Raw genomic sequence first — 106,940 nt, forward strand, 5'->3', positions numbered from 1 at the left:
TTTAGAAACACAGGCCGAGATACGTCCTAGTGAACTTCGGGATCACAGCCTCGACTACAGGATCAAACAGAAGACAATTGCGTCTGCTCAAGCCGTCGCATCATGGCCGTTGCAAACATCACGCCCAGAAGGAACATTCCAATCACTAACAGGACAGGTTTCAAGGAAAGGCAGAAGGCACAGTCGAAAAGCCGGGCGCAGACCATCGCTCTCCATCATACCAGCTCTTACATAAAATACATGCTGATATGAAAGGCGGGTTAGGGCCAGTGATCGAGCTGGTTTTAGTAAGAAAACTCCAGCTCGTCTTTAGAGCCGTCTCCAAGCGTTAACGTAAGCAAAAGCTGATCTTGAGCCTGGTAGTTTACGAAACTATGGGTGGTTACCGAAAGGTTGGCGTCTTGGCTCGTGCTTACAACGATCTCACGACCAAAGAAATCTGTACCGTGTAGGACGAAGCACTGTTCAAGTTCAAACAAGTTTTCTGATCTATTCAGACAGTTTTCTCGCTGCTCCTGAGTGCTTTGAATCGGCAGATAGCCGGTCACCCTGTAGGATCTGGCTTCATTAGGACCAATGGTCTCAGCACCACTTACAACTTCATTCGGACTTGTTGCGCGAGAGACATCAAACGGCAAATTTGAATACGAAGAATAGCGTCCTTCTTTGGTGATATGTGTCATAGAAAAGTTAGTTAGCGATATCGATTTGTTCGTTGGATTATAAACCTGAAATCGCCACGAGATTGGCCCAATCGCGATATCCATAGCTTTGGTATTGAGGTTATAAACGTCTTTAATCTGAATTGGAGCACTGGCTAAGACTCGCCCACCTCCTGTCAATGAAACTCGATCTGGCACCGACCTAAATTGAAGCCATGTGGAAAACGCAGCCAAGAGGAAGGCCAGAACGGCTACAATCAAACTCAATAGGTTTATGGAAAATTTCATAACTTAAGCCTTAGTCAACAAAGAAGGACCTACCGAAGAAAACACCTTTGGCAGCATCCTGATCCATTTTGCCGATGCGATGAAAAATGGACCCTTTTCCATTTCGTGCACCCGTAGGCCACCCTGTACAACCAAAGCCTGAGCGTTCCAACAGGGATTCACCTAAAGGCCGCTGACTTGAGGTATGTGATCCACCCTCATTTGGTTTCGGGTCACAAGTAACCATAAGCTAGTGCTTGCGTCTGGAAGTTGAATCGCGCCCGGGAAAAAAGAACTAGGCGAGAAACTGAAATCCGTTCCGCACCCTTATCTCTCGACATCACCTGAAGTAGCTGCGCTTTCAGAGAAGAGCTCATGCAACCCCTTGCGTTTCATACGCCTCACCCTGCTCACATGGTCGAGCAGCAGATCAATATTATCTGGATCGCCGCTACTGACGTAGGCGTTAGCGATCAGTTCAATTAGAGATCCCAGATTGCCTGCAAGCGCCATGTCCGTGCGCCCTTTGGTCAATTTGTTCCCTCCGCCTTTGAAAGGCTACGTCTTAACTCTCGATTAAACGAACCCCGATGAAGTGATGCGCAATCGGAGTGCGTTGACAGAAACGTCTGAAGCCGGGAATTCAATCGTCAGCTTGGCTATCCTTTGTCAAACTTCTGGATCATCTCCAGGGGCAACATATGCCGGAAACACGGAGGCGTGTTTTCCCACTCCTCCTCGTCAGAGAAGGGCTCAGTTCTGACCTGCATACGGTCGATATCTTCGCCCTCGGCTGGGTTCAGGTTTACGCCAAGCATCTTTAGAACTTCGCGTAACCTCGCCTGTCCCTCTGGTGTCGAAGCCGCACCGCTGCGCTTCATCTCATGAATCTCGGCTTGGAAGTTTCGCGCGCTGGTCATTGGCACTCTTTTCGGAGCTTGTTTTCTATCCATCCCGACAATACCTAGCTCCTATGCGGATCGGGGATTTCCGATCGCCAGCAACGCGGCCACTCTGTTTTGAGCAGCCAAATTGCGCACACTCATGATATCACAGTTCTGCGTTTTTGTTGGCGCTTCAAGAATCATTGAAGCCATGCAGTCAATACCCAGTACGATCCGCACTTTGGGTTTCTTTGCTTGTTGGAACAACAAGTCCGATCTTGCGCAATCGCGCTTCCAATCCACGCCTCTTGTAGAGCCGACTGACGCCTGGCGGTGTATCCAGTGGGTAAATGCCCCGGGCTTCGAGGTGACACCCAAATGGCCCGGGCGTTCTTCGGTATCGAAATGCCATGAGCCCCAGAGTGTCGTGTGTAAGCAGAAACCTCTCAATACTAGCCTCAGAAATAGCGGTGACAGATTGTCGGGATTTTGGACTACGTAAACGTGCGGACATCACCAAATTCTGATCAATCAGATAGTTGATCGTCTGGTGGGTCACCCGCAGCTTTGTCGCAGCATCGGAACGCGTGATGCCGGGCATCACCAATTTGGGCAAAGCACAGCGGACTTCGTCGAGATCAATCGCAATACCATCAAGACCGGTGCGATCCATGTCGGCAGAGATCGCCTTAAGCTTACCAGCCACGATGAGCGCCAGAATCTCTGCTGATCGGCATCTCAATCGCTGCGCCACGTCCGCCAGCGGCAGTAGATTTGCGACACTGCCGGAGGTGTTGGCAGCGCGGTCTGCCACCGAAGTCATCAATGCCTGAAGTTTTGCGCGATCGTATTTTGGCCGATGATCCAGAGCATCAAGCTCTTGAGTTACCAAACGCAGCTCGCACAAATCCTGAAGCATCTTTTGTTTTGTATGGAGCATCTTCAAAGCTTCGGTGGCCGTTATCCGCCCTTGAATTTCGTCGGACATCGTAGCCACGTCCTTATGCTCGATTGCGCGCTTCAAGGATATGCCATCAACGCTCCCACCACGTTCAGCCAAGCCGTTGAAGATAAGGTATCGACCGATACGTTTGCGTTCCATTCCAAGCGTTTTGCAGGCCGCTTCGACAGTATAAACAGACCGTTTCGAACACGCGCGACCAAGTACCTCGTAACCATCCGGCACCGGGTAGTGCTCAAAGATATATTCTCGCACGATGCGGCGGACGGGCTCCACTTCTTCTGGAAACGGGGTCTGATACATCCATTCATAGAATGCACCAAGATCTGACTTCTGGCGTATCGTTGACAGTGCCTGATCAGAGATCAACGTTCCCAACGTATCCAGCAAACCGTCCTGGCCAGATTTCAAAGCATCATACCCCGCCTTCCCTGCTCGGTGCATTTCCGCTTCCGTGGCCTTGCTGAGTTTGGCTAAAGGCCCAAAAAGCATCACAAAACCGAGCGTTTCGCAGAGTTTTGTTGCCGCATGAAGTGATAGACCATCCAGAAACGGATGCTGCCTTACCCCTTCCAATCGATCGAAGACATATTGTTCAAACTCGGATGGTTCGCGCGACACCGGGCTCTCCGAAGCAGCCAAGATCAAATCCCAGTTTTTCTCCACTTGGCCAACGAAATCATAGGCGTTGATCGCATATTGCTCGGTCGGAAGCTGCAATAACCCTACTGAGTGCTTTGCACAGCAACGAATGGATGTCAGTTGCCAGTAGTAGCGGCGGTAGGCACCATTTTCACCATGCTGTTCAACATCCTCGCGAAGGCACTTTGGGCAGACTTGCACACGTGTCCTGTAAATTGTTCCCTTGGCGCATCGGTGCCCCCGGATCGTGTAACGCCCGTTTCCGATTGTTTTTATGGACCATCGCGACAACAAATCAGGGTCTGCACCTCCAACCGCCGAAATACGTGCTAGAAGCGTTTCATCTCCACGAACATAGTCGTGCCATTTGAACCCAAGATCGGCGCAAAGAGTGGTTGGAGAGCTGAGACCACAGTAACGGGTCAATCGTGACACATATGACGTGGGTGTTTCAAAAGGATTCAGTGGAAATGCAAGCTTATGCTCCATGTTTTCCTCCACTCTCTGTCAACATTCCATTGAAACTCACTGTCCCCATGACGGCACGCGGATCGATTGCGAGATAGTCTGAAGCCAGGAAGGGATTGAGCGCAGGAATACAGCCGGATTTCCGCTGAAACGCTGTCACGAAATGCCCGATGCCGAGCTCAGCGTGACCGGCAAGCAACGCGTCCTCGACGCCCGCCAAAACGGTTTCAATGATCAAGCCAAATTCATTGGCCCCCGCATGAACCAGGCGTCCTCGAAAGTCGCTATTTTGAAGGTCTTTTCCAATTGCCAGCTCAGCCACTTGGCAATACCGCTCCAGCATCGTCGCGATCTCATTACTATGGGACGACACCGACACCGCCTTCAACTGAACGATACTCATCCGCCTCTTGAGCTGGTCATCTACATTGATCATGTCGATCACCTTTGGCATGCCTGACAAGATCAAACCGACCGGCCAGTCCTTGTTGTTCATCAGTGATTTGAGCGTATTCACGACCGCGTCACGCGCCATCGGACTGGTATTGGAATAGAGGTCTTGCGCCTCATCAAGATGCACAAAAAGAGTTCGGCGTTCCCTGAGCAAATGGCGAACCTGATCCCAGATGAATGCGGCAGGTTTGTCTCGCTGCAAAGGATACCCCAAGGCATGCAGCATTGAGGATCCAACATACTTAAGCGTCGCGGGTGATGGGATCTGTAAGCTGACAATCTCGGCAACTGCATTTCTGTCATGAGGGTCAGTTTGGCCTGAATACCTACTGATCAACCTATTTACGGCAGTGGTTTTGCCACTCCCTGACGCGCCAACAACCGCAATACCTTTTGCTTCAAGATACGTGCCGAGAGACAAGACTGCACGACGACGGCGCAACAATCGGTCAAACTGCTCCTGAAGGTCCCGGTAGGGCTGATGCGTGATGAAACGCGTCCTCAGTTTAGCCAGTTGAATATCGACACCCTGAATTTTGGTATGATCAATCATCTTCCCAGCTCCAATCTTGTTGATCGCGCGCCTGGCTTTCGTTCGAACGGTCATCAGTCGTCAGCTCCTCGAAGTTTTCTTCATCTTCTTCTGAGAGCGGAATCAGCCGACCAAACAGGTCTTTCTCTGGGGGAAGATCAAAGCCGCCTGGATGTTCGGCCTCAATGCTCAGGCCCAGGAACAAATCATCATGCGCGTGCTGTAATCCTTGCGGTGTCAGGCGGCGGAGGTAGTTTCCGAACCGGTCTTGTTCTTGCGCATTGATTTGAAAGATCCGCCTCAGCGCGCTTGCGACGACATCTTCATAAATCGCGGCTTCACTTCGGTGTTTCAGTCTGAGTTCCAGTGCCGCCGCGCGCCAGTCTTCCAGAGAGACACCCTCAAAACATCGCTGCAACGCGATGGCCGCAAACCATTCTTCTCTGATGCGAACCATGATCCAGCCCAGATCGGTTGGATCAACACGGATATCGACCTCGGTGTCATGATCATGTAGGAAGAAATGCCGAAGTGCAGCGCAGGTATAATCAATACCAAATGCCGACACACCTTTTCCGGTGACGGTTCGAGTTAATTTGAGACCAAATGCCCGCTTGCGTGTTCGATCGCAAATGTCGGGTGCAACACCTTTCTCCGCCGATAAACGCTGCCAGCAATTGCGCGGCGTTTCGCCCTTCAGCCCTTTGTGCGGCTGGTTGTGATACACATCCACCACATACAAAACGAGCATCTGCATGAGAGCATCGTCTGAAATAGATGCAACGTCTTCTGACGGATAATCTCCCCGGCTTTTGGGATTGCCGAAGGTTCTTCCGATCAGGCGCGGCATGAGCGCCGTGCCAAATGTCCCGAAAACCCGCTCCACTTTTCCACGAAGCTTAGGCACGCCTGCAGGGGGCGTCTCCACACTGCCGCCTGCATCCAGAACAGCTGTACGAAACGCATCGTTTACAAACGCGGCACCCTGATCGGTCACGATGGTGACGAGGCCGCCACGCTGGTCCCAACTTCCTGAGCAATCCGCCGCAATGGCGAGCTGGCTTTTGTCCCGGGTGATGTCGGCTAAAGTCGCAATAGCATCCGCTGTGTTGGGCTGGACGGCCAGTCGCATGCCGACAATGCACCTCGTCGCGCAATCGATTGCGACATAGAGCCAGCGACGTCCCCGTTCGAATTGCGCCAGTTCTTCGGGCGATAGTGAATCCAGCGCGCCCCTGTCGGCCAGAATACCGATGAGATCGACATTCCATTCGTCTATCTCCACGCGTTCAAGCGGGTATGTTGCATCCAATCCGTTTTCCCAGATCACCAAGTCGCGATTGGTCTCCGCCGCGCCTCGCCTCTGAACCCGAGTAAAATATGGATCGAGTGCCTTAATCGCCCTCTCTATCTTGCGCTTCGACGGTAGTCTAAGTTCAGCCTGGCCCGCGTTCAGACGTCGCTGGTTCTCTTCTTTAAAGCGCCTTTTACACTCATCGTAGACGATCTTCGCCGACACCTGCTGCTGCGTCAGGAACTCGTTCAACGCCTCCGCGATGATGCGCCGACCAACGCTACAAAAACGGTCTGATCTGTTCCCGCACCGATGGTAGCGTGGGATCAAATGGAGAGGCGATTGGCCACCTTCTTCGTATTTTTTCAGCCATTTCCGGAGCGATGTGGCGCAAGGTGGCTTTCGGCGTGTTATCTCTCGCCCCGCTCTGGGACGCTTCCACTGGTACTGATTGACGACATCTTGCCGGTCAACGATTGCCATCATCAGCGGCAAGGCTGCTTCGATAGAAGCGTCCGTGCGGACTACTTGGTCCTGCGCTTCAAGCAAGTAGTAGGCTTGGCAATAGGCAAGCTTCCAAAGAACGTGTTCCCGCTTCTTGTCTGGTAGGTCGCCGACAGCATCGACATTGGCATTTCTTCTCCGTTTCACCGCCTCCGGTCGAAAGTAATCTCGCTCGAACACTGTTGACGGGAGCTTCAAGGTGTCCCTCAGTTCTGAGCTGGTAAATATCCGTGTCCCGAATGCTGAATCCGTTCGTTCAAAAACAATTTCGACATCAGATTGTGCTTTGAACTGATAGCTGATGCCGTCAACGACAAGCCGGTCGAAGCGCGATAGCCGCATAAACGCAGTCATGCCGCACCTCCCACAGTCACCAATGTGTCCATGCCAACAGGTCGGGTAAGGTCAGCCACCAGCAGGCCGTCATAGATTGCCAGGAAGATCGCTCGGAATCCCTTCCCACCTTTGGCAAGCTGATCACAAAGCACACCTATTCGCGCGGGCAGCTCGACCGATGTCAAAAGTTCGCGAAGCTCAATTTCCGTCTGTCTGCATCGATGCCACGAAAACTCGCAATACCTTTGGGCATTGATCGCTTCTCCGAGTTGAAAGTCTTGATCCGTAATCAGCACGACATCATCGGCAAATGTTTTGCGCATAGACCGCCGAACGTGCCGAAGTTCTCTCGCAAAGTTTCGCTTGAGTGCACGTTTGGCGGGCTTGACTGCAACTGCGAGCCGTCGCCCAGACCTGAGCTGGACCCAGAAGTCAAAGGTATGGGATCTACGACGCCCTAGATGATCCGTATAGAAAACAGGAATAGGCTGCTCTCTGATATCCATGACATCTTTGTTGGCCAGGAACAGCCAAAGCACCCGCTGTTCAAGTTTGCTCTCATACTGGATGACGCGCGCATGATTGTCGGATGGAAGGCGCGCTAGGATAGCGCCTCGTGAACTGGCACGAGATCGTTTGGGTATGTCTCGCGTTGCGCGGCTTGGTAGTGGGGCACGGTCCCCGCCTTCAAAGTTATCGTCGATGTTGCTCATGTTACTTTTGGGGCGGTTTGCCATGCGTTGCGCAGGTCAAACCGCCGTCACCTTCTTCTGTATGTCGAATTGCAAAACCCATCCAATCCCATCGCCCAGCCGAGCGATGAAATGGTTGACTTTTGGGGTCACAAGAGGGAAGAAGATGTATCGGTACGGTATCGATACTGATTGCAAAGGCCCTAGAGAGTTGCCGCTCTCGGGGCCTTACTCTTTTCCCGGACAGCTTGTGTTGCTGTGTAGGTTTGCATGGCTACGTCATTCTCAATCCTCCTCTGTTTGATACCGTTCAGGCCAAAGCTCCTCGGGTGACTTCCCGAGCTGCTCTGCGATGGCTTTCTGGATACGCCTCGATCTCCGGTATCCCTGAGACACGGTTGACACCGAACTGATGGAAAGCCCCAGCTCCCGGCTCAGTTTCGCCAGCGAGCTTCCAGAAATGCGCAGAGCGCATTTGATGCGTTCGTGTTTTTCAAGATCCACAACCAATGGAAGTGCCAAGCCAAGTCCTCCGACCGAGTCTTTCGTCCAATTGGTACTGCGAAACTCACCCAAAGTGCAATATTATTGTTATTTTACAATTAATTACACTAAGCCCCCTGTTTCACCTAATTTAGAAATCGCCTATTTTCTGAAAAAAGCGCCGTGATTGCGAAAAGCTGTTTCTGGCAACATCATCTTCCTCACGTTACAGTCACGACAACTTATTGATTTGGGGGAGATACCAGCATGTACAGCAAGGTTTTTCCCGTGAAATTGCGCTCCGGGCATGTCATCGCGGTGGCTACCAATGACTGCGAGTGTGAAGGATACCGGCCCGCGCAGATCATACGGCTTTATCGAAGAAGCACGAACTTGCGTGAATTGGCCGAGCGCTTTGGAATTAGCCCGGTTCTTGTCCGCAAGTTGTTGAGACTCGCCAAGATCGACTACGTACTAGATCTCTATGGTCAGTATGAAACTGGCAAAACTTGCACAGAAATTGCTCGCGAAAACGGGATGAAAGTGGCAACGCTTACAGTCTTGTTCGCCGCAAGAAACCTAAGTGTGTCTCGAGGTAGAAAACGTCCGAACATTAAGATGACGGCAGCAGCTAGAATTTGGGCGGTGTGCCGTACAATCAACGAGTTTTCTAAGGCGCTCGATACGCACTGGACTACCGGCAGCAGGATTTTAGGGGATTTCGGGTTGATCGAAACGGTGAAATCCGCTCCCTCCCGCCTGCGCAACAAGGCCCTCGAAGGCCCCACTTAGCGGACATTAGTAGAAATTCACGGTATCTCCCAAAAAGTTGGCTGTGAGCCCATACCGATCATCCCCAGGCTATCTGTTTGCTGCGGACGCAGTCGGCAGGTCGCAGCCCAAAGCGGACATGCCAGATCAGAATTCTCGGACTGAGAGCGGCCGTTCGCTACGAGCAAGACGATACTTCGACCTTGACGACAAAGGACGTTTTTCGGTGGCAGGAAAACCGCCTTCGGTCGCGACATCCTAGATCAACGATTGCCACACACAACAAGGTCGTCGAATAATGGACATCCGTTCATGCAGGTGGATCGATGCGAGCAATCTCCACAGCGGTCTGAGGCAAAGTAGTTGCGAAATGTTGCCATGTTCTCTGACTTGGTCCATATCTCCAGCAGTGAATTGCTCTCGGTCAGCTTATCGCCCTCCGCGAGGCCGCTTTGAAAGGAGCAAGGATGCACCGAAAGATCTTCTGAAACATACATGGAGAATCGTCCAGCATCGCACGCGTCGACCATGGTTGGATTAGCATTAGTCCGAGCAAAAACACCGCTTACACAACAAGCGTCGAAACCAACCTTCAATTTGCGCTGGCTTGAAGTTGCCAGCTTGAAGAACTCATCTAGCCGATTACTGTTCCGAAGCATCTTCTTCTCAAAGACTTTCCGACCAGATGGTTTATAGTTTAGAAAGATAATGGCGTTGATCTTCCGCAAGAATGCTGGTGGCTCTGTGAGCCACGCAATTGCGAGGTCGATGCTTTCAGAATCCAAAATGAAGTGAACATTGACCTTGATACCATACGCGGTCAGCGTCTCTATTGTCTCCGCTGTTTCATCGAATGGTTCGTAGGCAGATACAGCCACTGCCCCGCAGTGTTTGCGTGTCGCTTCAAGAATATAGCTACTCAGGCCGCGCCCGTTAGTCGTGTAGTTCGGCACAATTTCCTTTGAGGCGGTGTATTCCAGAATCTCAACAAAGTCGGGATGCTGGTTCGGGTTACCGCCTCCCAACGCAACCTGAAAAACACCCATCTCGGACGCTTGGTCGATGACGTTCTTGTAGTCTGACAACGCCATGTGCCGCCCCTGCTTGGTCGAGGATTTGTAGCAGAAAGCACAACCTTTGTCGCACCAGTTGGTAATCGATATGTCCATCAACTCTGGTCCGTGAGGGGACCAGAACGGATCCTTCGAATCTTTGTCCGGAACACGCGCGAAAAAGCCGGTGTCCGAGTTAAAAAAAGAGGTATAGCCGAGGCTTTTGTAGCGGTGGGCTTTTAGCACAGATCACCAATAATTGTTGTATGCGTTAATGTAAAAGGCCTCAGACTCGACCTCAAACATGGCCATGCAAAGGAGGGACTCAGCGAGAGGCCCGTCGCTGCTAAGCGAACCTGTCGAAACCTTTTTACCTTGATCGATGGCGTCTTTCATCCGCTGGATTACCTCGGGAGTGAATTCATGTGTTCCCGAAAGTTGATTGGCAGCTTCTTTAGAGGTCACCGTAGTACCCCTTTGCAGCGCATACTCAATCTCTCCATGCATCTGCACAAACAGGTCACCGACGGGGCCGTCACGATCTACACCCGCAGCTTCTAAGAAGGCGTCTTCAGTCAGTTCAGCCTCAGAAATATACACAAATGACGTCGATGAACTGTTCGAAACGAAATCAAGTTTGATCTTCATTTTGAGACCTTTCTAATTCCCGGATGCACTCAATCACTACATCAAATTTGTTGTTCTCGTAGTCCTCATCAATGACTTGGGGTATCCAAGTCACTAAGAATATATGTTCACATTCCAAGTCGACTTCGCTCAAAACCTCCCCATACTGAATCTCCATGTAGTCGGCCAAGCTTGCATATTCGACCGAGTAGTACTTCTCAAACTCTCGTTTTACATCAATGGCATGGATAAAGAATGCATCGTAAACACTACCGAAAAAATGCTCTCCTAAGCCCCCTTTGGCGACCCCAAGCCTTGCGAGAAAGGCATCCTTGTCCGGCTCCCACGATGTTGGAAGGATCAGTTTAATATCGTCTCTCATGCAAACGCCTGTTCACCGAAGATTTCCGCTATGCACGCTCGCACAGAGTCTGACCTCGCTTGGTTACACATGCTGACTGCATCGCGGAATACTGGTTCATCTGCCCTTTGCGAGAAAAGGTTCTTCGTAGCTTCTCGTTCATCCCAACGCGCAAAAGGCACAAAATACAGCGCCACAGCCAATGCAGGAATTCCAAGACCAAGTTGGTGGTCATCATCAAGCCCAAGCAAGCTCTTCAAGAGGTGACTCACTCTATCCTTCCAACGATCGTCTACGTAACCATGCTCAGACGAGAACATTGCTTTCACGAATTTTTCCAGGGCAGCATCGTCCAGATCGGCGAGGTGGTCTGTCAAAACCTGAACACTCAAAGGAGCGGCTTCATCTCTTTTTCGGAACAAAGTCCAAGCAAGGTGACGAATGTCATTCACAACACTGAGGCTTTGCAATAGTGACCTCACTCGTGAAACATCAGCTTCCGTTTGCACTTCGTCAGACAAGAGTTCCAAATTGTTGAGATAGTGCTGATCAAAGTCATCGAAAGCTTCGCACGTTCTTACAACGCTTTCGCTGTTGTTCTTTCTTGCCAGAACGTAAGCGTATCGAAAGAAACCTTCGTAAATTGGCCAAGCGGTTACCGCCTCAAATATTTCATCCACTTTCTCGGGCGCGGTCGCTGCAAGTTCAAAAACTACGAAATATGCGAGCAGGAAATCCCTCATTTCATCATAAGTAAATGAGATATTTTCAACACCAATTGATGCGAGGCCAGTATTAGGAAGCTCTCTTCTGAGGATGATATCTTCCCCTATCAGTTTGTCGACAATATCTATTTCTGCACCTTCAAACCCATCCAGCTGAAGTCGTGCAAACTCCCCTTTTTCCAACATTCCCGCGCAGATTTTGTATATCGATGCCAATGCTTTTCGCTGCAAAGGCGCAGGAAATTCCTTTATCTTCATTGTCAGATACGCTTCAAAAAGATCGCCCTTGTAGATTTCCGGTACGTTCCCAATGCTTTTCCCTTCGTGAATATCACAGAATATTCTGAGCAGTATGAGGTCGTTTTTAAGGAACTCTTTCGCCGAACTAGAAAGGCTTACATCTATCTGAAAATGCTCAAGGTATGAGCGAAGCAATCGAGCCTTGTTATCTTCAGACATCTGGTTCCGAAGGTCTTGAACCCGATGCAAATGGTTTGCGAATTCCGGCTCGAACACCCCGGCAAACTTGTGGTCAAAGAACTCGTTTCGGCAAGTTATGATTACTTTGACGAAATCGTACTGGCAAAGTGCATCCAAAAAAACTCGTAGCTCCGAGACAAAGCCGTCAAGGTCGCCTACTTCGTTGATCCCATCAATGGCGAGAATGAACGGTTTGCCACATTCCTTGGCTACCTCGTCAAACACAGCCAGCAGCTCATGAATGTCGCTAGCTTCAGGCGCAAACCTATTATTCGCGATGTAGTCTCGTATTCGATTGGGTCCTTGAAAATCGTTCAACTTCCTTGCCGGGATGAAGATCGTTGGAATCTCAAATTTCCTGAACTGGTTCTCGACCAAATCGCAAACAAAGTTTGTTTTTCCTTGTCCAGCCATTCCCGTCACGAGGAATATCTTTGCCAGAGCTAGGCTTATCTGATCTGTGATCTTGTCGAGTGAACGGTACACTCCACTCCCATTGGATTCGACATTAAATTCAAATACCGACCAATATCCAGTTTGGTAGTCCTTGGGCACATACCGCTCCGCACGTTCGCTGTACCATGAGAAGACTGAGACTTGTTCTTTAAGCTGGGATGTTTCCTCTAGTTGTGCCGTTAGCCGATTTCGTAGATCAGGTAAGTCTTTGGGGGCTGGCAGGCTGGCCAGCGAAGGCAGGTCACCTTGCACCTCGTCAATTTGAGCCAACCGTAAGAGTTCGTTGAATTGCTCTAGGCTGAAGCGTCTAAGCGCGTCATCAATCTTTCTGTGGAAAAACATAGGGTGCGCAAAAAACCGCATCTGCTCCTTGGTTCCAGATGTTTCTACGAACACCGAAGGGATGTACTTTTTCGTGCGTTTTTCGTCTTCAATTTTATGGCCACTTACGCTCAGGAAGGCATCCAGTTCGGAGCGAAATTTCGCATTGGCATCTGCTTTCTTGAACTCCTCTTCCAAAAGATCACAAACTCGTTGGATTCTGTCATTTGAAAGCTCGCCGATCAATTGCGCCAAGTCGTGGAAATCCAAGATATCGCGAGATGTGCTGAATTCTATCGGCAAGCCTGCGACGGTTGTTGCGAGCGTCTTGGAATTGTAGGACTGTTGCCTCTCAGTGAGTACGTACACCAAAACCCGATCGAAATCGGCATCGAGGCCGTGAGACTGGAACTTCCCTAGTGTCTCGTTGATCTTGCCGCTGGATGCATCAGAAGTTACCTGAATGGATATTCGACTTTCGTTGCATCCCAGATCTACAGCTGGGAAATTCATCTGAATGCGATTCTGGTTTTGGAGATTCGGGCAATCCAAAATCGTCGCAAAGATTGGCACAAGTAGATCTTCGGCTACGGTGTTGATGTCAAACAATCCTAGCGCATTTGAAACTCTCACCTCATAGGCAAATCGTCCAAGTAGTGTGGCTGATTTCTGAAGTAGCTCTTGTCTTGTCACGGCACCGCCAATTCGAAGTACTACTGGGCCGAGAGAAGCCTGAAAGCTCTTGTCACCCAAGGATTTGTTCAGCACTCACGCTAAAGATGAAGCGAATAACTGGCAAGGCGATCACTGGCTTCAATGAAAAGCAAATTCAAGCGTCATTATTGTCTGCCAGCCAGGCGCCAATCCCTCATGAGCGACCGCTTTGGAGAGGTCGCGCGCAACGACTCGCATTGTTGTCAATGACTGGCTGGGCCGAACGGGAAGTCCCTCTGGACGGATAATCACTCAGTGGATGCAACCTAGATACATCGATCCGAACCGTTTGCGGGCGGCTGCTGTGACCTCGGGGGATACGCTTGGATCAATGTACAATCCGTGTGGTTCGACTAGCACAACTGCAAAATCTTCATCGTCGATGTCAGCGCCGTTGTTCACGCTCAAGAATGCGTAGCGTATGCCTGCCCACATTTCGAACCCGAGATCGATTTCCACATCGTCGTCATATCCGGAGTTTGGCACGTTGACGATCTTGTTGATCTTCCCTAGCGCATCAAGAAGCATCGTTCCGCAGGTGTGAGCAATTAGATCGGCCACTTGGATCCCTGATATACGCTGCGAGTCCTGTTCAAAGTGAATCGTGCAATTGTTGAGGCCACTGATTTCTGTAGCGATACTTCTTCCTTTACCTTCGGACGTGAAGAGACCTTCATCAAAGAAAACCTGATGGTGTTGATTGAGCAGTTTTGGGTGCAAGATCGCTTTCTTCAAGAGTTCGAGGGACGCGGGGCCGATCTGCTTGTCTCCATCAACAACGCAGACAGCGATCTGACATTTGGACCTTACAAAGCTTCTCAATGAGTCGCGCAAGCGCTGCAGACCCAGGTTGTCGCGCATTTTTGTAGAGGATTTGTACTCGTAGGTTGATAGATCGAACCCACACGTCGCAAAGACTGCTTCCAGCTCCTCATGAGGGTCTTCGTCACAGATCGCGAAAGCAGCGAGGGAAAAGCCATGTATGTGATGTTTGCTATCGTCTAAGTAGAAATAGGCCATGGGTAGAGTTTAATCGGTCCGGTCTTCTCTCAAAAACTTTTCAGGTGGACGTTCGGAATTGCGCAGGAAGCAAGAAACATCGCCGGTAGAATATTGATAGAGGATCTGCCCACACAACAGACCTTGCTGAATTAATTTTCCAACCAAACTATTAATGTCGGCTTTGGCCGACCCTAGACTTTGCAAAGTCCGCATTTTTCGCGCCGCTACCATCTTTGTTGATCGGTCCTGCGTAGGCAGCAAAGGTCCGCTTGGGTGGTCATCGAGTATTTTTCGTGAGCTGCGGCGAAATTATAACTGACAACGTTCGATCGAAAACCCTGTAAGTCGTCCCTACGCGCCTGGACGTTAATTGAGCCGATCCGAGGTCATGACAAATGCATCCAGACCCGACCACCTCCGTCAAATCGGATTCCGGTGTTCGACTTCACTGCGAGGCCACAAAGCAAACTACGCCAAGAAATGGAAGGGTCTATCGCCAGTGGAACGACTATGGGTGCCAAATGGCAAAACTATGTGTCGTCCCACATTTGTCCAGTTCCAACGTCGCGGTTTCCACGTCCTGACCGGTTTCCGCTTTAATGGTCTCTGCGACCTTGGCCAGTTTTTCCGCAGACCGTGCCACGATGGTCACTGACGCGCCGCTGCTTGCCAGCGCACGGGCCGTTTCGGCCCCCAACCCGGTTGAGCCACCGGTCACAAGTGCGGTTTTTCCGGTCAGATCGATGCCCTGCAGAACATCGCTGGAGGTGGAATTTCTATCGAAGGACATGAGAGGTCTCCTACTTGATTATGTCGAGTTGGATCGTTCAACCGGGGCGATCTTGAACTGCGAGTGGTGATGTAGGCAGTCTTAGGCGTCGGCTCCGCCGTGTTTTCTGAAGAACCCGTCCATGGCCGCGATGGCATGGTCGACATCCTCGGGGATGTCATAAAGCGAAACGTGCGAGGCGCCGGGGATCTCGACCAGTTCCTTGGGCTCGGAAGCCTTTTCGTGAAAGGCAATCGTCAGCGGGGCTGTGTCGACCATCGCTTTCTCTCCATATATGCCGATGAAGGGCGTGTAGAGATAAGGCGCATAGCTCATTGCATCCGCCAGCATCGGTGCCTCCAGCATGAAGGATGGCGACATGTTGCTGTAGGTCGGATAGGTCATCGCTCCCGCACGTTCGGTCATGTAGTAGTCATAGCCTTCGCGCATAGCCGTGCCCTCGGGGGCGACCTTGGCCGCAGCCATGTTCAGTGCATCCACATAATCGATCACTCCGGTTTCATAGGCTTTCTGACGACCGGCATTTTGTGCTGCGATCAGGCCGGTCACGGTCTCGCGGTCCATTGCACCAAAATAGCTCATCTGATTGCCCAACATGCCGGATACGGAGGCGATGGCCTTGAGCCGTTTGTCGGTGGTTGCAACCAACGCCATGTAACCACCAGAGGCGCAGACGCCGAGGCCAAACAGGTTGTCGCGATCCACGAAGGGCAGCGTGCCCATGAAACTTATTGCGTCGCGGATGCTTTCAATCTTGATCCACGAATTCTCGTTATTGCGAATTTCGCCTTCGCTTTCGCCATAGCCGATATGGTCAAAGCCTATAGCAACATATCCCAGCGCCGCCAGGCGCGGGCCATAGACGGCCATGGTCTGTTCCTTCACCTGGTTGAAGGCCGAAGACATGACAACCGCTGGGTAGCTACCTTCGGGGTCAAAGCCCTTGGGCGTATAAAGGTTGGCAGCCAACTTCAGACCCATGGATTTGAAGGTGATGTCGTTTTTTCCAGCGGCAATAGCGTTCATGTTCGAGTTCACCTCTATCGATGATCGAGATGTCTGATTTGCTTTTGCGCCCCAGCCTGCGAAGGACAGTACGGAAGCGGAAGAAGTGAATTGAATTAGACGGCGTCTTGTGAGCTTGATCATCCGAACATCCTTTTGGGGTTGTATTGTAAACTTGTGAGTTTACATTTAGGAAAAGCGGACAGAATGTAAATAGAACTTTTTACATTTTTCCGCCAAACGAGGTGAAGTGGCGTGAAGCTGACTGAAAAGAAACGACAAAATATTATCGAGGCAGCGATTGAAGAGTTCCGGGAGAACGGATTTCTCGCCGCCAAGACTACGCAAATCGCCAAACGGGCCGGTGTCTCGAGTCGCACGCTCTACAATCACTTCGCGACGAAAGAGGCGCTGTTCAACGCGATCACCCAGATCATGATTGCGCGCAACGAGGCGATGAAACCTGTCGCCTACGATCCAGCGCGCGACTTGGAAGAACAAATGCTTGAAGCTTTGGAACACTACGTGACGGTCATCACCGAGCCCGAAGCCATGGGGCTCAACCGTATGGTGATTTCTGAGTTCTTGCGCGACCTGGACCGCTCACGCGCCTTCTTTGCCGAAACTGCCACGCACGACTACCCGATAACGCAGCTCATAGCTGGCGCGATGGAGGCCGGTGCTCTGCGAAAAGCCGATCCCGCCTTTGCCACGGGTCAGCTGCTTGCACTGGTGAAGAATTTCTTTTTCTGGCCGGAATTCTTGTTGGGCGAGAAGCAGAAAACAGACGGTATCATGCAGGACTGCGTCGCGATGTTTCTATCGCATTACAAGGTGGGACCTTAGGTCGCTGTGGTGAAAACCTCTATATCCTGTGGCAGTCCTCGAATAGAGCGGAAGCCGACAGATTGGGCCGCGTCACCCGTATGTCGTGCGACATTTGCTGTCATTAGAATTTTTTCGTCCAGTTCTTTGCAAAGACCCTGAACGCGGCTGGCCACGTTTACGGCTTGACCAACAACTGTGAAATCCAATCGGTCGGGACTGCCGATATTGCCGAAAGTCACTTGGCCAAAGTCTATGCCGATTACGAATTCAATAGGCTCCCGGTCCTCGCGCATCCCGGCTTCGTTGTAATCTTGTAGATTGGCCAATGACATCTTCGCAGCCTCGACAGCGGACTTGCAGGATTTTTCGGCACTGTCCTCGACATTGAACACGGCAAGAATGCCATCACCCATAAATTTGAGGACATCACCCCCCTTCTGCCGAATGGGAGAGACAACCATCTCGAAATAGTCTCCCATCATGTCCAGCAATTGGGTCTCGGGCCAGGCCTCTGCTTTCTCGGTAAAGCCCCGGAGGTCTGCGAACAGGATCGCGGCAGAGACTGTTCTGTGCTCTCCGCGCTTAATATGACCTTGCCCGATTTCTTCGGCAGGACCGTGACCGAGATAGGTCTGCAGAAGGCTCTTTTGCGAGTTGCGCATGGCAATGGGTTCCAGGGCCGCCGCAAGCGCATAGCGCGTGTCTTCGATGTACCGAATGTGCTCGTCAGAAAATCCGCTGTCTGCGTCCGTGGTGAAGCTGGTGCCTTGCACTGAACCGTTGCCATGCTCCAGGGGAATGGCCAGAAAATCGGTTGCTCCTGTGTCGGCAAGCTCCGTATAGACCGGATGTTCAGCCTCTAGGTCGAGGCTGATCAGCCGCTTGCGCAACGGGCGACGTTGAGTGACTACAAACTCGAATGGGCTCCCATGCCATGCGCTTGTTGACAAAACCGTCGTGGGAACGACGTAGCGTTGGGTTTCTTCTGGGGTCCAGATTATGCCCCAGGCACTCAGAAGAGGGTTGGAATAGTTTTGCGCGATCCGTGCGCGCGCCAGCGGCACGCCCAGTCGAACCAAGCCTTCGCAATAGCCCCTGACGATTTCGACTTCATCGCCAAGCAGCCGCCCCTCGGAAATCAGCCATTGGTTCAGTTGATCGATCTCGGACACGGGTATCTCGCAGAATATTGGGCTTGCCGACATTCTATATATTGATTGATCAGAATGAACCCACGCTGAAAAGGTTGCGTGCCGAAAGTTCAGCGTGGGCACTTTGGCATGGTATTGAGGCGCAAGCCTTAGCTGACTGCGGCAGCCTTGGTTGGATCGTCTTCCAATTGCTTGAGCAGGCGTGCTTGTTTGACCTTGGGGTCCAGATCCGGGTCGGTCAGATGGGCCAGCATCTCGGGCACATTTGCTTCGATCTGCTCTTGTGTAGCGAGGGCCATGCCGTGCGCCACAAACGGGCGAAGATAGGTCATGCCCGCCAAATTGGCCGTCTGCTGAAAGGGTTTCAGGAATTCAGCCATCGTGTAGTTGTTGTAGCCGCCAGCGTGATAGCTGTGTTCGGGCCCGCCTGTGGAGACAAGGATCAGAAACTCACGCCCTTTCAGTTGGTCGCCGCCCGGCCCATAAGCGAAGCCATAGCTCAAAACCTGATCCATCCAGGCTTTCATCACTGGTGGGGCGGAATACCAGTAGAAGGGAAACTGGAACACGACCCTATCATGCGCCAACAGCAAGGCCTGCTCGTTGGCAATGTCAAACCGCATCCCGGAACCGCCGATGTCGGTCAAGTCGCGGGTGGACACGTTGGTCGCTTCGGACAACGCTTCGAACCATGCACGATTGATGCGCGATCTGTTCAGGTCCGGATGCGCAGTGAGAACGAGAGTTTTCATATGTCTGCCTCTTACAGAAACTTTGCGGAATAGGAGGTGATGAGCGGGCGACCGTCGGGCCGGGTGTCAAAGCGCCAACTTTCTTGTACTCGGGCTTCGATGCGTTCGCCCGATAAGGTTCTGGCACGGAACAGAACTTCGAACCGCGCAGCGTCGGGTGTGATATCAATCTTGCTCACATGGTGTTCGGTGGGTCTCTGAAGTGTCTTTAGCACCCCGGCATACCAAGCGCGCACGCGGTCGTGGCCGGTGAGGCTGGTGTCCGCATCGGGCATGTCCCATGCCACATCCGGATGTAGATCGCGCAGGAACACTTCGATCGGGTCCAGCCGGTCAAATCGAGCAAACCAGTCAGCGATGAAACCGCGGATTTCAGGATAGTCACTCATGTATTTCACCATTCGATTGGTTGTCGGTCCCCAAAAGGCCGCCGGTGGGTCCGCTTTTATAAAGGGTGGCCGCGCAGTTCGCCGTATCGGCTCTGTCTTCGACCGAGCGGGTTGCCCCCAAGGCGATATCCCTTGCGACGAGGGCGGAGGCAAACGCCGTAGCTATGGTCATGGCGCGTTCATCCTCTTGGGTCAGGCTGTGCTGCGGTGAGGTGAATTTAGGTGTGATACGCTGCTGAGATAATTGCCTCGCTTTTCACTTCTTTCATGTATCATATCGAATAATCACCTAAGTCGGAGCCCCCATGCGTTTGCCCCTCGCCACGCTTGAAATTTTCGTAGCAATTGCTCGCCACGGTTCGCTGCGCGCCGCAGCCGAGGCGCTTGGCATCAAGCCTTCAACTGTCAGTCATCAGTTGAAAACACTCGAGGATCAGCTTGGCACCGCGCTGTTCATTCGCACAACGCGATCAATCAGCCTGACCGAGGCAGGACGGGCGTTGATCCGTGGGGCAGGCCCGGCTTTCGATCAACTCTCTGAGGCCGTCGAAAGCGCACGCAGCACTGGGCACGCTGCCAGAGGCACGCTGAGGCTGGCGATGCCGGAATTTGCCTATCATCTGTTTGTCAGCCCGGTCCTGAAAAGCTTCTGCGCCAAATACCCGGAGATTGAACTGGAACTTTCTCTGACCGATGCACTCTCGGACATTCTGGGTGAGGAACTTCATGCGGGATTCCGTTTGGGGGACCGCATTGCGCTGGACATGGTAGCAGTGCGCCTGACGCCACCGTTGCCGCTTGCCGTGGTGGCTTGTCCGGACTACTTGGCGGCCCATGGAACTCCTGAAACCCCGCGCGATCTTCTCGACCACAGCTGCATTGGCTACAGGTTCCAGTCTTCAGGTCGGATTGCACCTTGGAGCTTTCGGGCGCAGGACGGGGAGTATTCCGTTGATGTGCAGGGCAACCTGATCACAAACACCCTTCCGGCCTCCGTCGATCTGGCCAAACAGGGGTTGGGATTGGTCTACACCTTTCGGGACTACGTTGCCGATGAGATCGACTCCGGCGTTCTGAGCCCCGTACTCGAAAGGTTCCTTGGCACAACTCCGGGCATTTTTCTCTACTTTCCACGAGAATACAGATCCATGATGCCGCTTAGGCTGTTCATCGAACACTTGAATGCATCGTCCGATCGCCAAGGATGGCGTCTTTCAGACAACTGAGAATGAAGGGCAGGATAGTGTTTTGCCTTTCTCCCGAAATTTAGCCTTCGCTGCGTCTCCAGCGTGCTGCACGTCGCCGGAGAATTGCAAGGACCCAACCTGCTGCCATCGCACCGATTATCGGATGGAGGCTTTGGGCCGCCAATAACTGTGACACAGAGAGTTAGATTTGAATGTTCTCAAGCGGGGGCGAAGGCGTGCCCTTGCTCTGCAATGGGATGTAAGCGGGAACCGCAAATTTTGTGTGAACCACGATCTTGTCCAAAACGTTGCACGATTTGTCACAACGCGTGAATGTCGAACAAATCGGAGAAACCTTTGATCCTGGTTTCACCGAATGTCTCCAATATGTTAGCCCCTTCCAGCAGATCGAAGGTTGCTTGATCAATCAATGTCCGGCTGCCAGTTTTCTGCGTTTCTGCTTCAAGGCGAGCAGCAAGGTTTACGGTCGATCCGATACAAGTATACGTCGCCCGGTTGTCCGTACCGGCATAGCCAGCGACGACTTCGCCAGTTGCGATTCCGATGCCGATCTTTAGGTCACTTTTCCCTTCTGCGCGTCGTTCGAGATTTAGTATCTCAATCATGTTGTGCATTTCTTGTCCTGCGGCCACCGCGCTTTGCGCTGAGTTGGGTAATGGCTGCGGAACGCCGAAAAGTGCCATAAGGCCGTCTCCCAACATCAGGCTGACAATGCCTCCATTGCTGGTGACCGCCTCGAACATCAACGTGTAGAAGGTATTGAGCAGATCAATCGTTTCCTCAGGGGCGAGGTTTTCCGACAATGTCGTGAAGCCTCGAATGTCACAAAAGAGAACCGACGCGTTGGCACGCTTGCCGCCAATGGCAAAGCCCGACTCTTGCAAGTCCTGAGCAACTTCGGTTGTCGCAAAGCGTTCCAGCAGACGTTTTTGTTCGTCCCGAAGTCTTTTCTTTTCAAGGCCACTTGAGACGCGGGCACTAAGAAGCGTCTTGTTGACCGGTTTTGGCAAGTAGTCTTCGGCACCCAGTTCAATACAACGCACAACATTGTCGAGTCCTTCGACAGACGACGTTACAATCACTGGCAGATCCCGTAGCTCGGTGTCCGACTTGATCGCTTCCAGAACCTGAAAACCGTCCATTTCCGGCATCTCGATATCCAATAGAAGCAGGTCAAATGGCTGGCTGGATAGCATTTCCATTGCGACCAGACCGTTTTCCGCAACCGACGCCTGATGGCCCAAAAGCTCCACACTGCGAGACAAAAGCAGGCGGTTCACCTTGTTGTCGTCGACAATGAGTAAATGGCCGGGGGCATCAGTCATCAATCAAGCTCCGTAGGGCCGCGGCGGCAGTATCGAGGGCGACCTCCAGTGCGAGCGCATCCGTAAGATCTCCGGTCACGGGCGGTTCACCGAGTTCAACTTTTTTTGCCTGTTCGGCAAGCGCTGTTGCCCCAAATGTATTGGCATTGGACTTAATGGAATGGGCGGCGCGGCGGTACCTGTCGGCATCTGCCTCGCCTGCTGCCGCTTTCAATTCGGCAATCATGCCGGGGGCTTCGTCAAGAAATGTGCTTACAAGTTCGGCGGCAAAATCTTCACCTGTTGCGTCTTTTAGCTCCAGGAAGATTTCATGATCAATTGGGCTTTCGGTCATGGATCACCTTCTTCTGCCGGGGACATTCAAAAGGGCTTCGATTAGGACAGGTACGCGGATGGGTTTGGTGATGTAATCGTCCATCCCTGCTTCCAGGCACATCTCGCGGTCGCCCTGCATGGCGTTTGCAGTCATCGCAACGATGCGAGGGCGGTTTCCATCGGGGAACGCTTCGTTGATACGGCGGGATGCTTCCAGCCCGTCCATTTCGGGCATCTGTACGTCCATGAAAACGACGTCGTAGGTTTGACGGTCAACACTTTGGACGGCCTCGGCGCCGTTGCTGGCCAGATCAGCGCGATAGCCCATCTGTTCGAGCAGGCGAAGAGCAAGTTTCTGATTCACCAAATTATCCTCGGCCAGCAAAATGCGCAGCGGATGCCGCTTTGCCATATCCGGATCGGTCTGGGGTTTGCCCTGAGATTTTGTCGGCTTTACGCGCACCTTTTCAGTCGCGAACAGAGTGACCAGGGTGTCGAACAGGTGAGATTGGCGCAAAGGTTTGGCGAGATTGGCATCAAACAGCCCATCATCGAGATCCATATCGCGCGGACCAAGCGAGCTGAAAAGAATAAGTGGCAATCCAAGATTCTTGGCGCGTACCTTTTTGGCAAGTTCTTCCCCATCCATTTCCGGCATATGCATGTCGAAGATTGCCAGATCGAACTGGTCCGCATTCTCAAGCATGCGCAGCGCCTCAGAAGGAGTTTCGCAGGTTGTGGTTTGGGTGCCCCATTTCTCGGTTTGAAGGGACAGAATTTTGCGATTGGTGGCATTGTCGTCCACCATCAGTATTCGCTTACCTTCAAGTTCCGGCTGAACGCCAAGCAGATCGCGAGATGATGATTTGACCGATTTTGCAGGTTTGGCCTGAATCTTAAAAATAAAGGTGGAACCGCGTCCCTCGCCATCGCTTTCTGCCCACATGGTTCCGCCCATAAGCTCTGCGAGGCGTTTAGAGATCGCAAGACCAAGGCCGGTGCCACCATATTTGCGGGTGGTTGAACTGTCTGCCTGACTGAAGGATTGAAACAGACGGCTCATGCCCTTTTTGGTAAGCCCAATTCCGGTGTCACGGACCTTGAATGTAAGTTCAAGCGACCCCTGTACCCCGGCTGAGTGTTCAACGGAGAGAACCACTTCGCCGCTTTCGGTGAATTTCACAGCGTTTGAAAGAAGATTCAGCAGAATTTGCCTTAAACGGGTAAGGTCCGTACTGATCGCAGGCGGTAGGGAGTCATCGAATTCATACGCCAAATCGAGCTGTTTCTCGGCTGCTTTGCCGCTGATCAAATCCAGCGCGCTTTCCAGACATTCACGCAAATCGAACGGATGGATTTCGATGTCCATCTGCCCCGCCTCAATTTTTGAGAAATCGAGAATCTCGTTGATGATGCCCAAAAGCGCATCGCCGCTATCGCGGATCGTGTTGGCATAGTCGCTTTGTTCCGCATCCAACTCTGTATCCATCAACAGCCCACTCATCCCGATTACGGCATTCATCGGGGTTCGAATTTCGTGGGACATCGTGGCCAGGAAGGCGCTTTTGGCTTCGTTTGCCTCTTCCGCAGCTTTTCGCGCCTCTTCCGCCTCGCGGAACAATCGCACGTTCTCAATTGCGATCACCGCTTGATCTGCAAACGAATAGGCAAGGTCGATTTCATCCTTGGTGAAAGCACCGGCTGTTTTTCGTGCAAAAACCAATACACCCAGACACACCGCCCCCTTCATCAGGGGCAGCAAGAGTGCGGCACGGATACCATGCCGATCATACGTGATCTGCTCAAACGGTGAGAGGTCGAGTTTGTCCCAATCCGGGAGGTGGAGCATCTTCTTCTCATGCAACACCTGCGCAGGAAAGCTGGACATCGGATCGGGGTCGATCGGAAAACTCTGGTTCCCCTCAAGGGTCGCCGCACCTTCTGCATCGACCCGGGCGAGCACCTCAAAGCGGTTATCCTGCGCAGTCATTGTCGCAACCGTATCGCAGGAGACCAGCCGAACACCCGCTTCTGCAATTGCCTCGAAGACAGGTTTGATGTCGTCAGGGGATTGGCTGATTACTCGCAAAATGTCTGCGCTGGCCGTTTGTCGCGCCAAAGAGGCTTCGGTTTCATTGAACAAGCGGACGTTTTCGAGGGCGATGATAGCCTGATCAGCGAAGGACTCGGCAATGGCGACGTCATCATCACTGAAAGCCTTAGTCGTCTTTCGAATGAATGTCAGGGCACCGAAACAATCCTTCCCACGCATCAGTGGCACCATCAGGGAGGATTTGAACTTTTTCTCGCGCATGATTTTTTGATCGCGCCGAGGTAGCTCGTCGTAGTTCCACTCAGGTATATGCAAAGTCTTGCCGCTTTGGATTGCCCAAGACGGCAAATTGTCTTCCGGATCAATTGGTATCCGCTCTGTCCACGTGATTTCTTGGATACCATCAGGCGTTGCAACGGCGACCTGCCAAATTTCAGTTTTGTTAGCTTGGATGGCGATTGATAGGTCGCAATCGATGAGCATCGTTGCGAGTTCAACAATCTTTTCAAAAATCGGTTTGGTGTCGGTCGGGGACTCTGAAATCACGCGCAGCACGTCCGCACTCGCCGTTTGGCGTGCAAGCGCGGTCTGCGTGTCATTGAAAAGTTGCGAATTCTGAATTGCGATTATCGCTTGGGACGCGAAGGTCTCCAATTGCTTGATCTGCTTCTGGTCAAAAGCCGCGGCATTTCGGCTACCCATGCTGATTGCGCCGATTGTATCACCGTCACGTATCAATGGTACGGAAAGAACAGATCTGTAACCCTCATTGTGAGACCTTAGAACCGGATCATAATTTGGATCTGCCTGCGTATCCTCCACGTAGTCGGCCCGTCCGTGAAGAAGCGCCCTTGCAGTTGCCGTTGATTCCCCAGGTTCAAAAGGATGCGCCTTCAAAAACTCTGCAAAACTGTCGGGCACGTTGTGCCCGGCAAAGAAATGGTATTTCCCGTCTTCGGGCTTCTTAAGAGCCACGAATGCATCCTGTAGACGGCAGATACGGGATGAAACGGCCAGCAACGCCTCCAATACAGGCTCCAGCGCGTCAGGAGATCGGGAAATAACTTCGAGTACCTCGGACGTAGCTGTCTGGTACTTCAACGCCTCTTCGACTTCTGCAGTACGCGTTTGCAATTCTTCGAATAGTTGCGTGTTGTTGATTGCGATTAGAGCCTGAGACGCAAAGGTTTCAAGAAGGCTGATCTGTTTGTCACTAAAAGCCGAGGCCTGCCGGTGCGCCATAACGATGACCCCCAGTGTCAGGCCATCTTTGACAAGCGGGACCCCCAGAGTCGTCAGGTAGTCGCCCATCTCGGCCGCTTCTTTCCACGTGTATGTCGGGTCGTTGCGCGTATCCTCGATATGGACAGTTTTTCCGTGCAAGGCCGCACGTCCGATACACGAGCCTTCCTCAGGAGCAATCGGATTGTCTGACAAGAAGTTCAGGAACGCATCGCTAACATTGTGGGACATGACCACGCGGTAGAGCCCGTCGTCAGCATCGCGCATGGCAAAGAATGCGTATTCCGGGGAACAGATGCGCGAGGAGACCTCTAAGATGGCGTCCAGCACAGGCGGAAGATCATTGGGTGAGCGCGAGATGACATCCAGAACTTCTGAAGTAGCAGTCTGGTATTCAAGCGATTGCACGACTTCTGCGGTACGTTCCTCCACTTCTCGGAAGAGGTTGGCATTGGTAATGGCAATGATGGCTTGGTCTGCGAAAGTTTCCAGTAACTGAATCTGTTTGGTGGAAAATCCCGAAACCTCCGTTGACCCGATCGAAATTACACCAACAACATCTCCGTTCTTGACCAGGGGCACCCCGAGCACTGATCGATACTCACCGACACCGCTTTCTTCAATCCAAGTATAAGAAGAATCCGTTTCAACATCTTCGATATAGATTGTGCGTTTCGACAGAATGGCACGCCCGGTTACACCGCTTTCATTGGGAGAAATAGGATGAGCTTTGACATACTCCGCAAAGGCCGTGTCCTGTGTAAGTATCGAATGAACATGAAAGAGCTGATCGTCGGGGTTCAGCATCGCAACATAAGCATCCTGCAATTCGCAGATACGCGACGCTTCTTTGAGGATAGCGTCGAGAACGGGTGATAACTCGTTTGGTGACGCCGAAATAACCCGCAGCACTTCGGACGTTGAGGTCTGGTATTCCAGTGCTTGCGTTACTTCCGCTGTGCGGTCCTGCACTTCGCGGAACTGACGGACATTCTCCATTGCGATCACGGCTTGAGCCGCGAAGGTATGGACCAGCGCCACGTCGTCATCCGAGAAGGACGCAACTTCGCGGCGATAGAGCACAATCACCCCCAGGCCTAAGCCATTCTTCATCAACGGAACCGCAAGAACCGAACGGGCCCCTTCGATCTCGACCATCTGAACGCGCCTTGGGTCACGGTCCCTGTAATAAAGTGGATCATCGGCAATATCGTCTTGGCGGATAACCTGCCCATCGATCATTGGCTTGATCGCGATCAATTCAGTGCGCGTCAACGGCTCCGAGAAACCTTTGAGCGCCTCATTAAAATCAGTTCTCGCACCAATATTGGCTGGGATCGTTGCAAGCCCTCGATCGTGATCAGCGACACACAAGAAGGCAAGCGGCGCTTTGCACAAGCGGCTGGCATTTTCGAGAATGCTTTGGAAGACAGGCTTGTCATCATCACGGCTACGGCTGATGACTTCGAGGATTTCTCGCGACGCTTTCTCGCGCTCAAGCCGTTCCTGAACTTCACGAAACTGGCGCGTGTTCTCGATGGCAATGACTGCGTGTTTGGCGAATTCTTCAATAAGCTGCACGTCCTGCTCGGCAAACGGGCGCACCTCGCGGCGACTGACCGCGATGGCACCCACCGCCCGATCTCCTTGCATCAAGGGGACTGCAACGCGCGATCGAATGCCCTCGACCTCGACCATCTTGACCGCGATTTCGTCACCCGAGCGGTAGAAATCAGTCTCGACCAAATCGTCCATATGAACGACCTTGCATGTTCGGATCGCGGCGCTCACGGTACCCGATCCCTCAAGCGGCCATTCCTTTCCGATACCGAATTCGATGTTCTGATGTCCCCAATTCGCCGCCAGTCGCACATGGGTTCCTGCGGCATTGACCAAAACAAGAGCCGCCTGATCTGCGTCACATACTCTGGTGGCCTGCTGAAGAACCGAATTGAAAACGCGCGCATCATCATCACGGCTTTTGCTGATTACGGTCAGAATTTCCTGTGTTGCCGTCTGACGTTCCAGCTGCGTGTGCAGCTCAGCCAACTGGCGCGTATTATCCAAGGCAATCACAGCCTGCGCAGCAAAACCTTCAACCAGAGAAATCTCATCAGCCGTAAAGGCGCGTACTTCACGCCGGTAGATGCCAATGACCCCGACCGGATCGCCATCCGCTGACATCAGTGGAACCGTCAGAAAGGAACGAACGCCTTCTTCATCAACCAGCTGGCGGCGCCAGGGATCCCCGTTGACGTAGTGGTCCGTCAGCCGCAAATCTGCATTGTGGATGACACGCGCTTCTCGCACGGACTCGGCGATCTGAAGGTTTGAGTCCAGTGACCAGCGATCTACGCCGACCTTGTAGGTAGCCAATTGATCGCCGAAATGGGCTGCATATTCGAGATGCGTTCCCGCCTCGTTCAAAAGGCTCAATGTGGCGACATCCGTTTCGCAAAGTCTGGCAGTGTTTTCCAAGATCGCCTGAAACACCGGCGCTTCATCTTCCCGAGACCGACTGATCGTCTCCAAGACTTCGCGCGTGGCACCCTCGCGTGCCAGACGGATCTGCAGCTCGCGGAACCGGCGCACATTCTCAATGGCAATCACCGCCTGCGCGGCAAATGTTTCGACGAGCTTGACCTGATCGTCGGTGTAGGGGCGCACTTCGTCCCGTGCCAGCATCAAGCAACCGATTGCGCCACTATCCACCTTTAACGGAACAAACAAGTTGCTGCGGCACCCATGCTTGTCGACAATGAGCTTAAAGCGCTCATCGCCTGATTTATGGAAATGGGTATCCCCCATGTCGACGACGCGCCTTGTCTCGCCACTGAGAATGGTGTCCGTCACGATGGAATTGCCCGGTTCCATCGTGTACTTGCCGTCGGTCCAGAGTTGTTGAATTTCCGGGTGCAGATTAACGCTTGCAACCAGTTGCTGAAGATTGTCCCCTTCTTGCCCGAGGACCAACCCGGCAAAAACGGCATCACAAAGGTCTTTTGCAAGCGTTACAATCAGGTCGCAGACCGGCTGAACATCATCCTTGGCTTCCGAGATGGCTTGCATGACCCGCGCGGTGGCGTCGAACCGCGCCTGCTGATCAGCAGCGCTGAGCCACGAATTTTGCGCGGTTGATGACGTTGAAATTTCCGTCTTTTCTGAAGCCTTCTTTCCACCCACTTGCGCTCAAACTCCCACGCAAACCACTAAAATACATGAGACAGGAGTTTAGAGGGCACATGGTAGAAGTCACTGAGTTTCTTTGCAGCCGGTGTTTCGTGCACTTCGGGCGATACAGGACGGAACTGAATTGCGGCGGTTTTCCAGAAATTGCGAACACCTCAAACTGTGTAGGCAAGAGGCACAAACAAGGGCGTTCCCGCCAATCCAAGCCCAGAGTTTGCGGCACATCCCATCGAGGCGAATTCATCTTACATCTCAGAAACGAGTTGTGCTTAAAATTATAATTTAGTAATTCACGAAATATGGAAATAGAAGTCTCGAATCAACTTGGCATCCTAGGCCACTCTCACCGTCTTGCCGTGTTTCGGATGCTCATGCGGCGATATCCTGATCACGTGCCAGCGGGGGAGCTGGTTTCCGCGTTGGGATTCAAACCCAGCACAATGTCGAACTACCTGAATGCGTTGCAGAGTGCCGGGTTGATCAGACAGCAAAGGTCGGGAACTTCTCTGCTCTACTCGATTGAAATGAAGAATGTGCAGCAGATGCTCGACTTTCTGATCGTGGATTGCTGCCTCGGACGACCTGATCTCTGCATGCCTTTTAACCAAGGAAATGACGCCATGACTGACCGGAAGTTCAACGTGCTATTCATCTGCGTGGGAAATTCCGCCCGCTCGATCTTTGCCGAATCCTTGTTGCGCGAAATCGCCGGGGACCGGTTCAATGTATTTTCGGCCGGGACAAGACCGTTTTCCGAGCTGAATCCGTTTGCCCTTCAGGTGTTGAAAGACAAAGGGCACGACACGTCGGTCCTGCGCTCCAAGAACGTAGCTGAGTTCACGGGGCCGGATGCGCCAGAACTGGATTTCGTATTTACCGTCTGCAACCAGGCGGCGAACGAAGAATGCCCGGCCTGGGAGGGCCAACCGATCAGCGGCCACTGGGGTATGGTTGATCCGGTCAAGGCCGAGGGTAACGATGCTGAGAAAAGCCTCGCCTTCCAGAACGCTTACGGCGCGCTCAAGCGCCGTATCGAAGCCTTTTCTTCACTACCGGTCGAAAGCCTTGACCGGATCGCACTGCAATCCGCCGTTGATGAAATCGGCAAAACCTCTGCTGAAAGTACAACATGACAACATACGCTGTGAACGGCTTGGGCCGGATGGGAAAGCTTGCCCTGAAACCGTTGCTGGAGAAGGGCGCAAAAATTGCCTGGATCAACGACGCCGTGGGTAACGCTGCCATGCAGGCGCACTTGCTGGAGTTTGATACCGTGCACGGTCGTTGGGATGCATCCTTTGAACATGATGAGGATAGTGTCACGATCGACGGCGTGCGTATTCCGTTCATCGGAACCGATGATTTGGCCGAACTGCCACTGGACGGCGTAGATGTGGTTATCGAGTGCACCGGGGCTTTCAAGACCGAAGCCAAATTGGCACCGTATTTTGAAGCCGGCGTGAAAAAGGTCGTCGTGTCCGCGCCGGTCAAGGACGGCCCCACGGCCAATATCGTCTGCGGCGTTAACGAAGATACTTATGATCCCGCCGCACATCGCATTGTTACGGCGGCATCCTGCACGACCAATTGCCTCGCTCCGGTCGTCAAGGTCATTCACGAAAACCTCGGCATCCGCCACGGGTCGATGACCACGATCCATGATGTGACGAACACGCAAACGATCGTGGACAAACCGGCCAAGGACCTGCGCCGCGCCCGCTCGGCTTTGAATTCGTTGATCCCGACCACGACCGGCTCGGCAACAGCCATCACTCTGATTTACCCGGAACTCAAAGGCCGGCTGAACGGCCATGCTGTGCGGGTTCCATTGCTGAACGCATCGTTGACGGATTGCGTTTTTGAGGTCGAGCGTGAGACCACCGTCGAAGAAGTCAACGGTTTCTTAAAAGCTGCCGCCGAAGGAGAGCTGGACGGCATTCTGGGCTATGAGACACGTCCATTGGTATCCACCGATTACACGAATGACGAACGCTCTTCGATCATTGATGCGCCTTCAACCATGGTGGTGAACGGCACACAGGTGAAGATCTATGCCTGGTACGACAATGAAATGGGTTATGCACATCGACTGGTCGATGTTGCCCTGATGGTTGGGGCTTCTCTGTGACCCAAAAACCTGAAGGTCTGTCAGCCTATATCGCGGTAACGGCAGCCTATTGGGCATTTATGTTAACCGACGGGGCGCTCAGGATGTTGGTGCTGTTGCACTTTCATACACTGGGCTTCTCACCGGTGCAGTTGGCCTATCTGTTTGTCCTGTACGAAATCGCTGGCATGGTGACCAACCTTGCAGCCGGTTGGATCGCAGCACGTTTCGGGTTGACGTCGACCCTCTATGCAGGGCTGGGCTTGCAGGTCGTGGCGTTGCTGGCGCTGACCCAGCTTGACCCGAACTGGACCATCGGGGTCTCGGTCGCCTTTGTCATGATTGTTCAGGGGGCCAGTGGGGTCGCCAAGGACTTGGCCAAGATGTCCTCGAAATCGGCGGTGAAACTGTTGGCGCCCACCGATGGTGGGGGTTTGTTTCGCTGGGTCGCCATCCTGACCGGATCAAAGAATGCGGTGAAGGGTCTGGGATTCCTGCTGGGGGCCGCATTGCTGGCTACGCTGGGTTTCAATTGGGCCGTTCTTTTCATGGCGATCGTACTGGCGGCGATCCTGGCGGCTGTCGTGACCTTCATGCCACCCGGCCTGCCCAAAGGGCGCAAGGGCGCAAAATTCTCTGAGGTCTTTTCGAAATCGGCCAATGTGAATTGGCTGTCGGCTGCGCGCGTTTTTCTGTTCGGGGCACGAGACGTTTGGTTCGTGGTTGGCATTCCGATCTATTTCTACGCCGTCCTTTCGGACGGTACAGAAGAAGGAAACCGCGCCGCCTTCTTTATGATCGGCACATTCATGGCCGTCTGGATAATCCTGTACGGCGCGGTTCAAGCCAGCGCACCCAAAATCCTGCGCGCGTCCGAGCGCACCGAGGGCGATCTGATCCGTGTCGCGCGCAGTTGGGCCGCTGCCTTGTTTTGCGTACCCGCCGCTCTGACCATTGCTGTCCTGCTGTCTTCGGGGCCGCAGGCATGGCTGACCATCACTTTGGTCTTTGGTCTTTTGGTCTTTGGGGCGATTTTCGCGGTCAACTCTTCACTGCATTCCTACCTGATCCTGGCTTTCACCAAGTCTGAAAGGGTCACAATGGATGTAGGGTTCTATTACATGGCCAATGCAACGGGCCGATTGGTCGGCACCGTCCTGTCGGGCCTGACCTACCAGATCGGAGGGCTGCCCTTGGTTCTGGGAACTGCGGCAATCATGGTCGCTTTGGCCGCGCTGACATCCGGCAAGATTGCCAAGCAGACTAACGAGGCAATCTCATGAGCATCTTCGGACGCTACCTGACGGTATGGATCGCGCTAGCAATGATTGGTGGCGTGTTGATAGGCCAGGCGGCACCGGGACTGGTTCAATTGATCGCGTCGGCCGAAGTCGCCAGCGTCAATCTGGTGGTGGCACTGCTGATCTGGGCGATGGTTTACCCAATGATGGTTGGTGTCGATTTTGGCGCGGTCGCGGGCGTTGCCCGACAACCCCGCGGCTTGATCATCACGCTTGTCGTCAACTGGCTGATAAAGCCATTCACCATGGCATTTCTGGCCGTACTGTTCTTTGATTATGTTTTTGCGCCCTGGATTCAGCCCGAAGATGCGGCGCAATACACTGCTGGCTTGATATTGCTTGGGGCTGCACCTTGTACCGCAATGGTGTTCGTCTGGTCGCAACTGACAAAAGGGGATGCGACATACACTCTGGTTCAGGTCTCGGTAAACGATCTGATCATGGTCGTAGCTTTCGCACCAATCGTGGCGCTTTTGCTGGGCGTCACAAACATCTCAGTCCCGTGGCAGACGCTTGTTCTTGCAACCGTTCTGTACGTTGTCCTGCCTTTGATTGCTGGCCTGATCACGCGCAAGAAGCTGGGATCGCAAGAGGCGATCGAGGCGTTCTCGGCTCGGGTCAAACCCTGGTCCGTGATTGGCCTGATCACTACGGTTGTGATCCTGTTCGGTCTGCAGGGCCAGACAATTCTGGCCAAGCCTTTGGTGATTGTGCTGATCGCAGTACCCATATTGGTTCAGAGCTATGGGATCTTTGCGCTGGCCTATGGCGCTGCATTTGTTCTGAAAGTTCCACATCGGATCGCCGCCCCCTGCGCCATGATAGGGACATCCAACTTTTTCGAGCTGGCCGTCGCTGTTGCAATCAGCCTGTTCGGCTTGAACTCGGGCGCTGCTTTGGCAACCGTTGTCGGAGTGCTGGTCGAGGTCCCAGTGATGCTGTCGTTAGTGGCCTTTGCAAACAAAACACGCAGCCGGTTTGCGGAGATAGTGCAATAGCCCGGCAAAATACTCGATGACACTCTTGATTTGATATGAGTCCCAAGCCCAACCAGAAAAACGCCGGGAAAAGAGAAGAGCGACAACTAAAGGCAGACCCTCCGGAATAAGAATGCAGCCAAGCGCAACTAATCCTTTCCGTTGGTGGCCAATTAGCTTCTCTGTTCCGCCCAAAACGCCACCGCCTCGCCACCGGATCTTATTGCCATTTCCGCGCCGGTGCTTTCAGAACTAGGGAAGCGTATACACTTGAAGTGACCGCATGAGTTTTGCTCTGGTCACGCTTCGAGGCAAAAGGTGAACAACCTGACAATGCCTGCCGACCGTCGTTCACCCGCAGGCGGCGCGAGCGTCGATGGTCATGAGTTTGCAGCAGATTCTCCAATCTTGACTCCTTGCAAGCAAAGTTGCGAAAATCGTAGCGCAGTAAGAATACTGCAATTGAAATGCGGATACATTTCGTCAATATTAACGAATGCGTAAAATAGTTGTGGACAATATCAATAATTCGCAGTTCACTCTTCTGCATGGAATCACGAAACGCGGTGCGGACATTTCAAAAAGGTCAACCTGCAAGACAGTAACAGCGTGCAATATGGCGCGTGCTTTGAAATCGAAAACAGCCGGCTTCCAGCAGGAAGGTCGCCGGTGTTGATCCGGATGATTTTGTAGCTGGCTGATGGTCCGCTGCAGGCCGCTGACGGCAAAATTGCCGATAAAACATTAGACCGCCGTTTCTGGAACTTGAAACGAGGCGGCGCGCTGACAGGAGGAAGCCCAGTGCCTAAGGACAATGCAAACAGCAAGATCTATTACGAGAGCTTTCAGGACGCGGTTGAACGCAACCGCCCCAAAATTCCCGCCGTCAAAAAGCGGCTGGAAGAGGCTGGCGTCAAATATGTGATGGGCGCCTGGATCGACCTGCATGGTATCCCCAAGACCAAACCCGTCCCGATGAGCGATTTCGAACAGCTGTGCCTTGGCAAAGGCCCGCAATTCGCTGTGCACTCGATCTCTTTCGTGCCGGAACTCAGCCCCGCCGACAGCGATCAGGTCGTGGTTCCGGATCTGGATGCAGTTTATATCTGCCCCTGGGATAACACGCTGGCGATCATCTTCTCGGATCTGTACTGGGAAGACGCGCCCTACAATGTTTGCCCGCGCCAGGCGCTGAAGCGTGCGATGCACGAGGCCGCGCAGGAGGGATATACCGGGTACGCCGGGGTCGAGCCCGAGTTCATCGTCATGAAATATGACGAGAACGGCCAGCCGGTGAAGGCGTTCGATGACGATCCCGCAGACGGCCTGCGCCCGCGCCGCCAGGCCTTTGGCTATGACGTGGAATATTCGGTCGACTCGATGCCTTATCTCAAGGACATGATCGACATCATCGAAGACCTGGGCTGGAACCTGCATGACGTGGTGGCCGAGGGCGCCTATTCCCAGTTCGAGCTGGATTTCCACTATACCAACATGCTGGAGATGTCGGACCGTCTGGCCTTCCTGCGCATCGTGCTGAAAGAGGTTGCCAAGAAGCACGGCATGTTCGTCACCTTCATGCCCAAACCCACGGTGGGCGACTGGCGCTCGGGTGCGCATATCAACATGTCGATGCAGCACGAAAGCCGCCCCGGCGAGAACATCTTTGAGACACCGGATGGCGAATGGTCGGATGAAAGCCGTTATGCCGTTGGCGGCCTGATGCAGCACGCCGAGGCGATCACTGCGATCACCTGCCCGACGGTGAACTCGTATAACGGGCTGGTCCCGCGCGTGGGCGGGTTCGAAGGCGGCACCGTGACCTGGGCGCCGACCAACATCACCTACGGGTTCAACAACCGGTCCGCACAGTTCCGCCTGCCGCAGAGCCGTCACTGCATCGAAAACCGCGCCTGCGACATGACGATGAACGTGTATCTGGCGATGGCGATGCATCTGACCTGCGCGGTTCAGGGGATCAAGAACAAGATCGACCCGGGTAAACCCACGGATTTCGACCTGTATTCCAAGACCGAATCCGAGCTGACCGAGCTGGGCATTCGCCGTCTGCCGCGCACGCTGTTCAACGCAATCGAGGCGCTGCGCCATGACAAGATGGCCGAACACGTGATGGGCCCGGTCATGCGCAAGTCCTACCTCGAATACAAAAATGACGAGTGGGAACGATACCACCAGTCAGTCACAGACTGGGAAGTCCAGGAATATCTGAGACTGTATTGATGAACCAAAAGCAGGGCGATCAGCCGGCCATGGTCGCCCCGCTGAAATTACCAATAGCATCAACAATCTACAGATCATCTGAGACTACGACGATGAAGAGCATCTATACGTTCAACGGAACACCTGCGAAGCGTAATTTCACAGTCGCCGACCTGCGTGCACGCAAAGGTTCCAAAGACAAATTGACGATGGTCAACCCGTCCAGCCCGGAAGAAGCGCGGGCAGCGGTTGAAGCCGGTATCGATCTGTTCACCCTTTGGGATGAACAAGTGGAAATGGTGCGCCAGGTCGCCCCGACCACATTTGCCGGTTCCGGTATGGGGTGGGAGCAACACGCCACCAATGACGACATTCTGCGGGCCGGTATCGCATCGATGGAACGGGGCGCGGATTTCTTCTACACGAACCGCAGCTACGATGCCGTTGAGCTATTGGCCAAGAATGGAATTCCCGTCCAAGCGCATATGGGATTGATTCCACGATTGTCGACATGGGTTGGCGGCCTTCGAGCCATTGGAAAAACGGCTGAAGAGGCGATGGAGCTACATCGCACATTCAAGCGTTTGGAAGATGCAGGGTGTTTTGCCGTCGAGATTGAATGCGTCGCCGAAGAGGCGTTGCTGGCCCTGAACGAGAAAACCAGTATCGTTACCTGTTCTCTGGGATCGGGTTATGCCGGTGATATCATTTTCCTCTTCTTGCACGATATCTGCGGCGAGGCTCCGAATAATCCAAAACATGCAAGGGCGTTCGGTGATGTGGGTCGGTTGCACCGGCAGATCTATAGCGAACGGGTAGAGGCAATGGTCAAATTCCGGGATGCCATCAACGAGGGCTCGTTCCCGGGCCCCAAAGAGACGGTGCATATGTCGAAAGAGGAGAACGAGAAGCTTCTCGAAGCATTGGACAAGCTCTGACAGGTGACCGCGATGGGGGTTCCGCCCCGATCCCGCAGAAATCGAAATACTCGCCTTGGAAACCAAACCTGCAACTGCTTACAGGGAGATCTAACGAAGATGGCAACGATTACCTACGTCGAGCATGGCGGTACCGCTCATGTTGTCGAGGTTCAAAACGGTCTGACCGTGATGGAAGGCGCAAGAGACAATAACCTGCCGGGCATTGATGCCGATTGCGGCGGTGCATGCGCATGTTCGACATGCCACGTCTATGTGGATGCGGCTTGGGTCGAAAAGCTGCCGGGCAAAGATGACATGGAAGACGACATGCTTGATTTTGCATTTGAACCAGATCCGGCGCGGTCGCGTCTGACTTGTCAGATCACAGTATCAGATGCCTTGGACGGTTTGGTTGTTCACCTGCCCGAGAAGCAGATTTAAGTCGGCGCTGTTGACAAGAATTGAGGCAGATCGCGCGGGGTCGGGCATCCGATCTGCCTCAGAGCCGTTTTGAATTCAGCGAGAAAAACGTCAAAGACGTGGTCTGCACCTTCAGGCCCAAGCACAGCGACCCCTGCATAGAATGGACGTCCGGTGCAAACGAAGTCGGCCCCAAGCGCAATCAGGCGACAAATATCCAGACCAGAGCGGATCCCGCCTTCGGCCAAAATCGGAAATTCGGGTCCTAACTGCTTGCGCATTTCAGGCAAAACGTCGACCGGAGTAGGTGCCGCGTCGTATTGCCGGCCACCATGGTTGGACACCACCACGCCATCGCACCCCATGTCGCGCAGCTTAGCGGCTTCGGTCGGAGACAAAACGCCTTTCGCCACAAGTTTACCGGGCCAGCGGTCCCTTACAGCGCGCAGGCGGTCGGCAGTAACTGGCGTCGACAGGCTTGCGATCACATCGGCGGCGTTCTGGCCATCGCGGCCGATATAAGGACGCAGGTTGGCGAAATCCATCATGCCGTGGCGCAGGACGTGGTGTAGATTGGCCCAGCACCAGATGGGGTTCAGTGCCATCTGCCACAGTTTGGGTAAATCAAAACGGAACGGAAACTCTAAAGCGTTGCGTAGATCGTGGGCGCGTCGGGCGGGTGTCGGCACATCCATCGTGACCAGCAGAACGTCGTATCCGGCAGCTTCGGCGCGGCTTAACAGGTCATACGTGATCTCGTCCCGGGATGACACGTATAGCTGAAACCAGGCTGCTGGCCCTGCGATCTGCCGCAGCTTTTCCAGCGTTGCAGCGGTATATGTCGACCCCGTAAAGGCGAGCCCAGCCCGCGCAGCGGCGGATGCCAGGTAGGACCCGGCCCGCGGCCAGGCAATTTCGCCCCCGCCAACCGGAGAGACACCAAACGGCGCGGCATATCGCTGGCCGAACAGGGTGCAGGATAGGTCTGGGCCTTCGGCGTCATGAATACTGCGCGGTGTCAGAGTGATCTCAGACAATCCTGCCCGATTCCGGGCCATCGTTGCATTGTCATCGACGCCTTCGAAAATGAAGTCTCGGGCTAATCCCGGCAAGCGTTGTTTCGCCCGCCTTTCAAGATCCTCAATGCGGGGAAAGCGTAGATGCAGTTTCGATGTCAAATCTCGCGACCAAGCAGGTTGGATTCGAATGGGAACTTGGACAACAGTTCATACCCGCCCTCGGTGATCAGAACCTGCTCTTCCAGTTTCACACCTTCAGCCCCTCCGACTTCTCCTACATAGCTTTCAACGCACATCGCCATGCCGGGCACAAGCACGCCGTCATAGGCCAGAGCTTTGTCCTGCGGGTAGTAGATGCACGGCCATTCATCGGACATCCCGATACCATGGGCCAAAACCGCATAGTGTTGATCCTGGAATTGTTTGGGCTGTTTGAACCCTTTCTCCATGACTTCACGGAACGACATGCCCGGTTTCATCAGTTCCAGATTATACTGAATTTCATCGTAGGCACGGTTGTAAAGTTCGCGTTGATAATCGCTTGGCCGACCCGAGCCACAGAACAGCGTGCGCGATACATCTGCTGAATATCCGAAGGGGCCGACCATATCCGTGTCGAATGCCACCAGCTCTCCCGGGCGGATGATGCGCCCCGAGGCTTCCTGCAGCCATGGGTTTGTTCGATCGCCTGCCGCCAGCAAGCGCCCTTCGATCCAATCACCACCGGCCTCGACATTGGCTTTCCAAAGATGCGACCACAGTTCGATCTCGGTGATGCCGGGGCGCAAAGCCTCGCGCATGCGCCACATGCCGTCTTCGGCCACCGCGATGGCGTAATTCATGCACAGGACTTCTTCGATGGATTTGATGGCGCGGGCTGGTTCGACCACCTTGTGCGCATGAACGACTTCCAGCCCTTTGTTCGCAAATAACGCCGCAACCTGCGGTACGGGGCTTTCCACACCCAGACGAGTGCTGCCGCCGCCATGGCGCTGCATCAGAGCAGTAATCTGATTGACCCAACGGTCGATCATTTCGTCCATGCGCTGACCGGCAAACATAAAGCTGATCTGGATCGCCTCATCGCCCAACTCATCAATAGTTTCCAACCCCTGAGCGATCTTCTTGCCGGTTTCGCCATCGAAATAGACTGTCGGACCTTCAGCGGGTACGAACAGATAGCTGAGCGGGATGTGGCTTTGCATGATGCCGGCATCGCGCATGCCGGTAGCGTAGCGGATCGAATAGACCGAGGTCAGGACGCAGCCGCCCATGTCCTGTCGTTTCATCTCTTCCCGCAGCCGTTGTAGGCGATAGGCCCGCATCTTGGGTAGGTCGATCATTTCCAGCGTGTCGGTCATGCCGACAACCGGCGTAACCCGCGCGGCCTGCGCCAGTGTCATATCCGCATAGCGCATAAGCGTCAGACCTTTACAAAAACGCGCCCGTTTTCGACGCGGGTTTCATAGGTGCACAAATCTTGAACCGCAGGCGCGCTGAGCGCCTTTCCCGTGCGAACACAAAACCGACCTTGATGGAGGGGGCATTCGATTACCCCATCCATGACCAGCCCATCGCCCAGTGATTCATCTTCGTGGGTGCACATGCCGTCCGTGGCAAAGAAACCTTCGGGCGTGTTGTAAATGGCCAGAAGTTTGCCCCCGACATCCAGAGTGATCAAATCCTCGTCGTCAATGTCGCCTGTTGCACAGGCATCATGCCATTGCTGTGTCATTTTCTTCCTTTGCTAAGTCGTCCGAGAAGGCCTGACGGATTATCTTTGACCGGTCATCGCGCCCCAGCGAGCGTCGGATGGCAATTTTAAGAACCTCCCAATGAGTGCTCAGGAAACCGGCATCGGGTTCGGGCAATTGATCGGTGAGTGCCTCACTCAGGTCCGGCAGCGCATGGAACGGCACCGTTGGATACAGGTGATGCTCGATATGGTTGTTCATGTTGAAATACAGGAATTGAAAGAACCAGTTGGTGCGGAACGAGCGAGTCGATTGCACGATATTGGGCTGATTTTCGGCCATTTCCACATGCTGCATCAGGATGAATGCGTTCATGATCGGTCCGCCCAGAACGCGCGGGATCACGATCAGCCACAGGGGCCACAGCCAGCCAAGCCAAATGCTGATTGCGGCAAGGCCCAGATAGATCGTGACGCAGATCTGCGTATTGCGCTGCATTCTTGGCAGCTCGCTTTTCGGTGTGACGCGTTTGACGTTCTCCGAGAAGATACCGAAAGAATGCAGCACAAACATTTTCGTCTGATGCCAGTACAGCCCCAGCCCCAGGATTTCCTCGATCCATCCCCAAAAAGTCAGCGGGATCGGGGCATAAGGCATCTGGTTGTCTGCGCCCTCGATCCAGGTGTGGGTGTGGTGGCTGGCATGGGAGTAGCGACGGTGCAGCGGTTCCTCATAATAGAGCAGCGAGGTGAACCAGAATACCAGCTCGTTCAGCCAACGGGTCCGAAAGGCGGTGCCGTGTGCGCATTCATGGGACAATGCATAGGCTGACACCGCGAAGAACCCGGAATAAATCAACAGCGCCGGAACCATCCACCAAGTGCCTACGGAGAGCATCACCAAAGTGCCGGTAATCACCAACAGGCCAAGCCAGCACCCAAGATAAATCAGCCCTGGCCGGTCACTGCGCCGCATGAGCTGCTTGAGCTCTTTCTTGTCCATGTGGATGTTGGATGTCTTTGCATTGGTAATCATGACATAGCCCAATTCCAGGGCCTGGCTGCTTATTGCAGCCAGGCGTCTTTCTCGTCGATTTCGATGATGGTTGGACCATTTGCCTGCAGCGCGAATTCCAGCGCCTCGCGCAGCTCTTCGGCGCTCTGCGGACGGCGACCATGGGCGCCAAAGGCTTCGGCGATTTTCTTGAACTCGGGGTTGTAGATGGTGCAGCCGATGGTGGGCAGGCCCTTGCTGTCCATATATTCCCGGATTTCCTGATAGCCGTCGTTGGACCAGACGATTATCGGCATCGACAGCTTTTGCTCGACCGCCGCGGCCAATTCTTCGCAGGTCATTTGGAACGAACCGTCACCGGTGATGCAGGCCACAGGTTTGTCGCCTGCGCCGACCTTCATGCCGATGGCGACCGGCACGCCAAACCCCATCGCTGCATAGCCGTTTGGGAAGTGAAACAGGTTCGGGAGTTTCATCGGATAGTGATATAGCCCGGTATAGCAGACCTGAGACGCATCGGCGCTGATGATCGTATCCTCGGGCAGGACGTCGTGAATGATTTCCAGCGCCTTTTTGTGCTTGGGGGATTCCTTGCACAGATCTCCGCTGAATTTGGCCTTGGTCTCGACCACCAGATCGGCGGCGGGTTGGTCGTTCTGCGGGCCGTTGTGGTTTTCCAGCGCCTTCAGAATGGCCGAAACCGCCAGCTTTGAATCGCTCAGCAGGGCAGCGGCGGGTTTCGAATAGTGCATGATCTGGCCCGGATCGATATCGATGCGGATCAGTTGCCCGTTGATCGGGTAATCCTCGGTGAAATACCGATCGGGTTCGGCAAATTCGGTGCCGATGGCCAATACCGCATCTGCATCTCGCAACAAGTCTCGCACCGGATCGAACGCCTGAGTGAAGCCCAGACACAGCGGGTGATCCTCGGGGATCACACCTTTGCCCGCGCAGGAGTTGATGACGGGCGCGTCCAGCCGTTCGGCCAATTCCAGCACCTCTTGTGAGGCTGGGATAGCACCGCCACCCACCACGATTATGGTGGATTTGCTGCCGGACAGCATCCCGGCAATCTTATCGACCTCGGTCGGGTCGGGGCCGGGTTTTGGGGCAGGGGGCCAAGCTTCGATTTCGAAACTCGCGGGGCCAGCAAGAATGTCCTGCGGGATCTGGATGCAGACCGGACGCGGGCGCTGGCCGGAAAAGACAGCAAAGGCGCGGGCCAGAACTTCGGGCAGGTTGCGTGCGTCCAGCAATGTGTGGGTGAACGCCGTGACCTGATCCAGAATGTCGGATTGCGAGCGCAACTCGTGCATCCGGCCGCCATTCATACCCAGCTCGTGCACGTTGTTCATGGTAGTGAAGATCAGCATCGGTATCGAGTTTGAATAGGCTTCACCAATCGCCGTGGTTCCGTTGGTGACACCAGCACCCGTGACCAGAAAACACACGCCGGGCTTGCCGGTGGCGGCGGCATAGCCATAGGCGCCATAGGCCGAACCCTGTTCGTGCCGGGGGGTGACCTGACGGATGCCCATCTTGTCGAAATTCCGGTAGAACTCGACTGTGTGATAGCCGGGAATGCCAAAGGCGGTATCGACACCATAGGCTTTGAGCAGATGCAGAAGGCCCTCGCCACAGGTCATGGCGGATGTATCTAGATCTTTCATGGCTGTTTTGTCCCTTCGACGACAAAGTGGTCCGGTCGACCGGAGTTGGCATAAGTGATCACGTTTTTGATCGCGCGCGAGCGGCCTTCCTCATCGGCCTCGACCGAGTAATAGGCGGCATGCGGTGACACCACGGTGCGCGGGTGGTGCAGCAGGGGGTCATTTGGATCAGGTGGCTCGACCTCGAACACGTCCAGCCCGGCACCGCCGACCTGACCACTGTCCAGAGCAGCGAGCAAAGCGTCGGAGTCAATCAGAGCGCCCCGCGAAGCATTGACGATGAAACTGCCGCGTTGCATCCGCCCCAGCAGATCAGCGTTTACGATATGCCTGGTTTCGGCCGTGAGTGGTGAGTGCAGCGATACGACGTTGGACCGTTCAAACAGCGCTTCTTTGGTCTCGACCCGCTCGATCCAGTCCGGGAATGCTTCGGCGGGCATATAGGGGTCATAGGCAATCACCTTGCCAAAACTGGGGGCAGCGCTGCGTGCGGCCTGCTGGCCAATGCGCCCACACCCCAGCAGACCGAAGGTCATGTCGTGCGTGCGGTGCAGAACGCCCGGCTCTTCATAATCCCAGCGCCTTTCGCGGACCGAACGATCATAGAAGGGCAGGTGGCGAACCAGAGACAGCGCCATGGCGGCGGCGTGTACGCCAACTTCGGACACCCATGCGTCGGGGATATGCGCAATCCAGACACCGTGCCGCTTGGCCGCTTCTGTATCAATGGCATCGACCCCGACCAGCGGGACGCTGACGACTTTCAGATCGGGTAGGGCAGAGAACACGGCCTCGCCAATCGGCGCATATAGCGACACGATGGCATCAGCGCCGGTTTCCTTGACCAAATCGATAACCTCTTGTTCCGAGGTGCAATGGGGATCGGCCACCGCCATCTCGAACCCCGCGTCGTTGATAAGGGCGGTTTCCAGATCGAGGTCGGGTTGCACGAAATCAGTAAAGGCGATCTTCACACCTGGGTCTCCTTGCTGAGCCTTGGGTAAGCCCGGCACAGCCCCTGCTGTCCGGTGACTCGATAAAGGAGTTTTGAAGTCATCTTTTCAAACGACTAATTTCTGGCCATGATGCGACGAAATGGAATGGTAGCGTTGAGACTAAATGAATGCAGCAGGAAAACCGTAAAACAGCGACTCCGCCACTGCATTGGCTGCGCGCCTTTTCTGTCTCGGCACGGCATCTGAGTTTCACCGACGCAGCGCAGGAGCTGCTGATCACGCAATCCGCTGTAAGTAAGCAGGTTCGGCTGCTGGAGCAGGCGTTGGGTCAGCAATTGTTCATCCGCCGCCATCGCGGTTTGACCTTGACCGAGGCCGGTCGCAACTATCTGCCCATCGTCGAGCGGGCCTTCAACACGCTGGAACAGGGTACGCGGTCGTTTCTGGGTTATTCGGCCGGTCGCAATCTACACCTGAAAGTGAATTACGCCTTTGCCTCGTTCTGGCTGATGGATCGACTGGATGACTTCATGGAGGCCCATCCGGACGTACAGCTGACCGTCTCAACCGCGTTGTGGGAGCAGGAGTTTCAAGGCACCACCGCGGATATCGAGATTCACTATGGTCGAGAGGAAACCTTTCAGGAAGACGCGATCCGTCTGCGGCAGGAAACACTCACGCCGGTTTGCGCACCTGAAGTTGCGAAACGGCTGAAGTCGCCGGATGATCTGGCAAATGAACGAATTCTCGATCTGACGGGTGTCAACGAAACTTGGGACTTCTGGCTCGGGCGTTCAGGGGTTCGGGGACTTGCTTTGAAAGACCGACATTTCTTCAGCACCTATGTTCTGTCGCTGACTATGGCGCAGGCGGGCAAAGGAGTGTCCATGGGGCACACGACATTAGTCGAGCGCGCGATCGCACGAGGCAATCTGGTCGTGCCGTTCGACATCCATGTTCCCGGGCGTGACGCGTATTTTCTGATCCACAATAAGGGCAGCGCCGCAAATCCTTATGCGTCGCTGTTTGTCGATTGGGTTCAGGCGCAGTTTTGAATCCGGCCCGACGCGTTATCCGTCAGAAACCGGATGGTTTGCCATCCGCTCAAGCGCCTTGACCATGCCGGAATGATCGTCCTGCGCCCCGCCATTGGCCGAGCAGGAATTGAACAGCTCCTGCGCTGTAGCGGTGTTGGGCAGCGACACGCCAAGGGCGCGGGCCGAGGCCAATGCCAGATTGAGGTCCTTCTGGTGCAGTTCGATACGGAACCCCGGATCCATCGTGCGTTTGATCATCCGTTCTCCGTGAATCTCAAGGATTCTTGAAGTGGCAAGCCCGCCCATCAACGCCTCTCGAATCTTTGCAGGATCGCAACCCGCCTTGGATGCAAAGACCAGCGCCTCGGCCACCGCTTCGATATTCAGGGCGACGATGATCTGGTTGGCGATCTTGCAGGTCTGACCAGCTCCATTGGCCTCGCTTATTAGGGTGATGTTCTTGCCCATCAGCTCGAACAGGGGTCTGGCCCGGTCAAACGCGGCTTGCGGCCCGCCGCACATGATGGTCAGGCTCGCCGCCTTTGCGCCAACCTCGCCGCCCGACACCGGGGCATCGACGTATTGACCGCCCTTTACATTTACAGCCCGCGCAAGCGCCTCGGTTGCAATAGGGCTGATCGAGGACATGTCGATCACGAGTGAGCCTTCGTGCACATTAACCAGCACACCGTTTTCCCCGGTGATCACTCGTTCCACATCGGGCGTGTCAGGAACCATGACGATCACGGTATCGCAATGCGCCGCGACCTCGGCCGGGCTGCCGACGACCTGAACGGGCTTGTCCGCAAGCGCATCGGGCAGGGCCGAGCGGTTGAGGCAAGTAAAAATAGTATGGCCAGCATCTGCCAGATGCCCGGCCATGGGGGCGCCCATGACGCCCAGTCCGATGAACCCGATATTCATGACAATCTCCTCAATAGCCCAGTTTAGGGTCGATGGGATTCAGAAGCGGCTTGCCCGCAAGAAACAGCTCCATGTTCTGAAAGAACAGGCCCAGCGTCAGCGGGATATACGCGTCGCCGTCATCGGCCGAGACATGGGGCGTGATAATCATGTTCTTCGTGTTCCACAGCCGCGACTCGGGTGCGATGGGTTCAGGGTCGAACACGTCCAGAATGGCGCCGCCCAAACTGCCTTCGTCCAACTTGTCGCAGAGCGCATCGTAATCCATGACAGCCTCGCGTCCGATATTGATGATGCCCGCCATGGGTTTCATCAGATCCAGCCGCCGCCGATCCATCAGCCCGCGTGTGTCCGGCGTATCGGGTGTGGCGATCAGCAGATAGTCGGCCAGTGGCAGAACCTCATCCAGCTGCGCCGTCGGCACACAGCGATCACATCCTTCGACATCCCGGCCCGACCGGTTTACGCCGATCACGTTGACCCCCAGAGGTTTGATCATCTTGGCACCTGACCCACCCAGCGACCCGGTTCCCAGAACCACGACAGTCTTGCCGGCGATCGGCGAGCAATAGAGCGACTCGTAAAGTGCATTGCGCTGGTTGGTGACGATGGCAGGCATATGCGAATGCAGCATCAGGATCGCCATCAGGCCGAATTCTCCGGCCTTGGCGGCATGAACGCCCTTGTTGTTGGTCAGGGTCACGCCCTCGGGCAGCCAGTCCATCGGCAGCATATGCTCGACCCCGGCACCGATGCAGTGAATCCATTTCAGATTGGGCGCAACCTGCGCCAGATTCTCGGTGGGCATGTTCCAGGTCAGAAGCACTTCGGCATCCGCCATCGAGCTTAGCCAGTTGTCAGTATCCCAGTCGATGAACGGATCAAGCTTGCCGACAACATCGGGGTGCAGCGCCTGCGCCGTGTCAAAGCGTTCACCGGTGATGGTGAACACCTCTTCGCCTTCCGGTGTGTTCGGAAATGATCCTTCAGCCCAACGGTTGTTTTTGACGTGAACTTTCACAGCCATAGTGGTTTCCTTGCGTAGAGTTGACCAAAAAATCCCCGCGGACCGATGGAAGAACCGGTTCGCGGAGGAAGTAGGGGAGTTCACCCGATACCGTTGGCTTCCATTTCCTTGAGTCTTTCGATGATCGCGGTGTCACGGTTCTCGTCACACCAGTCTTCATGCTCGAACTGCATGTCCATCACCGCTTCGCCGATCTTCAACAGATAGGCACTGTCGTCCTGACCATCGATCGGGGGCAGATGTAGCACCGTGTCCTGACCATAGGTGCGCACCGAATTTGCGCCGTGCCGCAGGGGCTGAGGTGGTTCGATGCCGTCATTCTCGAGATCCCGGATCGCCTTACGTACACGGCGCCGATATAGCGAGATGCCCCGGTCCGTCGGCATCAGGTTCTCACCTTTATGGGTCGAGATTGGCCCCATTCCTTCCACGGCTTCCGAATCCGCTGGGTAGCGCTGTTTCTCTTCGGGTGTCCGGTCCAGAACCTCACCCTGTTCGATCATCTCGTGACCTTCCTTTGTGTTGTATTCGTGCGGGTCCCATCGGTCGCCGAAATTCGCCCATGCGTAGACAATGGTGTTTTCGTCATCCACCGGCACCACCCAACGGGTAAAGCACGACCGTCCGAAATAGCGCTGTTCGGTCCCGTCGGCGGCATAGGCTGACCCGGCTTGGGTAAAGTTCGGCAGCACAAGCTCGTTTAGCCGGACCCAGGCGTTTTCGCCGATGCGTCGGGTGGATGTGCCGAGGAAATGGTTTTCATTCCGCTCATAGAATTTCAGCTCACCCGAAGCCATCATTCCTTCGGAGAACTGAGGGTGGCTGTTCTGGCTGTGCAAAAAGGTTGTATGGGTCGGGTCCATGATCGCATCCTGAACCTGAATCCAGTTGCAGGTATATGGGGCCTTGTAGGGCGCGCTGGTCATGCCCTCATGCTCGAAGGCGTCGTAGATCGGGAAATCAGGCTGTTTGTCGGGCGGGCCCATATAGGCGAAGATTATACCACGATATTCGATGACCGGATAAGCGCCCAGCCGGGTCCGTTCCTTGACCATCTCGACCGCGCGTGCGGTCTGATCCTCGGCTGGCGCTTCGAGAATTTCGCCATCCGGTGCAAACAGCCAGCCGTGGTAGCAGCAGCGAATTCCCCGGTCTTCGCATTTCCCATATTCAAGCGAGGCGCGCCGATGCGGGCAGTATTTGTGGACCAGCCCGATCTGTTGCTTGTCCTCGCCATAGCGGAACACGACCAGTTCTTCGCCGAGGATGGTGATGGCTTTGGGCAGATCGCCAAGATCGTCGGTCAAATGGACCGGATGCCAGAAACGGCGCAGATATTCACCTGCGGGTGTGCCCGCTCCGACGCGGGCGATCTCTTCGTCGATCGCGGCGGGATGGGATTGATTGTAGCCCTGGAAATTCCCGGCAAATGTTTTGATCTGCGGTTTTTCTGCTGCGGATGACATGGTTGGCTTCCTCCTGATCGGTCGGGCGCTTGGTTCCATCGAACTGCAGTTCTGCAAGTTGATTCAATCCGAACTTTGATTGCGAATTATTTCACGTCAACGAAAAATTACGATCCCAATATTACGAGATTCGTAGTAAAATCCGGATTACGTATCAAATTAGAGAGTTCTCATGACCGAAACCAACCGAAAAAAGCCATCATCCGATCACGCAACCGGGGCAGGCAGCCGTCAGCGGGACACCGCATTGTTGAATGACAGCCTCAATCAGGAAATTATCCAGGCGCTGCAAAAGGATGGGCGCACTCCGTTTGCGGAAATTGCCCAAAAACTCAACGTATCCGAGGGCACGATCCGAAATCGGGTAAATGCCATGAAATCCAGTGGCAGCCTGCGCATCGTCGCCGTCACCGATTCAGGCGTTTCCGAGTATCGGACCGAGGCCATGGTCGGCATTCGCGTCGCTTCCGGACATCGGCCGGAAAGCGTTGCTGCCCGCCTCTCGGCGTTGGAGGAAATTGTTTATGTAGTTTGGGTAAGCGGCAATTATGACCTGCTCATCGAAATTGTGACAGATGACCGCAAGACCTTTCTCAGCATGTTGTCCGAGCATGTCTATGGCCGGGAAGACATCGGCTCGGCCGAAGTTATGACCGGGCTGATGAACTTCAAAAACCAGTTTCTTCTCAAAAGCAACTGGGGATGAGTGAAATGCGGAACCGTCATCGAGTTTTATGGGAAGATACGAAATCCGTAATCAGTATGAAAAAAGTTCTCATAAAGATTACTGTAACAGCAAAGATGTTGCGTAAAACAGAAGTTCGCCCCTATCATGCTGGGACAGAACACTCGAATCAGGCACGCCACGTTGTCGAATGTCCTCACGCCGAAAGGAATGGACATGGACTTAGAAGCAAAGTCGAACCCATTGGAGGAATCTGCCAATGTAGCTGACAGCGGCGTGGCCACACGCGCGCAACCTGTTTCGTCTGGCCTGCGCGCGCAGCCGCAGGCCTCTCATTTTGTGGATGGAGAGTACGTGGAGGATCCGGCAGGTGCCCGGATCGAATGCATCTATCCTGCAACCGGTGAGCGGATTGCCCTGCTGCATTCCGCAACACCCGACATCATCGCGCGCGCGGTAGAAAGCGCAGCGCGGGCGCAGGCAGAATGGGAACGAACCTTACCGGCTGAGCGGGGTAGAATCCTGCGCCGGGCGGCCGACATTATGCGCGACCGGAACCATGAACTGTCCGTTCTCGAGACGTTGGATACCGGAAAGCCGTATCAGGAAACGATTGTTGCGGATGCGCTGTCTGGCGCTGAAGCATTCGAATTTTACGGTGGGCTGGCCAGTAGCCTTTCGGGCGAGTGCATCCCATATGGCGAGTCGTTTATCTATACGAAGCGGGTCGCGTTGGGTGTGTGCCTTGGTATCGGTGCCTGGAACTATCCGACACAGATCGCGTGCTACAAGGGTGCTGCAGCATTGGCCTGTGGCAACTCGGTCATTTTCAAACCTTCCGAAGTCACGCCGCTTGGTGCGCTGAAAGTCGCGGAAATCTTGATCGAGGCCGGACTCCCGAAAGGGCTTTACAACGTGGTCCAGGGCTATGGCGATGTCGGGGCCGCGCTGGTCACGCATCCCGATATCGAAAAGGTCTCGCTGACCGGTTCAGTGCCCACGGGATCAAAGGTGATGGCCGCAGCCGGCGCGGGGATAAAGCATGTGACGATGGAGCTTGGCGGTAAGTCTCCTTTGGTCATATTCGAAGATGCCGATCTGGACGCCGCTGTAAGTGGCGCGATCCTTGGGAACTTTTACTCTGCCGGACAGATCTGTTCGAACGGCACTCGTGTTTTTGTCCAACAGCCGATCCGGGCGGAGTTCGAACGAATGCTCGTGGAACGAGTGCGGCAAATCCGTCTGGGTGATCCTCTGGACCCCGACACGCAGATGGGATCGCTGATATCTGCGGCACATATGCAGAAAGTGCTGGGCCACATTGAAACCGGACTTTCAGAGGGGGCTCGGCTGCTGTGCGGGGGAAAGCGGGCGGCCGTTCACGGTTTCGAAAACGGCAGCTTCGTCGAGGCCACGGTGTTTTCGGACGTCACAGACGACATGCGCATCGCGCGCGAAGAGATTTTTGGCCCTGTTCTGTCGATCCTCGAATTCACGGACGAGGAAGAGGTGATCCGCCGCGCCAACGATTCGGACTTCGGGTTGGCAGCAGGGGTCTTTACGCGCGATCTGACCCGGGCACACCGGGTGATCGACCGGTTGCAGGCAGGTACGTGCTGGATCAACACCTATAACACCATGCCGGTTGAAATGCCGTTTGGCGGTTTCAAACAATCAGGCGTTGGCAAGGAAAACTCCCGGGCCGCGCTGGATCACTACAGCCAGATCAAATCCGTTTATGTCGAAATGGGAGGAGTGGAAACGCCCTATTGAAAAACACCCGATATCGTCGGGGATGGGAAACATGAGCCTGAAAAGATCAGTTTTTTCAGCATCTTTCCGTCCATCGGCACAGCCCGAAAAGACGCATGAAACAGCGCGCCGGGCAGGCAAGCGTATTTGGCTACGGATCGTTTGTCGGACCAGTCATTCCAACAGTAAGGAGAACCTACAATGAAAACCAAAATTCTGGGAACCGCCCTTTCCGCCGCGCTGGCCCTGACGGCCGGCAGTGCGCTCGCCGGACCGCTGGAGGACCGAGTCGCGGCAGGCGAGCCGATCCGCCTTGGTTTTGCCGCGGCGGCCCCATGGGCCCATCCGGGAGAAAACGGGGAACCGCTGGGGTTCGTAAACCAGATCACCCTGGATCTGCTGGAAAAGATGGGTCACACGAATATCGAACCTGTCGTGACCGACTGGGCTGGTCTTATCCCAAGCCTGATGGCGGGTCGTGTCGATATCATCACCGGTGGGATGTATATTCTGGGTTCGCGCTGCGAGAATATCGACTTCTCCGAGCCGGTCGGGCAATTCGGTAACGCCTTCATCGTGCCCGAGGGGAACCCCGAGAACCTGCAGACATATGAAGAGATCAAGAATGCAGGCGTCACCATGGCCGCTGTTGCAGGCTATGTGAATGTCGAAGAAGCATTGAAAGTCGGTATACCCGAAGCCAACATCATGCAGTTGCCCGGCACGACCGAAGTGCTTGCAGCCGTCAAGGCCGGTCGGGCGAGTATCGGCGCGATGACCGCAGTTGAGGCCTATGACCTTGCAGCCAAAACCGACGGCATCGAAGCGACGGATACCAACGCACTGCCGGAATGGACTTTCAACTGGGTTGCTATCGGCTTCCACCCCGATGACGATGGATTCCGGGAAGAGTTCAATGCTGCCATGCCCGGTTATCTCGGGTCCGAGGCAATGCTCTCTGCCGTCGAGCAGTGGGATTACTATCCGGACAACGTTCCGGGCGAAGACGCCTCGATGGAATGGGCCTGTGCCAATCGCTGATCCCCAGCGAGGATCATTCACTTAACTTGCAAAAAGCAGCGCCCTGTCGGGCAGGGCGCTGTTCTTTGCACCTCTCATCCTCTGAGTAAACACGAAGGGAGCGGCGTTTGCCCTATTACGAATTTCTTGAGGCCTATGGCGGACGGCTGCTGGAGGGGTCGCTGATCACGGTTGTGCAGTTTGTCCTGGCCACAATCGTGTCCGTAATCGTCGCCCTTACCTTCGGGTTGATGCGCCTCTCTCAGAACGTCGCGGTCAAAGGCGTCGCCACTGTCTATATCGAGATTTTTCGCGGAACGTCGCTGCTGGTACAGCTGTTCTGGATTTTCTTCGTTCTTCCCTTGTTTGGGGTCACGCTGGACAAATTCACTGCTGGTTTCATTGCCGTTGGAATGAATATGGGCGCCTACGGGGCCGAACTGGTCCGCGGCGCAATACTTGCCGTTCCTAAAGGGCAGTGGGAGGCTGCCAAGGCCATCAACATGACACCCGGGCAAAGGATGCGGCGTATCATTTTGCCTCAGGCCTTTGTCATCATGTTGCCGCCCTGGGGCAATCTGGTCATCGAGATCATGAAAGGCACGGCGCTGGTGGCGCTAATCTCTGTCACTGACCTGATGTATGAAGCCCGCCAGATTAACATTTCGACCTTCCTGTCGGTTCAGACTTTCGGCACGGCTTTGATCATCTATTACATCTTCGCGCGGTTCCTCATCACGCCCTTCATGCGATATTTCGAGCGCACGATGGCCCGCAAGATAGGGAGGGCCTGACCGATGCAATGGCGCTGGGACTGGACCTGGGAATTGTTGCCGCGTTTTATCGACGCGACGGGAAAAACTCTGCTGGCGGCGGGCGGGGGATATGCCATCGCCGTGGTGTTGGGGCTGGTCTTCGTACTGGCACAACGCACGCCGTACCGCATTGTCACAGTGTGCGTGCGCGAAGTGGTCGAGTTTATCCGCTCGACACCGCTGCTTTTGCAGGTGTTCTTCGTATTCTACGTGGGGCCGCAGTTCGGCATCAACTTGTCGCCCTGGACATCGGGCCTGATCGCGATTGGTGTTCACTATGCGGCCTATCTGTCCGAAGTTTATCGCGGTGGCATCGAAAGCGTGCCGAAAGGCCAGTGGGAGGCCGCAACCGCCATCAACATGCCGGTCATCCAAACCTATCGCCGCATCATCATCCCGCAGGCGCTGCCGCCAGCGATTTCGGGAATGGGGAATTACCTGGTCGGTATTTTCAAGGATACCCCGATGCTGTCCGTGATTGGCGTGGCCGAATTGATGCATACCGCCAACGCGGTCGGCGCCCAAAGCTATCGCTACCTTGAACCCTACACCATGGTCGGCGTGATCTTCCTTGCGATCTCACTGCCCACCGCTTTTTTGATCGCCCAGTTTGAAAAATGGGTGCGCCGTAAAATGGGAATGAGATAAATGAACGAAGACATGAGCCAATACCCAATGCGCCTTGAAGGCGACGATATCCCGATGGTCCGGTTTCAGAACGTGCGTAAAAGTTACGGCAATCTCGTTGTGCTGGACGATCTGAACCTGGATATCGATGCGGGTGAGATGGTGACAATCATCGGCCCGTCCGGGTCAGGCAAAACCACCGTTCTGCGCATGCTGATGACGTTGGAAACCATCAATGGCGGCGTCATCTACGTGGATGGTGAACCCCTGACACATATGGAAAAAGGCGGTGTGCTGGTGCCCGCGAACCCGGCGCATATCCGGCGTATTCGCAGCAAGATCGGCATGTGTTTTCAGCACTTCAACCTGTTCCCGCATATGACCGCCTTGCAGAATTGCATGGAAGGTCCGGTGCAAGTTCTCGGAATTCCGAAGAAAGAGGCCGAAGAGCGGTCGATGGAGCTTCTGCAAATGGTCGGCATGGACGAGAAGCGCGATCAGCATCCGTCGCGCCTATCTGGTGGCCAGCAGCAACGCGTCGCCATCGCCCGTGCGTTGGCCATGCGCCCCAAGGTAATGCTTTTTGACGAAGTAACGTCGGCTTTGGATCCCGAAGTGATCGGAGAAGTTACCAATGTCATTCGTAAGCTCGTGGATGCGCATAATCTGACTATGCTGATGGTGACGCATCAGATGGGGTTTGCCAAAGACATCTCAGACCGCGTCTGCTTCTTCTTCAATGGCGCGATCGAAGAACAGGCAGCGCCCGAAGAACTGTTTGAAAACCCGAAACGAGAACGCACACAGCAGTTCCTGAATGCGGTCCTCGAATCCAACTGAGGACCCGCCAAGGAATTCACTTAACCAATGGGTTTTGTAGTTCGTGACGAGTGATTGGGCCGCGGACAAGAACCAAATCCGGAGCAAGAAGACGTTGTAGCTCGCGCTGGGGGAGTCCTATCAGCGTCACGCAGAGCGACCGGACAACTCTCGAACGCATTCCAAAACGGCTGCCGAGTAACGCGATTTGTTCCTGTCCAGTCGAAACAACGGTACGGACACGCTGATGGCGGCGATAGGGCGTGCGGCGTCGTCAAGTATTGGCGCGCCGAAACAGGCGATGCCGACTTCATTCTCCTGATTGTCAAAAACGAAACCCTGTGTGCGGCATTGGTTAATCTGAACGCGTAATCCGGCAGGGTCTGTTGTTGTGAAAGACGTGATTGGTGTCAGGGTCGCGGTTTCGAGATAATCGGCAAACTCATCCTCAGGCAAAGCGGAAAGATACGCTTTGCCCACACCGCTTGAGTGCAACGGAACAAACGTACCTATGGTCGAGTTCATGCGCACTGTTTCGAGGCTTTCGATTTTGTCGATGTAAACAAGCCCTTCGCCACTTGGTACGGCGAGGTGCACGGTTTCCCCCGTCTTGTCTCTGACGCGAATAAGGGCATCGCGGGCAAGGTCGCGAATGTCAGATGTAGACAAGGCGGTACGGGCCAGATTGATCAAACGTGGGCCGGGTTTGTAGCGTTTGTCTCTGGCCTGAATTACCAGGCCTTCGGCTTCCAGCCCGTGCAGCAATCTGTACAGGGTGGGGCGTGTGAACGTGCATTCCGCAAGTAAATCCTGAAAGGCCGGAGGCGTGGTTCGGTCGCAAATATGCTGCAAGAGACTGATGCTTCGCGCAAAACTCTGCGTCCCCTGAATTTGTTTTGACATGCGTGAACCTCTCTGTTGACCAGCGAACTGCGCAGCGTGTAACGTCCATAAAATGGTCTAGATGTCCATTATATGGACAATGTAAGATGGAAGCAATGAACGAAATACAAAAACGCGCCTTGATCACCGGCGGAACCAGCGGGCTTGGACTGGCGATTGCCGAAGGTTTTCACGAGGCGGGTTATCAGGTGATGGCTGCCGGATTGGGCGATCTGCCGGAGGGTAAACCCGGTCTGAGTTTTCATTCGCTGGATGTGACTGATGGGAAAGCGGTTGAAGCCTTTTGCCAAGACATTCCCGGACTGGATGTCGTAGTGAACGCTGCAGGCGTCATCCGGCGCAACGAAGAGCACGATCCGGAGATATTTGCCAAAGTTGTGGATATTAACCTGAACGGCACAATGCGCGTTTGCGCTGCCACGCGTGCGCATCTTGCCGAAACTAAAGGTTCAATCATCAATATCGCGTCGATGCTCAGCTATTTTGGCGGTGGATTGGTGCCTGGGTATGCGGCATCCAAAGGCGGAATCGCACAACTCACCAAATCACTGGCGATTGCTTATGCGCCGGACGGGGTTCGCGTAAATGCGCTGGCACCGGGGTGGATCGCCACGCCGCTGACACAGAACCTGCAAAACGACCCTGAGCGCAGCGCGGCTATTCTGTCGCGCACCCCGATGGCGCGATGGGGCAAACCACAGGACCTGATCGGCCCGGCCCTGTTTCTGGCGTCTGAACAAGCAGGGTTCATCACCGGAACAATTCTAAACGTGGATGGCGGCTACGCCGCAGTCTGAAAGCAAGGGAAGCGAAATGCCACTGTCTGAGACCGACGAAAACCCAATGGTGCCATACAAGCACCCCATGCCACAGGACGCGCTGCCCGAGATCGTAGTGCCAAATGCGCTGGCGGAAGACGACCCCCGGATGTGGGTCCAGCAGACCGAGACGGTATTCTTCCGCCCGCTCTGTCTGAATGTCAGTCAGGGATATTGGATGAACCTTCTCAAGGTGACAAAGGCAGGTGTTTTGTCACGCCACCGCCACCCGAACCCGGTACACGGCTTTGTGCTGAAAGGCCGCTGGCATTATCTGGAGCACGACTGGGAAGCCACCGAAGGCTCTTACGTTTACGAGCCTCCGGGCGAAACCCACACTTTGGTTGTGCCGGAAGATGTCGAGGAAATGATCACCTATTTTCAGGTGAACGGAGTGATGTATTACTGCGACCCCGACGGAAATCACCTTGGCTACGAGGACGTGTTCACCAAGATCGACATGTGCCGTGCGCATTTCGAGAAAGTCGGCCTTGGCGCTGATTATGTGAAAAACTTTATCCGGTAAGGTCCATGAGCAACGTAACTTATGACTTCGCAGGTCGCACCGCTGTCATCACCGGTGGCGCGGCTGGGATCGGTGCAGAGATCGCCCGCCACTACGCCGCTGCAGGTGCAAAAGTCGCCATCTGGGACTTGGCCGAGCCTGAAGATGCGCCAGCCGGGTCCATCACGTGCAAGGTTGACATAAGCCAACCCGAACAGATTGCCGAAGCGGTTGCAGAAACCCGCGCGGCCTTTGGCGGCATCGACTTTTTGTCCCACAATGCAGGCTTTGCCGGGCCAACCCTGCCGGTGGTTGAGAGTGACCCCGCCACATGGGCGCGTGTCGTCGAGGTGAACCTGACCGGCACCTTTTATCTTGCTCATGCGATTGTGCCAGTCATGCAAGAACGGGGGTTTGGCCGGATCGTCAACATGGCCTCGCTGGCCGGGAAAGAAGGTACGCCAAATGCGTCGGCGTATTCTGCGTCCAAGGCGGGCGTGATCGGCTTTACCAAATCGCTCGCGAAAGAGCTGGCGCAAACTGATATTCGTGTGAATTGCATCGCCCCAGCCGCAATCAAGACCGCAATTCTGGACCAGATGACGCCAGAATTCGTACAGATCATGATCGACAAATCGCCGATGAAACGGCTGGGTTGGGTCGAAGAAGCCGCGCGTATGGTGATGTGGCTCAGTTCCGAGGACTGCACGTTCAACTCGGGCGCGGTTTTCGATCTCTCTGGCGGCAGAGCAACTTATTGATGACCCACATTCGCAACTTCACGCCCGGCCCGGTCGAGGTGGCCGGGAATGTGCTGGCTGCGCGGCATGGGCTTTTCAAGAGACTGGCGTACAGGTCAGACGTGTAGAACCTGGGATCTTCTGCATGACGTGGAGGCTTTTGCGCGCCTTGCAAAAACAAGTCCGGCGGCTATGCCTTTGGTGAATTTATGCTGGTTTTAGCCTGCAAATATTCCGTGATTTAAGTGCCCAACAAGTTTTGAAGCGCTAAAAATGGATGGGCGTAATTCGCGAAGTCACCCAGATTGCGATCAGCAGGATTGCATAGGTGCCCATGACCCAGAGGAACATTGAGTGCAAAGGCAGCGTCTTCATGCTCATGCCGTGACTGGGCATGTCCTCCATGTCGCCATGGGACATACCGTTCATCTCTGAAGACAAGTGACCGTTGCCCGGTGCCGGGCCATCTGCCCCGGGTAGGGTCATACATCCGTGTTTGAGGTGGTTGGCAACCAGCCAGTAATTGATCGGGAATGCAACAAAACCCCCAACAATTGCCGCCAAGCTCATACGAAACCAAAAAGTCGGAGAGAGCGGGTCTTCCGATTCCGGCCAAGCCGCGGCCAACAAGACCATGGTCGGAATCATGCCTGTCATCACCATGTTCATCGAGACCGTCTCTGAAAAGAACGTCTTTCGGACAGCTTGCGAATAACTTCCATACATCGAAAGCATCATAAGGGCCTGAAAGATGAAAAGCCCCGAGACGAAACCGAAGACGTATTCGACAAGGATGTCCCATCCATTTGATAGCGCGAGAAAATGAACAACGGTGGCGGCAACAATGATCCCCGTAGCGTCGCCTGCTAAGCAGTGCATTTCGCTGTTGACCCCTTGCTTCCACGGTGTGCGGGTGAAACGGTCATGTCCGCCTGGAAACGGTCGGCGGCAGGTAATCATATAAAAAAATAGGCCGACTGGTCCTGTATAGATCGTCACCAGAATCCAAGCCATGCGCTGAACCCAACTCGTCACGCCGTTGCTTATTGAATCCCAAACAACGAAAGCTACGCTGGCACCAGTCAATAAAAACCAGACAAGCATCGCGCCGTTGAGCACATCGACCTCCTTGAAATACAAATCCTGTTAATTGAACCAAGTATCAACGTTCAGGAGATGTCAGGCAATATATGGCGAATTTTTCGATCTATGGGAATGAGAGCTCAATTTCCCTACTTTGGTGATGTTGCCCAAGTGCGAGCAGGCAATGCCTGGATAAAATTTTATTTTACTGCCAGGGACCGAAGCCCCTGACAGATGTTGGCTTTACCACTTGGTATCTGGGTCGACTTTAAACAGATGTTCCATGAACACACGGGTAACGGCCTGCAACTTGTCAGTACGCGCGTGGTCGCGTTGCAGCTCTGCCGGAACCACGTTCCACGTGATCGGTTCGACCCCCGCCTCAATCATGCGGCGCATGCCGTTTTCGTGGCTGAGCTGGGTTACCGAGCCAACGGCGTCTTCCGGTACATAGACATCATATCCGGCAAGTTCGGCCTCAATCGCGGGATAGGCCAGGCAGACATCTGTCCAGAGACCACCCATAATCAGCTTTGTCCGGCCGGTTGCTTCGACCGCGGCGACAAACTCAGGTTCTTCCCAGGCGTTGACATTTGTCCGGTCGACAAAGATCGCGTTCGGGGCCAGTTCGCGCAATTCTTCGATCATCGGGTCATAACCGTTCAGGCCCACGGCGACATGACTGAAAATGATTGGGATGTCATAGATCACAGCGGTCTTTATCAGACCCGTGGTGTTGTTGATCAGCTCTTCATGGTCGATGTTCTTGACCCCAGCCAAAATCGGAGGCTGGTAATCGATAAGGATCAACGCCGAGTTGGTCGGTGACAGAAACGGGTCTTCGTCAGCGGCCCGGACCGGCGTGCCCTGATAGCCTTCTGGATATGTCGCGACGCCATTTATTGTTTTGATCATCGGAGTTTCCGCCGCTGCCGGCATTGCTGCGACAGCGATGATCAGGCTCAGGGCTGTGGTGAGCGATTTTGGGAAAGTTAACATGAGAGTGTTTCCTTGGTTGCTTGGGTTTCAGCCGTGCACATGCTCGGCAATAAGCTGCGCGACTGAAGGACCGGGGCCGACAAGCTCCAGAACATTGCGATCCGGGTCGCGAATGAAGATGGTTTTGGTGCCGCGAAATTCTCGGCGGCCCGTGATGGCGATGCCGTTTTCGGTGACAAAGGTTTCGGTTGCTTCAGCGTCCTTCACCTTGACCGCCAGGTGGGTGATGCCCGGATACTTCTCTGCCTCGTCCATCAGAACGTTTTCGCCCGCCTTTGCCGTTGCCGGACCCAACAGGTTGATGTTGACCCCCGAAGGATGGAGCATCACCAATGGATGCCCGTCGTCAAAACCGCCATCGGCGATCATCTCGAATCCCAGCAACTCATAGAAGGTGACAGATGCATCGCGATTACTGATACGGATGCCGATGTGATCGAAGTTTCTGATGTCCAACATGGTTTGACCTTTCCTTTGCTTGCAACAAAGGTAACTATGCCTGTAGTGAACTTTAATAGCTCAGTTGGAACGGCATATATTCCATATGGATCAAAATAAGGATCTCTTCGACGGCATGGTACTGTTCTGCACAGTGGTGGAGCAGGAAGGTATGAGTGCGGGCGCCAAGCTGTTGGGCCATACGCCCAGCCATGTCAGCAAAGAGATTGCACGGCTTGAAGCGCGGCTTGGGACACGACTCCTGAACCGGACAACACGACGGATCAGCCTGACGGAATCCGGGCGCATCTATTATGAAAACGCGCGCCGAATGGTGGAGGACGCCCGCGCGGTGCAAGACCGATTGCATTCGGTCGGCGACCGACCCTTTGGGGAATTGCGGATGAGTGTGCCTGTGGTTTTCGCTCACGGGTGGCTGAATGACTGGCTGCCCGAGTTTCTCAAGCGATATCCCGAAGTAGATCTGAACATCGACGTATCCGAGCGTCGCGCCGATATGATCGGTGAAGGGATCGACCTGCTGGTGCGCATTGGCGATCTGCCCCCGTCCGACCTGATCGCCCGCGAGATTTTTCGTACACAGGGTCTGACGGTGGCTTCCCCTGCTTATCTGAAACGAAACGGCACGCCGAGACATCCCGATGATTTGAAAGGGCATCAACTGATTGATTTTTCGTTTCATGGGGTCACCCAAAACTGGACCTACCCGGGGCCCGACAGAGAAGTGATCACCGTGCCAATCACGCCGCGCATTCGATGCAACGATGCCCATACAGAGAAGGCACTGGCGCTTGCCGGGCGCGGGATTACCCGTCTGCCAGAGCTTTCCTGTCAGGCTGAACTGGATGCCGGATCATTGGTGGCGATTTTGCCCGATTTCCGTCCGCCTTCCATCGGGGTCAACGTGATCTATGCCAGCCGCGACAACCTACCTGCCAAGACTCGTGCCATGATCGATTTTCTGGTCGAAAAGAGCGACTGAGGTCAGGACCTGCAAAGGTTCCAATTCCATCGCTGGCGGCAAGCGGTCTGATCGTGATTTACACTGTCCTTTTGCCGCAAGGTCTGGTCCGCCATGCTTGGTCTAGCCATTGAACCAAAGCGGTGTGTCGCCGTCTGCCCACGGCGCGTGCTTGTTCATTACGTTTGCGAAGGCTTCGCTTGCCAGGAAACGATCCAGCCACGCAATCAAATTCGGCCATTCCTGTGCGTCAAACCATTCCCTGTCTATATGGGCGAACTGGCGGACAAAGGGCAAAAGCGCCAGGTCTGCAAGGGTTGGGCGGTCTCTAAAAAGCCAAGATTGACCGGTCAGCCGTTCTTCAAGTTTGACCAAATAGCACTCAGCTTTCCGGCGCTCTGCTGCATGGTCAACATCTGGATAGCGCGTAGCATATTTTGTGCGATCCAGTGCATCCTTGAATGGACCATCATTTTCCGCGATCAAGTCCCACCCTTCCTGAGGCATGTCCAGAAGTCGCTGGGGGTCATTCTGTTTGAGAGCCCAGATCATGATATCCAGGCTTTCGTCAAAAACCCTATCCTGAAGGCGAAGCGCCGGCACCGTGCCGGATGCAGATGTTTGCAAGAAAGCTTGTGGCTTGTCCTTTAGGCGGATTTCACGCAATTCGACTTTGACGCCCGAGCTCGCCAATGCAAGACGAGCTCTGATTGCATATGGGCAGCGGCGGAACGTCCACAATATTGGGTGATAAGCCATATGAGGATTTATCTGCATTCCGCCAGCACGGTCAAACCCTTCCTCGACCGTCATGTTGGAGCTTCTGCCTCTAAGTTGTCACGTCCGGTCAAGCAGGCAACCGCTTCGCGAATATCGGCCACGGTAGCCGTCGGTTCAGGGGCAAATCGGGTCTCGTCACCTTCACGGAATTTTCCGGTGCGCACCAGATAGGCCTCTGCCAAGCCTGCAGCTAGTGCGCCAGCAATATCGCTTTCTGCATCATCGCCGATCATTGCTGACTGAGCAGGCGAGGCTCCGGTGCCAGCAACAGCAGCCCTGAAAAACCCAGGGTCCGGTTTGCCGAACAGTCGGGCCCGAATTCCGCTGGCGTGTTCCAACGCTTTGACGAAGCAGCCCGCATCAAGGCTCAGCTCCCCATCCTCATCCATGAAAATGCGGTTGTTCGCGAGAGCGATCAAAGGTGCCCCCTTCTGCAACAACCGGTAGGCTTGGTTCAGGTTTTTATAGGAAAAACCTTGAGCCGCATCGCCAACAATAACGGCGGGCGGCCCACTGCTATCACAGCAGGAAAATTCCTCCTCAAGCGCAGGATGGACGAGCAAATGCGGGCTATGCCCCGTGTGGACCAACCAATCGAGGGCGGCCGCAACGGGCGTAAATAACTCGTCCGGCTGAATGTCGAACCCAAGATCGTGCAGCTTGCCCATTATGCGGTGCTTTGGCTGTCGGGTGCTGTTAGTGAGACACCTCACTTGCCGCCCGCTGGAGCGCAAATGGGTAAGAGCCTTCGCGGCTCCGGGGATCGCTTCGGTCCCTTGGTAGAGAACTCCGGAGACATCAAGCAGTACTGTTTGGATCATTGGCAAACTGTGCCTGAGCCTGCGCGAGGCGTCAAATTATGCACCTACTGCGCCACCCTGAACCTGTGATCTTGGAAACAGGATTCCGACCCAAATGATGTGACGATTGTCAGTTCTACTGTTCGGTGAAATCTCGTTGTTCCGCAGCAATATCTCAGACAGCGCGTGACCGTGCGTGCCGCGGTGGAGATCAGGATGATGGAATAGTGCCGCGCTGAGCACAAATGACTGCTTTAGGGAACTGTAATGAAGAAGGCCTTGGGTGGCTAAGCAAAGCGCTTTGCCCCGGCGACGCATACAACCACAAAAATTGTGATCCCGATCATGGATGGCGCTATCGGTTCCGCCAAAAAGGCCGCTGCAAGGATCAAGCCGAAGAACGGCTGAAGGAGCTGAAGTTGCCCAACACCTGCCGTGCCTCCCAGCGCCAGGCCACGATACCAGAAGACAAAGCCAACCAGCATCGAAAAGATCGAGACGTAGCCCAAACTGAGCCAGACTGGCAAGTTCAGCCCTGTATATGTGTCAGGCCAAGTCAAAAGTGCAAAAACGGACATGAACGGTAGAGAATAGACAAGCGCCCAGGAGATTACCTGCCATCCGCCAAATCGGCGCGATAGCAGTGCACCTTCGGCGTATCCCAATCCGCAAACAACGATGGCAGCCACCATAAAGAGATCTCCGATGAGCGATGCGTCGGCGCTTTGTGTAAGTGCAAAACCAATGACGGCCGCGCTGCCTAAAACTGAAAATACCCAGAACAACGCGGACGGGCGTTCACCACCCCTCAGAACGCCAAAGGCAGCAGTGCTCAAAGGTAAGAGGCCGATAAAGACAATCGAATGCGCGGCAGTGATGTGCTGCAGTGCCAGTGCCGTCAAAAGAGGAAAGCCGATCACCACGCCCAAAGCTACAATCAAAACAGAAATCAGATCAGCACGCGGCGGCTGTTTTTCTTTGAAGAAGACCAGCAAGAAAAGGGCAAGTACAGCCGCCAGAACCGCTCGGATTGATGTCAGAAAGAATGGGTCCAGACCGCCTACTGCCACCCGCGTGGCAGGTAGCGATCCGCTGAAGATCAAAACACCAAGCAGCCCGCTGCCCCAGCCAGAAAATGAGGAATTCATCAACAAAGGGTCCCTTTTTTAGAACCTTGTAGCTGGAGTGGCCCGACAGATGCAGGTACAAAGCAACACAATTGCTACAAACTGTACTGCTAGTTGATGCCATACAGAGAAGGTCGGAAATGGTGACAGCGACCCGTCGAACCCTTGTGATGGAACACATCAATCGTCGTATTCGGTCTCGATCACTCGGCGCTGGCGACAAACTGCCTTCGGTTCGAGGCCTCGCGTCCCGACTGGGTGTGTCACCTTCGACGGTGGTAGAGGCCTATGATGTCTTGGCTGCTGAAGGGGCTATATTTGCCCGACGCGGGTCTGGCTTTTTTGTGACGGACCGCGCACAGCCGTTCGTGGTATCACAAGCCGGGCCGCAGCTTGATCGGGAAATAGACCCGCTTTGGGTGGCTCGACAATCGATTGATGCCGGAGACGATATTGCAAAGCCCGGATGTGGCTGGATGCCTGCCGACTGGATGCCGGTCGAGTCACTCAGACGTGCCATGCGCGGTGTGGCGCGTGGCAAAGGAAGTGTTCTCACCGACTATAGTAGCGCACAGGGCCATGCTGGTCTGCGAAAGCATGTGGCACGGGTGTTGTGCGACCAGAACATAGAGGTGGATCCCGATACTGTTCTGCTTACCAATTCCGGATCTCAGGCACTGGATCTAATTTGCAGAATGCTTCTCAAGCCTGGCGATACGGTTTTGGTGGATGATCCGTGCTACTTCAATTTTCAAGCGCTATTGAGGGCGCATCAGATCACTATTGTCAGCGTCCCATATACGCCCAATGGTCCCGACTTAACCCAGTTTGAATGTGTGCTTAGCAAAGAACGCCCACGGCTCTACTTGACCAACTCGGCATTGCACAATCCAACGGGTGCGACGATTGCCGCAGCTACCGCACACCGCGTGTTATCTTTGGCTGAAGCATATGATCTACACATCGTGGAAGATGCCATCTTCTCCGAGTTCGAACCCGATCTTTCCCCGCGATTGGCAGCATTGGATGGGATGAACCGGGTTCTAACGATTGGAAGCTTCTCCAAAACGCTCTCGGCGTCGCTCAGATGCGGATACATAGCGGCGCGCCCTGATTGGATTGCGGCCCTAACCGAGCTTCAGGTTGCGATCAGCTTCGGTGGCTCCAGCCCGATGGTCACAGAATTGCTGCATGCGGCGCTCACCGACGGGAGTTATCGCAAACATATGGACGCGCTTAGGATCAAATTGGATCGGGTCCGCACGCGTTCAATCAAAGAGTTGAACACGATAAACATAAGGCCCTTCGTGAAGCCCAGAGGTGGGTTTTATCTATGGTGCGAACTTCCCGACGGGATGGATGCAGCAGTGCTCGCGCGAATGGCTCTCAAGAAAGGTGTTGTTCTGGCACCTGGAAATGTATTCAGCCCAACTCAATCTAAAAACTCGTTTCTACGTTTCAACGTAAGCCAGATGACAGGAAAAACCCAAACGGAACTACTCCGGGATCTAATGACTGACGTATAATTGGACGTTTCGCCAACTTGCCCCTCTTTCTATTGGTCGTACTCAGTCGGACGCCTTGATTGGCGCTCAGGCTAATGTACTGGGCACGGATTGGCTGGCACGCGCAGGTGTCAGGCTTAAGCTGGATGTGTCCGAAACCAAATGTCGTCGGGCAAATCCACGCGCTTTAGGGGCCGTTACTTTGGTAGCGATGCAGTAAATGGTAAAACGGCCAGTCTCAGCACAAGTTTCTGATGTGTTCATTTGAAGAAATCGGCAGACCTTTACACAAGCTCTGTTTGCCCTCAACGCAAAAGGGCGTAGCCACAGATAAACCATCCAGTTGATCGCGATGGAAAAGATTTCCCAAAAGGCTCCGGTCACATCTGGGAACTTGGCAGTATTCGGCCGGGCATGACCAAATCAATCCAACCCTTCGCGCTAAACGGCAGACTGATCCTGACCTTGATCACTGTCCAGAAAACTGTTGCTTTCAATTCGGCAAGACCCGGAAACTGTTCAAATGAACACATCTGCGCAATCGGATCGCTATATCCAGTCGGCTTAAGTTGCCACTTAACCTAAGTGGAAAAGCAGAGTTGATCGAGGAGGGAAGTGAGCAGACATTTCAAATGGATAGCGACCGTGGCCATAGTGCTGCTTTTGGCGGGGCAATGGTCAGCAAACGCACAAGAAAGTTCCGCAAGTCTCGCCCATGTTTCCATACCCGAGGACCTGACGCCGCAACAGGTTGATGAATTGATTGCGCGTATGTCGGACGATCAGGTGCGCGCGACCTTGCTGGAACGGTTGGACGCGGTGGCGGCACAGCAGGACGAAGCCAGCCAAACCAGAAAAGGCGGAGTTCAGGCAATTTCGGAATCAGTTGCGACAATGACTGCATCATGGCTGGATGTGATCAGGAAAGTCCCGCTTCTGCTCACGGCTCAGGTCGAAGCTTTTTCGAATTTCACCAGTTCCTTTGGGGCAGGCGGGCTGATGACCCTGTTTGCCTATACCTTTCTGGCGCTGGCCATCGGTTTTGCCGCTGAACAGGTCGTGGGATTGTGGACCCGCCGTTGGATCAAAGTGGTTGATGGAGACGCCTCGAACAATCTTCGCGGTGCAGTCACTTTTTTGTTCAAACGGTTCTGCTGTGAATTTCTTGGGCTTCTGGTCTTTTATTATACGCTTGTTTTTGTGGCTCGTCGGTTGCTGGACGAGCAGCAGATCGCCCAGGCTGCTCCATTTGTGTTCTATTTGATCTGGTTCCCGCGGTTGGGCGCGGCCATTTCCCGGTTTATTTTGGCACCGAAGCAATCCGGCTTGCGGCTGGTCAACGTTGATGACCACTGGGCGAAGTATCTGCACCGCAATCTGCTCGGACTATTTCTGTTGATCGGGTTCACCCTGTTCATCCTCGGGTTTAATGCGATGAACGGCGTTATGCCCGGGGAGGCCTGCCTTGGGTTCTGGCTGAATACTGCGATACATATCTATGTCGGGATGATTGCCTGGAAGGCCCGAGATGGTCTGTCGGACAGGATGCGGGGTACGGATCCGGACCGTACCCATTTTGACGACGAAGTAGCGCAATATTATCCCTATTTTGCGATTGCAGTATCTGCCGGTACTTGGCTGCTGGTCGAATATCTGTCCGCGCAGCGTAACCCCGCCGTCTTCGCGCTATTGGGTGAGGGTGCGCACTTTACCACGATGTTCTGGTTGCTGATCGCCCCGGCGCTTGACACTCTGATACGTGGCTTGGTGCGCCATCTGCAGCCTCCAATGCTGGGCGAAGGCCCTGTGGCCGTGCGTGCGTACAAGTCGACCAAACGCAGTTACATTCGAATTGGTCGGGTCCTCGCCGGTATTCTGGTCATTCTGATGATCGCCAATACCTGGGATCTGGACCTTCAGGAAATCGCTGGGGGAGGTGATGAATCCGGTAGCAAGCTGATTCAATTCTTCATACTCATCGCGGTCGGCTACGTCCTGAATGAGATCGTAGCGCTTTGGATCAACCGACGGCTGGCAAAAGAACAAACCACCGATCAAAGCCCGGATGAAGAGGCAGGCGAAGGCGGAGGCGCAGGTGGCTCTCGTTTGGCGACCGTTTTGCCCTTGTTACGTGTCACTGCTCAGGTCGCAATCGCCGTTATCTTCGCTCTGCTCGCGCTGAGCGCGTTGGGCTTGGATATCACGCCTCTGCTGGCAGGTGCCGTTGTTCTGGGTCTGGCCATAGGATTTGGCGCGCAGAAACTGGTCTCGGACATTGTGGGAGGAGTTTTCTTCTTGGTCGACGACGCCTTCCGCGTCGGAGAATACGTAGACGTGGGTGGTACCATGGGTACGGTCGAAAAAATTTCAGTCCGGTCGATGCAGCTGCGCCACCATCGCGGACCGGTGCACACCATCCCGTATGGCGAGATCCAAAAGCTGACCAACTTCAGCCGTGACTGGGTTATCAGGAAGCTGAAATTCACGGTGCCCTTCGACACTGATCCCAACAAGGTCAAAAAGATATTCAAGCGGATCGGTGCAGAAATGATGGAGGATGAAACGCATAAGGATGGATTCCTGCAACCCTTCAAATCTCAGGGTGTGTTCGACTTCGACGATGTTGGAATGATTATCCGAGGCAAGTTCATGGCCATTCCCGGCAAGCAGTTCACCTTGCGAAAAGAAATTTTCAACCGCGTGAAGGCCGCGTTCAAAGAGAACGGGATAGATTTCGCTCGCCGCGAAGTACGTGTCGCAGTGCCGGGGCTGGAAAAAAATGAGCAACTAAACGAAGGGTGAAACGACCTCTGTGGCAAACTTTGGTGTCGTTAAGAAGTTTTGGCTGGCCGATTTCGCCTCGACCATCTCTTTTTCTAACGGGCAGCCCAAGCACTTCGGAATTTTGTTGATGGCTTTGATGCCTGCGGTGTTGGCGTCGCTCTTGCCGATCACCTGCTGGCGGCGCGCACGTCAATCGCCATAAGTTAGCAACAGTGCCCCGACAGGGGGTTTCCCACCTGACATACCCTAGCAAACACATGAAGTTTGGGTATGGTACTGAACATAACCGCCTACAAACGACGCGTCAGATGTGCTGGCAACCCGTGTCATATGGTTGTTGTGAGAATCCGACAAAAGACGCGTTGACCAACAAACTTGAAAGGTGACCTATGTCGTTCTCCAGCAGATCACTAATATCCCGTCGCCAGTTCCTCGCCACTACGACTGCCAGTGCTGCGGCCATCACCCTGCACCCATTTTCAGCGGCTGCGGCCAACAATCAGGCGCATCTACGGATTATGGAAACCACAGACATACATGTCCATGTCTTCCCCTATGACTACTATGCAGACAAACCCCGTGACACAGTGGGTCTGTCCCGTACAGCGTCGATCATTAACGAAATCCGGTCGGAAGCGACGAATTCGATGCTTGTCGACAACGGCGACTTTCTGCAGGGCAATCCGATGGGCGATTACATCGCCTACGAACGTGGCATGAAAGATGGAGACAGCCACCCGATCATCACCGCGTTCAACACTGTTGGTTATGATGCTGCCACGCTCGGCAACCACGAATTCAACTACGGCTTGGAGTTTTTGGACAAGGCGCTGGCAGGGGCAGAGTTCCCGGTTGTTCTGGCCAATGTGGCAAAAGAGAAAGGTGCAAACCCGCGCGACGACAAGACACTTGTGCAGCCCTACGCCATCCTCGACCGCGAAATCGAAATGGGCGACGGCGCCAAACATCCGATCAAAATCGGTGCAATCGGCTTCACACCGCCCCAGATTATGAATTGGGATCGTAAGCATCTTGAAGGCAACGTTGAAGCGCGAGATATCGTCGAGACAGCTCGGGCTTATGTGCCTGAGATGAGGGAACAGGGATGTGATCTGATCATCGCACTGTCGCATTCGGGGATTGGTGGCGCTGATCACGAAGATGGCATGGAAAACGCATCAGTCGTTCTGGCCGGTGTCGAAGGGATCGACGCGCTGGTCACGGGTCACAATCACCTGGTGTTCCCGTCACCGACATTTACAGACCGCCCCGGGATCGATGTGGATAACGGCACGCTGATGGGCAAACCCGCCGTCATGGGCGGCTTCTGGGGGTCGCACCTTGGACTGCTGGACCTGCTTTTGGAACGGGACGGAAATGAATGGCGCGTAGTGACTACCACGTCCGAGGCGCGGCCCATTTCCAAACGCAACGAAGACCGCTCGATTACCGCTCTGGTCGGCGATGATCAGAATGTTCTGGCGTCGGTTGCAAAGGAACACGACGAAACGCTGGCTTATGTCCGGCGCGCGGTCGGCAAGACTTCGGCACCGTTGCACAGCTATTTCGCGCTGGTCGCGGATGACCCGTCTGTGCAAATCGTCTCGATCGCGCAGAAATGGTATATCGACGAGATGCTGAAAGGCACCGAGCACGAAGGCCTGCCCATCCTGTCAGCGGCGGCACCTTTCAAGGCTGGCGGTCGTGGTGGCCCGGACTATTACACCGATGTTCCAGTCGGTGACGTTGCCATCAAGAATGTTGCCGATCTCTATCTCTATCCAAACACGGTGCGTGCGGTTCGAGTGAACGGTGCGCAGGTGCGTGGTTGGCTGGAACGCTCGGCCGGCATGTTCAATCAGGTTGAAGTAGGCTCCAAGGATGCGATCCTTTTGAACCCGGAATTCCCATCCTACAATTTCGATGTGATGGACGGTGTGACCTATCAGATAGACCTGTCCCAGCCTTCCCGCTTTGGGCCAAAGGGCGAAGAGGTAAACCCCGATGCAGCCCGAATTGTGAACCTTGCCTTCAACGGTGAGCCGGTCACGGATGACATGGAGTTCATCATCGCCACCAACAACTATCGTGCTTCGGGCGGCGGTTCTTTCCCCGGCGCATTAGGTGACACCGTCGTATTCGAGGCCCCGGATACCAACCGCGACGTCATCGTGCGCTATATCGTCGAGCAGGGCACGATTGATCCCAAAGCAGATGCCAATTGGTCGTTTGCTCCGCTTGAGGACACGACTGTTTTGTTCGAAACCGGCCCGAAAGCGCGGGATTACATGGGCGACGTCAAGGGCGTCTCAATTGAGGATGCCGGGGAAGGAACAGACGGATTCGCGGCGTTCCGCATCAAGCTCTGATCCGAGCTGTGTGAGAATTTACCTGCCATCGAATGAAGTCGGTGGCGGGCTCCCGCTGATAGTTGGATCGGATAGAGTATCTCGCGATCTGGATTGTTGCAGTCAATTCACTTTGGGAACTGCTAGCTGGGCTAAGGCTGCGTTATCAGCGAAGCCGCTTCGGGCGTGCCTGGCGCAATGGCAATTGGGCACAGGTGACCTGGCAACAGTTCAAGGTCGTAAAGTTCGGCAACTGCCCCGTCGATGCGCAACCAGTCAACGCAGGTTTTGGTCTCAAGGTCGATGATCTGAATGCCACACCAAGGATCACTGTCGGCCTCGGCCAGTTTTGCGTCCAGCTCCAACCCTTCGAACCGTTGGTAGCGTGGCTTGGACAGTCCGACAAACGCAAAGCGGCCATGAATCGCTAGGCCTCGTGTGAAGCCAGGGCAGAAGACATGGGGTACAAACCGGCCTTTACTGTCGCTGTCGAACTCAACCTCTCCCAGTTCGCCCCGGCCCGAGTTCAGCACCCATAGGCGTCCGTCATGTAGGCGAGGAGAATGAGGCATCGAGAGGCCTTGGCAGACGATTTCATCGCTCTGGACATCGATGACAATTCCGCCATCCGCGCGCCGGTCGCGCCATCCATCGATCGTGTTTGAGCGGCTGACAGCGGTGACATATCGAGGCCGCCCGTTTTGCATCGCCAATCCGTTCAGATGACAGCGATCCTCGTCCACCAATGCAGAGACGAAAGGCGGCCGCCAGACCTCGCGAAAACTGTGGCGCGGGTCGGGCGTGGCCAGGCAATTGTAGCGGGTGTTGACAAAAATCGACCGCCCATCCGCATCGATGCCCAGATCGTGCAAATCCAGCCGCCCGGTGAATTCACTCCGCCGGGGCATGAACCCCGCATCGAAAGTGTCGTTCATCCGCTCTTTCGGTTCCAAAACGTTCTGAAAGTGCAAAATCTGATCGTCAGCAGCCACGGAAAGCCCGTGCGCACCATGCCGGTGCAGACCCATCGGGCGAGGAAGACTCATCTGGTGGATATTGACCCCGCCATCAGGTTTGGTACCGACAAGATACAACAACCCGGACTGATAGGACGAAAAGGCAATCGATAGCCCGAGGCCTGTCAACCGCGCCGAAAACCCGGCAGATATTGAGTAGCGCACATCAGACGCATCTGATTTTGCAGGCGCCTCAAACGCGTCTTCGGCAATTTGCTCAGGCTGACTTTCCGCAGAACCATTCACGTCGTTTTCATCCATCCTGTTGTTTCAGCGTCTTCCGACAGATCTGGTGTTTCGCGACGTTACAAATCTTATTCCAACAGAAAAGCCAACCGGCATACGTGTCCTAGAACCGGAATTCAAATCCGATGTTGCCGCCGAAGGTATAGTCACTGGAATTGCTGCCCAAGCCGGTTTCGCCGCTGATTTCGCCAAAGAAGGTGGTTCTGTCAGACAGCGCTACATACCCGCCCAACGTCAGAGCGGCAGTGTTCCTGCCGCGCTCTGTCAGGATAGTGTTGTTGCCGAATGTCACGCCGGTTTCGTTGTCGAAAGCATGGTAGTAGTCCACCTGACCGAACAGCACGGAATTCCTCGCAAAATTATGCTCGGCGCGCAGACCCAAACGGGCTGTCAAAGTATCCCCGTCGGCCAATGATCCGGTTTGTCTGCCGCCGGCAAGATCGGTGACATCATCCGTGTCGATATTGCTGTACATCAGTTGCGCCTGCGGCACCAATGTCAGCCCGTTTTGCACCGTAATAAGTTTGCCGACTTCGACAGACAGACCGAAACCCGTGCTGTCCTTATCCACCGCTACCCCGCCATTCGGGCGGATCGTGCTGTCAAAGATGGCATAGCGCAGCTGTCCGTCGACATAGAGCTGACCGTTGTGGATCCACAAAGCGCTGAGCGTTACATCGTAGGCGTCAGTGTCAATGTCAGTGCTGGTCAGCGACGTGGTTACATCGGTGGATAGGCTGCTGACCCCGAACTCAAGCCCGCCGAAGACCAGACCGCTTGCAAGGTCGGCCAACGGCAGACCCGCGCCAAAACGCAATCCGCCGCTGTTTGTTGCAACGTCACGATCATCGACGCTGTAGCTGTCGCGCTGACCTTCGGCCTGCACCCATACGACAGGCTGTGTTGTCGAGGTAAGTTCGCTCAGGGCCCGGCTGACCATGTTGGCGTCGGACGATCCGCGCTGCCGTGCGGCCATGACCCGTTGAAGGGCGGTGCCAAAGGCGAGATGGTCATTGAACTGCTGAACACTAACCGCGAAGAACTCACCGCCCGGGTTTCCAGTCACTGCTCCGGAATTGCCAAACGGAGTCAGAACGAATTCACCCGCTGCAGCATCATACACAAGACGATAGGCAATCGCCCCGTCGCTGATCGCCTGCGCCCCGTCGTTGGTAACGAAATCAGCATTAACCAATCGGAAATCGCTGGAGGTGCTGGCTCCGGACACCGTGACCAGGGTGAAGGTTTGCGCAGTGTCCACAGTGCTGCCAATTGCATCCACCTGCAGACCCTGACCAACACCAGCACTGTCACCTGACACGAACACCGCGTCATTGGTGCCGTTGGTCAGGTTCACGTCCAGACCGATCGTTCCGCTGCCCGCAAGGTTGCCGCCAAATGTCAGTCGGTCGCCAGCCGCTCCATCGGCCAGCGAAATCAGGCCATTATTGAGCACATTGCCGTTGAGTGCGACATTGCCCAAGCCAACGGCTCCGGCAAGGAACAGACCGGTCTCATTCACCTGTAGATCACCACCGAAAGTGAAGTCGGCGATTCCTACAGTAACGCTGGAAGCAGCCTTGATTTCCAAAAATTGGACGTTCACCGGCGAGGAGTTCAGGTTCAAATCGCTGCCATTCTCCGCGATCACACTCTCCCAATTGGCAATGGAAAGATTACCCATCGCACCCGAGAATCCCGAGAAGGTCAGAACATCCTCGGCACCATCTCCGCCGTCGAACAGTGTCGCGGCGCTGATATCCGCACCACGTTCGACAATCAGCGTGTCCCTGCCACCGTTCAGCCGGACAGAGCCTGCAACCGAAGACCCGGACCGAAGTGTGATCTGACTATCGCCATCGTTGTTGCTGATTGCATTACCGGAGGTGGCCGAGACCGCAGCACCATCCTGCAGATCAATCACGCTAAGCTGGGCGGCAGCGGTTTCGGCCACAATCCCAGTATCACCGCCGCTGACTTCTCCGGACGTGGCGATCGAAATACCACCATCACCAGCGTGCCGGGCAACAATCCCGGTTCTTCCTGACATGACATCGCCAGTCGTGGTGATCGACAGATCGCCGTTTGCGGCAGCGTTTGTGATCTGTGCGTAAATCCCGTCACCACCTGTGCCGGTGACATCAGCCGCGTTGATGGTCAGCCTGCCGGTGCCGTTATTTACAGCGTCTATGCCAAAATCTGTGCCCATTACTTCGTTGGCATTGACGGTCAGATTTACGCCTGCGTTTCTGGCATAAACACCCGAACCGTTAGTGGCAGTGACGGTTCCTGAACTGGTGATCGACAAATCACCCGTACCGGAATTGAATGCGGCGACACCGGCATCATTACCTGACGCATTGACTAGATCTACAGAAAGATCAGTGCCGGAATTGCCCGCCGCAATTCCGAAATCGTTTGCGCCGGATACAGTACCTGCGCTGGAAATTGTTAAAGCGCCCGAGCTGTTATTCAGGGCTAAGATTCCATTGCTGCCCTGACCGTCGACATCCCCCAAGGTTGTTACATTCACAGAACCGGTAGGGCCGTTATGCTGAACTCGAATTGCGGTCCCGCCCGTCGTTACATTGGATCCGGCGGTAAGGTTCACGTCACCCGAGCCGCTGTGCCTCACTTCGAAACCTGAATCGTTACTGTTTACTCCACCGGAAGCCGTAATATCGATGTTGCCCGTACCGCTGTGTTGTACATCAAAACCAGGACCGCCAGTGCCCCCTGCGGCCCCATTACTCGTTACTGAACCCAAAGCCGAAATGTTCAGATCGCCCGTGCCCTGATTGCGAACGAAAACGCCACTGTCTTCTGAAACGACCGTTGCCACATCGACCGTAACGGCACCGCCCGCAGCACTATTGCGAACCTCGACGCCGCGGTCACCGTTGTCATTGCCGCTGATAAGGTCGCCCGTCACAGAAACCGATACATCGCCGGTACTGTAGTTGCGCGCATCAATGCCGTCGTGCCCCCCCGCGGAGTGAATTGCAGTAATGGTGAGGTCACCTCCCGTCGTTTCATTGCGAGCGTAGATGCCGTCTGCAAGGGTCCCACCCCGCACCTGTCCGGATGCAGTGATCGTCAGATTTCCAGTGCCTTCGTTACGCGCATCGATGCCAGCGCCCTGAATCCCCCCTGTGGAGTGATTTGCCTCTATGGTGAGGTCAACTCCCGTTGCCTCATTGCGAGCATAGATGCCATCGAGAGCATCGCCCGGTGCGTTCGTGGAACCACCTTGCACCTGTCCGGATGCAGTGACGGATAGATTTCCGGTACCTCCGTTACGCGCGTAAATACCGGCTCCCGCACCGGTTACATCCACTGCGTTGATGGTCAGGTCTGTGGCTCTTGAACCGCTGCCGCGGTTTCTGGCGTAGATACCATTTCCGCCTTCACCGATCACGGTTCCTGTCGTTGTTATCGTTGACGTACCTCTGCTGAAACCATAATTCAGCGCGCTGATACCACTCTGATTTCCTGTAACGTTTCCTGAAATCGTAACTGACATTGAACCAGTCGCTCGCAGACGCAGAGCATCGGCGGATGCAGGTGAGTTGGAATTGTCGAGCCCGAAATCAGGGCTGGATGTTACGACCAGATTGTTCCCGCCATTAATAGTTTGACCACTGTCGGTGCCTGTGGGGCTCGCGGGACCGATACAGAGATACGTGTTCGTCGCATAGGAAAAGGAGCAGCTCCCCGCATAAACCTGCCGCGAGTAACCCAACCCGGTGACACTCGCCGCAATGGCTGAATTTAGAACGAGGCGCTTCATGCTGCTGTGCGCCGGTTTCTGTGCGGTGTTTGCCTGTTTCGTGGTCATTCAATGCCTACCCAAATTTACTTTCCGCCGACGTCTTCGGAACGCCGATCTATGTCTTTTCGTCGATGTGATTGGTCCGCGTTTCGCGCCCCTTGCATCTATGTGAGTGATGGTCACATCTTCATCTGTCGTGATCTCAAGAGGTGTCGTCTGTAGTGCATTGATGAATGACTGGGCTCATGTGGGGTTTTTTGGAGCTGAGGCGACAGTCACCATTGCTAAAAAGCGACGGGTCAATGCTCGCCACTTTGCCATTCCTCTGCAGTGCTCTATTGCCGCTTTCAATTGTATTATTGAGGTCGAGTTTTGTTTTCTGCTCATATCTGCCCAAATTTACTTCCAAGACAGTAGCTTCCGTCCTTGCGGTGAACTTCTTGCCAGCTGAGGGGAGGGGTGAAGACGCAGACAGGCGTTAAGCTGGCGTCCGTGGTTTGGGCGACATGCCGGTCATACGTCTCTCGATCAACTAGATTGCGTGAGGTTTCTTCGGTTGACCCCGATATAACTGCTTGTAACTAAATATTCCTATCGAGTTTTTTTGATACTGCTGTTAGATATTCTCACATGACGGAAAACCTCAGACACCTCCGTGCCCTGCAGGCCTTTGACGAAACCGCGACCCACTCCAGTCTGACAAAGGCTGCGGATGTATTGAGCGTCACTCACGGCGCGATCAGTCGGCAAATCAAGTTGCTGGAACAACATCTTGGCGTGACGCTTTTTCATCGTCGGCCCAATGGCGTTGAACTGACCGAGGCCGGGGAACGCCTGTACCAGTCAACACGCGGGGCGTTTTCTGCCTTGCAGTTGGGTGTGTCGGAGGTGAAGCGACAGCATCACCGCCAATCGATCACGGTGTCTTTGTCGACATCGCTGGCGCTAAAATGGCTTGTGCCTTTGCTAAGTTCGTTTCAGCAAGCGCATCCGGATATCACCTTGTTGCTGGATACCAATGATGCCTTTGCCGATTTTGATAGGTCCGGGGTCGATGTCGCCTTGCGGTTCGGAGAACCCGGTTGGGATGGGCTCTATCATGAGCAAATCAGACAAGAGGAATTGATTGTCGTCGCCGCGCAGTCCCTCGTTGAGAAAACGCAGCTGCCGATGCGCGCCGAGGATGTGGCTGACTTCCCATTGTTGCACGATGAATTCAATACCGGGTGGGACATTTGGGCGGCGCAAGTTGGGCTGAGCGCAGATCGGATCAACTCACGAAACACCAAATTTGTGGACAGCGCTGTTCTTTTGGAGGCCGCGATTGATGGGCAAGGCGTCGCATTGGCAAGGCATCTCTTGGCAGCAAGAGACTTGGAACTCGGTCGACTGACCCGTCTTGATGAAACTAGTGTTCCATTGAACCGTGGGCTCTACTTTGTTTGCCGACCGGGCGAAGAAGAGCGGGCCACGGTGAGAACGTTCAAAAAGTGGCTCATGTCTGTTTGAGCTTCAAGTTTCAGTTCTGTTTCCGCAAGAGCGGTCATCGGTCCAATTCTCGCAGAAATTGGCTCCAATGCGGACAAAGGGGACATTGCCGAGATTTGAGACTGGAACCATTTGAATTTCCTTATATTTATTGAGGGATGAAAATCGGCGATTCAATCAAAGTTAGCGACCGCATGCAGACCGGTTACACATATCGGTTAGAGGCGCCCGTGGGCGAGAATTTTTCGCCAGAATTTCGACCATTCTTGTCCCCAAAAGAAATGTTGGAAATGGGTGTGTTTGAAGGGAAATACTGCAACGATTGCGTCAGTGAATTCCCGTCAAGCTGGTTCGAAAAAGCCAAGATAAGTGAAAAGCCAGATCCAAAGTACAATTATTTCGGCGTAAAGAGCCGTCAGCCTCTCTCGCATTGGCGGCAAAAGGGTTGGATATATGGCCCTGACCCGCGAGGGTGGTTTCAGTGGTATTGCCGATATTTTTTAGGTCGACGCATCCCAGAAATCGACGCAATCCAGATCAAACGTTGGAGAGCATTTTCCCGTCACGCTGGCCAAATTCGTGCCAATTGCTTTCCGGGGGATATCTTCTGTCGTCCACGCCAACGGCAAGCCTTGTTGCAATGGGCATATGACCCAATGATCTGAAAGCAACTTCAGGCTCACTGCGAACCTCTGATCAAAGGCGGAATCCTCTGATCAGATTGGCCCGGACCCACACTTATTCTGCCGCCAAAGTTTCCGTTGACTTGCTACGACAGACTGGCAACCGTGCCGACAAATTCGGTCCACCGTTCGCGGTCCACAAACCCATAATGTCCTGCGCCCGCCCACTCGTGCGCGGTGCAGTTGGGAAGTTCAGAGCAAAGGTGCCGAGGCATTTCAGGCGAGATGATATCGTCTGCAGTACCATAAAACATTTCCACCGGTTGCCGGATCGCCTTTGGCGAAAATCCCCAATCCCAAAGAGCCATGGTCATTTCGAAAACACCTTCCTCGTGTTGTTGATAACCAAGACGAAAGTTCTCTTCGAACAAGGCCTGCTGCTCTGGATTGCGGAGAATTGTTTTGGCTTCGTTGGGCATTTGGTCAACGACAGACTCCACGTATGAAGGGATGTCTTTCAGAGCACTTTTAGCGCCCATACGCTCTGCCCAGCGGATCAATACAGTCAGATGACGCAGTTTCGCGATGGTCTTCAGATCCTTCAGTACCAGCATTTTGGTAACGCCGGGCTCATCGAATGGCGCCACAGGAGAAGCGAGTGCAACTTTGCGCACACGTTCGGGCATGTGATATGCCACCGCCAAAGCGTGAGGGCCGCCCCCTGAATGGCCCGCGACGTTGAATGTATCGAGACCAAGATGATCCGCCAGGGCCTCCATATCAGCGCCCCAATCGACCATTTTCCGATCCTTCTTCGGACTCGACCCTCCGACACCGGGCTGATCTGCTGCAATCCATCGCACTCCAAGCGAAGCGGTTAGACTGTCGTCGGGCTGACGAATTACATGAGAGTCGGAAAACCCGTGGCTAAAAATCACAGGTGTTCCGTTTGGGTCGCCGTAAGTGCTGAAAGCGAGTGTTCTACCATCTCTGAGAGTTATGTGGTTGGTCACGTTGATCTCCTAAAATGAAAAACCCTTAGGCTATTGGTTTACTAGAGTGTTGGCTAAGATTTGATCCAATGGTACGAGCCGTTCTCACCTATTAGGTATCATATTCATTGGTCCGCAAAATGAAGCGCAGAAGTCAGTTTGGGCTTTATCCGGACTGAGCAGCTTGTTTGGTGACAATCTGATCGAGTGCTTGAGGAAAGCTCCGACCTCTCGGAGCTTTCGCCGTTACGAATGCATCTATACCTAGTCGGTGAAAGTGTATTCACCCAGATCACACAGGTTCAGCTCATAATCTTCGGCCTCAGAACCGTCGGCAAAGACGCCACGGATATCATAGACGCAGGTCGTCAACCCGTCTGCGATATCCACGCCAACTTCATATCCAGGGGCCAGATAGCCACCCGCCAAAAGGTTTGCTTCCCAATCATCGGATGATGCCGGGGAGACGTTGAATTCTATCAGGTCGGCACTGCTGTCGTTGTAGAGCAGGAATTCCAGATCTTCCGCCTGAGCCGGCGAATGAACGGCCAATGCCGCCAAGACCAGTGCCGTGGAGATTAGAGTTTTCATTATGTTGATCCTTCTGTTTGATCGGTTGATTGGTTGTGGGCCACCTTTGCCCGTGAATGGTTTTGTGAGTGAGCTGTGCGGTGGCCCACAAGAGACGGCGCGAGGAGGAGTGCGCCGTCATTGTCTCGTGGAGGAGGGGTCAGAACCGGAACTCGAAACCCAGTTGACCAGCAACGCCATAGTCGTCAGAGCTACTGCCAAACCCGCTCTGGGCGGATACTTCTCCGAACAAAATGGTGTTTGCTGCGATGTCCATGTGTCCTCCCAGTGTTAGAGCAAGGTTGTTCCTGCCGCGCTCTGTCAGGATTGTGTTATTGCCGAATGACACTCCGGTTTCATCATCAAAAGCATGGTAATAGTCGAACTGGCCAAAAAAGACGCCGGTGCCGAACTCCCGCTCGGCCCGCAAACCAATGCGCGCACTCAGCGTATCCCCGTCAGAGACCGTTCCAGCGACACCGCTTGAAACATCGTTGAGATCGTCGGCATCAACACTGCTATAAAGAAGCTGCGCTTGCGGAATGGTATTCAGGCCGTTGTTCATGCGGAAGAACTTGCCAATCTCGATCGAGGCCGCATATCCATCGCCGTCGGTATCAACGTCCTGTCCACCTGCCAGCCGGGTTGTGCTGTCAAAGAACGCATAACGCACTTGGCCGTCCAGATAGAGTTGACTATCAGCCAACCACAACGCGCTCAGCGTCACATCGTACGCGTCGGTGTCGATCTTGCCGTCAGCCAAAGATGTTTCGCTGTTTGTTGAAAGTGTTGTTGCACCGAATTCAAACCCACCGATCAGAGAGCCGCTGCCGATTTCGGCAAACGGCAGACTGGCGCCCACACGCAGGCCGCCGCTTGTCGTTTCATTCGTGCGATCACCTGACGTATAGCGGTCACGCCCACCTTCGGCGTTTAGCCAGACCAGCGGTTGGTCTGTAGAGCTGAGTTCGATCAGGGACCGGCTGACGGTGTTAGTGTCTTCACTGCCTGTTCTGCCGGTCAGGCGGCGCAACGCGCCATCCAATGCAATCTGGTCACTGAACTGCTGGATGCCGGCAGCAAGGAATGCACGGTTCGGATTCATGTTCACCCCGCCGTTTGCCGTGAAGGGAGTGAGAACGAATTCACCGGTTGCCGGATCGTAATCGAGCAGGAAGGTATATGCGCCGCCGACGATTGCGGCTTCACCGCCTTTGGTAACGAAATCACCGTTAACCAGTTGGAAATCGTTGGCAGAACTCGTGCCGGTAACTGAGGCAAGCGCATAGGTCTGCAGGTTTGTTTGGCCACCGGATTTCTGAACCTGCAATCCTTGCTGTGCCCCTGTGCTGTTACCTGTCACAATCAACCGGTCGTTGGTTCCGGCATCAAAATCGATATCAAGCGCCACAGTACCGGACCCCGACAGATCGCCGCCAATAGTCAGGCGATCACCCCCGTGCCCATCCACCAAACTGACAAGGCCATCGTTGCTGACGTCACCGTTGACACTGACCGCACCCGATCCGGCAAATCCGGCCCGGAAACTGCTGGTTGTGTCGATCCGCAGGTTGCTGCTCAGAGACCGGTTTGCATCCCCGGCATTGATGGTCGAACCGTTGTTTGCCGCGATAAATCCAATACCTGAGGCTGAACCGTCCAGAGTCAGGACACTTCCATTGTCTGCCGTCAGGCTTTCCCAATTGGTGAACAGAGCGCCATCAAAACCGCCGCTGAAGCTTGAAAAGGTCAGCGCGTCCTGCGTGCCGCCACCGCCGTCGAACAGGGTTGCCGCGCTGATATCTGCGCCCCCTTCAATCGTCAACGCGTCGATGCCGTCATTCAGACGCACCGCTCCTGCAACCGTTGATCCTGCTTTCAGGGTGACCTGACTGTTGCCCTCGTTATTGGTGATCGCCTCGCCGGATGTGGACGAGACCGATGCGCCGTTGCCGAGTGTTAGCACGCTCATCCCACCAGAGTTCGTTCGGGCGTCAATCGCCGCGCCCGAACCTCCATTAACGGTGCCGGCAACGTTCACCCGCAACGCGCCATTGCCATAGTTGCGGGCATAAATACCCCGAAACCCGCTGCTGACGGTGCCGGACGTGCTAATGGTCAGGTCGGCGTTACCCTCGTTTCTGGCGTATATTCCTGCGCCGCTGCTGCCGATTGCTCCGGCAGTTGAAATAGTCAAAGCACCGCTGCCCAGATTGACCGCGTAAAGCCCGTTGACTGAGCCAGTTATCGGCCCCGCGGTCGTAATCGAAAGGTCAGTTGCTGGCGCCCTGTTAAGCGCAAATATTCCATTTGGCCCGGTCGCGGTGACAACCGCCGAAGAGATCGTCAGCGCACCACTGCCATCATTAAGTGCAACAATTCCATCACCACTACTGGTTACCGTGCCGCGCTGCGTATTGATCGAAAGATCGGTGCCACCTTCGTTGCGGGCGATCAGACCGTTGCCAGCTGTGCCAGCGACATCCGACGTGGAAATCGTCAGCGAACCACTGCCTTGGTTGGTGGCTGCAATTCCGGTCGTACCTGTGACCGTTCCCGCTGCGGTGATCGACAGATCCGTTCCTGAGGCGGCATTGAGAAGGTATATTCCTTCTTCCGTCGCTCCTGTAACGTCGTTGACGGAAACCGTCAGCGCACCGGAGCCCTGGTTACGTGCTTCGATCCCTTTCGTTACAGCGCTGATCGTTCCGGTGGATGTGATCGACAGGTTAGCGCCATAGTTGGTCAGGTTCAGCCCGTTCAGGCGGGTCGATGTCACATCCGCAACCGAAAGGGTCATATCACCCGTGCCGGTGTTTCTTGCGGAAATCCCACGCCAGTTACTTGTGACCAGCCCACTTGTGGTTATCGAAAGGTCGGTGCCGCTGTTACCGGCAAAAATGCCCGAATTATTGGCGGTCCCGGTGGCATTGGCGGCTGAGATCACCAGCGCGCCTGCACCGTAGTTGCGGGCATTGATGCCGTAGCCATCATTTGTACTGATTGCGTCTCCAACATCGATGGTCAAACCTCCGCTTCCGCGGTTGCTTGCCGAGATAGCACTGCGACTGCCCGTAACGGCACCCGATGCCGTGACCGAAAGATCCGTGCCGGAGCCGTAGTTTGCCGCCCTTATCCCGAAGCCGTTGGTTCCAGTGACTTCCGCAGTCGAAATTGTCAGCGTTCCTGTACCGTGATTAGCGGCCATTATGCCATTGTTACTGCCGCTGACACTCTGAGCAGCCGTAACCGATAGATCAGTTCCAGTGGCGCCGTTGTAGGCAAAAATACCGTCTGCACCGGACCCGGTAACCGCCGCCGCCGTGATCGACAGCGCACCGCTACCGGTGTTTCGAGCATGGATCCCAGACCGGCCCCCTGAAACGATCCCGGAAGTTGTGACTGAAAGGCCGGTGCCACGGTCATTCCTGGCATAAATCCCGTCAACAGCTGCTCCGCTGACATTCGCCGCTGTTATTGAGAGATTCCCTGCCGATAGCACACCGTAATTTCGGGCGTAGATACCGTGTCGCGCTCCGCTGAGCGTGCCGGTCGTGGTCACCGTCAAATCGCCGCCGCCATATGCGACAGCCCTAAGCGCGTCATTGCTCCGCGAAATGATGGTTGAAGCATTATTGTCGGTGAAGGTCAGGCCTGAATTACTAAACAGATCCATGGCGTTTGCGGAATTGAAAGGGTCAATGCCGAAGCCCGGCGTCGTTTCTACAGATATGGGCGCGCCGTTGATGATCGTCACACTGATGTCGTTTACCGGATCAGCTGGCCCGGAACACAAGAATATGCCGGGGACCTGCGGGACGCAGCTCCCCGCAAGCGCAGAGCCTGCAGTCAGTAATGTGGTCGCGCCAAGTGCCGCTGCAGAAACGCCTGAAAGCACACGTCCCAGTGCTGGAGCGTAACTTGCCACTTGTCCCTTGTACTTCGTCATCCGACCGCCACGCAGACGGATTGCACGCCAGTGTGGCAGGCTCGTGCTCTGATCTATTTTGTTCATTATGTCCGTACCAATTTTATTGCTTTGTTGTTGAATTTTATGTGTTTTCTTCGCGCTGCTCTGGCTTTGGCAGGGTGATCAGCGTCGCCGCTTCTGAGGTGTCAGGCGCAATTGCCATCGGGCAGAGGTGACCCTGCACGAGTTCAAGGTCGTAGAGCTCGGCCACCGCGCCATCTATCCGAAGCCAGTCCACGCAAGTCTTGGTCTCAAGATCAATTATCTGGATTCCGCACCATGGCGCGCTGTCGGCCTCGGTCAGACGGGCCTCAAGCTCCAGTCCCTCGAACCGCTTGTAACGGGGCTTGGACAGGCCTACGAAAGCGTAACGTCCATGCAAGGCCAGACCACGGGCAAAACCGGGACAAAAAACATGTGGCTTGAAACTACCCTTGCCGTTCTGGTCGAACTCCACTGTGCCCAACTCACCACGTCCAGAGTTCAACAGCCACAGCCGTCCGTCATGCCATCGCGGCGAATGCGGCATCGACAGATTGTCGCAAATGATGTCTCCCGACTCGACGTCAATAACGATACCCCCATCCGCACGCCGGTCACGCCAACCGTCGATCGTATCCGACCGGCTGACAGCTGTGACGTATCGGGGGTGTCCGTCCCTCATCGCCAGCCCGTTCAGGTGGCAACGATCCTCAGCCACCAGCGATGATATGAATGGCGGTCGCCAGACCTCACGAAAGCTGTGGCGCATGTCCGGCGTTGCGAGGCAATTGTATCGTGTGTTGACGAAGATCGGCTTGCCTGTGGCGTCGATGCCAAGATCGTGTAGGTCAAGCCGCCCGGTAAACTCGCTCTGACGCGGCATGAAGGCCGCGTCGAACAGATCATTCACGCGCTCATGCGGATCAAGCACGTTCTGAAGGTGCAGAATTTGATCATCTGCCGCCAGTGACAAGCCATGCATCCCATGACGGTGAATTCCCATTGGTCGAGGAAAAGCCATCTGATGGATGTTGATCCCACCACCCGGCTTGACCCCGACCATGTAAAGGAACCCCGACTGGTAGGAGGAAAAGGCGATGGACAGCCCAAGCCCTCCAAGTCGGTCGGCCAGACCCGCTGAGACCGAGTAGTCAACTTTGGGTGTCGGAGGGGAAGAATCCGCCGTGTTGCCTGCATGCCCCTTGCCAAGGTGCTGGGGACAGATAGGGGTCTGCTCTTTCGTGTTCTGCATACTCAAAGAAGCCTTTTTGGCACTCGCAGTGCTCTTTTGATGCCTTCTTGATTGCTTCGGCCACTGTAACTGCGTTTGAACCCAAATCATTCCTCTGTTGGGAATGGAATTGTCTATGTGGGGCCACTTGAGCATGGCTGCATCAATGCGGCCCCGACATGGGTTGGACGACAGTGTCCGAAGATTTCCCTGCTTACTCCAACAGTCCTTTTTCCTGATAGTACTTCAGCGCACCCGGATGGATTGGCGCCGAAAGACCGGCGGTTACCATTTCCTCTTTAGTCAGATTGGCGAAGGCCGGGTGAAAGGTGCGAAAATCATCGAAATTCTCGAAGATGGCCGAAACCAAAGCATAGACTGCCGCATCAGATACGTTGGCCGACGTTACAAGTGTTGCGCCGACCCCAAAGGTCTCGACGTCGTTATCGGTGCCGCGATACATGCCGCCGGGAATTGTGGCCGAGCGGTAATAGGCGTTGTTATCGATCAAACCGGTCACAGCATCACCCGTCACTGGCACCAGCTTGGCGTTGCACGTGGTGGCAGCCTCGGTCAGATTACCCGAGGGATGGCCGGCCGTGATAATGAACGCGTCGATCTGGTTGTCGCACAAGGCGCTGGATTGCTCCGCTGATTTCAACTCGGCGGCGAGGGCGAACGTGTCTTTGGTCCAGCCTTTGGCGTCCATAAGCACCTCCATGGTGCCACGTTGGCCGGAGCCGGGATTGCCGATGTTAACCCGCTTGCCTACCAGATCGTCAAAATGCTCGATCCCCGAGTCTTCGCGCACCATCACGTTGAACGGTTCGGCGTGAACGGAAAACACAGCACGCAAGTCTTCGAATGGTCCGGCTTCTTCAAACTTAGAGGTGCCGTTGAGCGCGTGGAATTGCCAGTCGGACTGTGCAACGCCAAATTCCAACTCACCTTCGCGGATGGTGTTGATGTTATAAACCGAACCGCCGGTGGATTCGACCGTGCATCGCACGCCGGTTTCCTTGCGGTTCTTGTTCATCAGACGGCAGATCGATCCACCGGTGGGATAGTATACACCGGTCACGCCACCTGTGCCGATCGTGACAAACTCTTCCGCCTGCGCAGCCACACCTCCGAGCGAAAGTGCCATAGCCGAGGCCAAGATCAGGTTCTTCCTCATTGTTTTCTCCCTTTATATTTTTTTGTTTGTTTATGTGTGCGGTGCTTTTGCACCCGGTTCTAAGCGAGTGATCCGATCACTTCCTGATATCCAAACAGTGCTGGCAGGCCTCCGGTATGCAGCATGACGACCTTTTGGCCCTTGCTGATGATCCCCTCGTCCAACAGCCTCAGAAGCCCGGCAAATGTCTTTGCCGAATAGACCGGATCCAAAAAGATACCTTCGGTACGCGCCATGAGGGTCAGGGCATCAAGTGTTTCTTGCCCGACTTGCCCATATCCGGGTGCGAGCACGTCATCCCAGACTTTGATATCGTTCATGACGATCGAAGGGTCGAAATCCATCAAGGCAGCCAAGTTCCCCAGGACTTTTTGCATGCGTGCGTTTTGCTGCTCCTGATCGCGACGAACGCAGATTCCATGAACGGGCGCGCGCATTCCGGACAGCCGTAGACCTGTCAGAAACCCGCCGTGTGTTGAACCGCTGCCAGAAGGTACGACCGCGGCATCAAAATCGCTTATTTGCGCGCTCAGTTCCGCACTACCCTGCACATAGCCCAATGCCCCCAAGGGCGGATGGTCGATGCCAAGGTGGATGACATAGGGCCGGTGACCGGCGGCAACCAGCTGAGCCGCCCTTTCATGCAAGGCATTGTCCGCGCCGACTTCATCTTCGCCCACCGAAAAGTGCATATGTACAGCGCCCAGAATTTTGGCCAGCAGGACATTGCCTGATTGGTAGTATTGCTCTCCCATCCCCGGCACCCGCTCTTCCAGTTGCAGAACGGATTTCATCCCGAGACGTGAAGCAGCCGCAGCCGCTGTGCGCACAAAATTCGACTGTACCGCTCCGGTAATCAGAACAGTATCAGCCCGCTGTTGTAACGCTTCGCCAAAATAGAACTCCAACTGACGAGTCTTGTTGCCACCAAAACTAAGCCCAGTCAGGTCGTCCCGCTTAAGCCAAAGGTCTATATCCAGGCGGTCTGACAGGCGATCCAGCCTTTCGACCGGTGTGACTTCGGTCATCAAACGAGCGCGCGGGAACTCAGACAATTTCTGGTCGATATTCATCTGTTCAGTCATCACGTGTCATCCAACCAGATAGGCGCGGCGGAACAGGGCCGCGCACGCGAGGATCGAGATTATTCGAATTGCGTGGGTTATGGCCTGCTGTGGCAGCAGTGGGCCGATCAGGTGCCCCAACAGGCTGCCCGCAATAGTGGCCGCGACAAACGGCCAAAGCCACGGAGCGCTGGCAAAGGCCGACCAGTCTGACAGGCAATGCAACGCAAAAGCCGAGCCATATGCGACCAGTGCCACAGGTTGCACCAACCTACGAGCTTCATGCGGGGTGCGACCCAATGCCAGAAAGCCCAAAATCATCAAAGGACCGGGGGTCGCGGCCCATACCGTAGCAAGGCCAGACAGGCCCGAAATTGCCTGAAATCCCGGTAGGCCAACCCTGTTTTCCTGCGGCAACAACGAAGTGGCAACTCCGACAAGTAAAAGAACACCTGTCAGGGCCAACACCATGCGTTCTGACAGATAGGGGTAAATCAAGAGACCGAGAGCTATTCCCGCTAAGCACCCAATAACTGCATTCCGGATCAGTGCATTGTTCTTCAACCACACCCGCCTATTCGACGCGACAAGCGATACGAGCGTGTTCAACATGAGCAAAACCGGAACAGCCGTGGCCGTCCCCAGCAACACCATCATCACGGGCGCTACCACGATGCTGAATCCAATCCCGACGCCAACCTGAATCGCTGCACCTGTTAAAATGGCAAGCAGCAAGATCAGTAGGTCAGCGGGCACGTTTCGATCCATTGTTTCGCAGTTCATGCACGGAACGGTAACGCCAGGTAATCTTAATGAAAAATCATCTTATTGCATTTATTGATGCACTATTGTTATCAATTCATATGCGTATCACTGCCCGACAGATTGAGCTTTTCCAGATGGCCTATCGACATCGGTCCACGCGAAAGGCAGCAGATGCCCTGCACATATCGCAGCCTGCCATTAGCCGAGTGGTCGCCGAGTTAGAGGCAGAAATGGGCGTGCTCCTGTTTGATCGATCAGGACGCAAGTTCGAGCCAACCTCTGCGGCACACAGTTTGCAGAGGGCGGTTCAAAAACACTATCAAGGTTTGGAACGTATCCAGGAAGCAGCGATCCAAATCGCCTCTGGCACAGGCGGGCATTTGCGTGTGGCAACGGTTCCGGCGGTGGCCGATACCCGTGTTGCGACTGCGGCTGGTAAACTCATGGCGGAACTTTCCGCCCTAAGGGTGGATGTCGATGTTCTGGATGAGAAGGCAGGGATGGCAGCATTGCGTGAAGGACGGGTGGATTGCGCAATTGTATCGTCTGACCCCGGCGACCCAAATCTGTCGTGCACTCGACTGGCCGACCTACAACCCGTGGTGATTGTTCCCCGCGATGACCCGCTGGCTGATGCGCGCAAAGTCTCGCCTGCCAAACTCGCGGAGGCGCCCCAAATCATGCTGACACCGCGCAGCCCGTTCCGCCGTGCAGTGGAGACAATGTTTGATAGCTGTGAAGTTTCGTTTCAGGTCAGAGCCGAGGTTCAGACACAATCCGCCTTGGTACGCATGGTCGCCCAAGGTGCAGGCCGTGCGATCGTCGACATTGATATTTTAGGCGCATCGCAATTGGGCGATGTATCAGCTGTGCCTTTGACTTACGACCTCAACTGGCCGGTCCGATTGATCACCTTTTCCGCATCAAATGACATTCCCGGTTTGCAGAGATTTACGAATGAACTGAAAGAGCACCAAAGTCAGGCCCATTAGATTCAAGAGTATAGCTGGTACCGTTGTCTGAAGAGCGAGCGATTGCGCGTGAGTTTTTTTGAAAAGCGGAAATAGAGGAGCTACTAATAGGCAGCAACGCTGACCTTGGCTGTAACCACCAGACCTCTGTGCGCGGCTCGCAAAACTGGACTGACACGGTGCTCAAAGCCGTCGGACAAAACCAGTAACTGAATACAATATTCCGTAAAAACTCGCTGCTTTCCGACAATGCAACGAGCTGTGATGGATCGAAGTAAGGTAATCGACTAAACTGGAGTCGTTTCAACCGTCCGAGAGGCATCAATGGCTCAAGATGTCGGTGAATGGCTCGAAAAACTAGGCCTTGGCGAATATGCAGAGGCCTTCGCCACGAACAAAATCAACTTCAAACATCTTCCTGATCTCAGTGAAGATGACTTGGCAGAACTTGGGGTCAGCCCACTCGGTGACCGTAAGCTGCTGGTACATGCGATAACTGCTCTTGCCGGTGATGGATTTCAGCAGGTCGTACCAGGTAGGCATCAAGCCCAAGTCAGTCCTGCACAGGGTCCTGACGCTGAACACCGGCAACTGACAGTTCTCTTCTGCGATCTCGTTGGATCAACCGCACTTTCACAACGGTTGGATCCAGAAGATTTGCGTGAAATTATGCAACACTATCAAGTCACTGTAGCCGAGGTAGTGATGCGCTTCCAAGGGCATGTCGCCAAGTTCCTAGGCGACGGCGTTTTAGCCTATTTTGGTTGGCCTCGTGCACACGAGAATCAAGCTGAAAGCGCTGTTCGAACAGGCCTGGCATTGGTGCAGGCGGTGAGAGACTTGAAAAAGGACGTGAAACAGAACCTTTCGGTCAGAGTTGGAATTGCCACAGGGCATGTCGTGATAGGTGACATCGTTGGAGAGACGGCGTCTGAGAGGGGTGCTGTAGCCGGGGAAACTCCTATACTGGCTGCTCGTCTGATGAACCTGGCATTGCCTAATCAGGTTGTAACTGACACTGCCACGCGCAAATTAGTAGGAGGCGCGCTAAAATTTGAAGACCTTGGCGCTCAACAGCTTAAGGGCTTTGAACAACCAGTATCGACTTGGAAAGTTGTCGGAGAGCCCAATCCGGATACACGGTTTAAGTTGACCCATTCCGGGCAACTGACCCCATTTGTCGGACGCGAGGATGAGATTGAGCTGTTGTGGCAGGCTTGGCAGCAAAGCCAAGAAAATGTGGGGCAGGTTGTTCTGATTTGCGGTGAGCCTGGCATTGGAAAATCCCGATTGTTAGAAGCCTTGCACGGCAAACTCAGTGAGACAGACTGCACCTGTATTACACTTAGCTGTTCGCCGTATCACACTAACAGTGCACTTTACCCTCTTATTGTTCATCTAGAGCAGCTTTTACGTTTACGTGCAGAGGATGAGCCCTCGGATAAACTCCGCAAACTGGAAGACGCACTTCGGGGGACCAACTTGCCGCTCAATGATGTGGTACCCTTGATAGCCTCATTGCTGTCAATTCCGTTACCTGATGAAAAATATCCGCCGTCGTCGTTGACGGCGCAAACGCAAAAGCACCAGACCATGGATGCCATTGTCGCTTGGTTATTGGATGAGGCTCGGCAGCGGCCCGTCTTGTTGACCTGGGAAGACTTGCATTGGGCAGACCCTTCAACATTAGAAATACTAGCGTCTCAGATCAGACAATCGCGGAACGCTCCAATACTAAATGTCCTGACCTGCCGTCCAGAATTTCGACCGCCGTGGCAGTGCGATATCCAGATAACAACAGTCAAGCTTGGTCGCTTGAAGAGGTCAGAGGCAGAAACTCTGATCAGGCAGCAAGCCAAAGGGCTAGACCTACCTCAAATGGCTGTCGAACACATTATTGGCAAGACTGATGGCATACCGCTCTACATCGAAGAATTGACCAAGGTGATGCTGGATTCCAGCCTTTTGGCCGAGCGAAACACAGGCCGTGAACTGCCCCACCATATTTCCAGTGCAACGATCCCCGCGTCGCTGCAAGATTCCTTGATGGCAAGGTTGGACCGGTCGCCTAAAGCGCGGGAAGTAGCACAAGTTGCCGCTGTGCTTGGTCGAGAGTTCGATTTCCAAACATTGCAGGCTGTTTCTTCATTTGAAGAAACGGCCCTAAGGTGGGCGTTGGTACAGTTGGTGGATGCGGAACTTCTCAATCAAAGGGGGAAACATCCTCACACCAGATACTCTTTTAAGCATGCGCTCATTCGAGACACAGCTTATGGCAGCTTGCTGAAGGCAAAGCGGCGGCCGGTACATCAACGGGCAGCTGAAATGATTGAGACGATGCATCCTGAGATTACCAGGAAAAGGCCTGAAATGGTGGCCTACCACTTTATGGAGGCTGGCAGCCACGAAAAAGCTATTGAGTATTGGTTGAAAGCTGGAGAGCTGGCAATTGCCCGTTCGGCAAATATGGAGGCCATTGCACATCTGAAAACAGGCTTAAAGCTGGTGCCCGCAATCCGACAACCTACCAACAGAATTGAGACTGAGTTGGAGTTGCAGTCAAAACTTGCCGTTCCTTTGACTTTCGTGAAAGGGTGGTCGTCCCCGGATGTGCGGCAGGCTTACCAAAGGGCCCGTAAGCTTTGTAATCGCCTTGGCCGAACCGAAGATTTATTCCCAATATTAAGAGGGTATTGGAATTACCATCTAACCAGAGGAGAGCATAAGCAAGCTTTGCATCTTGCAAGGAGACTGAGCTCTCTTGTGACGTCGGCAAGTAGCGCGCACCAGCGCGCATTGAGTAACAGAGCGCTTGGAACCAGCCTGTTTTTTGTGGGCGAGTCCGAAAAAGCAAAAGAGTATCTGCAATCTGGCATAGATATTGATGACGCACTTTCGAAACACATGCGCCACGTGGAAGTTGCCATTCACGGAGATAGCGCGGGCGTTGTATGCAGGCTATATGCTGCATGGAATTATTGGCTGATCGGTTACCCTGATACTGCTCTGAAACTGGCGAATGAAGGGCTTGAGCTTGGTCAGGATCTGTCATTCAGCCACTGCATTGGATGGGCCTTGTGTTTTAAGGCCGTAGCTCTGCTGTATCGCAGGGAATTCGTTGCGGCGTTGTCTGTGTCCAAAGAGGCGATCGCCCATGCAGCGGAGCACGATTTAGCGCCGTGGCTTGCCATTGGAACCATGTGCTGTGGCCGCGCCCTGACTGGGCTCGGCAGGATTGACGAAGGGGTTGAACTGCTGCTGGACGGGCATGCAAAATGGCACAAAACCGGAGCACGTCTTGGTGATACACAATGGCTTGGTTTTCTAGCCGCTAGCGGTATCGAAACGCATGACTTGGATAGCGCGTGGTCTGCTTTGAGAAAAGCTAACGCAGCGAGCGATGCGAACCGAGAGCGGTTCTATTTTGCTGAACTGGCAAGACTGGAAGGCGTCCTGTTAGCTGAAGCCGGAGATGAATCTGCAGCGGAAAAACAATTCAAACTCGCAATTCGGAGGGCGCGCGCGCAACAGGCAAGATCGCTTGAGCTGCGTGCTTCTACCAGCCTTGCAGCACTTTGGAAAAGTCAGGGAAGTGTTACACGTTCAAGAGAACTGCTGACGCCTGTTTATGACTCGTTCTCTGAGGGTTTCAACACTCCGGACCTTAACGATGCCAAAGAACTTCTTGATAGTCTCCGGTAGCGAACGGCCGCAATGAATGGTGGTCTGCCGTAATAGGTTTTTGCGGTTGAAAAGTGGTCTTAGGCCGACGACCCCACTCTGCAAAGTTTGCTTTCGACATTTTGCTACTGCTCCTTCCCAGAGCAATAAAAGGCACAATGGGCTCAGAGCCAGATCAACATCTTGGAAGCAAACCTGTATCGCACGAATAGGACGATCCATTGCGTGCCCGTAGCGCCCATTTCCGTCTTTAAGGGATATGTTCTAACGGTGGCTCTGGCCGGCTTCTTCGACTACCCAATCTCGGAAAGCTTTCAGTTGCGGCTGGTCCATAGCGTCCGGCGGGTAGACCAGATGATAGGACCGTGACGGCGCGAAGTCCTTTTTGAAAGGTCGAATAAGATGGCCGGACCGCAATTCACTTTCGATGAGAGGAAGCAGCCCGAGCGATACCCCTTGGCCCGACAGAACGGCGCGGAGCAGGACACTGGAGTCGTCGATGACGACGCCGGGCAGATGGCCACCGGTTTCAACGCCCATTGAATCGAACCATTCCAGCCAGTCGAATTGATCCTTCCAGTGCAACAGCGGCAGGTTCAACAGATCCCCCGGATTGTTCACGGCTGGATTGCTCGCCAACAGCGAGTGGGCGAGCACAGGCGACGTTTTGAAACGCAGCAAGGGCTCGGAGATCAGTCCGGGCCAGCGCCCGTCGCCCCACGCCAGCATCATGTCTGTCTGGCCGTCCGAAAACTCAACTCCGCCGGGCGAATACTGCAGATGCAGGCCGGTATCGGGGAAACGCTGCCAGAAACTGAACAGGCGTTTGGACAGCCATTGCGAACCGATCAGGGCACCCACCCCAACAGTGATTGACGTGCGGCCAGCGGTTTGACGCACGTCAATCACCGCCTTGTCGAGCCTCGCAAAGATGGCGTCACAGGCTTCGGCGAACTGCTGTCCTGCTTGGTTCAACGTGACCGACTGGGCGTTGCGGTCAAACAACGTGCAGCCGAGATAGGCTTCAAGCGACTTGACCTGTGAACTGACAGCCGTGGGTGTCACGCCCAACTCGGCCGCAGCGCGTTTGAAGTTTCCGAATTGTGCAGCAACGGTGAAGACACGGACTGCGCCGAGCGGTGTCTGATTGGACGGGTCCGGCATAAGTAGACCAACCTGAAATTACCCTAGGTATAAAAACTTTTTATCTATTCATCACATCTAGAGCAAGGCAGGCTGCGGCTCAGCGGTACGAAATCGAACTGGCGGAACCAGCAAGGCATCAGTAAGAAGCGGAGGGCAAATGTCACGAGATACGCCATTGGCAGCGCGGTACTATGTCGAGCCGGATTGCTTTGAGACCGACAAAGAAAAGATATTCTTTCGCAGCTGGCAATGCGTTTGCCATGTGTCGGAAATTGCAGAGCCGGGCGATTTCAAGACCTTTACCATCGTCGACGAGGATATTTTTGTCATCCGCGCCCCGGATGACAGCATCAAGGGCTATTACAACATCTGCCGCCATCGCGGGCATCCACTGGTAGAGGGTGAAGGCAAGGGCAAGCGGGTGCTCGTCTGCCCCTACCACGCCTGGACCTATGAGATTAACGGCAAGCTGCGCCGCGCGCCGGGATCGGTGGAAAGCGATGGGCTGACGTGCGACCAGATCAATCTTCGCACGATCCGGGTCGAGGTCTTCTGCGGTTTTGTCTTTGCCAATCTGGACGAAGATGCATCGCCGATGGGCCCGGCACTGGAGGAATACAGGGAAAACCTGCTCAGCTTTCATTCTGACCCCGAAAAGTTGCGGTTCGTCTGCGAAACCGAGATCGAGCACAAGTCCAACTGGAAGCTGTCGGTCGAAAACTACAATGAATGCTACCATTGCCCGACGGTGCACGCGAGTTCATTGACCCACGGTGTTCTGGATATGGAGGGCTACACCACTGTGCCACGGGGCATGACCATCTGGCACGACGGGAAGGCCCAGACAAAAAACGAAAAACAATACGACTACGATCTGAAGGCCAGCCCACGTGCGGGTGACTACGGTGCTTACTGGATTTGGCCCAACGTTTCGATGTGCTGTTACCCGGGTGGCTATTTCACTATCCGACAATGGCTGCCAGTAGCCTGGAACCGAACCATCTACCGCTACCGCTGGTTTTCCAGCGGCGCGATTTCGGATGAAGAAGTCCGAGCTCTGATGGTCAAACACCGAGAGACCACCGGTGCCGAAGATGAGGTCGTGGTCTCGAAGATCCAGAAGGGCATGCAAAGTCGCGCATTTGAACCCGGCCCCTATGTCATCGGCGATGGCTGCGGCGCGATGAGCGAAGTCGGATTGCGCCATTTCCACAATCTCTATCGGGATGCATTGGGAGAACCGGAATGCTGAACGCGCCTCATGATTCCACAGGCACAGAACAGATCCGGCATGACTTGGCCGCACTTTACCGGTTGTCGCATCACTATGGCTGGACCGATCTGACCTCCACACACATTTCGGCGCGTCTGCCGCAAGATCCCGAACACTACTTGCTGAACTCGCACGATCTGATGTTCGATGAGATCACGGCATCAAACCTCACCCGCATGTCCTTTGGCGGAGAGGCTGTGGATGATCATCCGGGAAGCGGCAAGATCGTCAATCTGGCCGGTCATATCATTCATTCCGGCATTCTAAATGCGCGGCCAGATGTGAACTTTGTGATCCACAGCCACACTCGGGCCGGTGTGGCCGTTTCAGCCATGCCTGAGGGTTTGCAGCCCCTGTCGCAACATGCGGGGTTCGTACTGGGCACCCTGTCGAGCCATCCCTATCAGGATTCAACCGCAGTGGAGGATGAAGGCGCGCTGCTGGCGCGCGATCTGGGCAGCAACTTTGCCATGCTTTTGCAGAACCACGGGCTATTGGCGGTTGGACGGACAGCGGCCGAGGCTTTCATTTATCACTACTACCTTGAGATGGCCTGCAAAATTCAGGTGGATATTCTGGGTGCCACCGACCGGCCCATAGAAATCACCGAGGAGGCAATGGCAGCGCTGCACGATTGGGGTGCGCCAGAAAGCGGACCACATGGCCAGTTACAATGGCCCTCACTGATCCGGATGCTGGAGCGCACGGTGCCGGAGTTCCGGACATGAGCGGAACCAGCCTGATCCGAACCCAGCGCGAAGGTGCTTGCCTGACAGTCACGATAAACCGACCGGATAAGGCCAATTCGCTAACGAAGGATATGCTGGTTGCACTGAGGGATATTTTTCGCGCGACCGTCGGGGACTCGGAGCTTCGCGCGGTAATTATTACCGGCGCGGGAGGACGAGTGTTTTGTGCGGGTGCTGACCTGAACACGCTTTATGACGATTTGGACGGCCCCGATCCGTGGGGCGAAATGGCCGAAGCATTGCGAGCCGTACCGGTACTTACTCTGGCCGCCATCAATGGGCCTAGCATCGGTGGTGGCCTGACGCTGGCGCTTGGCTGCGACATCCGGGTCTGTGTGCCCGAGGCTCGCTTTGCCTATCCTGTTCTCAAAAACAACGTTATGCCGGGGCAGTACGATGTGGATAAATTGCAGGCGCTGACCGGTCCGGGCCGTAGTGCTGCAATCTTGCTGGGTGGCAATGTTGTGAGCGCAGATGAGGCCGCCGCCTGGGGATTGGTAGACCGGCTGGTGCAACGGGACATCCTGACGGAAACCTGCCGCAGCCTCTGCGACACCGCATTGGCGGCAGACGGAGCACATCTGAAAACACTCAAAGCCATGCTGAGGAGGGGTTCGCAATGAAAGGCATCCGCGTTGTCGACATGACCTCGGTCTTGTCCGGCCCGTTTTGCACCTGGCTGCTGGCCAGCCTTGGCGCCGACGTGATCAAGGTCGAAAACCCGGGTGGCGATCTGGCCCGGGGCACACCGCCGTTCGAGGACGGCATCAGCCTCTATTTCGCTTCGCTGAACCGCAACAAACGGTCAGTGACGCTGGATCTGAAGACCGAGCAGGGCAAGGAGGCCCTGCACCGCCTGCTGGCCACGGCGGATGTTTTTGTCGAGAACATGCGCCCTGGCGTGCGCGATAGGCTGGGCTGCAGCGATGCCGATCTAAAGCGGATCAATCCGAAACTAATTTCTGCCTCGATCAGCGGCTTCGGTCAGACCGGCAGCCTGTCGCACCGCCCAGCCTATGACATCGTGGTGCAGGCGATGAGCGGTATGATGAGCATCAACGGAGAGCTGGATGGCGATCCGACCCGGGTCGGTTTTTCCGTGGGCGATATCGCTGCGGCCCTGTTCACAACCATCGGCATCCTTCAACGGCTTTATGAACGCGACGCCAAGGGGGCGGACGAAACCAGCCATTTGGATGTCTCCATGCTGGCCTGTCAGTGGGTGTGTCTGGAGAACGCTTTTGCCCGCTATCTCAACGCCGGCATCGTGCCAGGGCCGATCGGCTCGCGCCACCCGTCGATGACACCTTTTGAGCCCTATCCAACTGCCGACCGGGACATTGTAATTGGTCTGGGCAGCGAAAAGGACTGGCCGCGCTTTTGCGAGGCAATCGGTTACACCGCGCTTCTGGACGACCTGCGGTTTCAGGGCGATGAGGCGCGGCTTGCCAACCGCGATGCGCTGGATGAGGTTCTGGGCACGCATCTAAAACAGCATCCGTCGGCATATTGGATGGAAATCCTTGTAGACAATGCCATTCCCTGCTCGGTGGTCGAGACCATCCAGACCATTGCCGACAGCCCGATTGCCAAAGAATACACCGCATTTTCGAACGTCGAGGCAGGAGCATCCGGGCGCATTATGCAGTTTGCGCGCAACCCCATAGCGGACCGCGAATTGCAGGAAAGCCCGGCGCCAGAGCTGGGACAGCACACCTCGGAAGTTCTGACCGAACTTGGCTACGACGCCGCCACCATTGCAGCATTGATGCGCTGACCCCGTCCGGGCGCTTTCTTCCAAGACACCAGCAGGAAACAGAACATGCCTGAATTTCAGACCGCTGACGGCATCACCCTCTATTACGAGGAAACAGGAACAGGCTCCCCGATCGTGTTCGTTCATGAATTTGGCGGAGATCAACGTAGTTGGCACCGGCAGGTTCCGGCTCTGTCTCAATCCTTCCGCTGCATCACCTATTGCGCGCGTGGCTTTTTGCCTTCCGACGTCCCCAATGACCGCAGTCGATTCGGCCAGGCCCAATCCACCAGCGACCTTCTGGCCCTGATGGATCACCTCGGGATCGAGCAAGCGCATCTGGTCGGTACCTCAATGGGCAGTTTCACCAGCCTCGATTTTGCGCTGAAATACCATGACCGCGTCACAAGCCTAACTCTCGTCGGCAACAGCTCAGGCCCCCGCGATGAGGCCGAGCAAATACGATATCGGCAAGACTGGGTCGGCCACGAAATCCGGCTTCGCGAACACCGGGGAGGTGACGGCGCAGTCGCGGTTCTGGAAGCAGATCCAGCCTATCAGAGTTTTCAGAAAAACGATCCGCAAGGCTGGGCAACCTATGCCAAGAACCTGCGTGGCCAATCTCCGGAAGGTGCGGTTCATGTGCTGTCGACACTGCACTGGAACCGGCGGTCGTTGTTTGATGAACAGAAACGGTTGAAGGCGTTTAGCAAGCCGGTGCTTTTGGTGACCGGAGACGAGGACTATTATCTGGTTGGCGAAACTAATGCCTTTCTCCGGAGAACACTGCCGGACGCCAAATGGCATCAGTTTTCCGGGACCGGCCATCTGGTCAATATAGAACGAGCCGAGGAATTCAACAGCTTGCTGGCAGAGTTCGCCGGCGCACAGAAATAGCCTGCCCGGGTTCGGTCAAAACTTTATTTGGTGGCAGCATCGGTGGGGTTAGTGAGCCGATTATCCTGCCCGTTGGGCAACCAAAGCCCCTCGGCATCTTGTTAATAGCCTTGATGCCAGCTGTGTTGGCACCGCTTTTGCCGATAACGATCTTGCTTGGCAAACCGCCTTTGGCTGCGCCATTTGTCAACACGACGTAGGCAGAGAGATTAAACTTGCGCACTGGTGAAAATACTGTGAAACATGCACGCTAGAGTTTATTTAAACTCCAATTTTTTTTATTGACAGGTTGACCGCGAAAGAACATGACCGAAGGTTTTAATTTTTTATTTTTGAATGTTCTGGAGCCGGGAAACCTAACTTTCTACGCTGCAATCCTGTCGGCAATTGTTCTGTTCTACTGGTTGACACCATCACAAGGCAAGCAGATTTACCTCGCACTCATATCGACCCTAATTCTGCTAACTTTGGATTGGGTTTCCTACTTGGTGCTGCTTGCGATTGGTCTGCTGACTTTTGCACTTACAAAAATCAACCATCGATCCACACCCGTGCTTTTGTTGGGGCTTGCACTCCTCATCCTTCCTTTTGCCGCACACGAGACTGCCCGAGTGATCTTCCGGACCAGTGATCACTATGACTTAGTTTTCATGACCGGGATGGCGTTTTATTCGTTGAGGTTGATCCACTATTGGTTTGAACACTTCAAGGGACAGCTCCCAAAACACAGCTTCGTAAACTACTACAGCTACCTGTTTTTCTTCCCAATCATCATTGTAGGGCCAATCTACCGGTTTGAAGACTACATGAAGTCAACGCGCCGCCAGCGGTTTGACACCAAGAATATCAGGGCTGGAATTGATCGGATTGCGCTGGGTGGCTTTCAGGTGGTCGTCGTGAGCGACATTGTAATAAGCCAGTACTTTGACGCTTGGATTTTGAATAACACAGATGATGCTTCTCTGACGCGGTTTTACTTTGAAAGCATCGAGTTTGGTTTGAACGTCTATTACCAGTTTGCAGGGTATTCGAACCTTGCAATCGGTGTCGGGCTGCTTATCGGCTACAAGATTTGCGAGAACTTCAATTTCCCATTGTTTCGGCCAAACATCGTTGAGTTTTGGAAGAACTGGCACATGAGCCTTACAGGTTGGGTTCGAAGCTATATCTATTTGCCGATAGTTTCGTACACCAATGCCCCCCGACTGGCGTTGTTGTTGTCAATGTCCACAATCGGGGTTTGGCACGGTTTTACAATCAATGCGGTTATGTGGGGGCTTTATAATGGTATCGGGATCAATCTTTATCATTATTTCAAGGAAACCCGCATCAGGTCATTCCTCGTCAACGGCAATCCAATCATTGCCAAAGCCTGGTGGGTGTTTTCATCCCTGTTTACGTTCAACTACGTGATGATCGGCGTGTCGTTCCTTCGCTGACCCCTGAGAGGTCAGCGTGAGTTTTCTCATGACGCGTTCAGTTCACAAGTAGCCTCAGTTCTTGATGTAAGGCGAGGCCAGACGGTTCAGTGGCCTCTTGTCGAACGCATCAAGCCATAGACGAAATAGCAGACGGCGTTTTTCGGGATCTTCGTCGTCTTCGAATTCAGTTCTGTCATGCAGCAGAACGTAGTTATTCATGAACAGAATTTCGCCCGGCTTCATGTTGAACCGCAAACAGAACCGAGGGTCCTTGGTCAGTGCTTCAAAGGTGTTGAGTGCGTGTTCTTCGGCAGGAGTCGCATCACGTTCCAAGCCACCAAATGCCATATCGATGTGAGCTCTGAGGTAGCTGAGACTTAAATATCCTTCTGCCATAGTGAAGATCGGATATTTCTCTTCAGTGACCAATGGACTGCCAGGTTTTCTGAGGCCGAAGACCGGGTAGTGGAACCCATTGCAAAGCGTTTCCAGTACGTCGGGTTCATTCTCCAGAAGATAGTTGTATATCGCCGGTCCGCTTGTGCACCCGCTAAGCCCACCTTTCTTGGCCTGAACGATACTCATCATGGCAAGGATATCCGTAGTATCCGTATGCATGGAAAGCTCGGATCGTTTTTGGTAGCCGCGAGAGTGCCTGTTTTTGCCACTTTCATCCCGAACATAACCCAACCTGTCGCCGGCGACGCTCTGGGGTTGCGCTATGCCAAAATGGGAGCCAAACCCCCAATAAAGAAGTGCGCAATCTTCGGTTGTCAGGTCCTGTATCGAAAGACCACGCAAAAGGAACAGTCCACGGCCTTCATGCAGATCCCAAATCCACTGTTGAAGGGACTTTTCTATACCACTGAGTGGAAAATCCTCGCGCGTAATGTCCTCCACCTTTTTGCCCGAGCGACGCGCATGATCCAGTGCAGTGAGCAGTGCTTCTACCTGCTGCTCGCTCAAGTAACATGCAATGTCATCTTCCGTCCGGATCGTGGTTGTGTCCCACGCGCTCGGATGATCATAGGCTTCGGCAATTGGTAGAGCGTGTGACATTGTAATCCACCTTGTTGGAATGGTTTTTCTTGTGAATGGGATCATTTCTGCTGCGCAACAGCCTGTAGAAAAGGAGTCCCAGTCGGGGCGTCCTGTTGTTGTTTTCTTTCCCACAGTTGTTCGACGCGATAGACGGGCAGATACTCCATGTAGTCCAGCACCGGCTTGCTGTTGTCATAGAAATAGGCCGTGCTTACGAGCATTCCGATCGTTGCCGACGTCAAGAGCAGCTTTCTGGCTTTGGTGCGCATTCTTTTCACCCGGCCAACTTTGCTTCGATCAATTCAACCGCGTCGGAGATCGTGTGAATTTTCAAGACGTCAATGGGCTCAATGGTGATATCGAATTTGGCACCAAGTGCTTCGACAAACATGACATGTCCAAGCGAGTCCCAACCCAGGGTGTTGGAGTAGTTGCTGGACGCTTCCAGCTTGCTGCTTTCGATCATGAATGTTTCAGCGGCGACAGCGATGACCTGATCCTCAAGGGACGAGCTGTCAGCCCCTTTGTTGTTTTCAAGCTCGTGGTTAATTAATGACCTCAGCTGATTGCGATCCGCCTTGCCGCGTTCGGATATTGGGATTTCGTCGACAAAGACCACTCTGGCAGGGATTTTGACGGGTGAAATGCGATCGCTCAGGTGTGAGACAAGCGCAGCGGCATCCAAGCTTTCGTCTTCTCGCACCACGCAACTGACGGCAATTTCGCCCATAAGGCTGTCTTCGACGCCGAATGTACATGTATCCACTACAAGTGGGTGCAGCCGGATATTATCGTCGACCTCTTCCGGGTAGACGTTGTTGCCGCCAACAATAATAACGTCCTTGATACGGCCAGCGATAAAGATGTTTCCGTCGCCATCATGTCGGGCCAGGTCACCGGTCCTGAACCAACCGTCGGCAAGGCTTTTGTCGGTCTCGTCGCTGTTGTGCAAATAGTCATGCATGACCGTGGGGCCGGAAACGACAAGCTCTCCGATTTCTCCCGGCTCTACTTCGTCGTCGTCGTCATTCAGAATTTTCCACTGTGACCCCAGGATTTTTCCAACACTGTTTGTGTCCCGATGATCTGACCCGGGACCGGTGAAGGTCAGGTTGTTGGCTTCGGACAAACCGTAGGAATTCACGACTTCCTTTCCGGTCTTCTCCTCAAAGGTTTCCCACAGCTTTTTAGGAAGCATTGCCGACATTGACAGGAAGAATCTGAAATCTTCTGTATCAAATGTCTCTTTCAGGTTGTCTCCATAGCGTAGCAACAACTGCATCATCGCGGGCGATAGGAAGAAGTGTGAAACCCGTTTGCTGTAAATCGTGTCCAATATGTCGGGTATGCTCTGGTTCGAGAATTTACGCACCGGGCGTACAAGGGTGGAGCCATTCATGAATGACAGCAGCGCACCACTTGCTGCCGCACCAAGCGATGTAAAAGGGATCAGACTTAGCATCACCGAATCCTTGGTCAAACTAAGCTGAGTGCCCATTATTCTGGCTTGTTCAATCACCGCCGCGTATGTGAGCCTGACGACTTTCGGCGTACCGGTACTGCCTGAAGTAAACACCAGCATTGAAAAATCCGACAACTCCGGCTCATCCGAAGGTGCATCAAGAGGAGAGAGATTGCTGACGATTGCAGGATAAGTGTCAGCGTCCACATCACCCGTCTTGGATGTAGAAAACAAAGACCGAAAACGCTCGCGAGTTGATGTTTTCCGCTTGGTCACACCCAAGGCCAGCATCAGGTCTGACCCATCAAGGACCGATTGCGACTTCCAACGATCGAGTATTTCATTCGTACAAACGACAGCTTGCGGTTTTATGTGCTGCACCAAAGCCTGTGCTTCAACGCTGGTGTTTTCAGGCGTCAGGATCGAGGTCACAAGCCCGTAGCGGAATGCAGCTAGGAAGAATACCACGAGATCCGCGTCATTCTCGACGCACAAAACGATCACGTCGCCCTTCTTCAATCCGCTTTTTTCGAAAAGCCGCATGACCAAGCCGACTTCTTCGGTCACTTCTTTATAAGAAAGCGAATCCGGTGCGATGAGAAACGGCTTTTTCGCCTTTGCATCGACGATGCCGAACAGGTTTTTGATTTCGGTATTTGTGTCGTGAATGTTCATTGCGTTAACCCGATTTTCTTATTTAGATTTTGAGGCTCAAAAAATATTCGCCTCCGTTTTACTGATCCAATCACTATCAGTTGCCAAAAATCCTCAAGGCTTGCCGAGCACGTGAGGCGCATTCTGGCAGGTACCCTTCAGGGCACCAGCTTCTGTATTTCCTGGAGTCTTACCTTCCCTCGATCGTTGAGCGGAATTCTGTCGACAAACACGATTTTCCGCGGAATTTTGTGCATCGATAGCCTTTCTCTCAGAAAGCTACTGATTGTGGGTGCCGTAAGATCCGTAGAGACCGGCACAATACAGGCGGCAACAAGTTCTCCCCATTCAGGATGAGATTTCCCAAAAGTGTAAGCGTCTGCAACATCGGGATGACTTAGAATTAAATTGTTTATTTCATTCGGAAATATGGTGTGCCCGCCGCTGATGATACTTTCCACGCTTCGCCCGACGTAGACCAGATTTTCCCCCGACAGATAGGCAAGGTCACCTGTCTTGACCCAACCATCGACCAGTACACATTCAGTCAACTCAGGGGCATTCAGATAGGCGGTCATCCGTGTTTCGGAACGAATCCAAAGTTCACCCGTTTCACCGGGCGAAACTTCATCTCCGGTTTCTCCAACGACTTTACATTCGGCATCCAGAAGGCTGCCTATGGTGCCAATTCGCTCGTCGGCAATGTTCCGCGAGGTGAAAGTCACATTGTTGACTTCGCTTGATCCGAAGGTGTTGATTACGACCTTCCCTGTCTGTGTTTCGATCTGTTGCCAGAGATCATCAGATATCGGTGCCGCTGTTGTGACGAAAAACCTGAAATCAGGAACAGCGAATGCTTTTTCAAATGCTTCTCTGTCACGAAACAGGCACGAGATCAGACTTGGAACAAAGATAAAATGGCTGACTGGGTGTGCTACGATCCGCGAAAGCAGTTGTCGGCTTTTACTTAAATCAAACTTTTGAAACGGTCTGACCAGAGTCCCGCCATGAAGCAGCGCAAGCAATATGCCATTCACGACCGACCCGATCTGGCTTAGCCGGAAGAGATTCAGAATCCGGCTACCGGGACCAAAGTCAATTCCAGCGCCCATGTTCATGCTTTGCGTGAGTATGGCTTTGTAAGACAGAACAACCCCTTTGGGGTTGCCGGTCGTTCCCGAGGTAAGAACGATCATCAAAGGGTCTTCGAACGATCGGTCCGCCGGTTCAAATCTATTTGTCGCGCCTAATTCGCGCGACAAAGTATGGAAAAGGTGGTCGTCAATTGTAATAAGAGACTGGTGCCGGTTAGTTCCCTCGTCCAAGAACGCCCAATTTGATCGGCATATTGGGCTCAACAGCAGGTGATCAGGTTTCAGGAGTTCGAGTGTTTTTTGACATTCCGGAATGGGCGCATCCGGATCGATCATACACAATTCCAGGCCGAACCACATGCTGGACACGAAAGTAACAACCGAACAGACGTCATCTTCGAGAGCGATCGCGATGCGGTCACCCGGTAAAAGGCCTTGTCGTTTAAAGAAGGCACAAAGCAGGTCACATTTGCGAAAAAGGTCACCATAGGTCAGGCTCACAATCTCGCCTTCAAAGAAAGTTTGGTGGTCAACGATATTATTTCTAAGTTCACTTAAAAAAGCACGGGTGTTACTATTAACGAATTGATTTGAAACCATGATTTCATCTATTCCAGCAACAAAGTTTTTCTACTTCAACGTGAGCGTACGGATTGCAATAAATTCCGTCAATGACGTTGAGTGACCAACTGGGACATCCGTGCAATCGGAAACAAACGAGCCTGTGGTGGTTCCGATGCAGAGTCGAGCCTGTTGTCAGACTTCTTTCTCACGGATGATGCGTCCCATTCCGGACCTTCAAATATCTTCTCTATGTTGCGGCGCGACCCGCCGGACCTGTCATGCACTGCGCGCACAAAATCAGTCGGCGAACGAATTCACAGGTCACGCAACAAACGGCTATCTAGGATCTTGGCCTCAAGGTCTGGTTTCTGATCATTTTGGGTGTTTGTCCATAATGCCCACTTATTGCGCGCGAAAAACTAGATAGAGATTCAAAACCGCAACTTATGGCTAAGTCCGTTATTGATTGCGAAGAATTGACCAGCAGTTGATGTGCCACCTCTAGCCGACATTTGCGGTAGTAGGCTGATGGGGTCAGCCCATAAAAGTCGAAACATCGGCGCCGAAGCCGCTTTGGCGACAGCTGCAGGCGTGTACATATGTCTTTGATCGACAGTGGAGATGATATGTTGTCCGCCATTAACTGATGCATCTGCATAAGCAGCGGATCGGACGTGCTGGTTGCACGTTGAGGCGTGTCCCCGCTTCGTGGCATGCCGTGGATCATTCCGGTCGCCACGGCCAATGCCAGATCTTCATTTATGTCGCGCGATATCCAAGCCAAAACGGCGTCACCGGTGGCGGTGCCACCCGCAGCGGTCAATCGATTTCTGTCCAAGCAGAAAATACGATCAACAATATCAACGTTTGGCCAACGTTCTTTAAACTCAGTTTCAGCTTCGTAGTGCAACACTGCCTGACGGTCATTCAACAAACCAAGCTCAGCCAGAATGACCGTACCGGTATCAACACCTGAAATGACGCAGTTTGTCGTCGCGGCCCGCGCGGTATAGGCACGCACTCGTGGCGTTAAATGCACCAGAGGTTGATATCCGGCGCATAGCAGCACCAGATCAGCTTTGGGTTCATTCAACCACTCGATTGTATCAGGGGCGACCAACGCACCGTTTGACGCCTGGACTGCCGCGTTTGTTGCTGTGCGGGTTTGCCACCGGATAATTTCTTTCCCTGCACATTTGTTTGCGAGGCGCAGTGTTTCTGTGGCCAATACATAGGCCAGCATCTGAAACTCCGGGAACAGCACAATGGAAACATTCAGCATTCAGGGAACTTCCCGCACAAAATTGGGCACTTCAAGACAAAAATACACGCTGTTCTCCTGTAGTCTTTTCGGAAACAGAGGAGACGCCAATGAACATCATGACCCCTAAACCCAGCGGACAACGACCGGCCAATTGCAGTGATGCCGAATGGGAAGCACGTTGCGAACTTGCAGCCATATACAACGCTCTTGTGAAATATCGCCTGACGGACTTGACCAACCAGTGGCACGCTATCCGGGTTCCAGGTGAGGATGCTCTTCTGACGCACCATTATGGTTGGATGCACGAAGAGGTCGCGGCATCAAACCTTATCAAGGTCGGTTTTGATCGCGTGAACCACAACCCAGAGAATGGCGAACCGAACCCATCCGCCACCGAGATCGGCAAACTGTTTTTCGAAGCTAATCCAGACATGAACTGCATCATGCATATTCACACCAAAGCGATCATGGGGGTGTCCGCTCAGAAAGAGGGTCTGCAACCGCTCAGCCAGGCCTACTTGATGATCGGTGGTGGGGATGTTCTGGGCTATACCGACTACGAGTTCGAATGCACTGATGATTTTCTTACCGGCCTGCTGAATGCGGGCACCGGCAAAAAGGCGATCATCGAGGCTTGGCACGGCGCTTTTGTGTTTGGTTCGACAGCTGGAGAGACGTTCTTCCGGTCGTTCTATTTGGATCAGGCCTGCGCGGTACAGTTGGAGGTGCAAAAGTCTGCAGCTGGCGGGGCCACTATTCGGGAAATTCCTGAACGGGAAATCCAGCGCCACCTATCTGACATGGCTGTCAGCGACTGGTACGGCTACGAAGGTGAGCTGGAGTGGCTGGCTGTTCGTCGCCGACTGGATGTGGAGATGCCGCACTATTCGTCTTGAGAATAGACAGCCGTAACACCGGAATATCCGCGAAGTCGGGGGCGGAGGACGTTGCTGCCGCCCTCGAATTTGACAGCACCCGAATAGTTATGCCGCTCAAGTGTCTGAGTATCTTGGTATTGGCAACGCGTCGTTTGGGTACCTTTATGGCTTCAATTTTTTCGCGAACTCACCTATTCTACAAACACCCGTTATTGTTTACAAAATCACATCTGGACGACAATTGATCTTAGTGCCGTTGACGCCTAATCCTCAACCATGAGCAGATTTCTATCATGGAGAAAAACGTGAAGTTTTCAAAGTACCTGGCCATTGTGGCCTTGTGCGCGATCAGTAGTGCGCCCACCCTTGCCGATGCAGAACAACCAAGTCTGGTAGGCGTTTCTCTTGGTATGAGCTATGAAGAAGCTGATCGAATTCTAAAGGCAAATGGGTTCAGTCGGTCTCCACAAACATTTTCCCATTTTACCGACTGGGTTCGAGGGCGGAACGCAAAGATTCATGAGATAGAAGTCTTTTCCGAAGGTGTAACGAAGCACGTACCTGTAGCAGTATCATTCAACTACGAATACCCTAATGGGTACGTCTCAATTGCTGTCACGGGCGCTAGTGGTGAGAAAAGTGTCCGCGCTATCGACTACATACAGTTTTTTTACAAAGACACGGGCTATCCTTCGTACGAAGACGCGAAGGCTGACTTTATGAATAAGTATGCCGTCAGCGACGAAAGCTGCTCAAATCAAGACGGATGGCTTGGCATTCATATCAGCAAAGAAACTGGTAAAGCGGTTAAGCTCGAACCCACAAGAGACTGTCTGGTGGGCATGAGTTTCAACAAACTTGGAGAATTCAATTTAGGGGATCAGGATCTCAGCGCCTTGGATTACGCCCTGACGTTGATACCGACTAACGACCGTGAAGCTCCTGATGGTCATGTCGATAGTTTGACCACCTCTCTGTATGACTACGACGATGCTTTGAGAGAAATTCACGAAGCGTCACTGGAAGATCCGGTGGAGATACCTCCATCAGGTCCAAGTTTGGCAGACGTTACGCTTGGTATGAGCTACGAAGAAGCAGACAAAATCCTGCTAGCAAATGGTTTCAAACACCAATCAAAAAGCGACAGTGTGTTCAGTGACAGGGTTCGCAACAGAGTTGCAGATGTCCACAAGATCGAAATAGTCACCGGTGGCAAAGGTCAATATGTGCCATATGCAGCTAGTTTTCCTTACTTCAAAGACGGCAAGAGTGTCATCGTCACAGTCACCGGTTCGAACGGTGAAAAAAGTGTGCGCGGCGTTGACTACTCGCAAAGATTTAGTGAGGACACTGGCTACCCCTCATACCATTCGACAAAAAGTGCACTGCTAAAGAAGTTTGGTTTCGAAAAAGCCAGTTGCAGCGACCCGGACAGACTTGGTTTTCACGTCAGAAAGGGAACTGGGGAAGTCACACAACAAAACCGTTCCCTTGAGTGCTTCGAAGGTATGGATTTCAACTATGCGGAAAGATCTACTCGTAAGTTTCACGACGTGCACGACCTAGACTACGGTGTGACCTTCAACACTGGAAATAGGGGCAGAGCAGCCGATGGGCATATAGAAAGTGTTCGTGTACGCCTATACGACTACGACGGAACCATTTTCGACGTAGAGGTAACGTCTTTTGAAGAAATGGAAAAGATGACAGCCACTGAACCAAAGGTAGAGTTCTAGCCACGTTCATCGCCAAACATAAAAGGGGACCAAAAGGGAGGCAACAGCCGCTTGCCGAACACATGCTGGGCCTCGCGATGCATCAGCGAATTGCCGAAGACCTCTATCGCGCCGTGCTGGAGGTCGAATAAAAAAAGGCCCGCCATTTGGCGAGCCTTGCAGGATTTTTCGTCGAAAAATCTCTGTTCCAACTCAACCGAGTTTTTCGGTGAGTTCCGGGACTGCAGCGAACAGGTCT

At 54.1% G+C, this 106,940-nt stretch carries 91 protein-coding genes and 1 pseudogene; 36 read left to right on the forward strand and 56 right to left on the reverse strand.

All coding sequences use genetic code 11. The features are described from left to right. Positions 1-284 precede the first annotated feature (284 nt). The 8 genes from ACR0D6_RS16340 to ACR0D6_RS16375 form a co-directional block, all read right to left on the reverse strand. Complete coding sequence (locus ACR0D6_RS16340) at positions 285-950, reverse strand: hypothetical protein (RefSeq protein WP_480766271.1); 666 nt, start codon at positions 948-950, stop codon at positions 285-287. Between the two features lie 306 nt (positions 951-1,256). Beyond that, positions 1,257-1,463: a hypothetical protein gene (locus tag ACR0D6_RS16345; RefSeq protein WP_480766272.1), complete on the reverse strand. Its 207-nt coding sequence runs from the start codon at positions 1,461-1,463 to the stop codon at positions 1,257-1,259. Between the two features lie 125 nt (positions 1,464-1,588). Further along, positions 1,589-1,849 carry a hypothetical protein gene (locus ACR0D6_RS16350; RefSeq protein ID WP_480766273.1) on the reverse strand — a complete coding sequence of 87 codons (261 nt, stop codon included), beginning with the start codon at positions 1,847-1,849 and terminating at the stop codon, positions 1,589-1,591. A gap of 181 nt (positions 1,850-2,030) precedes the next feature. Then, positions 2,031-3,905 (reverse strand): TniQ family protein, encoded by a 1,875-nt coding sequence (locus ACR0D6_RS16355; protein WP_480766274.1) that lies wholly within the window; start codon positions 3,903-3,905, stop codon positions 2,031-2,033. Next, positions 3,895-4,890, reverse strand: a complete 996-nt coding sequence (locus ACR0D6_RS16360; protein WP_480766275.1) for a TniB family NTP-binding protein — start codon at positions 4,888-4,890, stop codon at positions 3,895-3,897. Before ACR0D6_RS16360 ends, ACR0D6_RS16355 begins: the two co-directional genes overlap by 11 nt. Then, positions 4,883-7,021, reverse strand: coding sequence for a transposase (locus ACR0D6_RS16365; protein WP_480766276.1), 2,139 nt, complete (start codon positions 7,019-7,021; stop codon positions 4,883-4,885). Before ACR0D6_RS16365 ends, ACR0D6_RS16360 begins: the two co-directional genes overlap by 8 nt. After that, positions 7,018-7,716: a TnsA endonuclease N-terminal domain-containing protein gene (locus ACR0D6_RS16370; protein ID WP_480766277.1), complete on the reverse strand. Its 699-nt coding sequence runs from the start codon at positions 7,714-7,716 to the stop codon at positions 7,018-7,020. The genes ACR0D6_RS16365 and ACR0D6_RS16370 overlap by 4 nt, the downstream gene beginning before the upstream one ends. Positions 7,717-7,980: 264 nt before the next feature. Continuing rightward, positions 7,981-8,199, reverse strand: a complete 219-nt coding sequence (locus ACR0D6_RS16375) for a helix-turn-helix domain-containing protein (protein ID WP_298937879.1) — start codon at positions 8,197-8,199, stop codon at positions 7,981-7,983. 246 nt (positions 8,200-8,445) lie between these two features. On the opposite strand from ACR0D6_RS16375, the gene ACR0D6_RS16380 reads away from it, so the two are divergent. Beyond that, positions 8,446-8,970: a hypothetical protein gene (locus ACR0D6_RS16380; RefSeq protein WP_480766278.1), complete on the forward strand. Its 525-nt coding sequence runs from the start codon at positions 8,446-8,448 to the stop codon at positions 8,968-8,970. Between the two features lie 242 nt (positions 8,971-9,212). On the opposite strand, the gene ACR0D6_RS16385 is transcribed toward ACR0D6_RS16380, so the two are convergent. From ACR0D6_RS16385 to ACR0D6_RS16415, 7 genes are all read right to left on the reverse strand, one after another. Beyond that, complete coding sequence (locus ACR0D6_RS16385) at positions 9,213-10,247, reverse strand: radical SAM protein (protein ID WP_480766279.1); 1,035 nt, start codon at positions 10,245-10,247, stop codon at positions 9,213-9,215. A 3-nt stretch (positions 10,248-10,250) separates the two neighbouring features. Beyond that, on the reverse strand, positions 10,251-10,649 hold the full coding sequence (locus ACR0D6_RS16390; RefSeq protein WP_480766280.1) for a hypothetical protein: 399 nt from the start codon (positions 10,647-10,649) through the stop codon (positions 10,251-10,253). Further along, positions 10,633-11,010: a hypothetical protein gene (locus tag ACR0D6_RS16395; RefSeq protein ID WP_480766281.1), complete on the reverse strand. Its 378-nt coding sequence runs from the start codon at positions 11,008-11,010 to the stop codon at positions 10,633-10,635. The genes ACR0D6_RS16390 and ACR0D6_RS16395 overlap by 17 nt, the downstream gene beginning before the upstream one ends. After that, positions 11,007-13,739 (reverse strand): SMEK domain-containing protein, encoded by a 2,733-nt coding sequence (locus tag ACR0D6_RS16400; RefSeq protein WP_480766282.1) that lies wholly within the window; start codon positions 13,737-13,739, stop codon positions 11,007-11,009. The genes ACR0D6_RS16395 and ACR0D6_RS16400 overlap by 4 nt, the downstream gene beginning before the upstream one ends. Before the next feature lie 198 nt (positions 13,740-13,937). After that, entirely contained in the window at positions 13,938-14,705 is a 768-nt protein-coding gene (locus tag ACR0D6_RS16405) for a DUF3800 domain-containing protein (protein WP_480766283.1), read from the reverse strand. 490 nt (positions 14,706-15,195) lie between these two features. Then, positions 15,196-15,477, reverse strand: coding sequence for an SDR family NAD(P)-dependent oxidoreductase (locus ACR0D6_RS16410; RefSeq protein WP_480766284.1), 282 nt, complete (start codon positions 15,475-15,477; stop codon positions 15,196-15,198). A gap of 81 nt (positions 15,478-15,558) precedes the next feature. Continuing rightward, the gene (locus tag ACR0D6_RS16415) at positions 15,559-16,503 is read right to left on the reverse strand and encodes an alpha/beta hydrolase (RefSeq protein WP_480766285.1); all 945 of its coding nucleotides are present in this window, start codon (positions 16,501-16,503) and stop codon (positions 15,559-15,561) included. Between the two features lie 234 nt (positions 16,504-16,737). On the opposite strand from ACR0D6_RS16415, the gene ACR0D6_RS16420 reads away from it, so the two are divergent. After that, the gene (locus tag ACR0D6_RS16420; protein WP_480766286.1) at positions 16,738-17,328 is read left to right on the forward strand and encodes a TetR/AcrR family transcriptional regulator; all 591 of its coding nucleotides are present in this window, start codon (positions 16,738-16,740) and stop codon (positions 17,326-17,328) included. On the opposite strand, the gene ACR0D6_RS16425 is transcribed toward ACR0D6_RS16420, so the two are convergent. The 4 genes from ACR0D6_RS16425 to ACR0D6_RS16440 form a co-directional block, all read right to left on the reverse strand. Beyond that, the gene (locus ACR0D6_RS16425) at positions 17,325-18,515 is read right to left on the reverse strand and encodes an adenylate/guanylate cyclase domain-containing protein (RefSeq protein ID WP_480766287.1); all 1,191 of its coding nucleotides are present in this window, start codon (positions 18,513-18,515) and stop codon (positions 17,325-17,327) included. The two genes, ACR0D6_RS16420 and ACR0D6_RS16425, sit on opposite strands and share 4 nt — an antisense overlap. Before the next feature lie 95 nt (positions 18,516-18,610). Next, positions 18,611-19,213 (reverse strand): NAD(P)H-dependent oxidoreductase, encoded by a 603-nt coding sequence (locus tag ACR0D6_RS16430; RefSeq protein ID WP_480766288.1) that lies wholly within the window; start codon positions 19,211-19,213, stop codon positions 18,611-18,613. Positions 19,214-19,224: 11 nt separating this feature from the next. Beyond that, a complete protein-coding gene (locus ACR0D6_RS16435) occupies positions 19,225-19,602 on the reverse strand; it encodes a nuclear transport factor 2 family protein (RefSeq protein ID WP_480766289.1) in 378 nt (125 codons plus the stop codon). After that, positions 19,595-19,774 carry a hypothetical protein gene (locus ACR0D6_RS16440; RefSeq protein ID WP_480766290.1) on the reverse strand — a complete coding sequence of 60 codons (180 nt, stop codon included), beginning with the start codon at positions 19,772-19,774 and terminating at the stop codon, positions 19,595-19,597. Before ACR0D6_RS16440 ends, ACR0D6_RS16435 begins: the two co-directional genes overlap by 8 nt. A gap of 133 nt (positions 19,775-19,907) precedes the next feature. Here ACR0D6_RS16440 and ACR0D6_RS16445 point away from each other — a divergent pair, with 133 nt between their 5' ends. Continuing rightward, complete coding sequence (locus tag ACR0D6_RS16445) at positions 19,908-20,828, forward strand: LysR family transcriptional regulator (protein WP_480766291.1); 921 nt, start codon at positions 19,908-19,910, stop codon at positions 20,826-20,828. A gap of 281 nt (positions 20,829-21,109) precedes the next feature. Here the strand turns inward: ACR0D6_RS16445 and ACR0D6_RS16450 are convergent, their stop codons facing one another. The 3 genes from ACR0D6_RS16450 to ACR0D6_RS16460 are packed head-to-tail and all read right to left on the reverse strand — an operon-like array spanning position 21,110 to position 28,928. Next, entirely contained in the window at positions 21,110-22,135 is a 1,026-nt protein-coding gene (locus ACR0D6_RS16450; RefSeq protein ID WP_480766292.1) for an adenylate/guanylate cyclase domain-containing protein, read from the reverse strand. After that, complete coding sequence (locus ACR0D6_RS16455) at positions 22,128-22,469, reverse strand: Hpt domain-containing protein (protein WP_480766293.1); 342 nt, start codon at positions 22,467-22,469, stop codon at positions 22,128-22,130. Before ACR0D6_RS16455 ends, ACR0D6_RS16450 begins: the two co-directional genes overlap by 8 nt. Before the next feature lie 3 nt (positions 22,470-22,472). Then, positions 22,473-28,928, reverse strand: a complete 6,456-nt coding sequence (locus ACR0D6_RS16460) for a GAF domain-containing protein (RefSeq protein WP_480766294.1) — start codon at positions 28,926-28,928, stop codon at positions 22,473-22,475. A 305-nt stretch (positions 28,929-29,233) separates the two neighbouring features. Here ACR0D6_RS16460 and ACR0D6_RS16465 point away from each other — a divergent pair, with 305 nt between their 5' ends. The 7 genes from ACR0D6_RS16465 (at position 29,234) to ACR0D6_RS16495 (ending at position 36,900) form a co-directional block, all read left to right on the forward strand. Further along, positions 29,234-30,067, forward strand: coding sequence for an arsenate reductase/protein-tyrosine-phosphatase family protein (locus ACR0D6_RS16465; RefSeq protein ID WP_480766295.1), 834 nt, complete (start codon positions 29,234-29,236; stop codon positions 30,065-30,067). After that, on the forward strand, positions 30,064-31,062 hold the full coding sequence (locus ACR0D6_RS16470) for an ArsJ-associated glyceraldehyde-3-phosphate dehydrogenase (protein WP_480766296.1): 999 nt from the start codon (positions 30,064-30,066) through the stop codon (positions 31,060-31,062). Before ACR0D6_RS16465 ends, ACR0D6_RS16470 begins: the two co-directional genes overlap by 4 nt. Beyond that, a complete protein-coding gene (arsJ, locus tag ACR0D6_RS16475; RefSeq protein ID WP_480766297.1) occupies positions 31,059-32,324 on the forward strand; it encodes an organoarsenical effux MFS transporter ArsJ in 1,266 nt (421 codons plus the stop codon). The genes ACR0D6_RS16470 and arsJ overlap by 4 nt, the downstream gene beginning before the upstream one ends. After that, the gene (arsB, locus tag ACR0D6_RS16480) at positions 32,321-33,340 is read left to right on the forward strand and encodes an ACR3 family arsenite efflux transporter (protein ID WP_480766298.1); all 1,020 of its coding nucleotides are present in this window, start codon (positions 32,321-32,323) and stop codon (positions 33,338-33,340) included. The genes arsJ and arsB overlap by 4 nt, the downstream gene beginning before the upstream one ends. A gap of 780 nt (positions 33,341-34,120) precedes the next feature. Beyond that, a complete protein-coding gene (locus ACR0D6_RS16485) occupies positions 34,121-35,560 on the forward strand; it encodes a glutamine synthetase family protein (protein WP_170653303.1) in 1,440 nt (479 codons plus the stop codon). Positions 35,561-35,652: 92 nt separating this feature from the next. Continuing rightward, positions 35,653-36,477, forward strand: coding sequence for a 3-methyl-2-oxobutanoate hydroxymethyltransferase (locus ACR0D6_RS16490; protein WP_480766299.1), 825 nt, complete (start codon positions 35,653-35,655; stop codon positions 36,475-36,477). 99 nt (positions 36,478-36,576) lie between these two features. After that, the gene (locus ACR0D6_RS16495) at positions 36,577-36,900 is read left to right on the forward strand and encodes a 2Fe-2S iron-sulfur cluster-binding protein (protein ID WP_170653301.1); all 324 of its coding nucleotides are present in this window, start codon (positions 36,577-36,579) and stop codon (positions 36,898-36,900) included. Here ACR0D6_RS16495 and ACR0D6_RS16500 read toward each other — a convergent pair. Genes ACR0D6_RS16500 through ACR0D6_RS16525 form a run of 6 tightly spaced genes read right to left on the reverse strand, consistent with a single transcriptional unit; the run spans position 36,897 to position 43,253 of the window. Next, a complete protein-coding gene (locus ACR0D6_RS16500) occupies positions 36,897-38,057 on the reverse strand; it encodes an alpha-hydroxy acid oxidase (RefSeq protein WP_480766300.1) in 1,161 nt (386 codons plus the stop codon). The genes ACR0D6_RS16495 and ACR0D6_RS16500 overlap by 4 nt on opposite strands. After that, on the reverse strand, positions 38,054-39,316 hold the full coding sequence (locus ACR0D6_RS16505; RefSeq protein WP_480766301.1) for a M24 family metallopeptidase: 1,263 nt from the start codon (positions 39,314-39,316) through the stop codon (positions 38,054-38,056). The genes ACR0D6_RS16500 and ACR0D6_RS16505 overlap by 4 nt, the downstream gene beginning before the upstream one ends. A gap of 5 nt (positions 39,317-39,321) precedes the next feature. Beyond that, complete coding sequence (locus tag ACR0D6_RS16510; RefSeq protein ID WP_480766302.1) at positions 39,322-39,633, reverse strand: non-heme iron oxygenase ferredoxin subunit; 312 nt, start codon at positions 39,631-39,633, stop codon at positions 39,322-39,324. Next, positions 39,614-40,627: a fatty acid desaturase gene (locus ACR0D6_RS16515; protein ID WP_480766303.1), complete on the reverse strand. Its 1,014-nt coding sequence runs from the start codon at positions 40,625-40,627 to the stop codon at positions 39,614-39,616. Before ACR0D6_RS16515 ends, ACR0D6_RS16510 begins: the two co-directional genes overlap by 20 nt. 29 nt (positions 40,628-40,656) lie before the next feature. Beyond that, a complete protein-coding gene (locus ACR0D6_RS16520) occupies positions 40,657-42,279 on the reverse strand; it encodes a 5-guanidino-2-oxopentanoate decarboxylase (RefSeq protein WP_480766304.1) in 1,623 nt (540 codons plus the stop codon). Then, positions 42,276-43,253, reverse strand: coding sequence for a C-terminal binding protein (locus tag ACR0D6_RS16525; protein WP_480766305.1), 978 nt, complete (start codon positions 43,251-43,253; stop codon positions 42,276-42,278). The genes ACR0D6_RS16520 and ACR0D6_RS16525 overlap by 4 nt, the downstream gene beginning before the upstream one ends. Positions 43,254-43,402: 149 nt before the next feature. On the opposite strand from ACR0D6_RS16525, the gene ACR0D6_RS16530 reads away from it, so the two are divergent. After that, the gene (locus ACR0D6_RS16530) at positions 43,403-44,290 is read left to right on the forward strand and encodes a LysR substrate-binding domain-containing protein (RefSeq protein WP_480766306.1); all 888 of its coding nucleotides are present in this window, start codon (positions 43,403-43,405) and stop codon (positions 44,288-44,290) included. A 15-nt stretch (positions 44,291-44,305) separates the two neighbouring features. Here the strand turns inward: ACR0D6_RS16530 and ACR0D6_RS16535 are convergent, their stop codons facing one another. The 3 genes from ACR0D6_RS16535 to ACR0D6_RS16545 form a co-directional block, all read right to left on the reverse strand. Continuing rightward, the gene (locus ACR0D6_RS16535; RefSeq protein WP_480766307.1) at positions 44,306-45,196 is read right to left on the reverse strand and encodes a 2-hydroxy-3-oxopropionate reductase; all 891 of its coding nucleotides are present in this window, start codon (positions 45,194-45,196) and stop codon (positions 44,306-44,308) included. 10 nt (positions 45,197-45,206) lie between these two features. Next, positions 45,207-46,223, reverse strand: coding sequence for a D-2-hydroxyacid dehydrogenase (locus ACR0D6_RS16540; RefSeq protein WP_480766308.1), 1,017 nt, complete (start codon positions 46,221-46,223; stop codon positions 45,207-45,209). A gap of 80 nt (positions 46,224-46,303) precedes the next feature. Beyond that, complete coding sequence (locus tag ACR0D6_RS16545) at positions 46,304-47,689, reverse strand: Rieske 2Fe-2S domain-containing protein (RefSeq protein ID WP_480766309.1); 1,386 nt, start codon at positions 47,687-47,689, stop codon at positions 46,304-46,306. A gap of 172 nt (positions 47,690-47,861) precedes the next feature. Here ACR0D6_RS16545 and ACR0D6_RS16550 point away from each other — a divergent pair, with 172 nt between their 5' ends. From ACR0D6_RS16550 to ehuA, 6 genes are all read left to right on the forward strand, one after another. Beyond that, complete coding sequence (locus ACR0D6_RS16550) at positions 47,862-48,395, forward strand: Lrp/AsnC family transcriptional regulator (RefSeq protein WP_480452179.1); 534 nt, start codon at positions 47,862-47,864, stop codon at positions 48,393-48,395. Between the two features lie 288 nt (positions 48,396-48,683). Further along, the gene (gene betB, locus ACR0D6_RS16555; protein WP_480766351.1) at positions 48,684-50,147 is read left to right on the forward strand and encodes a betaine-aldehyde dehydrogenase; all 1,464 of its coding nucleotides are present in this window, start codon (positions 48,684-48,686) and stop codon (positions 50,145-50,147) included. Between the two features lie 180 nt (positions 50,148-50,327). After that, positions 50,328-51,167: a transporter substrate-binding domain-containing protein gene (locus ACR0D6_RS16560; RefSeq protein ID WP_480766310.1), complete on the forward strand. Its 840-nt coding sequence runs from the start codon at positions 50,328-50,330 to the stop codon at positions 51,165-51,167. Between the two features lie 107 nt (positions 51,168-51,274). Next, positions 51,275-51,940, forward strand: a complete 666-nt coding sequence (gene ehuC, locus ACR0D6_RS16565; RefSeq protein ID WP_170653274.1) for an ectoine/hydroxyectoine ABC transporter permease subunit EhuC — start codon at positions 51,275-51,277, stop codon at positions 51,938-51,940. A gap of 3 nt (positions 51,941-51,943) precedes the next feature. Continuing rightward, entirely contained in the window at positions 51,944-52,609 is a 666-nt protein-coding gene (gene ehuD / locus ACR0D6_RS16570) for an ectoine/hydroxyectoine ABC transporter permease subunit EhuD (protein WP_480452182.1), read from the forward strand. After that, positions 52,610-53,428 (forward strand): ectoine/hydroxyectoine ABC transporter ATP-binding protein EhuA, encoded by an 819-nt coding sequence (gene ehuA / locus ACR0D6_RS16575; RefSeq protein ID WP_480766311.1) that lies wholly within the window; start codon positions 52,610-52,612, stop codon positions 53,426-53,428. Positions 53,429-53,554: 126 nt separating this feature from the next. Here the strand turns inward: ehuA and ACR0D6_RS16580 are convergent, their stop codons facing one another. Beyond that, positions 53,555-54,310, reverse strand: coding sequence for an IclR family transcriptional regulator (locus ACR0D6_RS16580; RefSeq protein ID WP_480766312.1), 756 nt, complete (start codon positions 54,308-54,310; stop codon positions 53,555-53,557). A 95-nt stretch (positions 54,311-54,405) separates the two neighbouring features. Here ACR0D6_RS16580 and ACR0D6_RS16585 point away from each other — a divergent pair, with 95 nt between their 5' ends. Genes ACR0D6_RS16585 through ACR0D6_RS16595 form a run of 3 tightly spaced genes read left to right on the forward strand, consistent with a single transcriptional unit; the run spans position 54,406 to position 56,394 of the window. Beyond that, positions 54,406-55,107 (forward strand): SDR family NAD(P)-dependent oxidoreductase, encoded by a 702-nt coding sequence (locus ACR0D6_RS16585; protein ID WP_480766313.1) that lies wholly within the window; start codon positions 54,406-54,408, stop codon positions 55,105-55,107. A 16-nt stretch (positions 55,108-55,123) separates the two neighbouring features. Further along, the gene (locus ACR0D6_RS16590) at positions 55,124-55,654 is read left to right on the forward strand and encodes a 2,4'-dihydroxyacetophenone dioxygenase family protein (RefSeq protein ID WP_170653266.1); all 531 of its coding nucleotides are present in this window, start codon (positions 55,124-55,126) and stop codon (positions 55,652-55,654) included. A 5-nt stretch (positions 55,655-55,659) separates the two neighbouring features. Next, the gene (locus tag ACR0D6_RS16595) at positions 55,660-56,394 is read left to right on the forward strand and encodes an SDR family NAD(P)-dependent oxidoreductase (protein WP_480766314.1); all 735 of its coding nucleotides are present in this window, start codon (positions 55,660-55,662) and stop codon (positions 56,392-56,394) included. 246 nt (positions 56,395-56,640) lie between these two features. On the opposite strand, the gene ACR0D6_RS16600 is transcribed toward ACR0D6_RS16595, so the two are convergent. The 3 genes from ACR0D6_RS16600 to ACR0D6_RS16610 all read right to left on the reverse strand — a co-directional run bounded on the left by ACR0D6_RS16600 (position 56,641) and on the right by ACR0D6_RS16610 (position 58,914). Then, entirely contained in the window at positions 56,641-57,492 is an 852-nt protein-coding gene (locus tag ACR0D6_RS16600; protein WP_480766315.1) for a DUF4396 domain-containing protein, read from the reverse strand. Positions 57,493-57,699: 207 nt separating this feature from the next. Beyond that, on the reverse strand, positions 57,700-58,455 hold the full coding sequence (locus ACR0D6_RS16605; RefSeq protein WP_480766316.1) for an isochorismatase family protein: 756 nt from the start codon (positions 58,453-58,455) through the stop codon (positions 57,700-57,702). 27 nt (positions 58,456-58,482) lie between these two features. Beyond that, on the reverse strand, positions 58,483-58,914 hold the full coding sequence (locus tag ACR0D6_RS16610) for a VOC family protein (protein ID WP_480452195.1): 432 nt from the start codon (positions 58,912-58,914) through the stop codon (positions 58,483-58,485). A gap of 85 nt (positions 58,915-58,999) precedes the next feature. On the opposite strand from ACR0D6_RS16610, the gene ACR0D6_RS16615 reads away from it, so the two are divergent. Further along, positions 59,000-59,896: a LysR family transcriptional regulator gene (locus tag ACR0D6_RS16615; protein ID WP_480766317.1), complete on the forward strand. Its 897-nt coding sequence runs from the start codon at positions 59,000-59,002 to the stop codon at positions 59,894-59,896. Between the two features lie 102 nt (positions 59,897-59,998). Here the strand turns inward: ACR0D6_RS16615 and ACR0D6_RS16620 are convergent, their stop codons facing one another. From ACR0D6_RS16620 to ACR0D6_RS16630, 3 genes are all read right to left on the reverse strand, one after another. Then, entirely contained in the window at positions 59,999-60,634 is a 636-nt protein-coding gene (locus ACR0D6_RS16620; RefSeq protein ID WP_480766352.1) for a glutathione S-transferase, read from the reverse strand. A gap of 50 nt (positions 60,635-60,684) precedes the next feature. Then, entirely contained in the window at positions 60,685-61,476 is a 792-nt protein-coding gene (locus ACR0D6_RS16625; RefSeq protein ID WP_480766318.1) for a TIGR01458 family HAD-type hydrolase, read from the reverse strand. Between the two features lie 266 nt (positions 61,477-61,742). After that, on the reverse strand, positions 61,743-62,603 hold the full coding sequence (locus tag ACR0D6_RS16630) for a DMT family transporter (RefSeq protein WP_480766319.1): 861 nt from the start codon (positions 62,601-62,603) through the stop codon (positions 61,743-61,745). Between the two features lie 149 nt (positions 62,604-62,752). Between ACR0D6_RS16630 and ACR0D6_RS16635 the strand changes: the two genes are divergently transcribed. The 3 genes from ACR0D6_RS16635 (at position 62,753) to ACR0D6_RS16645 (ending at position 69,240) form a co-directional block, all read left to right on the forward strand. Continuing rightward, a complete protein-coding gene (locus ACR0D6_RS16635; RefSeq protein WP_480766320.1) occupies positions 62,753-64,108 on the forward strand; it encodes an aminotransferase-like domain-containing protein in 1,356 nt (451 codons plus the stop codon). Positions 64,109-64,702: 594 nt separating this feature from the next. Next, on the forward strand, positions 64,703-66,889 hold the full coding sequence (locus ACR0D6_RS16640; RefSeq protein ID WP_480766321.1) for a mechanosensitive ion channel family protein: 2,187 nt from the start codon (positions 64,703-64,705) through the stop codon (positions 66,887-66,889). Between the two features lie 371 nt (positions 66,890-67,260). Continuing rightward, positions 67,261-69,240 (forward strand): bifunctional 2',3'-cyclic-nucleotide 2'-phosphodiesterase/3'-nucleotidase, encoded by a 1,980-nt coding sequence (locus ACR0D6_RS16645; protein ID WP_480766322.1) that lies wholly within the window; start codon positions 67,261-67,263, stop codon positions 69,238-69,240. A 131-nt stretch (positions 69,241-69,371) separates the two neighbouring features. Here the strand turns inward: ACR0D6_RS16645 and ACR0D6_RS16650 are convergent, their stop codons facing one another. From ACR0D6_RS16650 to ACR0D6_RS16660, 3 genes are all read right to left on the reverse strand, one after another. Continuing rightward, positions 69,372-70,496, reverse strand: a complete 1,125-nt coding sequence (locus tag ACR0D6_RS16650) for a TIGR03032 family protein (RefSeq protein ID WP_480766323.1) — start codon at positions 70,494-70,496, stop codon at positions 69,372-69,374. Positions 70,497-70,584: 88 nt separating this feature from the next. Then, on the reverse strand, positions 70,585-74,271 hold the full coding sequence (locus ACR0D6_RS16655; RefSeq protein ID WP_480766324.1) for an autotransporter outer membrane beta-barrel domain-containing protein: 3,687 nt from the start codon (positions 74,269-74,271) through the stop codon (positions 70,585-70,587). Positions 74,272-74,636: 365 nt separating this feature from the next. Beyond that, positions 74,637-74,822, reverse strand: a complete 186-nt coding sequence (locus ACR0D6_RS16660; RefSeq protein WP_480766353.1) for an ectoine synthase — start codon at positions 74,820-74,822, stop codon at positions 74,637-74,639. A gap of 61 nt (positions 74,823-74,883) precedes the next feature. On the opposite strand from ACR0D6_RS16660, the gene ACR0D6_RS16665 reads away from it, so the two are divergent. Then, positions 74,884-75,762, forward strand: a complete 879-nt coding sequence (locus ACR0D6_RS16665; protein ID WP_480766325.1) for a LysR substrate-binding domain-containing protein — start codon at positions 74,884-74,886, stop codon at positions 75,760-75,762. A gap of 137 nt (positions 75,763-75,899) precedes the next feature. Next, positions 75,900-76,406 (forward strand): hypothetical protein, encoded by a 507-nt coding sequence (locus ACR0D6_RS16670; protein ID WP_480766326.1) that lies wholly within the window; start codon positions 75,900-75,902, stop codon positions 76,404-76,406. Between the two features lie 104 nt (positions 76,407-76,510). Here the strand turns inward: ACR0D6_RS16670 and ACR0D6_RS16675 are convergent, their stop codons facing one another. The 7 genes from ACR0D6_RS16675 to ACR0D6_RS16705 form a co-directional block, all read right to left on the reverse strand. Next, complete coding sequence (locus tag ACR0D6_RS16675) at positions 76,511-77,377, reverse strand: alpha/beta fold hydrolase (RefSeq protein ID WP_480766327.1); 867 nt, start codon at positions 77,375-77,377, stop codon at positions 76,511-76,513. Between the two features lie 243 nt (positions 77,378-77,620). Further along, entirely contained in the window at positions 77,621-77,947 is a 327-nt protein-coding gene (locus ACR0D6_RS16680) for a hypothetical protein (RefSeq protein ID WP_480730838.1), read from the reverse strand. A gap of 139 nt (positions 77,948-78,086) precedes the next feature. Beyond that, positions 78,087-81,941, reverse strand: a complete 3,855-nt coding sequence (locus ACR0D6_RS16685) for an autotransporter outer membrane beta-barrel domain-containing protein (RefSeq protein ID WP_480766328.1) — start codon at positions 81,939-81,941, stop codon at positions 78,087-78,089. A 37-nt stretch (positions 81,942-81,978) separates the two neighbouring features. Beyond that, positions 81,979-83,130, reverse strand: coding sequence for a TIGR03032 family protein (locus ACR0D6_RS16690; RefSeq protein ID WP_480766329.1), 1,152 nt, complete (start codon positions 83,128-83,130; stop codon positions 81,979-81,981). A 193-nt stretch (positions 83,131-83,323) separates the two neighbouring features. Next, positions 83,324-84,286: a TAXI family TRAP transporter solute-binding subunit gene (locus ACR0D6_RS16695; protein WP_480766330.1), complete on the reverse strand. Its 963-nt coding sequence runs from the start codon at positions 84,284-84,286 to the stop codon at positions 83,324-83,326. Positions 84,287-84,345: 59 nt separating this feature from the next. Further along, positions 84,346-85,371, reverse strand: a complete 1,026-nt coding sequence (locus ACR0D6_RS16700; RefSeq protein WP_480766331.1) for a D-cysteine desulfhydrase family protein — start codon at positions 85,369-85,371, stop codon at positions 84,346-84,348. 6 nt (positions 85,372-85,377) lie between these two features. After that, positions 85,378-86,133, reverse strand: a complete 756-nt coding sequence (locus ACR0D6_RS16705) for a TSUP family transporter (RefSeq protein WP_480766332.1) — start codon at positions 86,131-86,133, stop codon at positions 85,378-85,380. Positions 86,134-86,213: 80 nt separating this feature from the next. Between ACR0D6_RS16705 and ACR0D6_RS16710 the strand changes: the two genes are divergently transcribed. Beyond that, positions 86,214-87,107: a LysR family transcriptional regulator gene (locus ACR0D6_RS16710; protein ID WP_480766333.1), complete on the forward strand. Its 894-nt coding sequence runs from the start codon at positions 86,214-86,216 to the stop codon at positions 87,105-87,107. 303 nt (positions 87,108-87,410) lie between these two features. Continuing rightward, entirely contained in the window at positions 87,411-90,788 is a 3,378-nt protein-coding gene (locus tag ACR0D6_RS16715; RefSeq protein ID WP_480766334.1) for an AAA family ATPase, read from the forward strand. Between the two features lie 243 nt (positions 90,789-91,031). Here ACR0D6_RS16715 and ACR0D6_RS16720 read toward each other — a convergent pair whose 3' ends face one another. Beyond that, a complete protein-coding gene (locus ACR0D6_RS16720) occupies positions 91,032-91,931 on the reverse strand; it encodes a LysR substrate-binding domain-containing protein (protein WP_480766335.1) in 900 nt (299 codons plus the stop codon). A gap of 139 nt (positions 91,932-92,070) precedes the next feature. Here ACR0D6_RS16720 and ACR0D6_RS16725 point away from each other — a divergent pair, with 139 nt between their 5' ends. The 5 genes from ACR0D6_RS16725 to ACR0D6_RS16745 are packed head-to-tail and all read left to right on the forward strand — an operon-like array spanning position 92,071 to position 96,588. Then, positions 92,071-93,165, forward strand: coding sequence for an aromatic ring-hydroxylating oxygenase subunit alpha (locus ACR0D6_RS16725; RefSeq protein WP_480766336.1), 1,095 nt, complete (start codon positions 92,071-92,073; stop codon positions 93,163-93,165). After that, positions 93,159-93,914 carry a class II aldolase/adducin family protein gene (locus ACR0D6_RS16730; protein ID WP_480766337.1) on the forward strand — a complete coding sequence of 252 codons (756 nt, stop codon included), beginning with the start codon at positions 93,159-93,161 and terminating at the stop codon, positions 93,912-93,914. Before ACR0D6_RS16725 ends, ACR0D6_RS16730 begins: the two co-directional genes overlap by 7 nt. After that, a complete protein-coding gene (locus tag ACR0D6_RS16735) occupies positions 93,911-94,558 on the forward strand; it encodes an enoyl-CoA hydratase/isomerase family protein (RefSeq protein ID WP_480766338.1) in 648 nt (215 codons plus the stop codon). The genes ACR0D6_RS16730 and ACR0D6_RS16735 overlap by 4 nt, the downstream gene beginning before the upstream one ends. Then, positions 94,555-95,712 (forward strand): CaiB/BaiF CoA transferase family protein, encoded by a 1,158-nt coding sequence (locus tag ACR0D6_RS16740; protein WP_480766339.1) that lies wholly within the window; start codon positions 94,555-94,557, stop codon positions 95,710-95,712. The genes ACR0D6_RS16735 and ACR0D6_RS16740 overlap by 4 nt, the downstream gene beginning before the upstream one ends. Before the next feature lie 45 nt (positions 95,713-95,757). Further along, positions 95,758-96,588 (forward strand): alpha/beta fold hydrolase, encoded by an 831-nt coding sequence (locus ACR0D6_RS16745; RefSeq protein ID WP_480766340.1) that lies wholly within the window; start codon positions 95,758-95,760, stop codon positions 96,586-96,588. 73 nt (positions 96,589-96,661) lie between these two features. Here the strand turns inward: ACR0D6_RS16745 and ACR0D6_RS16750 are convergent. Beyond that, positions 96,662-96,754: pseudogene (locus tag ACR0D6_RS16750) on the reverse strand (IS6 family transposase); the annotation flags it as partial. Positions 96,755-96,893: 139 nt separating this feature from the next. On the opposite strand from ACR0D6_RS16750, the gene ACR0D6_RS16755 reads away from it, so the two are divergent. Next, positions 96,894-98,027: an MBOAT family O-acyltransferase gene (locus ACR0D6_RS16755; RefSeq protein ID WP_480766341.1), complete on the forward strand. Its 1,134-nt coding sequence runs from the start codon at positions 96,894-96,896 to the stop codon at positions 98,025-98,027. Between the two features lie 54 nt (positions 98,028-98,081). On the opposite strand, the gene ACR0D6_RS16760 is transcribed toward ACR0D6_RS16755, so the two are convergent. The 5 genes from ACR0D6_RS16760 to ACR0D6_RS16780 all read right to left on the reverse strand — a co-directional run bounded on the left by ACR0D6_RS16760 (position 98,082) and on the right by ACR0D6_RS16780 (position 104,106). After that, entirely contained in the window at positions 98,082-98,975 is an 894-nt protein-coding gene (locus ACR0D6_RS16760) for a TauD/TfdA family dioxygenase (RefSeq protein ID WP_480766342.1), read from the reverse strand. A gap of 134 nt (positions 98,976-99,109) precedes the next feature. Then, positions 99,110-99,319: a hypothetical protein gene (locus tag ACR0D6_RS16765; RefSeq protein WP_480766343.1), complete on the reverse strand. Its 210-nt coding sequence runs from the start codon at positions 99,317-99,319 to the stop codon at positions 99,110-99,112. Between the two features lie 5 nt (positions 99,320-99,324). Continuing rightward, complete coding sequence (locus ACR0D6_RS16770; RefSeq protein ID WP_480766344.1) at positions 99,325-101,187, reverse strand: AMP-binding protein; 1,863 nt, start codon at positions 101,185-101,187, stop codon at positions 99,325-99,327. Between the two features lie 137 nt (positions 101,188-101,324). After that, the gene (locus ACR0D6_RS16775; RefSeq protein WP_480766345.1) at positions 101,325-102,860 is read right to left on the reverse strand and encodes a class I adenylate-forming enzyme family protein; all 1,536 of its coding nucleotides are present in this window, start codon (positions 102,858-102,860) and stop codon (positions 101,325-101,327) included. Positions 102,861-103,164: 304 nt separating this feature from the next. Further along, positions 103,165-104,106 (reverse strand): GlxA family transcriptional regulator, encoded by a 942-nt coding sequence (locus ACR0D6_RS16780; RefSeq protein WP_480766346.1) that lies wholly within the window; start codon positions 104,104-104,106, stop codon positions 103,165-103,167. Between the two features lie 89 nt (positions 104,107-104,195). Between ACR0D6_RS16780 and ACR0D6_RS16785 the strand changes: the two genes are divergently transcribed. Both ACR0D6_RS16785 and ACR0D6_RS16790 read left to right on the forward strand, forming a co-directional pair. Next, the gene (locus ACR0D6_RS16785; RefSeq protein ID WP_480766347.1) at positions 104,196-104,984 is read left to right on the forward strand and encodes a class II aldolase/adducin family protein; all 789 of its coding nucleotides are present in this window, start codon (positions 104,196-104,198) and stop codon (positions 104,982-104,984) included. Positions 104,985-105,271: 287 nt separating this feature from the next. Next, positions 105,272-106,702, forward strand: a complete 1,431-nt coding sequence (locus tag ACR0D6_RS16790; protein ID WP_480766348.1) for a hypothetical protein — start codon at positions 105,272-105,274, stop codon at positions 106,700-106,702. Here the strand turns inward: ACR0D6_RS16790 and ACR0D6_RS16795 are convergent. Further along, on the reverse strand, positions 106,699-106,940 hold a 242-nt coding region (locus tag ACR0D6_RS16795; RefSeq protein ID WP_480766349.1), incomplete at its 5' end, for a hypothetical protein. The genes ACR0D6_RS16790 and ACR0D6_RS16795 overlap by 4 nt on opposite strands.

This window comes from Ruegeria sp. BJ6 (genome assembly GCF_056537885.1).

Excerpts from the sequence above, each read along its gene's own strand:
- ACR0D6_RS16340 (WP_480766271.1), bottom strand. The coding sequence starts at position 950 with ATGAAATTTTCCATAAACCTATTGAGTTTGATTGTAGCCGTTCTGGCC.
- ACR0D6_RS16350 (WP_480766273.1), bottom strand. The coding sequence starts at position 1,849 with ATGACCAGCGCGCGAAACTTCCAAGCCGAGATTCATGAGATGAAGCGC.
- ACR0D6_RS16355 (WP_480766274.1), bottom strand. The coding sequence starts at position 3,905 with ATGGAGCATAAGCTTGCATTTCCACTGAATCCTTTTGAAACACCCACG.
- ACR0D6_RS16360 (WP_480766275.1), bottom strand. The coding sequence starts at position 4,890 with ATGATTGATCATACCAAAATTCAGGGTGTCGATATTCAACTGGCTAAA.
- ACR0D6_RS16365 (WP_480766276.1), bottom strand. The coding sequence starts at position 7,021 with ATGACTGCGTTTATGCGGCTATCGCGCTTCGACCGGCTTGTCGTTGAC.
- ACR0D6_RS16370 (WP_480766277.1), bottom strand. The coding sequence starts at position 7,716 with ATGAGCAACATCGACGATAACTTTGAAGGCGGGGACCGTGCCCCACTA.
- ACR0D6_RS16380 (WP_480766278.1), top strand. The coding sequence starts at position 8,446 with ATGTACAGCAAGGTTTTTCCCGTGAAATTGCGCTCCGGGCATGTCATC.
- ACR0D6_RS16390 (WP_480766280.1), bottom strand. The coding sequence starts at position 10,649 with ATGAAGATCAAACTTGATTTCGTTTCGAACAGTTCATCGACGTCATTT.
- ACR0D6_RS16395 (WP_480766281.1), bottom strand. The coding sequence starts at position 11,010 with ATGAGAGACGATATTAAACTGATCCTTCCAACATCGTGGGAGCCGGAC.
- ACR0D6_RS16405 (WP_480766283.1), bottom strand. The coding sequence starts at position 14,705 with ATGGCCTATTTCTACTTAGACGATAGCAAACATCACATACATGGCTTT.
- ACR0D6_RS16410 (WP_480766284.1), bottom strand. The coding sequence starts at position 15,477 with ATGTCCTTCGATAGAAATTCCACCTCCAGCGATGTTCTGCAGGGCATC.
- ACR0D6_RS16415 (WP_480766285.1), bottom strand. The coding sequence starts at position 16,503 with ATGAACGCTATTGCCGCTGGAAAAAACGACATCACCTTCAAATCCATG.
- ACR0D6_RS16425 (WP_480766287.1), bottom strand. The coding sequence starts at position 18,515 with ATGTCGGCAAGCCCAATATTCTGCGAGATACCCGTGTCCGAGATCGAT.
- ACR0D6_RS16430 (WP_480766288.1), bottom strand. The coding sequence starts at position 19,213 with ATGAAAACTCTCGTTCTCACTGCGCATCCGGACCTGAACAGATCGCGC.
- ACR0D6_RS16435 (WP_480766289.1), bottom strand. The coding sequence starts at position 19,602 with ATGAGTGACTATCCTGAAATCCGCGGTTTCATCGCTGACTGGTTTGCT.
- ACR0D6_RS16440 (WP_480766290.1), bottom strand. The coding sequence starts at position 19,774 with ATGACCATAGCTACGGCGTTTGCCTCCGCCCTCGTCGCAAGGGATATC.
- ACR0D6_RS16445 (WP_480766291.1), top strand. The coding sequence starts at position 19,908 with ATGCGTTTGCCCCTCGCCACGCTTGAAATTTTCGTAGCAATTGCTCGC.
- ACR0D6_RS16450 (WP_480766292.1), bottom strand. The coding sequence starts at position 22,135 with ATGACTGATGCCCCCGGCCATTTACTCATTGTCGACGACAACAAGGTG.
- ACR0D6_RS16455 (WP_480766293.1), bottom strand. The coding sequence starts at position 22,469 with ATGACCGAAAGCCCAATTGATCATGAAATCTTCCTGGAGCTAAAAGAC.
- ACR0D6_RS16465 (WP_480766295.1), top strand. The coding sequence starts at position 29,234 with ATGGAAATAGAAGTCTCGAATCAACTTGGCATCCTAGGCCACTCTCAC.
- ACR0D6_RS16470 (WP_480766296.1), top strand. The coding sequence starts at position 30,064 with ATGACAACATACGCTGTGAACGGCTTGGGCCGGATGGGAAAGCTTGCC.
- arsB (WP_480766298.1), top strand. The coding sequence starts at position 32,321 with ATGAGCATCTTCGGACGCTACCTGACGGTATGGATCGCGCTAGCAATG.
- ACR0D6_RS16490 (WP_480766299.1), top strand. The coding sequence starts at position 35,653 with ATGAAGAGCATCTATACGTTCAACGGAACACCTGCGAAGCGTAATTTC.
- ACR0D6_RS16495 (WP_170653301.1), top strand. The coding sequence starts at position 36,577 with ATGGCAACGATTACCTACGTCGAGCATGGCGGTACCGCTCATGTTGTC.
- ACR0D6_RS16505 (WP_480766301.1), bottom strand. The coding sequence starts at position 39,316 with ATGCGCTATGCGGATATGACACTGGCGCAGGCCGCGCGGGTTACGCCG.
- ACR0D6_RS16510 (WP_480766302.1), bottom strand. The coding sequence starts at position 39,633 with ATGACACAGCAATGGCATGATGCCTGTGCAACAGGCGACATTGACGAC.
- ACR0D6_RS16515 (WP_480766303.1), bottom strand. The coding sequence starts at position 40,627 with ATGATTACCAATGCAAAGACATCCAACATCCACATGGACAAGAAAGAG.
- ACR0D6_RS16520 (WP_480766304.1), bottom strand. The coding sequence starts at position 42,279 with ATGAAAGATCTAGATACATCCGCCATGACCTGTGGCGAGGGCCTTCTG.
- ACR0D6_RS16530 (WP_480766306.1), top strand. The coding sequence starts at position 43,403 with ATGCAGCAGGAAAACCGTAAAACAGCGACTCCGCCACTGCATTGGCTG.
- ACR0D6_RS16535 (WP_480766307.1), bottom strand. The coding sequence starts at position 45,196 with ATGAATATCGGGTTCATCGGACTGGGCGTCATGGGCGCCCCCATGGCC.
- ACR0D6_RS16540 (WP_480766308.1), bottom strand. The coding sequence starts at position 46,223 with ATGGCTGTGAAAGTTCACGTCAAAAACAACCGTTGGGCTGAAGGATCA.
- ACR0D6_RS16545 (WP_480766309.1), bottom strand. The coding sequence starts at position 47,689 with ATGTCATCCGCAGCAGAAAAACCGCAGATCAAAACATTTGCCGGGAAT.
- ACR0D6_RS16550 (WP_480452179.1), top strand. The coding sequence starts at position 47,862 with ATGACCGAAACCAACCGAAAAAAGCCATCATCCGATCACGCAACCGGG.
- ACR0D6_RS16560 (WP_480766310.1), top strand. The coding sequence starts at position 50,328 with ATGAAAACCAAAATTCTGGGAACCGCCCTTTCCGCCGCGCTGGCCCTG.
- ehuD (WP_480452182.1), top strand. The coding sequence starts at position 51,944 with ATGCAATGGCGCTGGGACTGGACCTGGGAATTGTTGCCGCGTTTTATC.
- ehuA (WP_480766311.1), top strand. The coding sequence starts at position 52,610 with ATGAACGAAGACATGAGCCAATACCCAATGCGCCTTGAAGGCGACGAT.
- ACR0D6_RS16580 (WP_480766312.1), bottom strand. The coding sequence starts at position 54,310 with ATGTCAAAACAAATTCAGGGGACGCAGAGTTTTGCGCGAAGCATCAGT.
- ACR0D6_RS16585 (WP_480766313.1), top strand. The coding sequence starts at position 54,406 with ATGAACGAAATACAAAAACGCGCCTTGATCACCGGCGGAACCAGCGGG.
- ACR0D6_RS16590 (WP_170653266.1), top strand. The coding sequence starts at position 55,124 with ATGCCACTGTCTGAGACCGACGAAAACCCAATGGTGCCATACAAGCAC.
- ACR0D6_RS16595 (WP_480766314.1), top strand. The coding sequence starts at position 55,660 with ATGAGCAACGTAACTTATGACTTCGCAGGTCGCACCGCTGTCATCACC.
- ACR0D6_RS16605 (WP_480766316.1), bottom strand. The coding sequence starts at position 58,455 with ATGTTAACTTTCCCAAAATCGCTCACCACAGCCCTGAGCCTGATCATC.
- ACR0D6_RS16610 (WP_480452195.1), bottom strand. The coding sequence starts at position 58,914 with ATGTTGGACATCAGAAACTTCGATCACATCGGCATCCGTATCAGTAAT.
- ACR0D6_RS16615 (WP_480766317.1), top strand. The coding sequence starts at position 59,000 with ATGGATCAAAATAAGGATCTCTTCGACGGCATGGTACTGTTCTGCACA.
- ACR0D6_RS16620 (WP_480766352.1), bottom strand. The coding sequence starts at position 60,634 with ATGGCTTATCACCCAATATTGTGGACGTTCCGCCGCTGCCCATATGCA.
- ACR0D6_RS16625 (WP_480766318.1), bottom strand. The coding sequence starts at position 61,476 with ATGATCCAAACAGTACTGCTTGATGTCTCCGGAGTTCTCTACCAAGGG.
- ACR0D6_RS16630 (WP_480766319.1), bottom strand. The coding sequence starts at position 62,603 with ATGAATTCCTCATTTTCTGGCTGGGGCAGCGGGCTGCTTGGTGTTTTG.
- ACR0D6_RS16635 (WP_480766320.1), top strand. The coding sequence starts at position 62,753 with ATGGAACACATCAATCGTCGTATTCGGTCTCGATCACTCGGCGCTGGC.
- ACR0D6_RS16645 (WP_480766322.1), top strand. The coding sequence starts at position 67,261 with ATGTCGTTCTCCAGCAGATCACTAATATCCCGTCGCCAGTTCCTCGCC.
- ACR0D6_RS16650 (WP_480766323.1), bottom strand. The coding sequence starts at position 70,496 with ATGGATGAAAACGACGTGAATGGTTCTGCGGAAAGTCAGCCTGAGCAA.
- ACR0D6_RS16655 (WP_480766324.1), bottom strand. The coding sequence starts at position 74,271 with ATGAAGCGCCTCGTTCTAAATTCAGCCATTGCGGCGAGTGTCACCGGG.
- ACR0D6_RS16665 (WP_480766325.1), top strand. The coding sequence starts at position 74,884 with ATGACGGAAAACCTCAGACACCTCCGTGCCCTGCAGGCCTTTGACGAA.
- ACR0D6_RS16670 (WP_480766326.1), top strand. The coding sequence starts at position 75,900 with ATGAAAATCGGCGATTCAATCAAAGTTAGCGACCGCATGCAGACCGGT.
- ACR0D6_RS16680 (WP_480730838.1), bottom strand. The coding sequence starts at position 77,947 with ATGAAAACTCTAATCTCCACGGCACTGGTCTTGGCGGCATTGGCCGTT.
- ACR0D6_RS16685 (WP_480766328.1), bottom strand. The coding sequence starts at position 81,941 with ATGAACAAAATAGATCAGAGCACGAGCCTGCCACACTGGCGTGCAATC.
- ACR0D6_RS16690 (WP_480766329.1), bottom strand. The coding sequence starts at position 83,130 with ATGCAGAACACGAAAGAGCAGACCCCTATCTGTCCCCAGCACCTTGGC.
- ACR0D6_RS16695 (WP_480766330.1), bottom strand. The coding sequence starts at position 84,286 with ATGAGGAAGAACCTGATCTTGGCCTCGGCTATGGCACTTTCGCTCGGA.
- ACR0D6_RS16700 (WP_480766331.1), bottom strand. The coding sequence starts at position 85,371 with ATGACTGAACAGATGAATATCGACCAGAAATTGTCTGAGTTCCCGCGC.
- ACR0D6_RS16705 (WP_480766332.1), bottom strand. The coding sequence starts at position 86,133 with ATGAACTGCGAAACAATGGATCGAAACGTGCCCGCTGACCTACTGATC.
- ACR0D6_RS16710 (WP_480766333.1), top strand. The coding sequence starts at position 86,214 with ATGCGTATCACTGCCCGACAGATTGAGCTTTTCCAGATGGCCTATCGA.
- ACR0D6_RS16715 (WP_480766334.1), top strand. The coding sequence starts at position 87,411 with ATGGCTCAAGATGTCGGTGAATGGCTCGAAAAACTAGGCCTTGGCGAA.
- ACR0D6_RS16720 (WP_480766335.1), bottom strand. The coding sequence starts at position 91,931 with ATGCCGGACCCGTCCAATCAGACACCGCTCGGCGCAGTCCGTGTCTTC.
- ACR0D6_RS16725 (WP_480766336.1), top strand. The coding sequence starts at position 92,071 with ATGTCACGAGATACGCCATTGGCAGCGCGGTACTATGTCGAGCCGGAT.
- ACR0D6_RS16730 (WP_480766337.1), top strand. The coding sequence starts at position 93,159 with ATGCTGAACGCGCCTCATGATTCCACAGGCACAGAACAGATCCGGCAT.
- ACR0D6_RS16735 (WP_480766338.1), top strand. The coding sequence starts at position 93,911 with ATGAGCGGAACCAGCCTGATCCGAACCCAGCGCGAAGGTGCTTGCCTG.
- ACR0D6_RS16740 (WP_480766339.1), top strand. The coding sequence starts at position 94,555 with ATGAAAGGCATCCGCGTTGTCGACATGACCTCGGTCTTGTCCGGCCCG.
- ACR0D6_RS16745 (WP_480766340.1), top strand. The coding sequence starts at position 95,758 with ATGCCTGAATTTCAGACCGCTGACGGCATCACCCTCTATTACGAGGAA.
- ACR0D6_RS16755 (WP_480766341.1), top strand. The coding sequence starts at position 96,894 with ATGACCGAAGGTTTTAATTTTTTATTTTTGAATGTTCTGGAGCCGGGA.
- ACR0D6_RS16765 (WP_480766343.1), bottom strand. The coding sequence starts at position 99,319 with ATGCGCACCAAAGCCAGAAAGCTGCTCTTGACGTCGGCAACGATCGGA.
- ACR0D6_RS16770 (WP_480766344.1), bottom strand. The coding sequence starts at position 101,187 with ATGAACATTCACGACACAAATACCGAAATCAAAAACCTGTTCGGCATC.
- ACR0D6_RS16775 (WP_480766345.1), bottom strand. The coding sequence starts at position 102,860 with ATGGTTTCAAATCAATTCGTTAATAGTAACACCCGTGCTTTTTTAAGT.
- ACR0D6_RS16780 (WP_480766346.1), bottom strand. The coding sequence starts at position 104,106 with ATGCTGAATGTTTCCATTGTGCTGTTCCCGGAGTTTCAGATGCTGGCC.
- ACR0D6_RS16785 (WP_480766347.1), top strand. The coding sequence starts at position 104,196 with ATGAACATCATGACCCCTAAACCCAGCGGACAACGACCGGCCAATTGC.